The following is a 114,059-nucleotide window of genomic DNA, read 5'->3' as shown; positions in this document are numbered from 1 at the left end:
CCGGTCGCTGACATGGCTGGGCCAGCCCTTGGCCGCCTCGTCGAGCATGCCCACCGCCGAACAAATCTGCCCCGGCGTGCAATAGCCGCATTGGAAGCCGTCATGCCGGACGAACGCCGATTGCAGCGGGTGCAGGTCGTCGGCCGAGCCCAGCCCCTCGATCGTCGTGATCTCGTCATCCTGGTGCATCACCGCCAGCGTCAGGCAGGCATTAATCCGCCTGCCGTTCACCAGCACCGTGCACGCGCCGCACTGGCCATGATCGCAGCCCTTCTTGCTGCCGGTCAGACCGACATGCTCGCGCAACAAATCGAGTAGAGAGGTGCGGATGTCTGGATCCGCCGAATAGGAAATACCGTTGATGGTGAATTGCATGGGTCGCTCCCCTGGGGTTGGTGGGGTAACGCGCGCCCTTGCCGGTGTTTCCCTGCGAACGACCCGCAACAAAGGGGCTTGGCGGGGCTTGAAACTGTTTGGCCTTTGCGTGCTGATCGCCACCGGTGGTTGCGCCGCCACGCAGGAGAAGATGATGCCCACCGCTGCCAAGCCGCTGCTGATCGCGCATCGCGGTGCCAGCGGCGAACGCCCCGAACACACGCTCGCCGCCTATGATCTCGCGATCGATCAGGGCGCCGACTTCATCGAACCCGATCTGGTGCTTACCAAGGACGATGTGTTCGTCGCGCGGCACGAGAACGACATCACCGCCACTACCGACATCGCCTCGCGCCCGGAATTCGCCGCGCGCAAGGCGACCAGGACGATCGACGGCCAGCCGCACACCGGCTGGTTCACCGAAGACTTCACGCTGACCGAGCTGAAGACGCTGCGCGCCAAGGAGCGCCTGCCGCAGCTTCGCCCGGGCAATGCGCGTTATGACGGGCAATTCGAGGTGCCGACGCTCGCCGAAGTGATCGCGCTCGCCAAGCGCCGCTCGGCCGACACCGGGCGAACGATCGGCATCTATCCCGAAACCAAGCACTCGAGCTATTTCGCATCGATCGGCAAGCCGATGGAGGCACGGCTGGTGGCGGAACTGCGCGCCGCGGGCTGGGACAGCGCCACCGCGCCGGTGTTCATCCAGTCGTTCGAGGTCGACAATCTCAAGCGGCTGGCGACGCTGACGAAGGTGCGGCTGGTCCAGCTCGTCGCTTCGGCAGGCGGCCCGCCCGATGGCGCTGCCCCCAGCTATGCCGCGATGCTGACGCCGGAAGGCCTGCGCGCGATCGCCGGCTATGCCGCGGGGCTCGGCCCCGAAAAGCCGCTGGTGGTCACTGCCGAGGGGCAAGTCACACCATTGGTCGCCGACGCGCACGCCGCGGGGCTGGTCGTCCACCCCTGGACCTTCCGCGCCGAGAATTACTTCCTGCCCACCGATCTTCGCACCGGCAGCGATCCGCGCGCGGCGGGGCGGATCGACGACGAGATCGCGCGGCATCTGGCGGCAGGCGTCGATGGATTCTTCACCGATTTCCCGTATATCGGCAATCGCGCGCGCGACGCCTTCGTCCGCGCAGCCGGGGACGAGTGACATGCGTAAGGGTTTGCTATTGCTGGTCGCGCTGCCGCTGCTGAGCGGCGGGTGCATCGCCAAGACCGCGTGGGACGTCGCGACGCTGCCGGTCAAGGCGGCGGGGCAGGCGGTCGACTGGACCACCACCAGCCAGGAAGAAAGCGACCGCAATTACGGCCGCAAGATGCGCAAGCAGGAAGCCGAAGAAGGCCGCCGCCTGCGCGAGGAAGAAAAGCGCCGCAAACGAGCCGAGCGAGACGACTGATCGTCTCCCCTCCCTGGAAGGGAGGGGCCGGGGGTGGGTAGAGGCCTGGAGATACGGGTCGGCCATATGCGGCGCGGCCGTATCACGACCACTCGGCCCACCCTCACTCCCTTTCAAGGAGGGGAGCTAATTCCGGGAGGGGAGATATCACCCCCCAACACCCCCGCCACCGCACGCAGCACCTGCGGATTATGCTGCACCCACACATGGCTGCTGCGCACCTCGATCGAGCGGCAGCGATCGTCGCGGCAGATCGCTCCGTTGACGAAGCCGTCGCTGGCGCTCCAGATCGCGGTGGTCGGCACCGGCGGATGCGCCGCGGCGAGCGCGGCGAACGCCACGACCTCGGGATCATCGACCCGGACGCCCGACAGCAGCTCGTACACCCGCCACACATTGGTCGCGCTCGGCGGTCCCGCAAAGGGCGAACTGATCGTCACCACTTCGCGCACCAGTTCGGGATGCCGATGCGCCGCGATCCGCGCCATGATCCCGCCGAGGCTAACCCCCACGAGCGTCACCGGTTCGCCGCCACCCATCGCCTCGATCGCCGCGAACAGCCGCTCGCCATCGGCACCGATCGCGCGCTGCCCGAAATTGCGGCCCAATCCCCAGCCCTCGGCACGATAGCCGAGCGCATTCAGATAGCGCCGCAGCACCAGGCTCGACCGGTCGCCGTTGAACAGCCCCGGCAGCAGCATCACCCGCCGCCCGTCGCCGCGCGGTGCGTCCATCAGCGCGCGCCGGGCAAAGGGCAATCCGCCGACCCCGATCACTGCGCGCGGCACTTCGGTGAGCAGCCGCAGCTTCGACGGCGGGCCTAGAGCCACCACATCACCGTCCGCGAAAACGGCGTCCACGCCCCCATCCGAACCCCTGCCGCGCGAAACGCCGCGCCGGTCCAGTCGTTGCAGGTATGCACCGCGTTGTAATGCCCGTTCGCGGGATAGAAGGCGTCGTAGGCCGCATAGCCGCGCACCGCCTGCCCTTCGGCGAAGCTGGCGCGCACGAACGCCACCAGCCGCGCGAATTCCTCCGGTCGTAGTCGAACCGCCTTCACCTGCGGCCCGCCACGCGGCTGCGCGATATGCTCGACATGCAGCACCGTCCGGTCGCTGCCGATCAGCGCGGCGGCCACCGTCGCGGGGCGGACATCGGCCCAGCTGGGCGTTTCGAGATAAAAGGCACGGTCGCCCCAGCCAACCACCAGCCATTCATGCGCGGCAAAGCGCGGATCGCCGATGTCCCCGGGCGCGACCAGCCCGTCGAGCGCGCCCTCCAGCATCGCCTTGGGAAAGGCGATACCGGTATGGACGCCATTGTCCTCGACGAAGACCTCAATGCCTTGCGCGGGCTCGCGCCACGCTGCGTTCGCCGGGATCGCGCCGCCGACCAGCCCCGCCATCCAATAGCCATAGCCGATCACCGCCAGCACCAGCAGCAGCGCCGCCACCGCGCCGCCCATTGCTCGCAAGCCGCGAGGTCGCACCCTATTTCTGTTCATACCACGCTCATGCTAGGGCCCCGTCCATGGTCGATCAAACCCACTTACTCGAAAAGCCGCCCGAGGGCGCATCCGCCGACTGGACCATCGCGCAAGGGTGGGACCGGTACACGCCCGAGGAACATGCGGTGTGGGACACGCTGTATGCGCGCCAGATCAAGCTGCTCCCCGGCCGCGCGTCGAAGGCGTATCTGCGCGGGCTCGACGCGCTCAAATTATCCGAAGGCGGCATCCCGCATTTCGACGAATTGTCCGAACGGCTGATGAAGCTCACCGGCTGGCAGGTCGTCGCGGTGCCGGGGTTGGTCCCCGACGACGTGTTCTTCGATCACATGGCCAACCGCCGCTTCGTCTCGGGCAATTTCATCCGCCGCCCCGACCAGCTCGATTATCTCGAAGAGCCCGATGTCTTTCACGACGTGTTCGGCCATGTGCCGATGCTCGCCGATCCGGTGTTCGCCGACTATCTCGAAGCCTATGGCCGCGGCGGCCTGCGCGCGCTCGAGCTCGGCGCGCTCAAGCAGCTGTCGCGGCTCTATTGGTACACCGTCGAATTCGGGCTGGTGCGCGAGGATGGCGATCTGCGGATCTATGGCTCGGGGATCGTCTCGTCCTCGGCCGAGAGCGTCTTCGCGCTCGACGATCCCAGCCCCAACCGGATCGGCTTCGATCTGCGCCGGGTGATGCGCACCGACTATCGGATCGACGATTTCCAGCAGAATTACTTCGTCATCCCCAGCTTCGACGAATTGCTGCGGCTGACGATCGAAACCGATTTCGCGCCGCTGTACGACGAAATCCTCCCGCTGCCCGCGATCCCGGTGGCGCAGATCGTCGAGGGCGACGAGGTGATCCACCACGGCACCCAGGCCTATGCGATGCGCAAGCGGTAAACCCTCCCCCTTCAGGGGGGGGTGGCAGCCTGCAAGGCTGACGGAGGGGGCCTCGCCACAAGCGCCACGCCCGTTACCGCCCCCTCCACCACCGCTGCGCGGCGGTCCCCCTCCCCCTGGCGGGGGAGGATTATGGTTTACCGAATCGCGCGCCGCACCATCCGCAGCGTAGGCCAGTCGCCCAGCGTCACCTTCCCCGCCAGCCGCAGCCCGTGCCGGCGATAGGCCTGCGCTACCGCCGACGCCTGCCGCTCGAGCAGCCCCGCCAGCACCACCGTCCCGCCCGGCGCCACCGCCGCCGCGATCACCGGGGCGAGATCGATCAACGGCGCCGCGATGATGTTCGCCAGCACCAGGTCATAGGGCGCGCGCCGCTCGATGATGTCGTGCGCCATCCCCGGCGCCACCGCGAGCGTCAGCTGCCCCGGCCCTACCCCCAGCTTCACGCCGTTGGCGGCGGCATTCTCGCGCGTCACGTCGATCGAGATCGGATCGATGTCCGACGCGGTTGCACGCGCATTGGGCCACAAATGCATGCCGGCAAACGCCAGCAGCCCGGTGCCGGTGCCGACATCGACCAGGTTGCGTACCACCGCGCCGCGCTTGCGCATCGCCTCGAGCGTCAGCAGGCAGCCGGTGGTCGTCTCATGATGCCCGGTGCCGAACGCCAGCCCCGCCTCGATATGGAAGGCGCGCAAGCCCGGCGGCACCTTGCCGCGATTGGCGCTGGTGTGGACATAGAATCGCCCCGCCACCACCGGATCGAGCCCCGCCTGGCTCAGCGTCACCCAATCGGCCTCGATGATCCGCTCGGGTGCGGCCTTGGTCGCCGCCGCGCTCGGCACCAGCCGGCGCAGCACCGCGATCTCGCGCGCGCCGGGCTTGTCCTGGAAATAGGCCTCGATCACCCAATCCTCGACATCGTCCTCGGTCAGCTCGCGGGTCATCAGCACCGGCGGCGCGCCGAACTCGGCAAAGGCCTCGCCCTCGGGATCGATTGCCTCGGCCTCGGCGCGGGTGCACGGCAGCGTGATCTTCCAGCTATCGCTCATCGCACATAGCTCGCGCCATTGGCGTCGAGCACCGCGCCGGTCATCGATGCCGGTGCCTCGAGCGCGCAGAAGCGCGCCATCGTCGCGATCTCGGCCGGGTCGGCGACGCGGCCGAGCGGAATGTCGGCGAGCAGCTTGTCGCCGCCGCGGCTCTCGAGATAATCCTCGGCCATCCCGGTCATCGTGAAGCCCGGGCAGATCGCGAACGCCAGGATGCCTTCGCGCGCATAGCCGCGGGCGATCGTCTTGGTCATCCCGACCATCCCAGCCTTCGACGCGGCATAATGCCAGTGCGCGGGGCTGTCACCGCGATAGGCGGCGCGGCTGGCGATGTTGACGATCCGCCCCTCGCGCCCGCTCTGCTGCCAATGGCGCACCGCCAGCCGGCACAATTCGGCGCTGGCGGTCAGGTTGATCCGCATCGTCCGCTCCCACGCGGCGACCCAATCGGCGTGATCGGCGTCGAGCGGCGAATCCTCGAACACGCCGGCATTGTTCACCAGCACGTCGATCCGCCCGTCGAGGCTATCGAGCGCACGCGCCCAAAGATCGGCGGGGGCGGCGGGATCGGCGAAGTCGGCGGCAAGCGCGCCGCGGGTCGATTGGCAGGCGGCGCGGACGCCGGGGTCGGCATCGAACGCAGCGGCGATCGCCGCACCGATGCCCCGGCTCGCGCCGGTGAGCAGGATGTGAGTGGTCATGCGACGCCGCTTAGGGGGAAATGGCGGAAGGGGAAACTCCCCTGCTTCTCCCCTCCCTGAAAGGGAGGGGCCGGGGGTGGGTCGGCTCGTTGCAGGGCGCTTGCGTTCCTTCGCAGACCGACCCATCCCCAACCCCTCCCTGCCAGGGCGGGGGAGCAACGCTACGCCGCGACCGAACTCGAAAACGCGTCTGCGGCGCCCTTCAGCGTCACCAGCCGCTCGTTCGCCGCGGCGACCTCGGTTTCGAGCCGGTCGATCTCGCCGGTCACCTGTTCGGTATCGTGGCGGATCGCCTCGATCGTCAGCGACGACGAATCGGCGGCCATCGCGGTCTCGTCGATCGCCGCGGTGATCGCGGTCACCGTCTGCGCCTGCGCCTCCATCGCCAGCCGGATCCGGCTCGCGCTGTCGCGCACTTCGGCCACCGTCGCGCGGATCGACGCGCTGCTGTCGACCGTCGATCGTGTCGCCGATTGGATCGCGGCGATCTTGCACGCGATGTCGTCGGTCGCGCGCGCGGTTTGGTTCGCCAGGCTCTTCACTTCCTGCGCAACCACCGCGAAGCCGCGCCCCGCATCACCCGCGCGCGCCGCCTCGATCGTCGCATTGAGCGCCAACAAATTTGTCTGGCCCGCAATCTCGCGGATCAGCCCCAGGATCGATTCGATCGATTTGGTGTGATCGGACAAGGCGCCCGACGTCTCGACCGCGGCGCTCGCCTGCACCGATGCGCGGCTGGCGATTTCGCCCGCGGCATCGACCTCGAAGCGCGCATCCTCGATCGCGCTGATCAGCCCGGCGGCGGTTTCGGCGGCCTCGCGCATCGCCATCGCCGATTGCTCGGCGGCGGCGGCGACTTCGCTCGCCTTGCCCAGCATCCCGCGCGCCGACGCCGCGGTCGATACCGCTTGCGCACGGATGCGGTCGCCCGCCGCCGATGCCTCGGCGATCGATTCGGCGATCCCATCACGGAACTGCGCGGCATTGGCCTGGCGCATCGCACGCCCCTGCCGCGCGTCGCTCAAGCCCAGATGCGTCGCCATGATGTCGGCCTCGATCAGCGCCAGCCGCTGGACGACGTCGCCCAGCCGCCGCATCCGCGCGACATCGTCCCCCACCTTCGCCTCCAGCCGGCACAGCGTGTCGCTGTGCGCGAACGCCAGCGCCGATAGCAAGGCGGGCAGCGGGATCCCCACCGCCTGCGATTCATCGGCATGCAGCCGCGCGATCGTCACCCATTCGTCGCCGGTAGGATCGGCATATTTGATATGCGCGTAATGCGCGCTTCGCCGGCGCTGCGCGTCGATCCGCGGACCGGCGGTTCGGTCGCGAATATGCGCCGACGCCGGCAGCGCCAGATAATGCTGCCAGAATGCCTGCGAAATCGCGTCATATTCACCCGCAAGCAGCTCGGCCACCTCGTGCGCGGTCGGTATTACGATGCCGTCCCAGTCATATTCGCGCAGCCGCTCCGCGATCCCGCGATCGGTGCCGCTCCAGCGGCCCAGCGCCTGTTCGTTCCTTGCCATCCAACGTCCTCTCCATCAGGCCGCGACCTTGGCCACAAATTCGCCGGCGCTGTTTTTCAGCGTCCCCAATTGTTCGTCCAACACCGCAAACCCCAGCCCGACCTGGTCGATGCCTTCGGCGACGGTTTCGGTTTCCTCGCGGATCGTCGCGATCGTCGTCGACATCGTGTCGGCGGCCAGCGCGGTCTCGTCGACCGCGGCGGTGATCGCGGTCACCGTTTGCGCCTGCGCTTCCATCGCGTGGCGGATTCGCTCGGCCGATTGCCGAACCTCGGAAACGGTCGAGCGGATCGACACGCTGGTGTCGACCGTCGATCGCGTCGCCGACTGGATCGCCGCGATCTTGTAGGCGATGTCGTCGGTCGCGCGCGCGGTCTGGTTGGCCAGGCTCTTCACCTCCTGCGCCACCACCGCAAAGCCGCGCCCGGCATCGCCAGCACGCGCCGCCTCGATCGTCGCATTCAGCGCGAGCAAATTGGTCTGCCCGGCGATTTCGCGGATCAGCCCCAGGATCGATTCGATCGACTTGGCATGGTCCGACAGCACCCCCGATGTCTCGACCGCGGCACCCGCCTGCGCCGATGCGCGCGTCGCGATCTCGGTCGCCACCTCGACTTCGGTGCGCGCATCCTCGATCGCGCGGATCAGCCCGCCCGCGGTTTCGGCAGCTTCGCGCATCGCGACCGCCGATTGTTCGGCGGCGGCGGCAACTTCGCTCGCCTTGCCCAGCATCCCGCGCGCCGCCGCCGACGTATCCATCGCCTGCGAGCGCAATGCTTCGCCCTCGCGCGATGCCTGTTCCAGGCTCGCGCCGATCTTCGAGCGGAACTCGCCCGCCAGCCGCTCGCGCGCGCGGTCGTTTCCGTGCTCGACATGCGCACGATACATCGCGACGGTGATTTCGATCTCCATCGCCGACAGCCGCATCAGCGTGTCGATACCCGCGGCCAGCTGCGGATCATCGGCGGGCATCGCCGCCAAGAGGAAGCCGAGCGCGACGCGGTCCGACGCGGTGATCATCGACACCAGCGCCATCGGCGGCACGTCGGCGGCATAAGCGGCGGCGACCGATCGTTCGATCGATTCGATCCAGGCCTGTCCCTGCGAATCGAGGAAGCGATTGCGCAGGAAGACGACGCCCGCGTCGATCATCGCGTCGCCCTCCACCGGCGCCCAGTCGCCATGATCGGCGAAGGATCGCTGCCAGTGGCGCCAATATTCGCCCGCGATCGCGCGCGCATTGGGTTCAAGCACCGCCCACACCCCGCGTGCGGACCCCGCCATCGTACCGTCGGGATCGAACAGCCGCATCCGCCGCGCCAGTTCTACCTGCGCGCTCAATGCCCCCGGCTCGGGCATTTCCTTGTGCTTGTCGTTCACAAATGCAGCCCCCGCTCGCTGTTTTACCTGTGCGTTCCCCGCGCAACTCGGATCGTTGCTACGCCGCCATCCGTTAAGAGTGGGTTAGCCACGGTCGAGATGCCGTCTTGCAACATGGTCATCGCGGCTTCATTAGCGCTGCCAAGCAAAAGGAGCCCGCCTTGGCCACAAGATCCACGAACCGCCCGCTTTCTCCGCATCTGTCGATCTGGAAATGGGGCCCGCACATGCTGGTCTCGATCCTGCACCGCGCGACGGGTAGCGGGCTGGCACTCGTCGGCACCGTGCTGCTGGTCGGCTGGCTCGCCGCCGCTGCGGCGGGCGAGGCGAGCTATGCCGCCTTCATGGACTGGTTCACGCTCGCCGATGGCCGCACCAACATCGTCGGTTACGTGCTTGGCATCGGGCTCACCTGGTCGCTGTTCCAGCATATCGCCAATGGCGTGCGCCATCTGTTCATGGATGCCGGCGCCAATTTCGAACTCCATCGCAACAAGGCAAGCGCCAAGGCGACGATGGTAGTCTCGGTCCTGGCGACGCTGGCGCTGTGGGCCTATCTGATCATGGGGAAGTAAGATGGCATCGGGAACGAGCATCGGTCGCGTCCGGGGCCTTGGCTCCGCCAAGGAAGGCACGCATCACTGGTGGCACCAGCGGGTTACCGCGGGCAGCAATCTGGCCCTAATGCTGTGGTTCATCGCGTCGCTCGCGCTACTACCTCAGCTCGATCATGCGACGGTATCGGCGTGGCTGGGTTCGCCCTGGGCCGCGATCCCGATGTTGTTGCTGGTCTTCAGCGTCTTCTATCATTTCCGCCTGGGGCTCCAGGTGGTGATCGAGGACTATAGCCATGCCGAAACGCGCGTGGTGCTGATGGTGCTGCTGAATTTCTTCACGATCGGCATGGGGGCGATCGCGATTTTCTCGATCCTCAAGCTGGCGTTCGCCGCCGGAGCAGTTTCCGCATGACCGAAGCCTATAAGATCATCGACCATACCTATGACGCCGTCGTCGTCGGCGCCGGCGGCTCGGGCCTTCGCGCCACGATGGGCATCGCCGAGGCGGGTCTGAAGACCGCCTGCATCACCAAGGTGTTCCCGACGCGCAGCCACACCGTCGCGGCACAGGGCGGCATCGCCGCGTCGCTCGGCAACATGGGTCCCGATCACTGGACCTGGCACATGTACGACACCGTCAAGGGGTCGGACTGGCTGGGCGACCAGGACGCGATCGAATATCTCTGCCGCGAAGCGCCGCAGGCGGTGTACGAGCTCGAACATGCCGGCGTGCCGTTCAGCCGCACGGCCGAGGGCAAGATCTACCAGCGCCCCTTCGGCGGCATGATGCAGAATATGGGCGAAGGCCCGCCCGCGCAGCGCACCTGTGCCGCCGCCGACCGCACCGGGCACGCGATGCTCCATGCGCTGTACCAGCAGAGCCTGAAGTACGACGCCGACTTCTTCGTCGAATATTTCGCGCTCGACCTGATCATGGAAAATGGCGAGTGCCGCGGCGTGATCGCGTTGTGCATGGACGATGGCTCGATCCATCGCTTCCGCGCGCATTCGGTGGTGCTGGCGACCGGCGGCTATGGCCGCGTGTACCAGTCGGCGACCTCGGCGCACACCTGCACCGGCGACGGCAACGCGATGGTGCTGCGCGCCGGCCTGCCGCTGCAGGACATGGAGTTCGTCCAGTTCCACCCGACCGGCATCTACGGCGCGGGCGTGCTCATTACCGAGGGCGCGCGCGGTGAAGGCGGCTACCTGACCAATTCGGAGGGCGAGCGCTTCATGGAGCGCTATGCTCCCTCGGCCAAGGACCTGGCGTCGCGCGACGTCGTGTCGCGGTCGATGGCGATGGAAATCCGCGAAGGGCGCGGCGTCGGCAAGGAGGGCGATCACATCTTCCTCCATCTCGACCATATCGATCCCGCGGTGCTCGCCGAGCGGCTGCCTGGCATCACCGAGACGGGCAAGATCTTCGCCGGTGTCGACCTGACGCGCCAGCCGCTGCCGGTGGTGCCGACCGTCCATTATAATATGGGCGGCATCCCGACCAATTATCACGGCGAAGTCGTCCGTCCCAAGGACGGTAACCCCGATTCGGTCGTCCCAGGCCTCTATGCCGTGGGCGAAGCCGCTTGCGTGTCGGTCCACGGCGCCAACCGCCTGGGCTCGAACAGCCTCATCGACCTAGTGGTTTTCGGCCGCGCAACGGGCCTGCGGATCAAAGAAACGCTCAAGCCCGGCACCTCGCACGCCGCGCTGCCCAAGGATTCGGCCGATCTGGCGCTCGGTCGTCTCGACCATTTCCGCAATGCGAAGGGTTCGACCCCGACCGCAGTGCTGCGTTCGGACATGCAGAAGACGATGCAGCGCCACGCCGCGGTCTTCCGCACCGACGAGCTGATGACCGAAGGCGTCGCCAAGATGGATGCGATCTATGCGGGGCTGCAGGACGTCAGCGTCACCGATCGCTCGCTGATCTGGAACACCGATCTGGTCGAGACGCTCGAACTCGACAATCTGATGGGCCAGGCGCTGGTGACGATCCGTTCGGCGCTCAACCGCAAGGAAAGCCGCGGCGCCCACATGCACGAGGACTTCCCCGAGCGCCACGACGCCGAATGGATGAAGCACACCGTCGCCAGCTTCGATGGCTGGGGCGGCAAGAGCGGCACCACCGCGATCGAATATCGCCCGGTGCACGAATACACGCTCACCGACGACATCGAGTATATCAAGCCCAAGAAGCGGGTATATTGATCCTGCCAAAGCCTGCTGCCCACCAAAATCTTGGCCCGGGCAGCAGGCTTCGGACTGCCCACCGTAATCCATAAAGGCCGCTTGCCAGCACGGTCCGAACGGTGCGTCGGTCGCGCCAAGAACGATCAGAACAGCGAGAGATACGCGTCGCCGCACATCCGGCTGAGCGCTGCGCCTTCGCGCCAACCTACACCACTCTTTCGATGTGCCCGGAACCATCGGCGCGCATCGCGGTTCGGGAGGCGATGGAAGCCGGGAATACCGACGCCATCGTGTACGCCGTCCTCACGGCGCTGGGCGCTACCGGCGTCGGCGTCGTGCTGTGGGCGCTGCTTTTCGATTCCCCGCGACGACGTGCGAGAGGCGCGTCGTTGCGCCATTTCGCCATCCCATCGGCGCCCGAACCCAAAGGGGATTCCATGACCGACCAGACCCAGCCCGCCGCCACGCCTTACACTGCCCATCGCCGCGGCGACATCAACGACTATCCACTGCTCGCCAGCCCGCACATCACCCTTAGCGGCCCGGTCGATCACGACATGTACGCGCGGTTCCGCGACGGCCTGGCCAACGCGCCCAAGGACACCGCCACCGTCATCACCATCTCGACGCTGGGCGGCGATCCCGAGGTCGCGCGGCTGATGGGCGACGACATCCGCCTGCTCCGCGAATTCGAAGGCCGCGAGTTCCTGTTCCTCGGCAAGGTCGCGGTCTATTCGGCGGGCGCCACCTTCATGTCGGCCTTCCCGGTCGACAAGCGCTTCCTGACGCGCGGCACGCGGATCATGATCCACGAGCGGATCATGAACAAGACGATCGAGATCGCCGGCCCGCTCAAGACCTGCATCGCCAACCTGAAGGCCAATCTGCACGAGATCGAGCATTCGATCCTGATCGAGGAAGAGGGCTTCCGCGCGATCGTCGAGGGATCGAAGGTACCGATCGAGGACCTGGTCAAGCGCGCGCCCGAAAATTGGTACATCGAGGCCGACGAAGCGCGCGATCTGGGGCTGGTGCTCGACGTCGTGTGATGCTGCCCACGGCCGACATGCGGTATTTGCGTATGTCGACCGGTCATGTATCTGACCGCCAAGCTTGAACGAGGGGGGCCGCACCCCACTTCGTCAGGAACCTAGGAACGAGAGCATCATGGCCACTTTTACCCTGCCGAAGAACAGCGTCATCAAGAAGGAAGGCAAGGTCCACAAGGCCGCCGCCGACGCCAAGCGGGTGAAGAAGCTCAAAATCTATCGCTACGATCCCGATTCGGGCGAGAACCCGCGCTACGACACGTTCGAGGTCGATCTCGACGATTGCGGCCCGATGGTCCTCGACGCGCTGATCAAGGTGAAGGCCGAGGCCGATCCCAGCCTCACCTTCCGCCGCTCGTGCCGCGAGGGGATTTGCGGGTCGTGCTCGATGAACATCGACGGCACCAACACGCTGGCCTGCACCAAGGCGATCGAGGACGTGAAGGGCGATATCCGCATCACCCCGCTGCCGCACATGGACGTGATCAAGGACTTGGTGCCTGATTTCACCCACTTCTACGCGCAATATTCGTCGATCAAGCCCTGGCTGCAAACCGTCACTCCGCCGCCCTCGGGTAAGGAGCGGCTCCAGTCGCCCGAGGATCGCAGCAAGCTCGACGGCCTGTACGAGTGCATCCTGTGCGCCTGCTGCTCGACCGCGTGCCCGAGCTATTGGTGGAACAGCGACAAGTTCCTGGGGCCGGCGATCCTGCTCCAAGCCTATCGCTGGCTCGCCGACAGCCGCGACGAGATGACCGGCGAGCGGCTCGACGAGCTCGAGGATCCGTTCCGCCTGTATCGCTGCCACACGATCATGAACTGCGCGAACGTCTGCCCCAAGGGCCTGAACCCCGCCAAGGCGATCGCCGAGATCAAGAAGATGGAAGCCGAACGCGTAGTGTGATGCTGCGTAAATCCTCCCCCGCCAGGGGGAGGTGGCGGGCGCGCTAGCGCCCGTCGGAGGGGGCGGATGGGAGGACGCTGCTTAGTGCAGGTTCCGACGGCTTCGCCTCCTCCCCCTCCGTCAGCCTTCGGCTGCCACCTCCCCCTTGCGGGGGAGGATAACGGGGGCCCACTTGGCCCGCAGCCCCCTACCCGCTATCCCGCTCGCCACGCAGCGCACCCGCCGCGCACGAACGGACCCCGATTGGCTGACTCCCCCTCCCCCCATTTCCGCTATTTCGCCGATCCCGATTTGCCCGGCTGGCACCGCTGGGAAATGATGGACGACACCCGCTTCAACGCCAGCCTTGCGCCCATCTCGACCCGCGTCGACGGCGCGATCGCACGCGTGCGGATGGTGCCGCAGCGGCGGCATTCGAACCTGCGCGACCATGTCCATGGCGGTGCGCTGCTCGGCTTCATCGACGTTGCGGTGTTCGCCGCGGCGCGCGCGTTCGGGGTAATGGGCGAAGGCGGCGCCTCGACCGTCGACCTGTCGACCCAGTTTATCGCCGGCGCCGATTCGACCCACCCGATCGAAGCGCATGTCGAGATGCTGCGCGAAACCGGTCGGTTGTTCTTCGTGCGCGGGCTGGTGGTGCAGGGCGACGACAGCGACTGGACGACGATCGCCAGCTTCGCCTGCACCGCGCGCAAGGGGAGCATCCGCGCATGACCCAGGTGCTCGCCGCCTATGAAGCGCTGATCGCCGCGGGCGAATTGAAGCGCGATCCCGACCAGGCCGCCGCTGCTGCGCGGCTCGACACGCTCGCGACCGAACTCTCGGCCACCCCCAAGCGCGGCAGCGTGTTGTGGCGGATGCTCGGTCGTGCCCCCGAACCGCCCAAGGGCGTCTACCTGTGGGGCGGCGTCGGGCGCGGCAAATCGATGTTGATGGACCTGTTCTACGATCACGTCCCCGTCCGCCGCAAACGCCGCGTCCACTTCCACGCCTTCATGCAGGAGGTGCATGCGCGCATCCATGCCGAGCGCGCCAAGGAAAGCGGCGACCCGATCGCGCCGGTCGCCGCCGCCCTCGTCGGCGAAACCCGGCTGCTCGCGTTCGACGAGATGGTCATCAACAATTCGGCCGACGCGATGGTGCTCTCGCGGCTGTTCACCGCGATGATGGAGCGCGGCCTCACCGTCGTCGCCACCTCGAACCGCCCGCCCGCCGATCTTTACAAGGACGGCCTCAACCGCGAGCATTTCCTGCCCTTCATCGATCTGATCGAAGCGCGGATGGACGTGCGACCACTCAACGGTCCGACCGATTATCGCCGCGACCGGTTGGGGCGGATGGACACCTGGCTCACCCCCAACGGCACCCAGACGACCCAAGCGCTGTCGGCGGCGTTCTTCCGCCTCACCGACTTCGCGGTCGAGGATCGCGCGCATGTCCCCACCTGCGAGGTCGAGATCGGCGACACCCGCACCATGCACGTCCCCAAATGCCTGAAAGGGGTGGGCGTGTTCAGCTTCAAGCGGCTGTGCGGCGAGGCGCGCGGTGCTCCCGACTATCTGGCGATCGCGCGCAAGTTCCACACCGTCATCATCGTCGGCATCCCCCGGCTCGGCCCCGAGAACCGCAACGAGGCCGCGCGCTTCGTCACGCTGATCGACGCGCTGTACGAACTGAAGGTCAAGCTGCTCGCGGGCGCCGATGCCGAGCCCGACGATCTGTATACCAGGGGCGACGGCGCGTTCGAGTTCGAACGCACCGCGAGCCGACTGAACGAAATGCGTTCCGAGGCGTATATGGAGCTCGGCCACGGCGCGTCCGAATAGCCCGGCGCGTCCTGATACCGCTCCATCGCACATTATTGCACATCATTCGCAAGTGCAAAGAAACCCGTAACCCGCGCAGTTTGGCGGTTGCTCCATCACGGCAAACCCGGTAGGCGAGGGCCCAATGCGATTTCGCCCTGCGAATTCGTGAAATTGAACGACGGACGAGGGAGACCCTGATGGCTCGCAAGAAGATAGCGCTGATTGGCGCCGGCATGATCGGCGGCACGCTCGCCCATCTCGCCGCCATGAAGGAACTGGGCGACATCGTCCTGTTCGACGTCGCCGAGGGGCTGCCGCAGGGCAAGGCACTCGACCTGTCGCAGTCGAGCCCGGTCGAGGGTTTCGATTCTAAGCTCAAGGGCGCGAACTCGTACGAGGACATCACCGACGCCGATGTCTGCATCGTCACCGCCGGAATCGCGCGCAAGCCCGGCATGAGCCGCGACGATCTGCTCAAGACCAATCTCGGCGTGATGAAGGCGGTCGGCGAGGGCATCGCCGCGCACGCACCCAACAGTTTCGTCATCTGCATCACCAACCCCCTCGACGCGATGGTATGGGCGCTGCGCGAATTCAGCGGCCTGCCGCACCAGAAGGTCGTCGGCATGGCCGGCGTGCTAGACAGCGCGCGCTTCCAGCATTTCCTCGCCGAGGAATTCGACGTGTCGGTGCAGGACGTCACCGCCTTCGTACTCGGCGGCCATGGCGACACGATGGTGCCGGTGATCGAATATTCGACTGTCGCGGGCATCCCGATCCCCGATCTCATCAAGATGGGCTGGTCGACGCAGGAGCGGATCGACGCGATCGTCCAGCGTACCCGCTCGGGCGGCGGCGAAATCGTCGGCCTGCTCAAGACCGGCAGCGCCTATTATGCGCCCGCTTCGTCGGCGATCGCGATGGCCGAGAGCTTCCTGAAGGACAAGAAGCGCCTGCTGCCCTGCGCCGCACACCTGACCGGCCAGTACGGCGTCGACAATCTCTATGTCGGCGTGCCGATCGTGATCGGTGCCAATGGCGTCGAGCGCATCGTCGAAATCGAACTCAACGAAACCGCACGTGCCAATTTCGACGTGTCTGTCGAAGCCGTGAAGGAGCTGGTCGTCGCATGCAAGGGCATCGAACCCGCGCTCGCTTGACCGTATCGACGTCGCGCCGCTTCTGCGGCGCGGCAGCGATCGTGATGGCGCTGGCTGCCGGCTCGCTCCGCCCTCTGGGCGCGGCGAGGGCGCAGGGCGTGGCGACTCCCGCCGCCGCCTATCCGGCGAAACCGGTGCTCGACGCCTTCCGCGCCACCTGCTCGAACCTGCGCGATCTCACCGGCACCGAGCGCCGGGCGACCGCCACGGGCTGGACCAAGCTCGCCGATTCCGCCGCCACCCCGCTCGCCGGGCTGATGCGTTTCAGCGAGACCGCTGCTGCCGATTTTGTCAAGAAAGGCGGCGGTACGATGCGCCCTTCATCGATGTTCAAGCGCGAGATCGCGGGTGAGCTGGTGTATCTGGTGCTGTCGGGGGTCACGCTCGAAGGGCGCACCGTCAATGGTTGCCGCCTCTACGACGCCGACGAACCGCGCCGCATCGCCCCGGCCACCGTCACCGCCTGGATCGGCCGCGAACCGGTCCAATCGGTCGACCAGCCCGCGCTCGCGCGTACCACCTGGGAACCCGGCATGGCCAAGGGTCAGGACAGTTTCGAACTCTCGTTCATCGCCACCGCCAGCCCGATGCTCGGGGTGCCGCAGGTGGCCGGCATCGCGCTCAAGGCCGATCAGTTGATCGACGCATGATATTCTCGCTTTTGCACACGCGCTTCGGCGCGGCCCGTTTTTCCGCTGTATTGAAGGAAACCTACCCTTGAGCATTCTCGTCAACAGGAACACCAAGGTCATCACCCAGGGGATGACCGGCGAAACCGGCACCTTCCACACCCAGCAGGCGCTCGCCTATGGCACGCAGATGGTCGGCGGCGTCACCCCCGGCAAGGGCGGCACGACGCACATCGACCTGCCGGTGTTCGACACCGTCGCCGAGGCAGTCGCCCGCACCGGCGCGACCGCCAGCGTGATCTATGTCCCGCCCCCCTTCGCGGCGGATTCGATCCTCGAGGCGATCGACGCCGAAGTCCCGCTGATCGTGACGATCACCGAAGGCATCCCGGTGCTCGACATGGTCAAGGTCAAGCGCGCGCTGTCGGGATCGAAGTCGCGACTGATCGGCCCGAACTGCCCCGGCGTGCTGACGCCGGGCGAGTGCAAGATCGGCATCATGCCGGGCAGCATCTTCTCCAAGGGCAGCGTCGGCGTCGTCTCGCGCTCGGGCACGCTCACTTATGAGGCGGTGTTCCAGACCACCAACGCCGGGCTCGGCCAGACCACCGCGGTCGGCATCGGCGGCGATCCGGTCAACGGCACCAACTTCATCGACGTACTCGAGATGTTCCTGGCCGATGACGAGACCAAGTCGATCATCATGATCGGCGAGATCGGCGGATCGGCCGAAGAGGAAGCCGCGCAGTTCCTACGCGACGAAGCCAAGCGCGGCCGCAGCAAGCCGATGGCCGGCTTCATCGCCGGTCGCACCGCGCCTCCGGGTCGCCGCATGGGCCATGCCGGCGCGATCGTCTCGGGCGGCCAAGGCGGCGCCGAAGACAAGATAGCGGCGATGGAAGCCGCCGGCATCAAGGTCGCGGCGAGCCCCAGCGAACTGGGCTCGACGCTGGCCGAGGTGTTGAAGAACCACTGACCCTGTCCCCTGTATAGGGGAGAGGATACCGCAGCTTGCCAGCTTGCTGGCTAGCGCAGGTTGGAGAGGGGTTGAGCGAGCCGCAAGGCTCGCGCGGTCGCAAGTGCGACCGCAACCCCTCACCCAGCTACGACTAGGCCCGCGAAGGCGCGGACCAAGTCTTCGCAACCCTCTTCCCTTCCAGGGGCGAGGGAAAGAGGTGATTGAAATGGGTTACGAAGGTCAGGATTTCAGCGAGATCGCAGGCGGCGTCAGCCCCGCGTTCGTCGACGCGATGTACGCGCGCTACCAAGCCGATGCCGGCTCGATCGAACCCGGCTGGCGCGCCTTTTTCGAGGGACTCGAGTCGACCGCGACCGGCCCTAGCTGGGCGCGCAGCAACTGGCCGCCCAAGGACACCGACGCGCTCACCGCAGCGCTCGATCCCACGCAGATGCAGGTCGAGCCCAAGCTCGCCAAGGGCGGCGCTCCCGCACCCAAGCCGGCCGCTGCCGCGCCTGCCCCTTCGGCCGCCGACATCCAGCGCGCTGCGAATGATTCGATCCGCGCGATGATGCTGATCCGAACCTATCGCGTGCGCGGCCACCTCGCCGCCAAGCTCGACCCGCTCGGCATCGCCAAGCACGAGATGCCCGCCGATCTTCGTACCGAATATCATGGCTTCAGCGACGACGAGATAGACCGTCCGGTGTTCCTGGGCGGCGCGCTCGGCATGCAGACCGGCACGATCCGCGAGATCGTCGACACGCTGCGCAAGAATTACTGCGGCAATGTCGGGCTCGAATATATGCACATCGCCGATGTCGAGGAGCGCCGCTTCCTCCAGGAGCGCATGGAAGGCCGCGACAAGGCGATCGGGTTCAGCCCCGAGGGCAAGAAGGCGATCCTGAGCAAGGTCGTCCAGGCCGAGCAATGGGAGAAATTCCTGGGCCGCAAATATGTCGGCACCAAGCGCTTCGGCCTCGACGGTGGCGAAGCGATGATTCCCGCGCTCGAATCGATCATCAAGTACGGCGGCGCGATGGGCGTGCGCGAGATCGTCTACGGCATGGCGCATCGCGGCCGCCTCAACGTGCTCGCCAACGTGATGGCCAAGCCGACGCGGGTGATCTTCCACGAATTTTCGGGCGGCTCGGCCAATCCTGACGAGGTCGGCGGATCGGGCGACGTGAAATATCACCTGGGCACGTCGACCGATCGCGCGTTCGACGGCGTCAACGTCCATATGTCGCTGGTCGCCAATCCCTCGCATCTCGAGGCGGTGAACCCCGTGGTCCTCGGCAAGGTGCGCGCGCAGCAGACCTTCCGCCAGGACCTCGAGAAACACGAAAGCGTCCTGCCCGTGCTCATCCATGGCGACGCGGCCTTCGCTGGCCAGGGCATCGTGTGGGAATGCCTCGGCTTCTCCGGCATCCGCGGCTACAATACCGGCGGCTGCCTGCACTTCGTGATCAACAACCAGGTCGGCTTCACCACCAGCCCGCAATTCGCGCGCTCGTCGCCCTATCCCTCGGACGTCGCCAAGGGCGTCCAGGCGCCGGTGTTCCACGTCAATGGCGACGATCCCGAAGCGGTCACCTTCGCATGCAAGATGGCGATCGAATTCCGTCAGGCGTTCAAGCGCGACATCGTCATCGACATGTGGTGCTACCGCCGCTTTGGCCATAACGAGGGCGACGAACCGAGCTTCACCCAGCCGCTGATGTACGCCAAGATCAAGCAGCATCCGCCGGTCAGCGAAGTCTATGCAAAGCGCCTGGTCAGCGAAGGCGTGATCGACGACCAGTTCGTCCCCGCCAAGGTCGCCGAGATCACCGCCGAACTCGAGGAATCGTTCGAGGCTGCCAAGAGCTACAAGCCCAACAAGGTCGATTGGTTCGCTGGTCGCTGGTCGGGGCTGCACATGCCCGCCGAAGAGGAAAGCTCGCGGCGCAACATCGAGACCGGCATCGAAACCAAGCTGTTCGACTCGCTCGGCCGCACGCTCACCGACGTTCCGGAGGGGCTCGAGATCCACAAGACGCTGGCGCGCGTGCTCGATGCCAAGCGCGGCATGTTCAAGTCGGGCGAGAATTTCGACTGGGCGACCGGTGAGGCACTCGCGTTCGGATCGTTGCTGTCAGAGGGCTATGGCGTCCGCCTGTCGGGGCAGGATTCGGGGCGCGGTACCTTCAGCCAGCGGCATGCAGTGTGGGTCGATCAGACCGACGAGCATCGCTACGTGCCGCTCAAGGACATCCCGCATGGCCGCTTCGAGGTGCTCGACTCGCCGCTCAGCGAATATGGTGTGCTCGGCTTCGAATATGGCTTCGCGCTCGCCGACCCCAAGACCTTGGTGTTGTGGGAGGCGCAGTTCGGCGACTTCATGAACGGTGCGCAGATCATGATCGATCAGTTCATCGCTAGCGGAGAAGCCAAGTGGCTGCGCGCCAACGGCCTCGTCCTGCTGCTGCCGCACGGCTATGAGGGCCAGGGCCCCGAGCATTCGTCGGCACGTCCCGAGCGCTTCCTGCAAATGTGCGCACAGGACAATATGCAGGTCGCCAATTGCACGACGCCGGCGAACTATTTCCACCTGCTGCGCCGCCAGATGCACCGCAATTTCCGCAAGCCACTGGTAGTGATGACCCCCAAGTCGCTGCTGCGGCATAAGATGGCAGTGTCGAAGGCGTCGGACTTCCAGGGTGCGAGCCACTTCATGCGCATCCTGTCGGACCCCACCCCGCCGGCAGACGCCGATGTGAAGCGGCTGGTCCTCTGCACCGGCAAGGTCGCGTATGACCTGATCGAGGCGCGCGACGCCGCCGGCGACAAGAACACCGCGATCGTCCGCCTCGAACAGCTCTACCCCTTCCCTGGCGAGCCGCTGGTCAAGCGCCTCGAGCGCATGACCAATCTCGAAGAGGTCGTCTGGGCACAGGAAGAGCCCAAGAACATGGGCGCATGGTTCTTCGTCGAGCCGTTCATCGAGGAATGCCTGGGCGAAGTCGCCGGCGCGCCTTCGCGTCCGCGCTATGCCGGTCGCACCGCGGCGGCATCGCCCGCCACCGGGCTGATGAAGCGGCACCAGGCCGAGCAAGGCGCGTTGGTCGCCGATGCGCTTGGCCATAGCGTGCGCGAGGAAATCCGCCGCGCGCGCAAGACCGAAGACGAACGCACCGCCGGCAAGGCTGCCGGCTGAACGATTTGACTATTCTCACGCCCCGCGGTTGCGGGGTCGCGAAAGGAAGACTGATGGCTACCGAAATCCTCGTGCCGACCTTGGGTGAATCGATCACCGAAGCGACCCTGGGCGAATGGCTCAAGCAGCCCGGCGACGCCGTCGCCGCCGATGAGCCCGTCGCCAGCCTCGAAACCGACAAGGTCTCGGTCGAGGTGAACGCACCCGCCGCCGGGGTGATGGGCGCGCACAGCGTCAATGCCGGCGACACGGTGAACGTCGGCGCGGTGATCGGCTCGATCGATGCCGGCGACGGCGCCGCTGCGGCACCAAAGGCTGCCGCACCCGCCGCACCCGCACCGGCTGCGGCTCCCCAGCCGGAAGCCGCGCCTGCGCCTGCTGCGCCGGCCGAAGCACCCGCCCGGCTCGACGCCGCCGCGCTGTCACCGTCGGTTCGCCGCGCGATCCTCGAACATGGTGTCGACCCTGCGACGGTGAAGGGTTCGGGCAAGGACGGTCGCATCACCCGCGAGGACGTTACCGCCGCCGCATCGGGCAAGGCCGCAGCGCCTGCCCCGGCCCCCGCCGCAGCCCCCGCGCCTGTTGCCGCCCCCGCCACCGCCGGTGGCGAGCGTTCACAGGAGCGCGTCCGGATGACCCGCCTGCGCCAGACGATCGCCAAGCGGTTGAAGGAAGCGCAGGACACCGCCGCGCTGCTCACCACCTTCAACGATGTCGACATGACCGCGGTCATCGAAGCGCGCACGAAGTATAAGGAGCTGTTCGAGAAGAAGCATGGCGTGAAGCTCGGCTTCATGGGCTTCTTCGTGAAGGCCGCCTGCATGGCGCTCAAGGACGTGCCCAGCGTCAACGGCCAGATCGACGGCGACGAGATCGTCTATCACGATTATGCCGACATCTCGGTCGCGGTCTCGGCACCGCAGGGCCTCGTCGTTCCCGTCATCCGCGACGCCGACAAGATGAGCGTCGCGCAGGTCGAAAAGACGATCGGCGATTTCGGCAAGCGCGCCAAGGACGGCACGCTCAAGATGGACGAGATGAAGGGCGGTACCTTCACCATCTCGAACGGCGGGGTGTTCGGTTCGCTGATGTCGACCCCGATCATCAACCCGCCGCAGTCGGCGGTGCTCGGCCTCCACCGCATCGAGGATCGCCCCGTCGTCCGCGACGGCCAGGTGGTGGTGCGTCCGATGATGTATCTTGCGCTCAGCTACGATCACCGCCTGATCGACGGCCGCGAAGCGGTGACCTTCCTCGTCGCGCTCAAGAACGCGATCGAAGACCCGACGCGCATCCTGATCGACCTGTGAGGCGATAATGGTTGAGTGGCGCGATCGCTCGCAGTGCTCCGGCGAAGGCCGGAGCGTTGGGTAATCGCGCATGAAGCCTGGCTATGTGTACCTCATGGCCAATCATCGGCGCGGGCAGACCTAGTCTGGGGGTCGCCAGCAATCTGGTCCAGCGCGCGTTCCAGCATCGTAATCGACTTATTGTCGGACATTCGGACGACAAGGATTGCATACTGCTGGTCTGGTACGAATATCACGATGACCTCCAGAACGCGCGTGCCCACGAATATCGCATGAAAAAGTGGAAACGCGCGTGGAAGCTGCGGTTGATCGAAGAGAAGAATGCCGACTGGCGCGACCTTTTCGACGACATCGCATAACGCCAACGCTCCGGCCTGCGCCGGAGCACGACAAAAAGGCTTGGCAATGGCTGAATACGACTTCGACGTTCTGGTGATCGGCTCGGGCCCCGGCGGCTACGTCGCGGCGATCCGCGCCGCGCAGCTGGGCTTGCGCACCGCATGCGTCGAGGGACGCGTGACGCTCGGCGGCACCTGTCTCAACGTCGGCTGCATTCCTTCGAAGGCAATGCTCCACGCGTCCGAACTGTTCGCCGAAGCCAGCCATGGCGCGCTCGCCAAGTTCGGCGTCGAGATCGAGGGGGTGAAGCTCAACCTCGACCAGATGCACGCCGAAAAGGCCAAGGCGGTCGGCGAGCTGACCGGCGGCATCGCCTTCCTGTTCAAGAAGAACAAGGTCGAGTGGATCAAGGGCTATGCGAGCTTCGAGGATAGCTCGACTGTGAAGGTCGGCGATCGCACGATCACCGCGCGCGACATCGTTATCGCCACCGGCTCGTCGGTCACCCCGCTCCCCGGCGTCGAGATCGACAACGACGCCGGCATCGTCGTCGATTCGACCGGCGCGCTCGCGCTTCCCAAGGTGCCCGAGCATCTGGTGGTGATCGGCGGCGGCGTGATCGGCCTCGAGCTCGGCAGCGTCTGGCTGCGCCTGGGTGCCAAGGTCACCGTGGTCGAATATGTCGACCAGATCCTCCCCGGCTTCGACGAGGAGGTCCGCAAGGAATCGGCCAAGATCTTCAAGAAACAGGGCTTCGAGATGAAGACCTCGACCAAGGTTACCGGCGTTAGCGTCGAGGGTGGCAAGGCGACCGTCACCACCGAACCCGCCGCCGGCGGCGAAGCGACCACGATCCAGGCCGACGCGGTGCTGGTCTCGATCGGCCGCCGCCCCAATACCGACAAGCTCGGGCTCGACAAGATCGGGCTCGAGGTGAACCAGCGCGGCCAGATCGAAATCAACCACGACTTCTCGACCAAGGTCGACGGCGTCTGGGCGATCGGTGATTGCGTTCCCGGGCTGATGCTCGCGCACAAGGCCGAAGACGAAGGGGTCGCGGTGGCCGAGAACATCGCGGGCAACACCGGCATCATCAACCACGACGTCATCCCCAGCGTGGTCTACACCATGCCCGAGATTGCCGGCGTCGGCCTGACCGAGGAAGGCGCGCGCAAGCATGGCGAGATCAAGGTCGGCAAATTCCCCTTCGCCGCCAACAGCCGCGCCAAGACCAACCGCGACACCGACGGTTTCGTGAAGGTGATCGCCGATGCCAAGACCGATCGCGTGCTCGGCGTCCACATCATCTCCTCGCTCGCGGGCACGATGATCGCGCAGGCGGCGCAGGCGATGGAATTCGGCGCCACCTCCGAAGACATCGCGCTCACCTGCCACGCGCATCCCACGCATGCCGAAGCGCTCAAGGAAGCCGCGATGGCGGTACAGGGCAAGCCGATCCACATCTGATCGCAGGGCCGGCGGCGCTGTTGGCGTCGCCGGCCCTACTGCCTGAAACTCGAAGGCGGTCGTTCGTACGCTCGGCGGAAACGTCCGCAACGCAGGGGTTTGGCTTTACTGCGTCAGAAGGGCGCGTTGACGTCAAAGAACTGTACGCGCTCATCCGCATGCTTGCGATAGCAAGACAGCCTTGTTTCGAGCGTTCCTACATGCACCTCGAGCTTATGCCCGTCGGGATCCAGAAAATAGGTTGAGGCGCCTTCGCTCCGATCGACCTTCCAGATCGGGCATTGTGAGATAAGGCGCTCATGCAGCGCTGCGTAATCCCCGTCGGCCACGCTGAAGGCAATGTGGGTGTAATCCGGGTGCGGCGATGTCCGCGTCTGCGGGTCGTGAGACAGGCAAAGCCACAGCCGCCCTGCTTCCAGATAGGCACCATCAGCCCATATCGCCCGCACCGAAAAGCCCAGAACGTCACGATAAAATGCCACCGACCGCGCGAGGTCGGAGACCGCGAGCGTGATGTGGTTCAGTCCCGTCACACCTGCCTGCATCGCTCACCTCCGGAACGCCCTGCCGATGTTTCAAGCACCGATTTGGAGGACGCACCTAAAATGATGATCCGTCTTTGTGCCGAAACCCCTGCCCGGCCGCCAGATGCATATCGATGTCGGGATAATGGCAATCGGTGTCGCCCGGCCCGCCAACCGCAACGAACACGCAATCGAATGGCGCGCGGTTCTGCAGCATATGGCCGTTCGCCTCCCCCGCCGGGAACGAAGCGCAATCGCCCGGGCGCATCACCTGCTCGCCGGCATCGTCAATCAGGATCGCTTCGCCGCTCAGGATCACCAGAAATTCGTCCTCGCCCTCGTGCCAATGCCGCTGTGACGAGCACGCGCCGGGCTTCAGGGTCACATGGCTGACCCCGAATTGCGATAGTCCGCTGGCAGGGCCTAGCCGCCGATACCACCGGTCACGCACCGGGCCGGCATATTCGGGCGGGTAGCCAGTCGCGCTGGTGAGCGGAAAGGCATCGAGGGTGAGTTTGGGCATCGCTTGCTCCAGCGTATCGTACGACCGATCCTCCGCGATTCGCGCAGCGAGAGCAAGCACGCGCCACGCCTCTAGCCCCTACTCACGCGACCCGCTACGCCCGCCCCATGCCCCCCGCCCTTCCCATTGCTCCGCTCCTCCCGCTGCTCGACTGGTTCGCGATCGCCACTTTCGCGGCATCGGGCGCGATCGCCGCGGCGCGTGCGCAGCAGACCTTCGTAACCGCGGCGTTCTTCGCGCTCATCACCGGGGTCGGCGGCGGAACGGTGCGCGATCTGTTGATCGGCGCGCCGGTATTCTGGGTGCATGATCCGCTGCTCGCGACGATCTGCCTCGGCGCGGCGTTGCTGGTGTGGATGACGCCCGAGCGCTGGTGGCGCGGCAACACGCTCGACTGGCTCGATGCGGTGGGACTCGCCGCCTATGCGGTGTTCGGCGCGGCCAAGGCGTTCCGGCTTGGCGTGCCGCCGGTCCCGGCGATCCTGATGGGGGTGATCACTGCGTGCGTAGGCGGCATCATCCGCGACGTGCTGGCGGGCGAACCGTCGATCCTGATGCGACCCGAGTTGTATGTCACCGCCGCCGCGCTGGCCGCGGGGCTGTATGTCGGGATCGTCGCGCTCGGTGCCCCCAGTATCGTCGCATCGGGGGTTGCGGTTACCGCGGGCTTCGCGCTCCGGGCAGCCGCAATCTATTTCCGCCTGGCGCTGCCCTCGTATCGCGGCAAACGCTGAAAAGCCGTCTCCCCAGTGGCGAGCGGGAACGTCAGGCGCGCACGACGCCCACATCCTTGAACGCGCGCGGCTCGACCGGTGGCATCGCGCTGTCGTTGAGCTGGCACTGCCAATAGCCGACGTCGATCCAGCGCCCGAACTTGTATCCGACTTCGCGGTACACCCCCGCGCGGCGGAACCCCATCTGCTCGTGCAGCGTGATCGATGCGTCGTTGGGCAGCGCCAGCACGCCGATCGCCTGGGTGAAGCCCTGCGCGCGCAATGTGTCGATCAGCGCCTCGTACAACAGCCGCCCGGTGCCGCGCTGCTGCGCCTCGCCCGCCATGTAGATCGAGGTTTCGACGACATAGCGATACGCCGGCCGATCGCGCCAGCGCCCGGCATAGGCATAGCCCAGCACCCCGCCGCCGCCTTCGCCGCCATTGGTCGCCACCAGCCAGGGATAATAGCCGTCGCTCGCGGCGATCCGCGCGCGCATCGCGCGGGTATCGGGTGCCTCGGTCTCGAACGACACGGTGCCGCCGATCACGAAGGGTGCGTAGATCGCGGCGATCGCCGCGGCATCGCTGGCTTCGGCTGCACGGATCGCGATCATGGCTTCATCCCCTTCATGGCAGCGTGCGCTCGATGAGGAAGGCCGCGATCCGCGCATCTTCGCGCGAAGCGACCCCCGGCCCCATACCGGCGCATTCGATGCAGCGCGCCTGCATCGCCGGCCCCTTGGCGAGCATCCGCATGTCGCCGATCGCCTGCGCGAACACCCCGCGCCGCTCAGCCGCCATCCGCGCGAAGATGTCGCGTGCGACCTCGCCCTCGCCGGCTTCCTCGTCGCCCGACTGCGCGAACATCGCCGCCAGCTGCGCCGCGAAGCCCGGCTCCTTTTCGAGATAGACCGGCCGCACCTTTACCGGATCGAGCTTGGCCAGCCGCGCCGCCTCGGCGATCGCATCGGGCAGGCTGCCGAAACGATCGACCAGCCCCAGCTGGCGCGCGGTGCCGCCGTCCCAGACGCGTCCCTGTGCGATCTGGTTCACCCGCGCGACCGGCAGCTTGCGCGACTGCGACACCAGGGTCAGGAACCGCCGATAGCCATTCTCGATCGACGATTGCAGGATCGTGTCGACCGCGGCGTTGGTGCCGCGGAAAAGGTCGGGCTGCCCCGACAGCGGCGTCGTTGCGATCCCGTCGGCGGTCACGCCGATCTTGGTGATCGCGTTCTCGAAGGTCGGGATGACCCCGAAGATGCCGATCGATCCGGTGATCGTGTTAGGTTCGGCGAAGATCACGTCGCCGGGGGTCGATACCCAATAGCCGCCCGACGCGGCGAGCCCGCCCATCGACACCACCACCGGGAGACCCCGCGCTTTGGCCTGCAGGATCGCCTGGCGGATCTTTTCCGACGCCAGCACCGATCCGCCGGGCGAATCGACGCGGACGACCAGCGCCTTGAGCTTCTTTTCGGCCAGCCCCTTCAGCAGCAGGTTCGAAATCGTGTCACCGGCCGCGGTTCCCGGCCCGGCCTTGCCGTCGATGATCGTCCCAGCGACCGTGATCACGCCGATCGCGTCGCCGCTGGTCGGCAACGGGTTCGCCGCCAGCCAGCTCGCCAGCTTGATCGTCTTGAAATTGCCCGCAGGCTTGCCGGCATCGGCGCCCGCCAGTTCGGCGACCCGCTTGCCGAAGCTGGTGCGGTCGCCGAGCTTGTCGACCAGCCCCGCGGTCAGGTTGGCGCGCGCGATGTCGCCGTTGGCGGCGGTCACCAGCGTATCGGGCCGTGCGACGAATTCGGCGACCCGCGCCTTGGGCCGCGCCTTCTGCACCGCCTCCTGCCACTGGCTGAAGATCGCGCCGTACAGCGCCTGGTTGGCGGCGCGCGCTTCGGGCGACTGGTCGGCGCGGGTATAGGGCTCGACCGCTGCCTTGTAGGTGCCGACGCGATAGATATGTGCGTTGATCCCCAGCCGGTCGATCAACCCCTTATAATAAAGCTGCGAACCGCCCGGACCGCTGAACAATGTGCCGCCGAACGGGTCCATCCAGATTTCACTGGCATTGGCCGCGACCAGATAGCTGTCGTCCGAATAGGCGGTGGCGAACGCCAGCACTGGCTTGCCGCTTTGGCGTACGCGCCCGACCGCTTCGGCGAGTTGCGACACCGCGGCGGGATAGCCCCCCATGAAGCTGTCCATGTCGAGCACGACCGCCTTCACCCGCGTATCGCTCTGCGCGGTGTCGAGCGCGCGGATCACGTCGCGCAGCCGATGCTGCTTGGCGACGTCGCCGCCCGCCAGCGTCGCGAACGGATCGCCTTCTTCGGGCTGTTCGACGATCGTGCCGCTCAGATCGACCAGCAGCGCGCCATTGGTGATCGCCGCGGCGTTGGGCCGCGCCGACAAGGCCGCGAAGATCAGGCCGAAGAACAGCAGCATCGCGAGCAGGACCAGCCCGTCCTTGATGCCCACGAGCAATTTCCAGGCGCCGCGTACCAGCTTCACGTCAAAATCCTCCGGGTCGAACGGTTCGTCGTTCCTGTCATGCGCTAGAGCATGGGTACAGACAGGTAAACGCCTGTATTACGCCACCAATACGCATTTGCGGGCGAAAGCGGCAAAATCGGGTGCCGCCGCGGTTGACGAATCCCCTCCACCGCCGCATATGGAGGTTCGTTAGCACTCGCCTTGAGTGAGTGCTAAACCAGTTTTATCCCTTAAACAGGAAAGGAAAGCGCGCATGAACTTTCGTCCCTTGCACGATCGCGTTCTCGTTCGCCGCGTCGAAGCCGAAGAGAAGACCGCCGGCGGCATCATCATCCCCGACACCGCCAAGGAAAAGCCCCAAGAGGGTGAAGTCGTCGCCGCCGGTACCGGCGCACGCAACGACACGGGCGACATCCACCCGCTCGAGGTGAAGGCCGGCGACAAGATCCTGTTCGGCAAATGGTCGGGCACCGAGGTCAAGGTGAACGGCGAAGACCTGCTCATCATGAAGGAAAGCGACATTCTGGGCATCGTCGAGGCCTGATCTTCAGGCTTCCGATTGTTTCCATTTTGTCAATTTCATCCACTTTAGCTGAAAGGACAGCCTCATCATGGCATCCAAGGACGTAAAATTCGGCCGCGACGCGCGTGAGCGCATTCTCCGCGGCGTCGACATCCTGGCCGACGCGGTCAAGGTAACGCTGGGGCCAAAGGGCCGCAACGTCGTGATCGACAAGTCGTTCGGCGCGCCGCGGATCACCAAGGACGGCGTCACCGTCGCCAAGGAAATCGAACTTAAGGACAAGTTCGAGAACATGGGCGCGCAGATGGTCCGCGAAGTCGCTTCGAAGACCAACGACATCGCCGGCGACGGCACCACCACCGCTACCGTGCTTGCCCAGGCGATCGTTCGCGAAGGCATGAAGTCGGTTGCCGCCGGCATGAACCCGATGGACCTGAAGCGCGGGGTCGATCTGGCCGTCACCAAGGTGGTCGCCGATCTGCAGTCGCGTTCGAAGCCCGTCTCGGGTTCGGCCGAAATCGCCCAGGTCGGGATTATCTCGGCAAACGGCGACCGTGAAGTCGGCGAGAAGATCGCCGAAGCCATGGAAAAGGTCGGCAAGGAAGGCGTGATCACCGTCGAGGAAGCAAAGGGTCTCGAATTCGAGCTCGATGTCGTCGAGGGCATGCAGTTCGACCGCGGCTACCTGTCGCCCTACTTCATCACGAACCCCGAGAAGATGTCGGTCGAGCTGAACGATCCGTACATTCTGATCCATGAGAAGAAGCTGTCGAACCTGCAGGCGATGCTCCCGATCCTGGAAGCAGTCGTCCAGTCGGGTCGTCCGCTGCTGATCATCGCCGAGGACATCGAAGGCGAAGCACTGGCGACCCTGGTCGTCAACAAGCTGCGCGGCGGCCTGAAGGTCGCAGCGGTCAAGGCACCTGGCTTCGGCGATCGTCGCAAGGCGATGCTCGAGGACATCGCGGTCCTGACCAAGGGCGAAGTCGTTTCGGAAGATCTCGGTATCAAGCTCGAGACCGTGACGCTCGGCATGCTCGGCACCGCCAAGCGAGTCACGATCGACAAGGACAACACCGTCATCGTCGATGGCGCGGGTGAAGCCGATGCGATCAAGGGCCGCACCGATGCGATCCGTCAGCAGATCGAGGTCACGACCTCGGACTATGACCGTGAGAAGCTGCAGGAGCGTCTGGCCAAGCTGGCCGGAGGCGTTGCAGTCATCAAGGTCGGCGGCGCTTCGGAAGTCGAAGTCAAGGAGCGCAAGGACCGCGTCGACGACGCGCTGCACGCAACCCGCGCAGCCGTCGAAGAGGGCATCGTCCCCGGTGGCGGCACCGCGCTCCTCTATGCCACCAAGGCACTTGAGGGCGTGACCGGCGCGAACGAGGACCAGACCCGCGGCGTGGACATCGTCCGCAAGGCACTGACCTCGCTGGTTCGCCAGATCGCGGCGAATGCCGGCCATGACGGTGCGGTCGTTTCGGGCAAGCTGCTTGATCAGACCGACACGTCGTTCGGCTTCAACGCGGCGACCGACACCTACGAGAACCTGGTATCCGCCGGCGTGATCGATCCTACCAAGGTCGTCCGCACCGCGCTGCAGAACGCAGCATCGGTCGCCGGGCTGCTGATCACCACCGAAGCAGCGGTGAGCGAGATGCCTGACGACAAGCCTGCAATGCCCATGGGCGGCGGCGGCATGGGCGGCATGGGCGGCATGGACTTCTGATTGCGCTTGGGGGCGGCTCGCCGCTCCCGACATGCGATCGGCATCCGGCCGGCCGGGCGGGGAGCACCCCGCTCGCCCGCCAAGGCACCGAACGACGAAGGGTCGGGGATCACTTCCCGGCCCTTTTTCGTGTCCGCGCGAAATGCTATGATCGGCCATGGCCAAAGTCGCGCTCGATCCCGCCTATCGCCGCATCGACGTCGACGAATTCCTGTCGATGCATTTCGGCGATGCGAAGGCCGAGCTCGAGGACGGCCTGATCTACATGATGACGGGTGGCAGCCAAGCGCATGCGCGTATTGCGGGCAACGTCTATTTTGCCCTGCGCCTCGCGCTCCGCGGAACGGGTTGCATGCCCTTCAACTCGGACTTTGCGGTCCAGACCGGTACGCAGACCATCCGCTATCCCGACGTCGCGGTCTACTGCGGCGACCCCGGACGCCCTGCCAATGATGGCAAGAAATTGCTCGGCGATCCGGTGTTGATCGTCGAAGTGCTGTCGTCATCGACCGCCTCCTACGATCAGAGCGTCAAACTTGCCGAATATCGCGAACTGCCTGGCACCACCGATATGCTGCTGGCCGATCCCCAACAGGAACGCGTGCGACATGTTCGCCGCACGGCGACCGGCTGGGTAGATGATTGGCTGCCCAGCGGCACTGATGTTGCGTTGCCCTCGCTCGCCATCACGCTGCCGCCTGCCGAGATTTTCGTGCGCGACTGACATCGTTTCCGCGCCAGTATTGCGCGTCGTTGGTCCGGCACCAAATATCGATCGCTTTTGTGTCGTTTCTGCACCCCGCCCCCTTCGCCACGCTGGTAATTTTGTTACGACTGTGTTAAATCATCCGCCACGAGGCTCAAAAGCCTCGCCCCTCGGAGACGCAAACACATCGACCCGAACGTGCTCACGCGGCCAGCAAGCCCGTTGCAGCCGCCCCGCCCCCCGGTTCGATGGTCCACGGAAAGGTTTCGTATCAATGGCTGCCAAGGCGCTGTCCTTCGACGTCGGTGATTATGTCGTTTACCCAAAGCACGGCGTCGGCCGTGTGATCGAACTGCAAAAGCAGGAAATCGCAGGCATGCAGCTCGAGCTGTACGTGCTGCGCTTCGAAAAGGAGCGCATGACGCTGCGCGTTCCTACCAACAAGGCCGAGAGCGTCGGCATGCGCAAGCTGTCGAGCGACAAGACGCTGCGCGAGGCGATGGAAACGCTCAAGGGCAAGCCCAAGGTCAAGCGCACCATGTGGTCGCGCCGCGCACAGGAATATGAGGCCAAGATCAATTCGGGCGATCTGGTGTCGATCGCCGAAGTGGTCCGGGACCTGTTCCGCGCCGATGACCAGCCCGAGCAGAGCTATTCTGAGCGCCAGATCTTCGAAGCCGCCGCCAGCCGCCTAGCGCGCGAACTCGCCGCGATGGAAGAGGTCGACGAGCCCAAGGCGCTCGAGAAGATCCTCGACGTGCTGCGCGCAGCGGCTGCGATTTACAACAAGGACAAGGCCGAGGCCTGAACCTACCCCACTTGCCTTTGCGGTCAGTTGCTGTATTACTTCACTAATACGGTAGCTGATCGGAGGCAGGGATGGACGATGGTTTGACGGCAGCGTTGGCAGCATTGATGCTTGCCGCGTGTTCGGGTGGCAGCGTCAACGGCGATGACGGTGAAGCCGCGGGCCCGCAGGCACAGCGCAGCTTCACCTTGTCGGGGTTCGACAAGGTCGATCTCGCCGGCCCCGACAATGTCCGCGTGATGACCGGCAGCGCCTTCGCGGTGCGCGCCGAAGGTCCGCAGGACGTGATCGACAAGCTGAAGCTCGAGGTCGTCGACGGCACCTTGCGCGTCGGCCGCGAGCGTAGCTCGAATTGGAAATGGGGCAGCAACCCGCGCGCCACCGTCACGGTAAGCTTGCCCAGCGCGACCGGCGCCAGCGTCAGCGGCGCGGGCGGCCTCACCCTCGACCGCGGCACCGGCGACTTCACCGCGACAATCAGCGGCGCGGGCGATCTCGCGGTCGGACGGATCGAGGGCCGCGACGTCACCCTCAAGCTGTCGGGCACCGGCGATATCGCCGCCGCGGGTGTGGCGCGCACGCTCAACGCCAGCGTATCAGGCGCGGGGAGCATCCGCGCAGAGGAACTCGTGGCACGCCAGGGCAAGGTGAGCCTGTCGGGGGTCGGCGATGTCGCGGTACGGATCGATGGCCCAGCCCAAGTGTCGGTATCGGGCGTCGGTTCGGCAAGCCTTGGCCCCAATTCGGTGTGCACCACGCGCAAGAGCGGCATCGGCAGCGTCGAGTGCGGTAGCGGCGGTCGCTGACCCCCTTGCGCGGAACCGTGGCGGGGTGCCAGTTGTGTCGATGATCCGCATCCTGCTCGCCGCCGCCTTGCTGTCGACCTTGCCAGCGCCCGCCCATGCCGAGGATCGGCGGGTAATGGTCACGGGATTCGACTCGATCCGCGTCGAGGGCCCCTTCGATGTCGAGTTGCGAACCGGGGGCGCTACCGGCGCGACGATCAGCGGCGAAGCCCGCGCGCTCGACGGCGTGGCTGTTCGCGTCGAGGACCGGGTGCTGGTGATCAGCGCCAATCCCAATAGCTGGGGCGGCTGGCCCGATGCGCGCGCCGCGACGCCACGCATCGTCGCCACCGCGCCCGCGATCCGGAGCGCGACGCTGGTCGGCAACGGCCGACTGGCGATCGATCGCATGGCGAGCCAGCAGGTGACGATCGACATGTCGGGATCGGGGACGCTGCGCGTCGCCGCAATCGCCGCCGACGAATTCCGCGCCACGCTCACCGGCGCCGGATCGCTCGAGGTGCGCGGCACCACCGCACGCGCACGCTTCGCATCGAACGGCGCCAACCGGATCGACGCCGCCAGCCTCGCGGTGCGCGATCTGACGGTGCTTTCGCAAAGCCCGAGCGAAAGCAGCTTTTCGGCAAGCGAGACCGCCAACATCACCGCCGTGGGGCTGGGTCAGGTTACCGTGTCGGGCAAAGCCGCCTGCACCGTCGCGGGTCCGGGTCCCGTCCTCTGCGGCAATCGCACCCAGTAGGCGCTGATACCGACCAACAGACGTATCGGCACCCGCCCGTCGCCTCCCCACTTACTGAGCGAGTGTCGCGGTGGCACTTGGCTTTTGATACGGCGTTCCCCTCTGTCGTCACGTCTTAGGCCTCGTATTCCCGCAGAACCGTCGCCGCGGCGCTCACCCCTATTCGACCCGCGGATGACGAAGTGGTTGAGGCGCGACACCGCCTCGCCCATAAGGCTGTGCATGCAGCGTATCCTTGCCTTGTTCGTTCCGCTCGCGCTTCTGGCCGGGTGCGTGTCCCCTTCGCGCCCCGCGCCGCAAGCGCCGCCACCCGCGCGCCACGCGCCGGTGCCGCCCCCCGCCCCGACCCCGCCGCCCGCGAGCAGCGACTGGCGCGACTGGCCGCTGACCGCAGGAACATGGTCGTACAGCCGCGACGCGCAGGGATCGATCGCGCGCTTCGGCCAGCCGGGCGCCGAACCCGAGCTCAGCCTGCGCTGCGATCGTAGCGCGGGCGCGCTGGTCCTGTCGCGCCGCGGTGCCGCCCCTGGCAACGCGGCGATGACGGTCCGCACCAACACCAGCACCCGCGCCCTGGCGAGCACCCCGACCGGTGGCGCCATGACGGTACGCCTGCCCGTCCGCGACGCGCTGATCGATGCGATGGGGTTCAGCCGCGGTCGCTTCGTCGTCGAGCTTCGCCCGCTGCCGGTACTGGTGGTGCCCACCTGGGCCGAATTCCTCCGCGTCGCCGAGGATTGCCGCGGATGATAAGTTCGCGAGCGAACAGGCGCACCCTGACGCTCGCGGCCCTTTTGGTGGTGGCGGGCTGCGACGCCGAGCCGACGCCTGCCCCCGCACCGGCGCAACCCGACGCCGAGGCAACCCCCGAAATCGCCACCGCGCCACCCCCTCGCGCCTCGAGCGTAGCAGGCGCGCTGCCCACCCCCGAGCTCGACAATGTCGGGACCGCGCTCGGCAGCTGGGTGCTGCGCGATGGAAGCGCGATGTTCGGTCCGCCCGATGCGCGCGCCTACTTTATCCTGTCATGCGATCGCGATGCGCGACGGGTGAGGATGGCGCGCACCGATCGCCGCGGCGACGCCAGCCGCATTCAGGTCGTGACCCCCAGCGCCTCCGCGACGATGACTGCCACGGTCGAGCCCGGCCCGCCGCGCGTGGTCGCCGGCAGCCTGAGCGCCGATGACATGTTCTTTGCTGCATTGCTTGCCACCGACGACCGGTTCGGGGTGCGGATCGACCAGCATCGCACGCTGGCGATGCCGATGGCGCCAGAGGTTCGCACGGTGATCGAAAGATGCCGCCGCCCGGTTTGAGCCGCTTGCGACAGGCGAAAGAGAATCGTCCAATTCGCGGTGCATTACAAGACTTGTTCTGCGCCTTGCGATGATTCACAACGTGATTCGTGCCGCAGGGCACGACCATTTTTTCAACTAGCGAAAGGAGGTGATCCGATGTCTCATGGTTCAGCAAAGGGGTCGGTTCAGTTCGTTGGGGAGACGCGCCGCTAAGCTTCGGCAGCCGAGGGCGGGGGCGCTATTGCCCCATCCAACGCCTTCCTGACCGCAAGTGCGCGGCTCGCATGGTCTCCCACACTGGAACTTCCGGCCGCTGACCATGTCCGAGGCTGTCGGGTCCGTACACCGGATCCGGCAGCCTCTTTCATTTGCACTGCATGGCGCGCGCCGTGCCAGCCTCGAAAGCAATCGCGATGCCGCACCGCATTCTCGTCTTCTACGGCTCCTATCGCCGAGATCGCCAGGGCATCCGGCTGGCGCAATATCTGGTCGAGGGATTGGCGGCGCGCGGCGATGATGTCGAGCTGATCGACGCCAAGGCGGTCGGACTGCCAATGCTCGACCGGATGTTCAAGGAATATCCCGAGGGCGAGGCCCCCGCGAACCTGGCGACGCTGGCCGAGAAGATCCGCACCGCCGACGGCTTCGTGTTCGTGGCGGGCGAATATAATTGGGGCATGCAGCCCGGCCTCAAGAACCTGACCGACCATTTCCTCGAGGAATGGTTCTGGCGCCCCGCGGCGATCGCCAGCTATTCGGCGGGCCGGCTGGGCGGCGCGCGCGCCAACTCGGCCTGGCACGCGACGCTCGCCGAAATGGGGATGGCGGTGATTTCGAGCACGCTCACCGTCGGCGGCATCGGCCAGGCGCTCGATGCAGACGGCCAGCCGACCGGCGACGGTGGCCAGGCGCTCGCCAAGGCGTTCCCGCGCTTCGCCGACGATCTGCGCTGGTGGATCGAGGCGGCAAGTGCACAGCGCGAACGAAGCGCGCCGCCCTATTGAACGCTATTTGCCGCTTGCCGGGCGCATGACGCGCTGACATGCTCCCCGCATCCTCGTGAGGGCGTAAGCTTATGCGTAAGAACTCGGTTCAGCATCGCACTTTGGCTGCGGTCGTGGCGTCGGCAATGTTGCTTGCGGCATGCGGCGGCGGCGGGTCGGGATCGGTCGCGGTCCAGCCCGGCGGCGGCAATACCGGCGGCACGCCCTCGCCAACCCCCGCCCCCGCCCCGCCGGCGACCGGCACCTGCGCATTGGGTGCCCGCCAGAGCTGGGTGCTCGCGCAGATGCGCGAATGGTATCTGTTCCCCGAAACCCTCCCCGCCGCGCTAGACCCCGCGGGCTTTTCGACGCTCGACACCTATGTCGACGGGCTGACCGCCACCGCACGGACGCAGGGTCGCGACCGGTTCTTCACCTATGTCACCTCGATCGCCGAGGAGAACGCCTTCAATAGCTCGGGCGCCACCGCCGGCTTCGGCTTCCGCCTGGCGGTCAATGCATCGAACCAGCTGGTGGTGAGCGAATCGTTCGAGAGCGCACCTGCGCTGGCGGCGGGAATCGACCGCGGTACCCAGATCATCGGCATCGGCACCACGACCGCGGACGTTCGCACGGTGCAGGATATCGTGAATAGCGGGGGCAATGCCGCGCTCACCAATGCGTTCGGCCCAGATACCCCGGGCACCACCCGCGTGCTGCGCGTTCGCGGCCTCGACGGGTTCCAGCGTGACGTTTCGGTCGCCAAGGCGAACTTCAACCTTTCGCCGGTGTCGTCGCGCTACGGCGCACGCGTGATCGACAATGGCGGCCAGCGCGTCGGCTATCTCAACCTGCGCACCTTCATCCTGTCGGCCGATCCGCAAATGCGCGAAGCCTTTGCGCGTTTCCGGGCCGAGGGGATCACCAATCTGATCGTCGATGTCCGCTATAATGGCGGCGGGTTGCTCAGCACCGCCGAACTGCTCGGCGACCTGATGGGCGGCGACCGGACGCCGTCGCAGATCTTCAGCACCCTGCGCTTCCGCCCCGAAAAGGCGGCCGAGAACCGGACCAAATTCTTCGCCCAGCAGCCGCAGACGATTGCGCCGATGCGCGTCGCCTTCATCGGCACCGGCGGTTCGGCGTCGGCGAGCGAACTGATCGTCAACGCCTTCATCCCCTATCTGAACAACCGCGCGGCGCTGATCGGCACCAACACCTTCGGCAAGCCCGTCGGCCAAATCGCGCTAGACCGCGCCGAGTGCGACGACCGGTTGCGCGTGGTGGCCTTCGCGACGGTCAACGCCGACAATCAGGGCGACTATTATGGCGGCTTGGCCTCGACCGTCCGCGCCAGCTGCCAGGCGAGCGACGACCTGAACTTCCAGATGGGCGATCCGCGCGAGCAATCGACCGCGCGCGCGCTCGATTTCCTAGCGGGTCGCAGCTGCACGCCGATCGCCGGCACCCAGGCCGCGGCGACCATGCCGGGGCAGACTGGGGGTCGGAATGCGGGCCAGTCATTCGCGCAGGGACAGGAATTGCTGGTGCCGCTGCGCCCGACGCCGATGCAGCGCGAGGTGCCGGGCGCTTTCTGACGCGGCCCTGTGCGGCTCAGGCCGCGAGCGCGAACCGCAACATGCGATCGGGCAGCGGCACCAACGCCTGCGCCCCCGGCCCCACCGCGCGAACGATCTCGGGATGCGTGGCATCGAGCCCGCCGGTCAGCGCGCCGAACGCGGGCAGGATCAGCTTGGTCGGGGTCGCGACGAAACAGCGCCGCGCGATGTTGCGCCCGCGCACCGTAACGCGCAGTTTCGGATGAAAATGCCCCGACATTTCGGGGCGTCCCTCGCCCGCTTCGGCCTCGTGGCGGAGCACCACCCCGTCGACGACGGCTTCGGCGAGCACCTCGCCGCCGCAACGATCGACCATCCCGGCATCGTGATTACCGGTGATCCACACCCAGCGCCGCCCCCCGACCAGCGATCGCAAGCCGTCCTGTACCGTGGCGGGCAAACGATCGCAGCCGGCTGCATCGTGAAAGCTGTCGCCCAGGCACCAGATCTCGCGCGGGTCGCAACGCGTGACCGCCGCCTGCAACCGCTCGAGCGTTTCCATCGAATCATACGGCGGCAGCATCTGGCCGTGCGACGCGAACCAGCTCGCCTTTTCAAAATGCAGGTCGGCGACCAGCATCGCGCGGCGCGCGGGCCAGAACAGCGCGCCATCGGCCAAGGCGGCAAAGTCATGCCCAGCGAACGAAAAGGGAACCATAGCCCCGCCTATGCCGCGTCGGGCAGGCGGGCGCAACCGGGTCACGGCATCCGCGTGCCGATAAGCGAGGCGGTTCGGAAGCTCTGGCGCGGCAGCAGGAAGCGGACCTCGCGATTGGCGAAATCGATGCGCACCTTCCTAAATAGCCGCATCGCATCCATTCCCAGGAACAATGCCGGGCGATCGTCGAGCCCCAGTCGCCGGAACGGCGCGACATCGGCGAAGGCGATCCCCAGATGCTGGAACTCGGCACCGCCGATGGTAACCCGCGGCACCTGGTGATGCTCGGCCATCAGCACGTCGCCGGTGACGCTGGTCAGATGGATCGGGCGCAGCGGGGTCGACCGCTTGCGCACCAGCTCGAGCAGCTTGGCGTTGCCGATGCTCACGCTGGTGCCGGTATCGAGGATCACCGCGATCCGCTTGCCCGCGTAAAAGGCGTCCGACACGATCAGCCGCCCCGCCAGCGTCTTGGCGCGAACGACGATCTCGCCGGGGTTCGACGCCCGGCGACGGCGAAGCGCCTTGGCGACGTGCATCTCGTTCGCCTCGAAATCGATCTGCACCGCGCTGCCGGCAAGCGAATCGATCCCCACCAGCCCGTCGGCGCCCAGATGCGCACGATCGAGCGAGGGCGCCTCGATCCGCAGCCCGCGCGGCACCGCGTCGATCTCGAGCGAGGGGATCAGCACCGTCGCGGCAGGGCTACTGCCCGTCATCGCTGCGATGTTGACGGTGCGTCCCGCCGCTAGCCGCAGCATCCCCGCGACCTGGTGCGCGATGACGGTACGCTCGGCGCCGGTGTCGATGATGAAACGATAGGGGCCGCTGCCGTTGAGCCGCACCGGCACGCTCATCCGCTCGTCATAATCGGTGAAGGCGAGGACCTCGGCGAGCGGATCGACCGGGGGTTCGGCAAGCGGATCGGCGGGCTCGGTGACGACCGGCGTCGGCACTTCCTGCGCAGCAACCGGGCACGCGATCAGGGTACAGGCCCAAAGGGCAAAAGTACGCAGCATCGGCACAGCATACGCCTCGTCGGGCGCGCCAACAATCGGATTCAATCGGCGCGCATCGCCTCGGCCGCGAGCACTTCGGCCTCTTCGAGGAGCGCATCGTCGGCGCTGCCCTGCGCCACACTCTCGCGGCCGATCAGCACCAGTACCGGCACCGCCAGCGGGCTCACGCGATCGAGCTCGACATGCAGCATCGTCGCCGCCGCGCGGTCGAGCAGGCTCGCCAGCCGCCCGACATCGGTCATCCGCGCGCGCGCATCGTCCCATGCCGCCTGCAACAGCAAATGCCCGGGCTCGTATTTGCGCAGCACGTCGTAGATCAGGTCGGTCGAGAAGGTCACCTGCTTGCCGGTTTTCTTCTTGCCCGGGATCTGCCGCTCGACCAGCCCGCCGATCACCGCGACTTCGCGGAAAGCGCGCTTGAGCAGCGCCGAACCCTGCACCCATTCGACAAATTCATGCTCGAGGATGTCGGGCGAGAACAGCGCCGCGGGATCGGTGATCGGCTCTAACCCATAGCAGGCCAACGCGTAATCGTTCGACACGAACCCGATCGGCTTGAGCCCCAACTGCTCCATCCGCCGCGTCACCAACATCCCCAACGACTGGTGCGCGTTCCAGCCCTCGAAGCTGTACATCACCATGTAATGCCGCCCCTCGCGCGGGAAGGTTTCGACCAGCAGCTCGCCAGGCTTGGGCAGCACCGATCGGTTGCCCTGCATTTCCAGCCATTCGCGCACGTCTGGGGGGAAGTCGTGCCAAGCGCTGCGATCGTGGAGGTAAGTGCGGACGCGGTGTGCCAAATTCGTGGACAGCGGCAGCCGCGCACCGACATAGCTGGGGATACGCGCGGGCCTCGAGGTCGCTCGCACCACCAGATCGAGCTGGTCGATCTTCTCGACCTCCAGGCTCATGCCTGCGAAGAAAAACGTATCGCCCGGGGATAGCGTAGAGGCGAAATATTCCTCGACCGTCCCCAGCTTGCGACCGTTCCTGAAGCGCACTTCGAGCGTCGCGGCATCGATGATGATCCCCGCGTTCAGCCGATGCTGCGTCACGAAGCGCGGGTGCGCCACCCGCCACAGCCCGTCCGGCCCCTGCGCCAGCCGCTTGAACCGGTCATAGGCCTTCAACGCATAGCCACCATCGGCGATGAATTGCAGCACCCGTTCGAACACCTCGTCGGTCAGCGCCGAATAAGGCAACGCCCCACGCACTTCGTGCAGCATGACCGCAGCATCGAACGGCGCGGCGCATGCGCACGCCATCAAATGCTGCGCCAATACGTCGAGCGCTCCGGGGCGGAAGATGTCGGGATCGAGCTCGCCGGCATGCACCGCGTCGAGCGCGGCGCGCGCTTCGAGATATTCGAAGCGGTTGCCCGGCACCAGGATCGCCTTCGACGGCTCGTCCAGCCGGTGGTTGGCGCGGCCGATCCGCTGGAGCAGCCGCGACGATCCCTTGGGCGCGCCCATCTGGATCACGCAATCGACATCGCCCCAATCGACGCCCAGGTCGAGGCTGGCGGTCGCAACCAGTGCGCGCAGTCGTCCATCGGCCATCGCCGATTCGACCTTGCGCCGCGCCTCGCGCGACAGGCTGCCGTGATGCACCCCCATCGGCAGATTGGCATCATTCACCTTCCACAGATCCTGGAAGATCAGCTCGGCGAGCCCGCGCGTGTTGCTGAACACGATCGTGGTGCGGTGCTGCGCGATCGCCGCCATCACCTGCGGCGCGGCATAGCGCCCCGAATGCCCCGACCACGGCACCCGCCCCTGCGGCAGCAGGATCGCGATGTCGGGGTCGGCCCCCGCCTCGCCCTGCACCAGTTCGACGGTGTCGATATCGCCATCGGGTGCCAGCCACGCGCGATAGCCATCGGCATCGGCGACCGTCGCCGACAGCGCGACCCGGCGCATCGCAGGCGCAATCGCCTGCAGCCGCGCCATCCCCAGTGACAGCAGATCGCCGCGCTTGCCGGTGGCAAAGGCGTGGACCTCGTCGACCACTACGCAGCGTATCCCCGCGAACATCGTGAAACTGTCGGGATAGCTCAGCAACAGGCTCAGCGATTCAGGGGTGGTCAGCAGAATGTTGGGTGGCTTGGCCCGCTGCCGCGCCTTGCGGTCCGACGGCGTGTCGCCGGTTCGCGCCTCGACGGTGATCGACAGCCCCATCTCGGCAATCGGGGTAAGCAAGTTGCGCTGCACGTCGATCGCCAGCGCCTTGAGTGGTGAGATGTAAAGCGTGTGGATGCCCTCGTGCGGGCGCTCGATCAGCTCTGTCAGCGTCGGAAGGAATCCAGACAGCGTCTTGCCCGCGCCGGTCGCGGCAATCAGCAGCGCATGCCGCCCGGCGCGCGCTGCACCCAGCATGTCGAGCTGGTGTCGGCGCGGTTGCCAGCCACGCGCAGCGAACCAGTCGGTAAGCTGCGCGGGTAGATTGGCGGCGGTCATGCCACGCTCAATCCGGCATCGCGTCGCGCCGAGCAACCGCGAATGCCGGCGTCACGCGCAACCAGCGCGTCAATGCTCGTCGGCGGCCTTGTCGGCTTTTTCCTGCTCGTCGTAATTGCGGCGCGTCGCTTCCTCGGTCGCCTGCACTTCGCGCGCGGTGCCGCGGTTGTTGCGCATCGCCCAGACGATCGCGATCACCAGGATGATCGGCCCGATGATCGTTAGCGCGCCCCAAACCGAGCTAAAATCGAACGACATGCTATTCTCCTTCGCCTGCCCAACGACGGCGAAACGCGTTCGATCCAATTGCATGGCGCCGCCGCGCCACCACATGGGACCGATGAGCCCAGGCCGATGGATCGAACCCAAGCCCGAGGGCATCTATATTCCGGCAGCCGATGCCTGGGTCGATCCTTCGCAACCCAAGCCACGCGCGCTGGTGACGCATGGCCATGCCGATCACGCGCGCGGCGGGCATGGCGCGGTGTGGGCGACGCCCGAGACGCTGGCGATCATGGATGTTCGCTATGGCGAGCAGGCGGGGCATCCGGTCGCCTATGGCCAGACGCTGCGGCTGGGCGAGGTCGACATCTCGTTCGTTCCCGCGGGGCATGTGCTGGGGTCGGCGCAGATCGTGCTCGACTATGCGGGCGAGCGCGTGGTCGTCTCGGGCGACTACAAACGCCGCGAGGACCCGACTTGCGCGGCGTTCGAGCCGGTCAAGTGCGACGTCTTCATCACCGAGGCGACCTTCGGCCTGCCGGTGTTCCGCCATCCGCACACGCATGACGAGATGGACAAATTGCTCGCGGCGTTGCGCGCCGAACCCGATCGCTGCGTGCTCGTCGGCGCCTATGCGCTGGGCAAGGCGCAGCGGGTGATCCGCGAACTGCGCGTGCTGGGGTTCAACGATCCGATCTATCTCCACGGCGCGCTGCAACGCCTGTGCGACCTGTATGTCGCGCACGGCGTCGATCTGGGCGAGCTGCGCCCCGCCGCGGGCGTCGCGAAGGCCGAGCTTGCCGGGCGGATCGTGATGGCGCCGCCATCGGCGCTCAACGATCGCTGGTCGCGGCGGCTGCCCGATCCGATCACCGCGATGGCATCGGGCTGGATGCGCGTGCGCCAGCGCGCGCGCCAGCGGCAGGTCGAGCTCCCGATCATCCTGTCGGACCACGCCGATTGGGACGAGCTGACCGCAACGATCCTGGAAATCGCCCCGCGCGAAGTATGGGTTACGCATGGCCGCGAAGACGCGTTGGTCCACTGGTGCGCCCAGCGCCAGATCAAGGCGCGCGCGCTCGACCTGCTGGGGTTCGAAGACGAGGACGACTGATCTTCTGCCTCCCCTCCCTGGAAGGGAGCGGTCGGGGGTGGGTCGGCCAGTGGGAAAGCGCCCCGTTTCCATACCACCCGCCCCACCCCCGCCCCTCCCTTCCAGGGAGGGAGAAACGCATTGCCGCCGCCCGCCCCGCCGGTTAGCCTTTACGCTTCCCCGGGCCGATCGCCCGCCAATCAAGGGCTATCCATGTCGCCTCGCCTGTTGCTGCCGTTGATCCTGCTCGTCCCCGCCTGCGCCGCGACCACGCCGCCGCAGGCCGTCACCGCCCAGCCCGCCGCTGCTCCCGGCGCTAATGCCGAGGACGCGCGGCTGCTCGCCTTCCTCGACAAGGCGTTCGACGAGGCGGTCGCGCTCAGCCCCGAAACGCTCACCAGCTTCGGCAGCAAGACCGGTTACGACAAGCTCGACGATTATACCTCGGCAGAGGGCGAACGCCGGATGGCGATGGCGGAGGCGACGCTCGCCGAAATGCGCCGCCAGTTCCGCCCCGAGGCACTGAGCGAAAGCGGACGGCTCAGCTACCGCCTGTTCGAGACCCAGGTCGAAAACCAGCGCCGCCAATATGCCTTTCGCGACTATAGCTTCCCGGTCTCGACCAATGGCAGCCCCGCCGGCTCGATCCCGGTCTTCCTGATCAACCAGCACAAGATCGCCAGCGTCGCCGACGCCGAGGCCTATATCGCGCGCATCGCCGAGACCGATCGCGTCATGCGCGAGGTGGCCGCGCATATGCGCATGCAGGCCGGCAAGGGGATCATCCCGCCCAAGATGGTGTTCGCCCCCGCGCGCGCCGATGCGCAAAAGGTCATCACCGGCGCGCCCTTCACCGCGGGCGAAGACAGCACGTTGCTGGCGGACTTCAAGAAGAAGGTCGCCGCGCTCGATGCCCCCGCCGCGACCAAGACCAAGCTGGTCGCCGATGCGAGCGCCGCGCTCACCGGCCCCTTCAAGAACGGCTTCGCGACGCTGTTCGCCGCGCTCGACGAGATCGAGCCGCAGGCCAAGGGCAATGACGGCGCGTGGAGCCTGCCCAATGGCGAGGCCTATTATGCCGCACGCCTCGCGCAGAACACCACCACCGCCATGAGCGCCGACGCGATCCACCAGGTCGGCCTCGCGCAGGTCGCGCGCATTCGTGCCGAGATGGAGGCGGTGAAGGACCGCGTCGGCTTCAAGGGCACGCTCGGCGAATTCTTCGAGGACGTCCGCAGCAATCCGCGCTTCAAATATGAGAATTCGGCTGCGGGTCGCGAAGTGTATCTGACCGACGCGCGCGCGGTGATCGCATCGATGATGGCCGCTGCGCCGCGCTATTTCCACACCCTGCCCAAGGCGGCGCTAGAAGTGCGCGCGGTCGAGGCTTGGCGGCAGGACACTGCCGCGGTCGCCTTCTACAACCGCCCCGCCCCCGACGGCTCGCGGCCGGGCATCTTCTACGTCAACCTCGCCGATATGGGCCAGGTGCAAAAGGTACAGACCGCAGGGATCGCGGTCCACGAAGGCGCGCCAGGGCATCATTTCCAGATCGCCCGGCAGCAGGAACTACCCGACATGCCCAAATTCCGCCGGCTCGGCGGGTACAGCGCCTATTCCGAAGGCTGGGGGCTGTATACCGAGCGGCTCGCCAAGGAGATGGGCGCGTATAGCGATCCCTATGACGAATTCGGCATGCTCTCGCTCCAGATGTGGCGCGCGATCCGACTGGTCACCGATACCGGCATGCATTCGAAGCGCTGGTCGCGCGAAAAGGCGATCGCCTATTTCCAAGAGAATTCGTCGCTGGCGCAGCGCGACATCGTCAAGGAGGTCGAGCGCTACATCAACAATCCGGGGCAGGCGACCAGCTACATGATCGGCCAGCTCAAGATCGCCGAACTGCGCGCGCGATCCGAACAGGCGCTTGGCAGCCGCTTCGACATCCGCGATTTCCACGAGGTGATCCTGGGCAACGGCGCGATGCCGCTGAACCTCCTCGAGGAGCAGGTCGACCGCTACATCGCCGCCAAGCGCGGCTAGAAATCGGTCCCCAGCGTCACGGCGAGGCCCGACCCCGGGGCGGCCTTGCCCACCACGCGCTGCCGCCAGTCGACCGATAGCCGCAACGATCGCCCCGCCACGGGCAGCGCGATCGTTGCGGTCGGTCCCAGATCGATGCGCTGGGCATCACGCTGCGCCCCGCCCCAGGCACCGGCACCGACGGTGACGCCCGGCAGGATCGGGCGGGTCAGCCGTAGCGCGCCATCGGCGAACCCCTCGATCATACCACCACGCGCCACCACGCCCGCCTGGCCATAGCCCTCGACGATCAGCCCCGCCGCAATCGGGGTCGGCCCCACCCCGCCCACCGCGAACACCGCCTGCCCATCGGCGGTGCCGTCGATCCCGAAGCGCTGTTCGGCGATCATCGCGACATTGGCGCCGACCGGACGCCATTCGATCCCCAGCGCCGCCTCGCTCCCGCTCCCCCGCAACGGGGTCGACACCCGCGCGGTGGCGGCGAGCGTTCGCGCATCGCCCAGCGCATAGCGCAGCCGCACCCCCGCCTGCGATCCACCCAGCTGCCCGGCATCGGACAAGGATCGCCCGCCGTCGCGCGCGATGAGCCAGGCGGTGCCGCTGAACCGCCCCTCCCCACGCGCGGCGGGCATAATCGACGGACGCGGTGACGGCGCCCAGCGTTCCTGACTGAAGGCCGCGCCGATGGACGCCGGCGGCGACGGCGAGGTCGCAAGCATGAGGTCCGGCGGAGTAGACAGCGGAGCTTCGGGTATCGGCTTTTCTATCGCGAGAACCGGGACAGGCCGCCTCACCGAAGCTACTATTTGCTCGACTACCGCCGCCCGCGCCCTCACCGGCATCGCCGCAGGTGAGGCCTGCGCCACCAGCGAAGGTGCCGCCAACTCAACCGCTTCGAGCAGCAGGAAAGACACCCGCAGCGCGATCCAGCCCCCCAGCACATAGCCGACGAACCACAACGGCCGCCCGGCACCGCTCACCCACCACCGCTTTCGGCAAGATCGGGAAAATGATGCCGCGTCTTGTCCCAGGTGAGCGCCTGTCCCCGCAGCAGCCCGATATAGCGAAACAACGCGCGCCGCGCCGCGAGCAGCGAGATCCAATTGCTCACGAACATCCGCGGTACCGAAAGGATTGCCTCCACCCAGCCATAGGCAGCCCCGACGAACGCCATCCGCATCGCGGTCCGCCACAGCAGCAATCCGCCATTGACCGCTAGCAGCCACCGCAGCGTCGGCGACAGCGGATCGGGCGCGGTGCCGAACCACCAATGCAGCGCAGCGCCAAGTGCCCATCCCACCAGCGCGGCATAAGCCGCCAGCAACAACAGCAGCGCGATCAGCGCGCGGCGGTCGCGCATCCGCATCCAGTGATCGCCCAGATCGAAGCGACGCCCCCAGCCGATCCGGTCCCATCCGGCAAGCGCGATCCCCGTCATCCACCGCGCCTTCTGGCGAACCGCAGCGTCGAGCCGCGCGGGGAAGTACGCGTGTACCGCAACCGGCGGACCGCCGCGGCGCTCGGCCACCCGAGCGAACACCGCACGACCGCCCAAGCCGGCAACCGTCAGCCCGAGTTCGTAATCCTCGACCAAGCTGGTGGCATCGAACGGCACCCCGCCGCGCAGTTGCGCGACCTTCGCCATCATCGATCGCGCGATCGCACAGCCGACGCCTGCCAGCGGCATCGCGGCACCGAGCGCCTGACGCACCAGCGCCTGCTTGGCGTGCAATTCGGTGAACTCATCGAGGTAGTGGCCGGATACGAAGCGCGAGCTGCGATCGACCAGCGGCGACACCGGGATCTGCACGATATCGGCCGCGGCCAGGAAATGCGCATAGACCTGCAACTCGCCGGCATGCACCACATCCTCGGCGTCGTGCAGCACGATCGCATCGACCATCCGGCCGTCGGACGCTTCGTCTTCGAGCATTGCGCGCCACACGACGTTGAGGCAGTGCGCCTTGGTGGTCGGCCCCGGCAGCTCGCCCACGACCAACCGGACGCGCGGGTCGCCGCGCGCGGCTGCCGTCACCGCATCGATGGTCGCGCGGTCATTGGGATAGGTACCGATATATATCCGGTAATCACCATGCCCGAACCGCGCCAGCGCGGTTCGAACCATCCCCCCGATCACCTCCGATTCGTCCCACGCAGCAACGAATACCGCGATCCGCGTCGGCGGCGGCCGAAGCATCGCGAGGCGCAGCGGAGTATCGCGGCGCAATCGAAGCGCGACCAGCCGAATACCGTAAAGCATGTCGACCAAAAGATCGTCGAGTCCGCCAATAGCGAATCCGATCGCGGCGAACAGCATCACTTCGTGCGTGACCGCGTCGAGCAGGCCCGTCACCAAATCCTGTCCTCCATCACCGCGTCACCCCCCGATTCGCGACGCATACTATCTTGTTTACTATATATTTACGCAACCAAGCTGGAGCGATTAACCACCATTTCGGACAAGACCTTACCCCGGTCGGCACGAAGCCGGCCGGGGTGGCCCATCCGTTGGACTGGCTACTTGCTTAGAAGTAGAACCCGCGGATAGTGTCGATCACGATGCCCCGGCGGTAATCGACGAGCACCACGTCGTTATAGTGGCGCACCCAGCGCTGGTTGCCGCGCACCTGCGGCAGGCGATAGCGCCACGGGTCGTTGATCCAGTAACGCTGGCCGTAAAAGGCCGGCGCGATCCGCGCACCCGCGCGGAACTGGTTGTAGCGGAACGGCGCGTTCCAGTTGCCGCGCGCATACAAGTTGCGGTTGGTGTTGCGATAGGCGCGCCAATCGTTGCGGCCATAAACGCGGTTGCGGTCACGAACGTCCTCGCGGACTTCCTGGCGTGCCTGCCGGACATCACGGCGTTCGCGGCGGACATCGCGGCCATCACCATAACGCTGTGCCTGACGCATTTCGCGGCGCTCTTCGCGCAGGTCCTGGCGGCTTTCGCGCACTTCGCGCTGCGATTGCGCGCTCGCGGGTACGGCGATCGCCGGCATGGCAACGGCTGCCATCAGCGCGGTCAATACAAACTTACGCATTTGCGATCCTCCTTCGATCTTCGTCTAAGGGCGATTCGGCGAACCGCCCCCGATGGAGATGCTTTTGCAGGAGTCGCGCTGAACGATGCGCGAACGCGTTTGTCAGCGAACTGAAAGCAAGCTTAGTTGGGGCCGCCCGGACCGCCACCGCCCGCGCCCGGCGCGCCAACGGTGCCGATGTTGCCGAACAGTTCCTGGAAGAAGCTCTTGTCGCGCCCCAGCGTCGGGGTCTTCTTCTTCAGCGGATCGATCGAGGCAACCTGCTCGATCCCCATCCGGTCGATGCTCGCGACATTCCCGGCTTCGTCGAAGCGGATGCGCAGCGTCGTCTGCTTGGCGGCTTCGGGGTTGTTGAACGCCAGGTTGCGGCTGTCGCGCGAGACATAATACCACTCGCCCTTGTCGAACTGTCCGGTCAGCGTCGGCTGGCCAAGCGTCTTGAGCACCGATTCGCGATTGTCGACGCCGGGTTGGACCGAGTTCACCAGATCGGGATCGATCACATAGCCCTGATGGCTGCGCAGCGGCGTACAGGCCGACAAAGCCACGCCGATCAACAGCAAGGGAAGGAAGACGCGGGTGCCGATCGGCGACATGGGGGGCAACATTCGTCGTGGCTCCTGAAACGCAAGCAAGCGATACTGCGCCAATGGATTGCATCGGCGGGCATTGCCCTCAATATGCCGGAGCGCCCGGCCAAACAAGGCCGCGCGCCGAACATGGACAAACCAGCCGATGGGCCTGCTGAACCGACTCTTCGGTCGCACCGAACCGCGCGAAGCCGCGACCTTGTACGATCAGGTGGTCGCAAGCGCGCGCGCCGAGCACTGGTACCTCGCCGGCGGCGTGCCCGACACCGTCGACGGGCGCTTCGACATGGTCGCCGCGGTGCTGGCGATGGTGCTGCTGCGGCTCGAGCAGGAACAGCAGGAAGCCGGTCAATTGAGCGCGTCGCTCGCCGAATGCTTCATCGACGACATGGACGGCCAGCTGCGCCAGATCGGGATCGGCGACATCACCGTCGGCAAGCATATCGGCAAGATGATGGGAATGCTCGGCGGGCGATTGGGGGCGTATCGCGACGGGCTGGCGGCGGGATCGCTCGACGCCGCGCTGGTGCGCAACCTGTACCGCGGCGAAGCCCCTGCCCCCGCAGCGCTGGCGCACACCGCCGAATCGCTGATGGCGCTGCGCAGCGCGCTCATCGGCACCTCGATCGACACGCTGCGCGCCGGACGGCTGCCATGACGCCCGAATTCTCCCGCCCGCACCGGCTCGACCAGATCGGCGCCGGCGAGAACCGGATCCATATCGAAGCCAGCGACACGGAGCGCGCGGCGCTCGCACGCCGGTTCGACCTGCAGGCGATCTACCGCCTCGTCGCCGACTATGCGCTCCGCCGCGACGCCGCCGGCGTCATCGTCGCCACCGGCACGCTCGAGGGCGCGGTGATCCAGTCGTGCATCGCGAGCGGCGAGCCGGTGCCCGCGGCAATCGCGGAGCGCTTCTCGATCCGCTTCCTCCCCGCCCCCCACGCCGACACCCCCGACGAAGTCGAGCTAGACTCCGATGATTGCGACACCGTGTTCTACACCGGCGGCGCGGTCGACCTGGGCGACGCCGCTGCCGAGACGCTGGCGCTCGCGCTCGATCCGTTCCCGCGGAGCCCCGCCGCCGAAATCGCACTGCGCGAAGCCGGCGTGCTGCGCGAGGAGGAGCTCCGCCCGGTCACCGGCCTGTCGGGCCTCGCCGACCTGCTGAAGAAGGGCTGAGGCCCGGCCTTCAGCGTTCGCGAGTTGCGGCGAACTTCACCGCAGGATAGCGTTCGGCGATGTAGTTCACCTCCCAGGCCGATTTCGCGAGGAACACCGGATTGTCGTCGCGATCCTTCGCCATCGACGTCCGGTTGAGCTCCATGAAGGTCTTGAGCTCGGCAGGATCGGCCGCCGACACCCAGCGCGCGGTGTCGAACGGTGCGGGCTCGAGCCCCGCCGCCACCTTATATTCGGCATCGAGCCGGCTCAGCAGCACTTCGAGCTGGAGCTGGCCCACAACACCGATGATCCAGTTCGATCCGATCTCGGGATAGAAGACCTGCGTCACCCCCTCCTCGGCCATGTCGTCGAGCGCCTTGCGAAGCTGCTTGGTCTTGGTGAAGTCCTTGAGCTGGACGCGGCGCAGGATTTCGGGCGCGAAATTGGGCAGGCCCGTGAAGCGCACCCCCGGCCTTTCGCTCAGCGTATCGCCGACGCGTAGCACGCCGTGGTTGGGAATGCCGATGATGTCGCCCGGATAGGCCTCGTCGGCCAGTTCGCGTTCGCGCGCGAAGAACAGGATCGGCGAATGGATCGCGATCGGCTTGCCATGCCCGCTCGGCGTCAGCTTCATGCCGCGCTTGAACACCCCCGAACACAGCCGCATGAACGCGATCCGGTCGCGGTGATTGGGGTCCATATTGGCCTGGACCTTGAAGATGAAGCCGGTGACTTCGCTGTCCGAGGGTTGCACCGGCGCGGGTTCGGCGGGCTGCGGGCGCGGACTGGGCGCGTGGCGCGCGATCGCGTCGATCAGCGAATCGACGCCGAATTCCTTGAGCGCCGATCCGAAATACACCGGGGTCAGGTCGCCCGCGCAATAGCGGTCGCCATCGAAATCGGCATAGCCCGCGACCGCCAGCTCGGCCTCCTCGCGCAGCCGATCGACGCCCTCGGGGCTGAGCGTATTCGCGAGATCGGGATCGTCGAGCCCGCGATATTGCTCGACCTTGCCCTGAAACTCGCGGCTGTCGCCTTCCGGCAACAACAGGCGATTGTCGACCAGGTCGAAAATCCCCTCGAACTGGCCGCCCATCCCGACCGGCCAGGTCATCGGGCACACGTCGAGCTGGAGCATGTCGGCGACTTCGTCGAGTAGCTCGAACGGCGGCCGGCCTTCGCGATCGACCTTGTTGACGAAGGTGATGATCGGCACGCTGCGCAGCCGGCAGACTTCGAACAATTTGCGCGTCTGCGGCTCGATGCCCTTGGCGGCGTCGATCACCATCACCGCCGAATCGACCGCGGTCAGCGTGCGATAGGTATCTTCGCTGAAATCCTCATGCCCCGGTGTGTCGAGCAGGTTGAAGGTGATCCCCTGCCGCTCGAAGGTCATCACCGACGAAGTGACCGAGATGCCGCGCTGCTGCTCGATCTTCATCCAGTCCGATCGCGCGCGGCGCGCCTGGCCGCGCGCCTTCACTTCGCCGGCGAGATGGATCGCGCCGCCGAACAGCAACAGCTTTTCGGTGAGCGTGGTCTTGCCCGCATCGGGATGCGAGATGATCGCGAAGGTACGGCGGTCTTGGGGGGTCAATTCTACTACTTTCGTCATGCCGGGCTCGATCCGGCATCCATGCGAGCCGGCGGCGGCGCGCATTGGGCTAGTGGCGTCGCATGGACCCCGGATCAAGTGCGGGGTGACGAATCCTGTTCCAGCGTCACCGCCATCGCTACCGCCCGCGTCTCCCCGGGGGCCAGCCGCATCAGGCCGGGCTTGCCCCAGATTTCGCCGGCAAAGCCTTGGGGATCGGCGATGCCGTGCCACGGCTCGACACAGACGAACGCCGCGCCGGGCCTGCTCCAGATGCCGAGCATCGGGGTGTCGGGGAAGTCGATCCGCAGTTGCGGGCCTTTAGCGGCACCATAGCGGACCGACTGGCTTTCGATCGATTCCCATACCAAGGCATCGACCGCGAACAGATTGTCGTTGAGCGCGAGCGTCCGCCCATCGATCGGCGCGTCGCGATCGGCGGGGCCGATCAGGCCGCCCGCCATGATCCGGCTAAGCCTGGCGGGCTCGTCGCGCTCGAAGACGATCCGGTGATCGGCGCGGGCTTGGCCATAGGGCAAAGGCCAGGCGAAGGCGGGGTGGAAGCCGATGCTGGCGGGCATGTCCCCCTGGCCGCGATTGGTGGCGGCCACGGTCGTCGTCAGCGTCGCGCCGGCGATCGCGTGGGTGACGTCGAGCGCGAAGGCGAAGGGATAGACCTGGCGGGTGGCTTCGCTGTCGGTGAGCCGCAGGGTGACGCTGGTGGCGTCTTGGGCGATCAGTTCGAAGAGTAGCTTTCGGGCGAGGCCGTGCTGCGGCAGCGCATATTCCTGGTCGCCGAGCCGGTAGGTGCCGCCGTTCAGCGCGCCGACGATCGGGAACAGGATCGGCGCATGGCCGGTCCAGAAGGCGGGGTCGGCATCGGTCATCAGTTCGTTACCCGCGGCATCACGCAGCTGGGTCAGTTCGGCGCCGAGCGGGTTGATGACGGCGGAGAGCTGGTCGGTAGCGATTGTAAACATCGGGAAATCCTATCCTCCCTCTCCCGCTGGCGGGAGTTCTGGGTCGTCCATGCTCCCAGCATGGACTAAACAGCACGGGGTGCTGTTTACCCCGAACTGGTTGCGCAGACTTGGTCTTGCTCCTTCAGCGAGGCCTAGTCGTAGCTGGGTGAGGGTGCAGCGGTCGCACTTGCGACCGCGCGGCGCGAGAGCGCCGCACCACCCTCATCCAACCTTCGCTAGGCCGCTTCGCGGCCAAGCTTCGGTATCCTTCTCCCGCCGGCGGGAGAAGGATCGGCGATTCGGGTCGGAAGGCTACAAAAGCTACACTACGTACCCCCCGGATTCGCCCCTTCCGCGGCATGAAACGCGATTCCGGTGGAAGGGAGGAGCGGGTTCATGCGGCGACCCTATCAAACCCGGCACTTGTAGGACAGCGCGCGAGGCTCACCCCCGCAGCACCGCCCCCAGCTTCGCCGCCGCAGCCACCACCTTGTCCGCCACCGCCTTCAGCTCGGCATCGGTGAAGCTCTTCTCCCCCGGCTGCAACGTCACCTCGACCGCCATCGAGCGTTCGACGCCCTCGTCGGTCGCGCGTTCGAACACGTCGAACACCCGCGCATCGACGATCGCCGCCTTGTCAGACCCCTTTATGGCGCGCACCAGATCCCCCGCCGCCAGCGTCGGCGACACGGTGAAGGCGAAATCGCGGGTCACCGCCTGCAATGCGGGCGGCGCGAACGCCGGGCGCATGAAGCCGCTCGCGCGCTTGGGGGGCAGCGCGTCGAGGAACAGTTCCACGGCAGCGACGTCGCCGGCGATGTCGAATGCCTTGAGCACGCCTGGATGCAGCATCCCGAAGCGCGCCAGCACCGTCTTCGGCCCCAGCCGCAGCGTTGCCGACTGGCCGGGGTGCCAGGCATCGCCCGCCTCGCCTCCTTCGGCCGTGCTCGGGACAGGCATCACCTGCAGATTCGCGACCGGCGCGCCTGCGGCTTCGAGCAACGCCAGCGCCTCGGCCTTGGCATCGAAGGCGTCGAAACGCTGCGGCTTGCCCGCCTGCCAGCCGCGCGGGGTGCGCTCCCCCGCCAACACCAGCGTCAGCGTCGCGCGCTCGTCGGGCGCGCCCGCCGCATCGGCGAGATAGCGCCGCCCGACCTCGAACAAGCGAACGCTGCTCGCGCCCCGGCTGAGGTTGCGCTGCACCGCCGACAACAGGCCGGGCAGCAGCGAGGGCCGCATGACCTTCATGTCCTCGCTGATCGGGTTGGCGAGCGTCCATGCGCCGCCGCCGAACACCGCCGCTTGCGTCTGCGGAATGAAGCTCCACGTCACCGCCTCGTGCAGCCCGCGCGCCGCTGCCGAGCGGCGCACCTTGCGCTCGATCTTTTGCTCAGGGGTAGCGGTGGGGCGCGCGACGCCGTCGGGGCGCGGCAGCGGCACCGAAGGGACGCTGTCGATTCCTTCGATCCGCACCACTTCCTCGACCAGATCGGCGGGGCCATCGACGTCGCGCCGCCAGCTCGGCGGCGTTACCTGCCAATCGTCGGTGACCGCGAAGCCCAGCCGCGCCAGAATGTCGCGCTGGCGCTCGGGCGCGACCGACAGGCCGCCCAGCCGCTGCGCCAGCGCCGGATCATAGGCGAAGCTAGGCATCGCCAGCGGGGGCTCGCCGGCGCGGGTGACGCCGCTGGCGGTGCCGCCGCACAGGTCGAGCACCATCGCACACGCGATCGCCAGCCCGTCATCAAGGAACGCCGGATCGACCCCGCGCTCGAACCGCCCGCGCGCGTCCGACGTCAGGTTGAGCTTCTGGCCGGTGCGTGCGATCGCTTGCGGCGTGAAATAGGCGCATTCGATCAGCACGTCGGTGGTAGTGTCGGACACCCCCGAATCCTCGCCGCCCATGATGCCGCCAATGTCGTGGACCTGCGCGTCGTCGGCGATCACCGTCATCGCATCGCCCAGCGCATAGGTCTTGCCGTTGAGCGCGAGCACCTGCTCGCCCGCCACGGCGCGCCGCGCGACCAGGGCACCCGACACTTTGGCGCGGTCATAGACGTGCAGCGGCCGGCCGAGATCGATCATCACATAGTTGGTGATGTCGACCAGCGCCGAGATCGGCTTCTGCCCGATCGCCTTGAGCCGGCGCTGCATCCAATCGGGCGCGGGGCGGTTGACGACCCCCGCCACCGATTGCGCGTAGAAAGCAGGGCAACCCTCGGTATCGTCGGTGCGGACATCGGGGCCGGCGCCGCTGGTCGCGGGCGTGGGCACCGCGAGCGGCTTGAGCGTCCCCAGCCCCGCCGCCGCCAGATCGCGCGCGATCCCGCGCACCCCCATGCAATCCTGGCGGTTGGGGGTAATCGACACGTCGATCACCGGATCGTCGATCCCGGCATAATCGGGGAACGACATGCCCACCGGCGCATCGGCGGGCAGTTCGATGATCCCGTCATGATCGTCGCCAAGCTCGAGCTCGCGCGACGAACACATCATGCCGTTCGATTCGACCCCGCGGATCGCCGAGACCTTGAGCTGCATGCCGTTCGAGGGCACCACCGCGCCGGGCAGCCCGAGCACGCCGATCATCCCCGCGCGGGCGTTGGGGGCACCGCACACCACCTGCAGCGGCGTACCGTCGCCGGTATCGACCGACAGCACCTGCAACTTGTCGGCCTGCGGATGCCGCTCGGCGGTGAGCACGCGCGCGATGCGGAACGCCGCCAGCGCCTTGCCGGGATTCTCCACGCCTTCGACCTCGAGGCCGATACGCGTGAGCGTGACCAGGATCGTGTCGAGCGAGGCATCGGTATCGAGATGCTCGCGCAGCCAGCTGAGGGTGAACTTCATGCGCCGACTCCCCCGGCAATCGTGGGCACGTCGAGCGCACCGAACCCGTAATGTTTCAGCCAGCGCAGATCGCCGTCGAAGAACGCGCGCAGGTCATCCATGCCGTATTTGAGCATCGCGAGCCGATCGACCCCGGTGCCAAAGGCAAAGCCCTGCCATTCGTCGGGATCGAGCCCGCACGCGGCGATCACCTTGGGATGCACCATCCCGCTGCCCAGCACTTCCATCCAGCCGCCATTGGCGTCGTCGCCCGATCCGCCGATCACGCGCTTGCCCTCCTCGATCGTGTAGCCGACATCGACCTCGGCCGAGGGTTCGGTGAAGGGGAAATAGCTGGCGCGCAGCCGCAGCACGATGTCGTCGCGCTCGAAGAACGCCTTGAGGAAGGTCTCGAGCGTCCATTTCAGATGGCCGAGCGTGATGCCGCGATCGATCACCAGCCCCTCGATCTGGTGGAACATCGGGGTGTGCGTCGCATCGCTGTCGCTGCGATAGACGCGGCCGGGCGCGATGATCCGGATCGGCGGCTTTTGCTGCAGCATCGTGCGGATCTGCACCGGCGAGGTATGCGTGCGCAGCAGCATCCGCTGGGCGCCCCCCTCGCTGTCATCGTCGGGGAAATAGAAGGTATCGTGCATCGCGCGCGCCGGGTGCGTCTCGGCGATGTTGAGCGCGGTGAAATTATGCCAATCGTCTTCGATCTCCGGCCCGGTCGCGACCGCGAAGCCCAGATCGGCGAAGATTTCGGCGAGCTCGTCCATCACCTGGCTGACCGGATGCACGCTGCCGGGCGCGAGCGCATTGGCGGGCAGCGTCATGTCGAGCGTCTCGCTCGCCAGCCGGGCATCGAGCGCGGCGCGTTCGAGCGCGGCCTTGCGATCGGCGATCGCGCCGGTCACCGCCTCGCGCAGCGCCTGGATGCGCGGGCCGGCGGTCTGGCGCTCGTCGGGCGACATGCCGCCCAGCGTCTTGAGCAACGCGGTGACATTGCCCTGCTTGCCCAGCGCCGCGACGCGAACGCCCTCGATCGCATCGAGGGTATCGGCGGCGGCGATCGCGCTCAGCAGGTCGGATCGCAATTGGTCGAGGTCGGTGGTCATGGCTTTCCGTTCACTATGCGTAAGGGCTCGAACCGCAGACGGGCGCGCAGGTCAAGCATTTGCGTCGATCAGATGCGGCTGCCGAGCAGCGCCGCGCCGAAGCCGATGAACAGCGCGCCGGTCACGCGGTTGAACAGCCGCTGGCGGTTGGCGGGCGCCAGCCAGCGCGCCAGCGAACGCCCGCCGGTGGCATAGACGCCGAACCAAAAGGCCTCGATCACCATGAAGGTCGCGACCAGCACGCCGAGCTGCGGCACGAACGGGCGACCGACATCGATGAATTGCGGCAGCAGCGCCGCGGCGAAGACGATCAGCTTGGGGTTCGACAGCCCGGTGCCCAGGCCGGTGGCGTAGAGCACGCGCAGCGATCGGCGCGCGACAGGCACCGCCGCGCCCTCGCCCCCGCCCATCGGCGCGCGCCATGCCTTGATGCCGAGCCACAGCAGATAGGCGACCCCGGCATAGCGCAGCGCATCGTACAGTCCCGGCGATGCCTTGAGCAGCGCGCCCAGCCCCAGCGCCGATGCGACCAGGTAGATCAGGTTCGCGGTCATCAGCCCCGCCATCGACGCGAGCGCGCGGCGCGGGCCGTGCTGGATGCTCTGGACCATGACGTGGAGCATGTTGGGCCCCGGCGTCGCCGAGATCACGAAGACCGCGGTAACGTAGAGCCACCAGGTGTGAAGTGCCATCTGCTTGCCTCCGTTGCGCTTCGATCCAGTCACTCACCTTATCCTCCCCCGCCAGGGGGAGGTGGCACGCGAAGCGTGACGGAGGGGGCGGTAAGCAGCCACCCCGCTCCTGGGATTCCTCCCCCTCCGACGCCTTCGGCGCCACCTCCCCCTGGCGGGGGAGGACAGGAAACGAAAAAGGGCGCCGGTGGCAAACCACCGACGCCCCAAATCACGTACTGCTGCAAACCGCTTAGGCGGCCTGGGGCAGTGCCGCCTTCGCCTGCGCGATGATCGCGCTGAACGCTGCTTGCTCGTGCATCGCGATGTCGGCCAGGACCTTGCGGTCGAGTTCGACGCCCGCGAGCTTCAGCCCGTGCATGAACTGCGAATAGGTCAGGCCCTCGGCGCGGACGCCGGCGTTGATACGCTGGATCCACAGGCCGCGGAACGTGCGCTTCTTAACCTTGCGGTCGCGATACGCATACTGGCCGGCCTTTTCGACTGCCTGGCGGGCGATGCGGATCGTGTTCTTGCGACGGCCATAATAGCCCTTCGCCTGATCGAGAATCCGCTTGTGCTTCGAACGGGTGGTAACCCCGCGCTTTACTCTTGCCATCTATCGGGCTCCCTTACTTCAGGCCGTACGGCGCCCACAGGCGCACGTGACCGGCATCCGAATCAGAGACGACCGAGGTCCCGCGATTCTGGCGAATATATTTCGAATTGTGGCTCATCAGACGGTGGCGCTTACCAGCGACGCCGTGCTTGATCTTGCCGGTAGCGGTGAACTTGAAGCGCTTCTTCACACCGCTCTTGGTCTTCATCTTGGGCATTTTCGTCTCCTTGGGTCGACGATCGCGAATCGCCATGGCAGCCCACACTGGCCAGGCGGTTCCTTCGAATTGATCGCGGAAGCGCGAGCGGTTAGCTCAAGGTGCGGGCGAATGCAACGTCAGTGTTGGTGGCCGCGGCACCCCAGCGCATCGAGAATGTCGTCGATCCGCGCCGGATCGCCCGCCGCGATCACCTCGCCGACCGACCCTTTGTGCAGCGGATCGCCCGCCCAGTCGCACATCCGCCCGCCCGCACCCTCGACCACCGGCACCAAGGCGGCGAAGTCGTGCAGTTTCAGCCCCGCCTCGACCACCACGTCGAGATGCCCCGAGGCCAGGCAGCCATAATTATAACAGTCGCCGCCCAGCACCGTGCTCTGCGTTTCCGACTCGAGATGCTCGAACGCGTGCAACTGGCCGTCGTCGAACAGCGCGGGCGATGTCGTCGCAAGCAGGGCGTGCGCCAGTTCGCGACACACCCGCGTCTTTGCAGCGATGCCATTGAGCGTCGTTTCGCGCCCGACGACGCCGACCCAGCGCTCGTGGATGATCGGCTGGTCGATCACGCCGAGCACCGGCCAATCGTCGACCAGCAAGGCGATCAGCGTCCCGAAGATCGGCCGCCCCGAGATGAAGGCGCGCGTACCGTCGATCGGATCGAGCACCCAGGTCCGGTTGCTGCTGCCCGGTCGCGCCTCCTCCTCCTCGCCGACGATCGCGTCCATCGGCCGTTCGGCGATGATCAGGCGGCGCATCGCCGCCTCGGCCGCCTTGTCGGCCAGCGTCACCGGCGAGGCGTCGTCCTTGACCTCCAGCCCGTACGCAGCGCGGTAAAAGGGGCGGATCGCCGCGCCCGCGGCATCGGCGAGGCGGCCCGCGAGATCGATATCGGCTTGGGATATTGGGGGGGATATTGGCATCGCCTCCCCCTAGTGCGCGCACCCGGCCAAGGCCAGCCGATCGCGCGATAATTCAGACTCGCGCCTGTCACATCGCGATGCCATGACAACCGCCATGCGCCTCGCTTTCGCTACTGCAGCCCTGTCCTGCCTCGCCGCTCCCGCCGCCGCGCAGCTCCGCCCCGTCGCCGATCAGCCGGCCTCGGCCGATGCCGCGCAGGCGGGGGTCGACGTCCTGTTCGTCAACGGCGGCAACGCGGCCGCCGACCCGCAACCGCCCGAGACGATCGAGGTCACCGCCGCCGACGGTACGCGCCTGCGGCTCCAGCGCGACCAGGTGGCGGTGCCCTTCGTCGCGGCGGGCGGCTTCACCCGGCTGCGCTACCGCCCCGCCCCCCGCGAGCTCGCCGAAGCGGCGCCGGTCACCACGGCGCAACAGGACGAGGTCGAAGCATCGCGCGAGACCGTCACGCTAGGATCGACGGGCACCGGATCAGCGATCCTCGACCGCTTTTCCCCCTATCGGCCGGTCTATGGCGCGTTCGGCGCGGGCGATTCGGGTGCCAAGCTGCAGCTGAGCTTCGCGTTCCAGCCGTTCGAGACCAACGGCGCGCTCAACGGGCTGCGGCTCGCCTGGACGCAGACGATGTTCTGGCGGATCGACCTGCCCTCGGGCCCGTTCCGATCGACCAACTACAGCCCCGAAATCTTCTACGAAGTGCCGCTGGCGCAGGATACAGTCGCCGCGGTCGGCTATGCGCATGATTCGAACGGGCGCGGCGCGGTCGGCTCGATCGACGTCAACCGAATCTATGCCCGCGTCGCGCATCGCTTCGACCTTGGCGACCGCTGGTATGCCGAAGTCGCACCCCAAGCGTGGTTCTATGTCGGTGCACGCGGGACGAGCCGCGATCTCGACCGCTATTGGGGTTACACCGCGCTGGGCGCCAGCATCGGCCAGGTCGACGGAATGAAACTTTCGCTCACCGCGCGCGGCAATCCCGGCACGGGCAAGGGCGCCGCCGAATTATACGCCTCCTATCCGCTGGCGCGGGTCGGCGGGGGCCTGGGCATCTATCTGTTCGGACAGGGCTTTACCGGCTTTGGCGAAGCGCTCGACGATTATCGCCTCCGCGACACCCATGCCCGGCTCGGAATCGCGCTCACCCGCTGATCGACTTGTGCGCCGGCGCGCGCTAGCCTTTGCTTCGACATCCAGGAGAACCATCATGCGCGCAGCCTCGATCCTTGCCGTCCTTGCCCTCACGCTCGCCATGCCGGCCTCGGCTGCGCTCGCCCCCGGCGCCCGCGCCCCCGATTTCGCGACCAAGGGCGCGATGGCGGGCAAGGTCTTCAACCTGCGGCTGTCGCAGCAGCTCAAGCGCGGGCCGGTGGTGCTATATTTCTTCCCCGCAGCCTTCACCTCGGGCTGCAATGCCGAGGCCAAGGCGTTCGCCGACGCGGTCGTCGATTTCAAGGCGGCGGGCGCAACGGTGATCGGCATGTCGGCCGACGCCGTGCCGCAGCTGCAGAAATTCTCGACCGAGTTGTGTGCGGGCAAGTTCGCGGTCGCCACCGCGACGCCGGCGATGCTCAAGGGCTATGACGTCGAACTCAAGCGCCCCGGCGGCGCGGCGATCAGCAACCGCACCAGCTATGTCATCGGCCAAGACGGTCGAATCGCCTTTGCGCACAGCGACATGAGCCCGGTCGATCATGTCCGCACCACTTTGGCTGCAGTGCGCAAGCTCAAGGCCGCGCGCTAGGCAATATTGCCCTATGTCTGGGGGGTTGCTTAGGCAATATTAGTACAATGCCGGTATCGCCCGATGACCGAAAGGTCGTCATTGGCCGTCGGCATTTGGCCAACTGACGAGGGACCCCGAACGAATGCCGCCGGCATCCGCCCAACGAAGCGACGCGATATCGGCCGGTGCTCGCGAAGTGTTCGACCGCGTCGGGACGTTTTTGTCCGATCAGCGTCTCGACCCGACGCCGCTGAACTACGCCTTCGCGTATCACGTCGTCACCGATCCGCAGGGCGTGCTTGCCGGCGCGGTCGCGTCGCTCACCGATGGCGGGGTGCGGCTCACGCAACGCGACATCGAATCGTTGGGGGTGGAGATCAGCGCCGAGCGGGTCGCGCCGGCCAATGCCGCAGCCCGCGATCCCGCGGCGCTGGCGGCGCAAACCGAAACCCAGGTCGCGGGGTTCATCGATATCGTCGAGACGGTGCAGAGCGAGGCACGCGATTTCGGACGCGACCTGGCCGCCAGCGTGGATGCGATCGGGCGATCGGCTGACGGCGAAACGATCGGGTTCCTCGACGATGTGAACCAGATCACCGCGACGATGATCGGTCGCGTCCACGCCGCCGAACGCCGGCTCGATCATGCGCACAAGGAGACGCAGGAGTTGCGGCGGATGCTCGAACAGGCGCGCGGCGATGCGCTGCGCGATCCGCTGACCGGGCTGCCCAACCGCCGCGCGTTCGAAGCCGCGTTCGCGCAGGCGCTCGCCGAGGGTCGCAGCGCCTGCATCGCGATTTGCGACGTCGATCATTTCAAGACGGTCAATGATCGCTTCGGCCATGCCGTCGGCGACCGGGTGCTGCGCGCGATCGGCCAGACGCTCGAACAGACGTGCAGCGGCCATCTGGTCGCGCGCTATGGCGGCGAGGAATTCGCGTTGCTCTTTTACGGGCCGCTGGACGACGGGATCGCGACGGTCGATGCCGCCCGTCTCGAGGTGGCGCGAAAGCGCTATCGCCTGCGCGAATCCGACGCGCCTTTGGGCGAGATAACGATCTCGGCGGGGGTAACGCCGCTGACGCGCGACGACCGCGCCGCCGACGCGTTCCAGCGCGCCGACCGCTTGCTATACGCTGCCAAGGACGCCGGGCGGAATCAGGTGTTGACGGATAGCAATCTTCGCGACTGATTGGTCAATTACACCGGCGAATATCGTTGGCAATTCCCAACTCCCCACGGACGCGCCCCGATTTCGGCGGTTTTCTGCCATTCGCGTGAATTGGCACGCGCCGTGCAAAGCTCTGGGCATCGGCAGCCGGATGGTCCGGACAAGCCGAAATCAGGGAGTTTTCACCATGTCGCTTCGTTTCGAAACCATCCAGCGCTCGGCCATCTCGTTCGTCGGGGCCGTCCTGTTCACCGCGATGCTGGTCGCAGCATCGGCACCCTCGGTCACGATCGTTTGAGCGTGACCGTGCCCGAGTATCGCTTCGCGCGCCGGTAGGCCCATCAGGGCCGCCGGCGCCGCAGGCGCCAAGGAACGACGCTCCCGCTCACCGGTTGACCCCCTCGAAACCGAGGAGTTCGACGATGAGCGACACGATCCCGATGATCCACGAAGACGCGCTGCCAGGCCATGAAAGCGCGCTCGAACCCAAGCCGCAATGGGAACCGCGCTACCCCGGATCGGGCCGGCTTTCGGGCAAGGTCGCGATCATCACCGGCGCCGACAGCGGCATCGGCCGCGCGGTGGCCGCGCTCTATGCGCGCGAAGGCGCCGATATCGCGATCCTGTATCTGAACGAACATGACGATGCCGAGGAAACCGCGCGCATCGTCCGCCACGAAGGCCGCCGCGCGCTGACGATCGCGGGGGACGTCGGCGACAAGGCATTTTGCGAGGAAGCCGTCGCGCGCGTCGCCTCGACCTTCGATCGCATCGACATCCTGGTGAACAATGCCGGCGAGCAGCATCCCGACAAGGATATCGTCGACATCACCGAGCAGCAGCTTCGCCGCACCTTCCAGACCAACATCTTCGGGATGTTCTTCATGGTCCAGGCGGCGCGCCCGCATCTACAGGCGGGCGCGGCGATCGTGAACTGCACGTCGGTGACGATGTACAATGGCGCGAAGGACCTGCTCGACTATTCGGCGACCAAGGGCGCGATCACCGCCTTCACGCGCAGCCTGTCCGAGAATCTGATCGGCGACGGCATCCGCGTCAACGCGGTGGCACCGGGGCCGATCTGGACCCCGCTCAACCCGTTCGGCGGTGCCGATCCGGAAAAGCTCGAGACCTTCGGCGAGAAGACGCCGATCGGTCGCCCCGGCCAGCCCAACGAAGTCGCGCCGAGCTTCCTGTTTTTGGCGTGCGAGGATTCGAGCTATATGTCGGGGCAGGTGCTCCATCCCAATGGGGGGATGATCGTCAACGGCTGAGCGATGCCCCTTACGCCGCGGCGGGGACGGCCTTGCCTACCAGGCCGGTGGGCTGGGCCTCGCCGCGCGAATAGGTGCCGGTCAGCAGCCCCGCCGCAAGCACGCGCCCGCGCATTGCTTTCAGCATCGCGCCCCGATTGGGGTTTTCCTTGAGATCAGGCCCCTCGGCCAGCGCGAAGAGCTGGAAGGCGTAATGGTGGACGCCGTGGCCGGTGGGCGGGTCGGGCGGCAGCCAGCCTTCAGCGAAATAGCTGTTGCGCCCGACATCGCTGCCATCGGCAGCATCGCGCCGCTTGTCGGCGACGATCGCGCCTTCCTTGAGCTCGCCATCGCCCGCGGGCAGATCCCACACCACGGCGTGGACCAGCGGCGACGGGGTCGGCGCATCGGCATCCTCGACCAGCAGCGCCAGCCGCACCGCCCCCTCGGGCACGTCGGTCCAGAACAACGGCGGCGACACGCCTTCGCCATCGGCGGTGAAGCGCTCGGGCAGCCGCGCGCCATTGGCGAAGGCGGGGCTTGCTAGGCGGATCGATTCGAAGCTGCCGAGTTCGGCGTGCGCGATCGCCAGCTTGTCCTGGCCCGCGCGCAGGCCGCTCAGCGCCTTGCCGAGCCAGCGGGGAACATGTTCGAGCATCGCCCTTCCCTCCTTACAGGTCGAGTTTCTCGTAATCGGCGTGCGGGCTGACGACTTCCATCCGCTCGGCGAGCAGCGGGCGAAAGCTCGGGCGGCTCTTCATGCCGACATACCAGCGCTTGGTCTGTTCGTGGCTCTTCCAGTCGATCCCGCCCAGATAATCGGCGATCGAAATCTGCGCCGCCGCCGCCAGATCGGCGAGGCTGATCGTCGATCCGGCGATCCATTTGCGATGGTCGAGCAGGTAATCGATGTAATCGAGGTGCGACACCGCGGCCTTCATCGCCTCGCGCAGCCGCCCGGCATCGGGCGATTCGCGCAGCACCAGCCGCTTTTCCATCCGCTCCTTGAGCAGGGGCGCGGTGATGTCGCGATAGAATTGGGTGTCGAACCAGGTCACCAGCCGGCGAATTTCGGCACGGTCGGCGGCGGTGCCGTTGATCATCGCGCTCTTTTCGACGGTTTCCTCGAAATATTCGCAGATCGCCATCGAATCGATCATCGGTCGGCCCGGGCGCTCGTTGTGCACCATCACCGGGGTCTGCCCGGCGGGGTTCATGTCGAGAAACTCGTCGCGCCTCAGCCAGGGCGATTCGCGCACCGGGTCATAGCCTACGCCCTTTTCGGCCAGCAGGAGGCGCACCTTGCGCGAGAAGGGACACAAGGGGAATTGGTAGAGTTGCCACATGTCCCCGGTGTTAGGAGCGCGAAGCGTCGGGTGGAAGGGCTAGATACGAATGGAACGCGAATGACGATCCTGTGGCTGGCGGCCGCCGTCGCGGTGGTGATGTTGTCGCGCCATCGAATAGCCAATGCCTGCGCATTGGTGTTGGCGATGGTCGCCGGCACCACCTTTCCCGATGTCGACTTCTTCCTGCCGCTCGATCACCGCAGCGGGCTGACGCACAGCATTCTACCGTTGCTGCTGCTCGCCTATCATCCGCGGCTGCGCGGGGTGGTCGCGGGGCTGGCGATCGGCATCGGCCTTCATCTTGCCGCCGATTGCTTCCCCAACGGCATGCGCGGCTATGCGACGATCAAGCTGCCGTTTGCCGGGTCGATCGGCAGCAGCGCTTCTTATCTGTGGCTTGGGCTGAATGCGCTGGCGGCGCTCGGCATCGGCGCGGCGATCGCGGCACACCTCTTCGATCGACTCATGCTCGCGGTGACCGCGATCGCGGTAGCAGGCATTGCGGTCGCCTATCTGGCGGTCACCGACGGCGGCTGGCCGCCGCTGGCACTGTTCGCGGCGGCGGGGTGGCTGACCCACCGCCGCCGCGTTGCCGCCTGAGGGTTATTCCGCCGCCACCAGTTCGGGCGCACTGCGATCGTCGATCGGCACTGCCAGCCGATCGAGCATTTCCTTCGGCACCACCTGCCAGAAATGCCCGCGCACCCGGTCCCAATCGTCGAGCAGCCCGCCCGACCATTTGCTGTCGGTGGCATCGTGATGCGCGGCGATCAGGTCGCGCAACACGCCCTCCCAATGCGCCGATGACAGGCGGTTCCACACGATGCTCTCGGGATTGGCGCGCTCGGCGAAGCGGTCTTCAGGGTCGTAGATGAACGCCATTCCCCCGGTCATGCCCGCACCGAAATTATGCCCGACCTTGCCGAGCACCACCGCGATGCCGCCGGTCATGTATTCGCAGCCATTCGCGCCGCAGCCCTCGACCACCACTTCGGCGCCCGAATTGCGCACCGCGAAGCGCTCGCCCGCCTGCCCCGCCGCGAGCAGGCGGCCGCTGGTCGCACCGTACAGCACGGTGTTTCCCAGGATCGTGTTGTCCTGCGACAGCAGCGGCGACGACACCATCGGCCGCACCACGATCCGCCCCCCCGACAGCCCCTTGCCGACATAGTCGTTGGCATCGCCGAACACTTCGAGCGTCACGCCCTTGCACAGGAACGCGCCGAGCGACTGGCCCGCGCTGCCGCGCAGCCGGACATGGACATGCCCGTCAGCGAGCTTCGACATGCCGAAGGTGCGCGTGATCTCGCTCGACAGCCGGGTGCCGACCGCACGGTGGGTGTTGCGCACCGAATAGGTCAACTGCATCTTCTCGCCGCGCGAGAACACCGCGGCGGCGTCCTTGATCATCTGCGCATCGAGGCTGTCGGGCACCGCGTTGCGGAAGGTACTGAGGCTGAAGCGCCGCTCGGCATCGGTAGCGTCGACCTTGGCCAGGATCGGGTTGAGGTCGAGATCGTCGAGATGCTCGGCCCCGCGGCTCACCTGGCGCAGGAATTCGGTGCGCCCGACCAGATCGTTGAGCGTCTTCACCCCCAGCCGCGCGAGGATTTCGCGCACTTCCTCGGCGATGAAGGTCATCAGGTTGATGACCTTTTCGGGCGTGCCGGTGAACTTGGCGCGCATCTTTTCATCCTGCGTGCACACGCCGACGGGGCAGGTGTTCGAATGGCATTGGCGCACCATGATGCAGCCCATCGCCACCAGGCTCAATGTACCGATGCCGAATTCCTCGGCCCCCAGGATCGCCGCGATCACGATGTCGCGCCCGGTCTTGAGCCCGCCATCGGTGCGCAGCGTCACCCGCCCGCGCAAGCCGTTGAGCGTCAGCGTCTGGTTGACCTCGGAAAGCCCCATTTCCCACGGCGTGCCGGCATATTTGATGCTGGTCTGCGGGGACGCGCCGGTGCCGCCGACATGGCCGGAGATCAGGATGACGTCGGCATGCGCCTTGGCCACCCCCGCCGCGACGGTGCCGATTCCAGCAGACGACACCAGCTTCACGCAAACCCGCGCACGCGGATTGATCTGCTTGAGATCATAGATCAGCTGCGCCAGATCCTCGATCGAATAGATGTCGTGGTGCGGCGGCGGGCTGATCAGCGTGACGCCGGGCGTCGCGTGGCGAAGCTTGGCGATGAACTCGGTCACCTTGAAGCCGGGCAATTGCCCGCCCTCGCCGGGCTTGGCACCCTGCGCCACCTTGATCTCGATCTCGTCGCAGGCGTTGAGATATTCGGCGGTCACGCCGAAGCGCCCGCTGGCGATCTGCTTAACCCCCGAATTGGCGTTGTCGCCATTGGCATAGGGGGTGTAGCGCAGCTTGTCCTCGCCGCCCTCGCCCGACACCGCCTTGGCGCCGATGCGGTTCATCGCGATCGCCAGCGTCTCGTGCGCCTCGGGGCTGAGCGCGCCCAACGACATGCCCGGCGTGACGAAGCGCTTGCGGATCTCGGTGATCGCCTCGACCTGCTCGATCGCGATTCCCTCGCGCGGGAAATTGAACTCGAGCAGGTCGCGCAGATACACCGGCGGCAAATCGCGCACCCCGCGCGAAAACTGCATATAGGTCGAGAAGCTGTCATTGCCGACCGCGGTCTGCAGCAGGTGCATCAGCTGCGCCGAATAGGCATGCGTCTCGCCCGAATGGCGCTGGCGATAGAAGCCGCCGATCGGCAGCGTCGTCACCGCGCGATCGAACGCCGCTTCGTGCCGCTCGGTCGCGTTGACGTAGAGCGAGGCATAGCCCTCGCCCGAGATCTTGGCGGGCATGCCGGGGAACAGATCGGCGACCAGCGCGCGGCTCAAGCCTACCGCTTCGAAATTATAGCCGCCGCGATAGCTGGAGATCACCGCGATCCCCATCTTCGACATGATCTTGAGCAGACCCTCGTCGATCGCGGTGCGATGCCGCGCCAGGCACTGGTCGAGCGACAGGTCGCCGAACAGCCCGCGCGCCTGGCGGTCGGCGATCGCGGCTTCGGTGAGATAGGCGTTCACCGTCGTCGCGCCGACACCGATCAGCACCGCATAATAATGCGTGTCGAGGCATTCGGACACGCGGACGTTGACGCTGGCATAGGAGCGCAAGCCCCGCCGGACGAGATGCGTATGCACCGCCGCGGTCGCGAGCACGCCGGGGATCGCGACGCGATCCTCGCACACCGCCTCGTCGGTCAGGAACAATTCGGTCTTGCCCTCGCGCACCGCCTGTTCGGCCTGCGCGCGGATGCTCGCGATCGCGGTGCGCAGCGAATCGGGGCCGCTGGCGGGCGAGAAGGTGCAGTCGATCGTCGCCGACAGCCCGCCGAAATGCGCCTTCAGCCGATCCCATTCGGCGCAGGTGAGCACCGGCGATTCGAGCACCAGCACGCGCCCGCGCGCCGCCTCGACATCGAGGATGTTGGCGAGATTGCCGAACCGCGTCTTGAGCGACATCACATAGCGTTCGCGCAACGGATCGATCGGCGGGTTGGTGACCTGGCTGAAATTCTGGCGGAAGAAATGGCTGATCAGGCGCGGCTTGTCGCTGATCACCGCGAGCGGGGTATCGTCGCCCATCGAGCCGATCGCTTCCTTGCTCATCTCGACCATCGGCGCGAGGATGAGCTCCATGTCCTCGAGCGTCTGGCCCGCTGCGACCTGCCGCCGTGCCAGCTCGGCGCGATCATAGCGGCAGGCGCTGGCGGGAACGTCGGGCAGGTCTTCGATCGAGAGATAGCCGCCGATCATCTCGGCATAATCATGCTCGGCGGCGATCCGGTCCTTGATCTCGCGATCGTGGAACAGCACGCCGGCGTCGAGGTCGACCGCGATCATCTCGCCCGGCCCGAGCCTGCCCTTTTCGAGCACCGAGGATTCGGGCACCGGCACCATCCCGGTCTCCGATCCGACGATCAGCAACCCGTCCGAGGTGCGCGTGTAGCGCAAAGGTCGCAGCGCGTTGCGGTCGAGCCCCGCCACCGCCCAGCGCCCGTCGGTCATCGCGAGCGCGGCGGGGCCGTCCCACGGCTCCATCACGCTTGCGAGATACGAATACATATCGGCATGCGCGGTCGGCAGGTCGCTGCGGCCCTGCCAGGCCTCGGGCACCAGCATCAGCTTGGCGGTGGGCGCGTCGCGGCCCGAGCGGCAGATCGCCTCGAACGTCGCATCGAGCGCGGCGGTGTCCGACGCGCCCGCGGGGATCACCGGCTTGATGTCTTCCGAATGCTCGCCGAACGCGATGCTCGCCATCTTGATCTCGTGGCTGAGCATCCAGTTCTTGTTGCCGCGGATCGTGTTGATCTCGCCATTGTGCGCCAGGCAGCGGAAGGGCTGCGCCAGCCACCATTGCGGGAAGGTGTTGGTCGAATACCGCTGATGGAAGATCGCGACGCGGCTTTCGAAGCGTTCGTCGAGCAGGTCGGGGTAGAAGAGCGACAGGCTCTCGGCGAGGAACAGCCCCTTGTAGATGATCGAGCGGCAGCTGAGCGAGCAGATGTAGAAGCCGCTGATCTGCGCGGCGATCACCTGCCGTTCGATCCGCCGGCGGACCAGATACAGGTTCTTCTCGAACTCCGCGGCGTCAGCCTCGTCTGGCATCGGGCCGGCGATCATGATCTGCTCGATCTCGGGCCGGGTCGCCTGCGCCTTCATGCCGATCACCGACACGTCGACGGGCACCTGCCGCCAGCCATAGATGGTGTAGCCGGCATCGATGATGACGCTCTCGACGATCGTGCGGCAGGTTTCCTGTGCGCCGAGATCGGTTCGCGGGAGGAAGATCATGCCGACCGCGAGCCGGTTGGGCCGGACCTTGTGCCCCGAGGCGACGACGGCATCGTCGAAAAAGCGCAGCGGCAGATCGACATGCACGCCCGCGCCGTCGCCGGTCATGCCATCGGCATCGACTGCGCCGCGATGCCACACCGCTTTCAGCGCATCGATCGCCGACTGGACGACGCGGCGCGACGGCTTGCCATCGGTGGCGGCGACGAGCCCGACGCCGCAGGCATCGCCCTCAAATTCAGGGCGATACATGCCTTCGGCAGCGAGGCGAGCGCGTTGGTCGATCATCGTTTCGGCTCTTCATTAGCTATGAACTGGTTTCCGATTGCGCCTACCTTGGTATGCAAACGGGATCTGTATGGCTCGAATGATTGGGCAAAGGCCGCCGGAACGCCGCTCATTGCTCTTCGTCCAGCAAGTGACGCTCTTGAATAACGCGTTCGACGCGTTGAGTCGCATCGAACATATACGCAAACGATGCATAGGCTTCGAGGAAGCGTTCGTATCTATCGCCAGTTTCGGGCGGATAATCATGCGCAAGGTTGTTGCGCAACTTCACAATGGCGACCCACCGTGGCGGGTCGTCGAGAACGTCGAGTTCGGCCATTCGGTTGGCGATATCAAGCGGATACAGGCCTTTTAAGCGCACTCCCAGCGCGCGAAGGATCGCCCTGAACAAACCATGCAACGTTCCTTCTAGTTGCTCGAACTGCTTCAGCAGCGCAGTCGTGGTGATACGCTGGATCGTCGTCATCGCTGCAAAATTGTCTGCGCTAGCGGGAGGTGAGCCAAGAAGATCGAGAGCTTCGCTGGAAGATTTCACCAGCGCACGCGCAGCCTCCAAGAGGTCGAAGATGATTTCCTGCTCAGGCGTCACAAGACGACACCGTCGCGATAGGCAATCCTCTCGAAGCCGCGGGGCGTTCTTCCACGTTCACTGATGATGAGGTCGACCTTTTGAGGCTCGATTCGGCGAAGAAGTCGATCTTCGAAAACACCGCGCGCTCGCCACTGGTCGTCCAAAGGATCGACTTCGACATGCAGGTCGATATCGCCGCCGCGCTCGTCATCGCGGACGCGACTGCCAAACAGGCGCACCACGACGTTTTCGCCAAAAGCATCGCGCGCACATTCCTTAATCGCGCGAACCTCTTCGGGCTCCAGCCTCACGCCGCCACCCGCTCGCGCGCCGCCTTTGCCTTGAGCCAGGCATGCATCCGGTCGCTCACGTCGCGGCCGTCGCGGATCGCCCACACCACCAGGCTCGCGCCACGCACGATGTCGCCCGCGGCGAACACGCCCTCGAGGCTGGTCATCATCGTCTTGTTGTCGACGCGGATCGTACCCCAGCGGTTGACGCCCAATTCGGGCGCGCCGAACATCGCGGGAAGGTCCTCGGGATCGAAGCCGAGCGCCTTCACCACCAGATCGGCCTGGAGCACCATCTCGTTGCCGGGGTCGGGCTCGGGGGTCCGCCGGCCCGAGGCATCGGGCGCGCCCAGCCGCATCCGCGTCGCGCGGACGCCCGAGACGCGGCCCTCGACCGCGGCCTCGAAGGCTTCGGGGGCCGAGAGCCAGACGAATTCGGCGCCTTCTTCCTCGGCATTGGCGACTTCGCGCTGGCTGCCGGGCATGTTGGCGCGGTCGCGGCGATAGAGGCACTTCACCGATGCCGCGCCCTGGCGGATCGCGGTGCGCACGCAATCCATCGCGGTATCGCCGCCGCCGATGACGACGACATGCTTGCCCTGCGCGTTCAGGCTGCCACCGTCCCAGGCGGGAACCGTGTCGCCGAAGCTCTTGCGGTTCGACGCGATCAGATAGTCGAGCGCCTCGACGACGCCTTCGCTGCCGATCCCCGGTGCCTTGATCGCGCGCGCCTTGTACACCCCGGTCGCGACCAGCAGCGCGTCGTGGCGCGAGCGCAGTTCGTCCATCGTCGCGTCGCGGCCGACCTCGAAGCCTTCGTGGAACACGATGCCGCCAGCCTTCAGCCGCTCGACGCGGCGCATGACGACGGGCTTTTCGAGCTTGAAGCTGGGGATGCCATAGGTCAGCAGCCCGCCGGCGCGATCGTGCCGGTCATAGACATGCACCTCGTAGCCGAAGGTGCGCAGATATTCGGCTGCCGACAGCCCCGCCGGCCCCGCCCCGATCACCCCGATCGACTGGCCGCGCGCCGGCCCCGGCACCAGCGGCTCGACCCAGCCCTCTTCCCAGGCGGTGTCGGTGATGAACTTCTCGACCGAGCCGATCGTGACCGCACCATGGCCTGAGAATTCGATGACGCAATTGCCCTCGCACAGCCGATCCTGCGGGCAGATGCGGCCGCAGATCTCGGGCATCGTCGAGGTCGCGTTCGACAGCTCATACGCCTCGCGCAGCCGCCCCTCGGCAGTCAGCCGCAGCCAGTCGGGGATGTGGTTGTGCAGCGGGCAGTGGACCGAGCAATAGGGCACACCGCATTGCGAGCAGCGCCCCGCCTGTTCCTCGGCCTTGGGGACCGCGAACCGATCGGCGATCTCCTGAAAATCCTTGTTGCGTGCATCGGCATCACGCTTGGCCGGATAGGCCTGGTCGATGCCGACGAACTTCAGCGTCGAGCCGGTGGCCATGCGCAGTTCCTGTATGATTGCCTTCAGGGGCGCCTATACCGTCGCGAACCGCTGTTGTCACGCACGAATATGCCAATAGGTCATGTATGCTGACCTACTATCGGTTTGCCGTTCGATTTGCCCAGCCGATCCCCTCGCCAATGGGCTCAATCGGGCCGAAGTGGTCTTATCGTGCGAGCAGCCAGATGAGCGCTGCGCCACCGACCACGATTCGATACCAGGCGAACGGCGCGAAACCGAAGCGCGAAACCACCTTCACGAACGCCTTCACCACCGCCAGCGCGACGATGAACGCGACGGTGAAGCCGATCGCGATCGCCAGCAGGTCGTCGGCGTTGAGCAGCGCGCGGTCCTTGTACAGCGCATAGACCGTCGCGCCGATCATCGTCGGCACCGCGAGGAAGAAGCTGAACTCGGCGGCGGTCTTGCGCTCGACCCCCATCAGCAGCGATCCCATGATCGTCGCCCCCGACCGGCTGACGCCCGGCAGCATCGCCAGGCACTGGACCAGCCCGATCGCGCCCGCGGTGGTCGCAGGCAGCGCCTCGACGCTCTCATATTTGGCGATCTTCACCATCCGCTCGATCACCAGGATCGCGATCCCGCCGACGATCAGCGCGACCGCGACGACGATCGGCTGCTGCATCACCGCGCGGATCGATTCATACGCGACCACGCCGACCACCACCGCGGGCGCGAAGGCGAGCAGGATGTTGCGTGCGAAGCGCCACGGCTCGGCCTCGCCGCGCAGCATACCGGTGCCGACCGTCCAGAAACGCCGCCAATAGGCGACGAGCACCGCCAGGATCGCGCCGAGCTGGATCGCGATCTTGAACGCGATCGACCCCTCTTCGGTGAACCCCAGCAATTCGCTTGCGAGGATCAGGTGGCCGGTCGACGACACCGGCAGGAATTCGGTCAAACCTTCGATCAATCCCAGCAGGATGATCGTCAACAAGTCTTGCATCGCAGCCCCCTGGCCGGTTGCCCGGCCCGACGGCCACAGGCTTTAGTGGAGTTCAGGCGGCGATCTTGCCGCCGAACCGTCCGTTGCGCCGATACTGTACCAGCCAGCCGAGCGCCACCGCGCCGATCGGCGTCGCGGTGACGCCCAGCGCGGCAAGCCCATGCGCGCCCTGCGCGACGACATTGTCTCGCTGGAGCATCAGCCACTGGTCCTTGGTGATCGGCGCGCCGGGCAGGAAGCCGAGGCTCGCCATCATCGATCCCACCGCATCGGGGAGCGCGGGCATCGGCGGGGTGCGGCCGATCTGCTCGCCGATCCAGCGATGCAGTTCGGCCATCGTCAGCACATCGGGGCCGCCGAGCTCGTAGGTTTGCCCGCCATGCGCGCCGGGATCGGACAGCGCCGCGGTCACCGCCTTGGCGACGTCGCCGACATAGACCGGCTGGAACTTGGCATCGCCCTTGAGCACCGGCACCACGGGCAGGCTGGCGATCATCCCGGCGAAGCGGTTGATGAACTGGTCCTCCCGGCCGAACACCACCGAGGGGCGAAGGATCGTCGCGCGCGGAAACGCCGCCAGCACCGCCTGCTCGCCCTCGGCCTTGGTGCGGCCGTATAGCGAGGGCGACTGCGCATCGGCGCCGATCGCCGAGATCTGGACGAACGCCCCCGCCCCCGCCCCCGCCGCGGCCTCGGCGATCGTCCGCGCGCCATCGACATTGACGCGGCGATAATCGGTGAAGGTCCCCACCAGGTTCACCACCGCACCCGAGCCGGCAACCGCCCGCGCGATGCTGTCGGGCTTGGCGATGTCGGCGGCGACAAATTGGGTCTGCCCCAGCCCGCCCAATGGCCGCAGGAAAAAGGCGCTGCGCGGATCGCGCTGCGCAATCCGGACGCGCGCGCCCGCCGCCAGCAGTTCCTGGGCGACATAGCGCCCCAAAAATCCGCCGCCGCCGACCAGCGTTACCAGCTTGTCCTTCATCGCCCACACCTTCTCGTTCGCACTGCGCGTGCCTGCCGCACTCGAACCCGCCAAATGCCCCGCCGAGCGCCAAACGGCAAGCGAGGAGCGACCATCGGCGATGGGCAGTTGACAACCCACCGACCCCGACCCTAAAGCCCGCCCCCTACCCCGTGCCCAGATGGCGGAATTGGTAGACGCACCAGCTTCAGGTGCTGGCGCTCGCAAGGGCGTGGAGGTTCGAGTCCTCTTCTGGGCACCATTTTTCCAGTCCATCGACGTCCATCAGCGTCGCGTAAGTGGCTGGGGCCCAAGGCTTTTTTGAAATATCTTGTCCGACACGGTTCGGGTGGGTTTGCCCATATACCCCCGCTTTTGTGGGTATATTTCGGCTCCCAATCCACCCGTTTTTGGATGGAGATACCCCATGGGTCTTACCGCACTCGCGATCCGGAACGCCAAGCCTCGAACGAAGCCCTACAAGCTCTTTGACGAGCGGTCGCTGTTCCTCCTGGTCATGCCGAACGGCGCAAAATACTGGCGGCTCAGCTATCGGTTCCTCGGCAAGGACAAGAGGTTAGCCCTTGGGGTCTGGCCCGAGGTCAGCCTCGCCGATGCACGCGACAAGCGCGATGCCGCGCGCAAGATGGTCGCCGACGGCATCGACCCGATGGTGGAAAAGAAGCGCCGAAAGCTTCGAGCGCAAATCGACGCCAACGTGACCTTCAAGGGCGTGGCGGAGGAATGGTTCGTCAAGATCACCCGCGAGGAGCGCGCCGAGGTGACGCTCCGCAAGGTACGCTGGCTGCTCGAGATGGTCTATCCGTTCCTTGGCGATCTGCCGATCCACGAGATCGAGGTGCAGGAGGTCCTGGCGGTGCTGCGCAAGGTCGAGGCCACGGGACGGTATGAGAGCGCCCGCCGGATGCGCAGCGTGATCAGTAGGGTCTTTCGCTATGGAATCGCCACCGGCCGAGCGAAACATGATGTGGCGCGGGACCTGCGCGGTGCCATCATCGTGCCGAAGACGAAACACCACGCCGCGATCACCCGACCCAGGGAAGTCGGAGTGCTGCTGCGTGCTATCGACGATTGCTCTTGCCATGCCATCACCAGTTTCGCCTTGCGGATGACTCCCCACGTCTTTGTGCGCCCGGGGGAATTGCGAAGGGCCGAGTGGAGTGAGGTCGACCTCGAAAGAGCTGTCTGGTCGATCCCGGCCGCGAAGATGAAGATGCGCTGGCCGCATCAGGTGCCGCTGTCACGCCAAGTGCTCGATTTGCTCGATCAGGTCCGCCCTCTGACCGGGCACAGTCCCTACGTCTTTCCAGCAATGCACACGTGGAAGCGTCCGATGTCCGAGAACACCGTGACATTTGCGCTCCGCCGGATGGGGTATAGCGGTGACGAGATGACCGCGCACGGCTTCCGGGCGATGGCGGCCACTCTGCTCAACGAGATGGGACTGTGGAACCCCGACGCGATCGAGCGACAGCTCGCACACATGGAAAACAATGGCGTGCGACGCGCTTACGCACGCGGTCAGTATTGGGACGAGCGCGTCCGGATGATGCAGCACTGGTCCGACTACCTCGACCAGCTTCGCCGCGGCGACGGCGTCGGCAAGTCTGCCGATGACGCCAACGTGGTCACAGTCGACTTCGGCCGACGCGGCGCACGGCCGCGATGATCGCTCTTTGGCGGTACCGTGGAATACCAGGTCGGCAAATCACCAATACGCTCCGCTTGTCAGTTCTCCCAGACCTGATTGAGGATACGGGCGGCTAGCGCCGCCTTGTCCTGCGGAAGGAACCGGCCATAGTGTTTGGCGACCATCTCCGGCGTATCCTGAATGGCGTAGCTGGCCTGCTCATAGGAGCCGGTCCGTTTAAGAATATGCGTGGCCAGCACGTCACGAACATTGTGCGGTCCGTGTGGTAGCAATCCCTTGATTGCGCCGCGGCCGGTAAACGGATTGTAGATGCCATACCGCTGGATCATCAGCCGCCATGCCTCGTAGAAAGCCGCCGAGTTGTAGGAGGCGTCGGAGCTGGTGCGCTTGACGGTCTTGACGAAGAAAGTGCCCGGGTCGGCGGCGCCGTTCAGCAGCAATAACCGGTGCCGGGCCAGATAGGCATCGATGTGCGCGTACAGCCCGTCGAAGTCCGGCAGCAAGAGTCGGAACGGGCGCTTTCCGAAAAAGGAAGAGTTTGCGTTCTTGAACGCGATCGAGGGGATCAGCACCTCCCAGCCCTGATCGCGCGCATTCCAGTGCAGTTCGCCTCTGCGCAGGCCTTCCAGCTGGCGCTCGGTGCGATGGGGCGTGCCACGCGCGCCCACCAGCAACTGGCGCAAATTCTTCTGCCGGACGCCAAGGTGGAGTCCCAGACGCAACATAAGAAAGCCTCGCACCGCCTCGGCGGCGGCACGGGGATAGCGATCCACGTCGGGCATCTCGCGGATGATCTCGGCGGTGATCTTGCGGTAGGCGCCGACCGGACTCTCGTCCTCGAGGATCGGCAGGATCGGCTCGAACGGATCGCGGTGGACCCGGGCGATGCGGCCGATTTCCTTCGTACGCGTCAACGTATGCGCGTGCGAGGCATCGCAGAGCCCGTCCCAATCGGTCCGCGCACGATCGATATCGGCCATCCCTACCAACCCTGTAATTGGCTGCAGGCGAAGCGCGAATTGCGGGTTCTGCCGCAGCCAGCCCGTCTGGCGCCGCGTCAGCGCCGTGCTTAACTCCAGCATGTTCACCTCCCACGCGGTGTAGAAACCCCGCCGGGCTTCCCGCCAGTGAAGGTACCAGTCCCAGACGGCGGGAATAGCGAGCAAAGCCATACACAAGTCGTCACGGGGAACGCCCAACCCGCTCACAGGCGAATCCGGGTCCGCCACAAGCGCACCGAACATCAGGCCGAGATGCTCGATCTTCTGAGAAACGGTTTCCTCGTTCCAGACACCGCTTCGCTTCAAACCGATGCGAGCCAGCGTCGCGGTCTTGAATTCGACAAGCTCGCCAAGTTCGCGGACCAGCGCCAGTGGCGCGAGCAGCGTTTCGTCCGGGTGCGGCCCGACTGCAGGATCGTTCTGCGGCAGGGCCTTGGTGCCAAATGCCGTAAGGACGGGAAAGCGAAGCGAGTAGCGAACCTTTATCGCTTCGGCATGGTAGCGCCGGTAATCGGTCGATCCGGATATAATCACGGTCCGCACCCAGTTAAGAATATCCTCCCGCTCGGCAGCCGGCCGATCCTCGAAATCGTCCGGCAGATGCCAGGCCAGACGGCGGTGTTCGGATGGAGAGCCGACAAGGTGTCCGCTTCGCCTCGGCGCCCGACCAGAGCGTTCCAGCTTATCGCGAAAGTAGCCACCAGGCAGGCGATACCGGCGCTCAACGCGAGCGAGCATCTCGAACGACACGATCGTATTGGGCCGCTTCGTACCGGCAGCCCAATGCTTAAATGTCTTGCGGTCGAACGTTTCGTCCGGGTGCATCAAAGCGCGATGGAGATGCCAGCAGCTGTCGCCGTGTCGCTCGAGCTGAAACGCAAATGCCTCCGAGAACGACGTCGGGTCGACAGCGTTGTCAAAAAGCGGTTCGGGAAATTCAACGATCGGACGCGGCTTCGGACCGCGCTTCCCTCGCGGCGCGCCTTCGGGGTCGTTATCGGCAACGTGACGGCCGGAAAAACGGGCATGCGGCGACAACTTCGGCAATGAATGGCTCCTGAGCGATGTGTGTGCTCAGGCAAAGACGATTTCCGGCGCATTTCCCCTGCCCTCACTTTCCGGACACCCTATTTTGCACAAGTCCGCCGAACAGGTTTTGCCCTCAGACATCGTGCTCGGGAAGCGCCTCAGGACCAAAGAGGCAGACGAGCCCATTACCAGCGAAACGGCGCGTCTATGTGAGTGGCAGCTGTGGGGAGCAAGCCGTCGTGTGCGAAGGTGGAGCGCCGTTGTGCCGGCGTGCAGGACGGGTGCCAGCCCCGGCCCCGGCCTTATCGTCAGCTTCGCTCGAACAGTCGCTTGAGGCTCGGATAGAGGATGAACGTCGACCGGCCGATTTTCACAGTTTCGATGGTCCCGTCGCCGATCAGCTCGTAGATTGTGGATCGGCAGATGCCGGTCAGCTGAACCGCAGTGGATATCCGTACCGCGATAGGCTCCATCGCGTCGTGTCCGTTCGAAGGTGCGCTGGCGCTCATTTCGACCTCCCCTTGCTGAAGGCACGATCGCTCTCGAGGAAGGCCGTGAGCATCGCCGGGATGAGATCCGCGACCGTTTCCTCGCGGCCATAGGCCTGGGCATAGAGCGCGGCGTAGTCGTTGAGCGCCTGGTGCAGGTCCGGCATCACCGAGATGCCGAGCTTGACCGGCGTGCGGTCCGGCAGCTGTGCCAGCTTGATATCGGGCATGCTATTGCTCCTGCCCGGGCCAAGGCGCGAGGACGATGTCCTTGTGCACCACGACCCGGAGAGGCCAGCCGGGCCGCACCTTGATGGTCGGCTGGACGTTGAGGTTCTTCATGACGATCTGGTCGCCGGCACGCGACGTGCCTTGCTGGGCCGACCCGCGGATCGCGCGCACAAGGTCGCTTTCGCTGTCGCCGAGGCTCAGCTCGGTGCCGACACCGAGCAGCGTCGCCAGCCCGACGCCCTTCAGCAACTGCCACGTGTGCGCGTCGACCTTGTCGGCAAGGCCCGCATAGCCCGCCAGGTCGGTCGCAGGCACATTGTCGATCCGGATCGAGCTGCCGTCGGGAAAGACAATCCGCTGCCAGACCACCAGCGCCCGGCTTTGGCCGTAAGCTATCACGCTGTCGTAGCTGCCGATCAGGCGCGCACCCTGCGGGATCAGCAAGGTACGGCCCGTCGCGGTATCATAGGCGTTCTCGGTCACCTGGGCAGTGACGAGACCGGGCAGGTCCGAGTTGAGGCCGGTGATCAGGCTGGCGGCGATGACGCTGCCGGCGCTGAGCATGTATGGTGAGATCGGCGCTATCAGAGTGTGCGGATTGACGTCACCGGACTCGTCGTTGCCGGCCAGGAAGTCGACCTTCCTGTGCTGGTTGCCGGGATCCTGTGCTGCATTAAGCGCTAGCTTCACTGGTTGCGCTTCCTGCCCTGCGCTGGTGCTCGGCAGCCCGGTGTCTGGCGGGGTGGCGGTGGCTCGGTCGGAGGCGCCAAGCTGCATCATAACGCCCGACTCGCGGGCTGCCTTGCGTTCGGCCGCGAGGCGCTGTCGCTCTGCTTCGGCGGCCTGTGCGCGCTGGTCTGACGAGCCAGCAGGCGGCCATTCCCCAAGCGCTTCCTGTCGGCGAAGGATCGGTCGCCCGAGATCGCCGGGCAGCGGCGGCCCGAGCCTGGGCACGTCGCCATAGCTTTTCGGCGCCCCGGCGAGCGCGTCGTCTGGTGCGCGGCTGGCCACGTCCTTCTGGTCGTCGGCGCCAGCGACGATCCGGAACGCCGCCGGTTTGAGCGCGACCCAGGTCACGCCGACAATCGCGGTTGACCCCAGCGCCGCGATGGCAATGACCGCGCCGCGACGGAATCGGATGACCCGGGCGGGGCGGCCGCGCAGCACGAGCGTCTCCGGGTCGACCTTGGGCGAAGCAGCCTCGACGGGAAGGGCCTCGCTCACGATACCCTCCGCTGGCGCCGGCGCCCATCAGTGCCAATTCGATCGATCCGCACCACGGCCTGCTTCTTCGCTCCCAGGCGAAGCTCGGCAGTGTCGAACAGTCGGTCGATCACGTAGAAGCGCCCCGACATGCGGTAATTGACAAGCTGCGCATCGCCCTGCTCGCCGATGACGAACAGCGGCGGTGCCTCGCCGACGCCGATGCCCGCCGGAAACTCGATAAAGGTCTGCCGACCGTCGTCGAAGGCGCGTAGCGGGCGCCACGCCGGCCGGTCGCCCGTCACGGCATAGCCGAAGTTGAGCTGCTCGACAGTGAGGCCCGCCGCGACCGGCCGGGCGGCCTCGATCGATGTCTGCTGGCGGCGGATCGCGATCAGTTCGTCCTGCGGATAGGTCCAGGACAGCGCGGTCATGGCTGTGTCCGAGGTGCTCGTGAGCTGCAGATGGTAGGCGCGCCGGTCGGTCGTGATGACGAGGTTGGTCGAGAGACCGGACGCGAACGGCTTGACGAGAATATGGACGCGCTTGCTTTCACCGGCGCCACTCGTCGTGTCGCCGACCGTCCAGCGCGCCGTGTCGCCCGCCGCCACCGAGACGATCGCCTCGCCGGGCTGCAATGCGATATCGGTAATCCGCTCGGGAGCGGCGAACAGCCGGTACAGGACGCCGTCACCATAGGAATAGACCTGCACGGCGTTGACAAAGGCCGGGGTCGCCGGCTCCTGAGTCGCCCTCGCATTCGCTGCGCGAACCCGGGTTTCTGCCGCAGATGGCTTTCGACGGTAGCGCGCCCCCGCCGGCGGTTTCGACCGGACGACAGGAACGGGACTTGCGGCGGGCGGCATGGGGCTGGTGGTCGCGACCGCGGGCTTTCCCTGCGGCGGCGGCGACGTCTGCGCAAAGGCGGGCACCGCAGCGAGCGCGCTCGCTGCAAGCAATATGCGTTTCATGGGCGTATCTCCGGTTGGATCTGGGAGGGCTGGCCGAGGGTCGGATCGAGCGGCGATCCGCTTGGCACGGTCGCAGGCGGGTTGGGGATCGGTCCGGATGCCGCACTCGGCGGCTGCTCCGCGGGAGTCTCGAGCTCCCGGCTCCAGTCGATCGCATCGACATAAAGGCCGAGCGGGTTCCTGCGCAGCGTGTCGGCATCCCGCGGCGGCCTGAGCACGACGGTGACGATCGCAGTCCAGCGCGATGTGCTGGTGAGGCTGCGGCGCTCATAGGCGCGCTCGGACCATTTCACCTGGAAGCTCGTGGCCGATGCGCGAACCACGCTGGTCACCTGGACCGAGACCGTCCTCTCACCGACATCGGCGAAGGGGTCGGACGAGCGGGCATATTCACCGAGGAAGATCGCGCCGCGCTTCGAGGCAAAGTCATAGGCCTGCAGCCAGTTCTCGCGCATCAGCACCGGGTCTAGCGAACGACCCCGGACATTGGTGATCATCCGCGTCAGGAACCAGACGATCTGGGGGTCGGTCGGCCGGTACTCGCTGTCGACAGCCGAGATCGCTTGCGCCTGGCCGAGGCTGTCCACCTCCACGACGTAGGGCACCACGCGACTCTGCATCGACTGCCAGACCAGCACGCCCGACAGGCCGGTGGTCAGCACCAGCCCGCCGAACGCCATCAGGCGCCAGTTGCTGGCCTGGGCCCGGGCGGAGCCGATCCGCTCGTCCCACAGCTGGCCGGCCCGTTGGTACGGGGTCTGTGGTTCGTCGGTCAGCCCGTAGCGCTGGATGGCACGTCTGAAGCGCATCAGTCCTTCTCCTTGATGTCGGGGTTTGCGCCACCACCGCCGCGATCCGAGCCCTGGAGGGCGTGGATCGCCGCCTGGCGATGCTGACGACGGGATTGCGAATTCTGGAGTTGGCGCGCCCAGCCCGGCATGGCGTCAGACGCAGGGATCGCTGCTTCCCCGGGGCCCGCCTGCGCGCCTGTCGCAGCGGCGTTCCAGGCCCCGCGCCGGCCGTCGGCGGCGGCCGCGCGCAACCCGCCATCGATGCGCTGGGCAATCGCACCGCGAGCCGCAGTCGAGACACCGCTCATGCCGGCAGCGACCGACTTCGAGCCGGAAGTCTCCCGACCAAGCTTGTACGCGGTCGATGCCGCCGACCCAATCGAGGTGCCTGCGCGGATCGCGCCGAGGTCCGCACCGGCAAGGCCCTTGGCCGCGGCGACGCCGGCGCCGCCAGCCACCGCGAAGCCGCCTGCCGCCAGTGCCGTGGTCGCGACCGCCGAGCCGGCGCCGAGCTGCGGCGCGCCCGACACGAGTCCGGAGGCCACGCCGGGCCCGAAAATGCCGAGGCCGAACAATGCGAGGCTTGCGAGCACGAGGCTCATGGCCTGGCCTATGTCTGGCTCCTTGCCCTGCAGGGCGGAGGCGAACTCGCTGAAGAAACCCGAGCCGATGCCGACGATGACGGCGAGCACCATCACCTTGATACCGGACGAGATCACGTTGCCGAGCACCCGCTCGGCAAGGAAGCTGGTGCGGTTCCACAGGGCGAACGGCACGAGGATGAACCCGGCAAGCGTCGTCAGCTTGAACTCGAGAATGCAGACGAACATCTGCACCGCAAGGATGAAGAAGGCGACGATCACGATCACCCAGGCGATAAGGAGCACCATGATCGTCATGAAGTTGTCGAAGAAGGTCGTGAAGCCGAGCAGGTCGCTTGCCTGGTCGAGGAGCGGCCATGCCGCCTCGAACCCGGTGCCCGCGAGGCGGCCCGGACGCAGCAGGTCGTCGGCGGCAAGCGTTCCCCCGCCGGCGGTCAGGCCCGCCTGAGCGAAGGAGCGGAAGATGATGTCGGAGAGTGCCTCAAAGCGATTCAGGATCAGCGCGAACACGCCGATGTAGAGAATCTTCTTGAGGAACCGACCGATGATGTCGTCCTCGCCGCCCATCGCCCAGAACAGCCCGGCGAGCGTGATGTCGATGCCGATCAGCACAGATGTCAGGAAGCCGACATCGGCCCCGAGCAGGCCGAACCCGCTATCGATATAGCGTATGAAGTCGGCCATGAACCGGTCGATCACGTTGAGGTCGTTCACGGGTATGTCCTCGTCTCGGGTGCCGCGGGGCCCGGCCAGGGGGAGCGGATGGCCGAGCCCCGCGGGCTGCGACCGCGGGCGGAAGGGGGCTTGGTCCGCCGCGGCCGGTCTCGCTATTGCTGGAGCGTGTAGGCCGTGCCGGCGCCGAGGAACTTCCGCGTCGCCGCACGCGACGCCTCCGACTCGGTCAGCTGGCGCTGCCTTTCGAGCGCGTCGGCACGAAACTGCGCGGCCATCATCTGCTGGAGCGCCATTCCCTGCTTGGCGGTGAGCGCGAGCAGCTGGTTGGTGGCCTGGCCGACGGCGAGCGCGCCTTCCGCGCCCTGGCTCCGTGCGGCGATGTCCGCCAGCGCCTCGGCATCCTCGCGCGCCTGCTGCACGATTCCGCTCTGGATGGTCATCGTGCGGCGCAGGGCATCGGTGCTCGCGTCGTAGCGCGCCCGCGCCGCCTGCAGCCGCTGATCGCGTGTCGAGGCTTGATCGAAGGTGCGCGGATAGAGCGTACGCAGCTTGTCCTCGAGCTGGTCCATCTCGAAGTCGACGCTCTGCGCCCTCTTCATCAGCCGGTCGATGCCGTCAAGCCTGTCGATCAGCGCCTGAAGCTGCGGAAAGGCGATGCCCTTCAGATTCCGGTCCAGCCGGAGCAGCGTCTGCGCTTCGTTCTGGAGCGACCGGATCTGATTATTGACCTGCTGGAGCGTGCGTGCGGCAGTCAGGATGTTCTGGCCGTAGTTGCTCGGATCGAAAACCGTGATCTGGGCGCGCGCCGAAGTCGCAAAGCCCATAGCCAGCGAGCCGGCGGCGCCGAGGCCGAACACCCCGGCGATCACAGTTTTCCGGGTAGGGATACGCATCTTTCTACTCCTTCGCTTGGGGATCGAGGAACCGGGCAAGCAGCGCCGCAGGCCAGTCGAGCCCGGCACCTTCGAGGAATCGGGCGGCGAAATCGGCCGGGCCATGCTCTGTGATCAGGGCATCGATGCGCGCCTGCGTGCCTGGGTCGGAAGCGCCGCACAGCGCGAGCGCGACGGGGCCCAAGCCAAGCTCGAAGAGCCGATTGCCGGCCGTAGACTGCAGATAGTAATGCCGCTTGGGGGTGGCGCGGCTGACAAGCTCGATCTGTCGGTCGTTCAGCCCGAACCGGGCATAGGCCGCCCGGCCCTGCGGCTCGCTCGCCGCGGCATTGGGAAGCAGAATGCGCTGCGGGCAGCTCTCCAGAATCGCTGGTGCGATGCCGCTGTCGGCGATGTCAGCGAGACTCTGGCTCGCGAAGATCACCGCGACGTTCTTCTTGCGCAGCGTCTTCAGCCATTCGCGGATGCGCGCGGCGAACAACGGGTGGTCGAGGAACTTCCAGGCCTCGTCGAGAATGAGCAGCGTTGGCCGCCCGGTGAACTGCGCCTCGAGACGGTGGAAGAGATAGGTCAGTACCGGCGCGACCACGCTGCCGGCGCCCATCAGGGCCTCGGTCTCGAAGCACTGGACGTCCGCCATCCGGAGGTCATCCTCGGCGGCGTCGAGCAGCCGGCCGAACGGCCCCTCCAGTGTATAGGGTGCGATCGCGGAGCGAAGCGCCGTTGACTGGAGCAGCAGCGAAAGGCCGGTGAGCGTCCGTTCCGCTATCGGCGCGCTCGCCAGACTCGTCAGCGCCGACCAGACAGCCTCCTTCACCTCGGGCGTAACGATTGCATTTTCGTGTGCGAGCAGCGCACCGATCCACTCGGCGGCCCAGGCACGCTCGCCGGCGTCATCGATCCCGGCCAGGGGCTGGAATGCGATCGTTTCTCCGGCATCGCCGCCGAGCCCGAGGCCATGGTGCGCCCCGCCCATCGCCAGCACCGCTGCGCGCGCCGACCGGCCCATATCGAAGATGTAGAGCTGGCTGCCATGATAGCGCCGGAACTGGAGCGCGATCAGCGCGAGGAGGACCGACTTGCCCGCGCCGGTTGGCCCGACGATCATCATGTGCCCGACATCGCCGACGTGGCTCGACAGCCGGAACGGCGTTGACCCGCTGGTTTCGGCATAAAGCAGCGGAGGGCCATCGAGGTGCCGGTTGCGCGCGGGTCCTGCCCACACGCTCGAGAGCGGCATCAGATGCGCGAGATTGAGGGTGTGGACCAGCGGTTGCCGGACATTGGCATAGACCTGCCCGGGCAGGCTCGAGAGCCAGGCCTCTACCGCGTTCAGACTTTCCCGGATGCAGGTGAAGCCGAGCCCGTTGACGATCCGCTCCACCGCGCGAACCTTGTCCTCGACGCGGCCGCGAACTTCGTCGGTCACGGTGATCGTCGTGGTGAGGTAGCCGAAGCCGACATGATCGCCGCCGAGCTCCTGGAGCGCAAGGTCAGCGTCCGCGGTCTTGTTGTCGGCATCGCTGTCGAGCAGCTGGACCGGCTGATTGTACATCACCTCGCGCAGCATCGCCGTAACTGACTTGCGCTTGTTGAACCACTGGCGACGCAACCTTGTCAGAGCCTTTGTCGCGTCGGTCTTGTCGAGCGCAATGAAGCGCGTGACCCAGCGATAGCCGAAATCCTGGTGGTTGAGCGTGTCGAGGATCCCGGGCCGGCTGACGCCTGGAAAGCCGAGGATGGTGAGTGTGCGAAGGTGCAACGACCCGAGCATCGGCTCAAGCCCGCCCGTCAGCGGGGTGTCGGCGAGCAGGCCGTCGAGATACATCGGCGTCTCGGGTACGCGCACGGCCTGGCGTCGCGACGAGATCGTGCCGTGGAGGAAGTCCAGCGTCCCGGCGTCGTCCAGTGCAACGACCTCGGGCATGAACCCCGAAAACAGGTCAAGCGCCCGATCGGTCTCGGCGACAAACGCGGCAAGCGCCTGACGCCAGTCGCGACCCTGCGCTGCGTGGTGGCGCTCCACGAGCGCGCGGCCGGCGGTGTCTGCCTGATCCGGAGCCGGCAGGAAGGTCAGGGTGAGGTAGTAGCGGCTATCGAAGTGGGCTCCTGCGGTTTCGAACGACGCGCGCCGCTCTTCGTCGACGAGCCAGGATGCGCCCTCCGGAAAGCTGCTTTCCGGGTAGCCCGCCGCCTCACGGCGCTCCCCCTCGATATGCAGCGCCCAGCCCGATCCGAAACGCTTCAGCACATTGTTCGCGCGCGCGCAGACTGAAACCAGCTCGGCCTCGGTTGCCGACTCAAGATCGGGGCCGCGAAATCGCAGCGTCCGCTGGAAGCTGCCGTCCTTGTTCAGCACTACGCCGGGCGCCACCAGGGCTGCCCAGGGCAAATGATCTGACAGCCGGTCGGCGCGGCTGCGATATTCGCGAAGGTTCAGCATGCGAGATATCCCCGCTGGCGAAGGTGGCGCGCGAGCACGGTCGCGAAGTCGGGGTCGCGCTTCGCCGCGAACACCGCAACGGTGTGGCCAAGTGCCCAGACCAGCAGGCCTGCGATCCATTGCTGAAGCCCCAGCCCGAGCGCCGCCGCAACGGTGCCATTTACGATCGCAAGTCCGCGCGGCGCTCCACCGAGCAGGATTGGCTCGACGAGCGCGAGGTGAAGCGGCGCCTCGAACCCTTCGAGGTGCTGGCCGTTCCCGATCATGCCAGCAGCGCCCCGCCGCCGAAGGAGAAGAAGGACAGGAAGAAGCTGGAAGCTGCGAACGCAATCGAAAGGCCGAAGACAATCTGGATCAGCCGACGAAATCCCCCGGCGGACTCGCCGAAGGCCAATGTCAGGCCGGTCACGATAATGATGATCACCGCGACGATTTTGGCGACGGGGCCCTGAACCGACTCCAGTACCTGCTGGAGCGGTTCCTCCCAGGGCATGCCGGTCCCGGAGGCATAGGCCTGACCCGCGGCAAGGACCGCGACGGCGCCGATGACAGCGCCCGCCAGCAGGCGCGGCTTGGTGGTAAAGTAGATGGTCCTCATGGTCAGTCTCCTTGGTTGGGCGGGAGGTGGAAGGGGGCAAGCGCGTAGGCACCGGTGTCGGGATCGATCCCCGCAACCCGCGCGATCGCGTTCACCGAGCGATCCGCGCCGCGTCCGGCGATAAAGACGACAAGGTCGATGGCTTCCGCAACAAGGCGTCGGGGCACGGTGACGACTGCCTCCTGCACAAGCTGCTCGACGCGGTAGAGCGCTGCTTCCGCCGAGTTGGCGTGGACGGTCGCGATCCCGCCGGGGTGCCCGGTGTTCCACGCCTTGAGCATGTCGAGCGCCTCGGGACCGCGAACTTCGCCAACGACGATCCGGTCCGGTCGGAGGCGCAGCGTCGAGCGCACGAGGTCGGTCATCGACACGATGCCGGGGCGGGTGCGGAGCGCCACCGTGTCGGGAGCCGGGCTCTGCAGCTCGCGGGTGTCCTCGATCAGGATGACGCGTGCATCGATACAGCGCATTTCGGCAAGAAGCGCATTGGCGAGCGTCGTCTTCCCCGAGCTTGTCCCGCCCGCGATGAGAATGTTGAACTGCTGGGTTACCGCGCCCCGAAGCGTGTTTGCCATTGCCGCGGTTATGATCCCGTCAGCGACATAGTCGTCGAGCGTGTAGAGCCGCCGGGCAGGCTTGCGGATGGAGAAGCACGGACCGGTGGAGACCGGAGACAATATGCCTTCGAAGCGCTCGCCAGCCCCGCCGTCGGGATGTGCCGGCAATTCGGCGGAGATGATTGGCTGCCCGGCATGGACCTCGTCACGCGCAAGGCTTGCGACAAGCCGGATGATGCGTTCCACCTGCGGCGGATCGATGACGACGCCGGTATCGATCCGACCTTCACCAAGCCGGTCGAGGCGAAGCGACCCATCGGGATTGACCATGATCTCGATTACCAGCGGGTCGGCGAGCGCGGATGCGATGTCGGCCCCCATGGCCGTGCGCAGCATCGCTCGCCGGCGGCAGGCAGAGGTGTTTTCAGTCATCACTGATCCTCCACCGGGAGCAGCGTGCGCCGGCCGGCAGCGACGGCCCGGCCGACCTGGGTGACGAACGCTTCGAAGCGCTCGCGTGCAAGCGCGCGGCCTGCGGCATCGTTCTCGGCCAGTGGCGTCTGGATCGCGAGCTCGAACCGGATGAACAAGGCAAGGGTTTCCAGCACGACCTGCCCATCGCGTTCCATCCGACCGAGCGCGTTGCTCATCCTGTCGAGGCGTAGCGCGAAGCGGTCCTCGAGCTCGGAGGCACCACGCCGGTTGAGCCAGGCGGTCACGGCGTCGGCGAGGATCGCGGACTTGGTGGCGCCCGGCGCGGCGGCAAGCGCTTCGAGACGGTCGCTTAACGGCTTGGGCAAGAACAGCTGGTGGCGGACTCGCTCGGCCATCTCAGAAATCCAGTCCGAGATTGCCGGGCCGGTTGTCTGCCATGTCGACACCGAAGGCGCGTCGGGCAACGGCCGCGGCGGCCTGGTCCATCGCGCGTTTGTCGGCGGCCGGATCGCTGTCGTCCTCTCCAAGCCCGAGCACATCAGCGGAGGCGAGGTCGACAGGCGTTACGGGCGTTATGTCATTGGAGGGATGCCGGGCCTGCTCGAGTCCTCCGGCTTCTGCCTCCCCGTCTGTCACGAGCGCCGCGAGCTGCGTGTCAATCGGGCGAACACGGCCTTGCCAGTCATGGGCCCGCGGTAGCGGCAGGTCGGCCGCCCCATTGCTATCAAGCGAGGGCGGCGGCAGCACCCGTGCCTTGAACGAGGCGTCCTCGAAATACCGCAGCTTTTGCGCCCGCACCGGCGGATGCCCTGCGACGAGCACAACCTCGTCGGCGGGCGGCAGCTGCATGACCTCTCCGGGCGTCAGCAGCGCGCGCGCTGTCTCCTGCCGGCTGACCATGACGTGCGCGAGCCAGAGCGCAAGACGATGCCCGGCATAGTTCCGCATGGCGCGCTGCTCGGTCGCGGTGCCGAGCGCGTCCGAGATCCGTTTCGCGGTCCGCTCGTCGTTGGTCGCGAAGGCGATACGGACATGGCAGTTGTCGAGGATGGCATTGTGCTCCCCATAAGCCTTCTCGATCTGGTTCAGGCTTTGCGCGATGAGGAAGGCGCGGACGCCGTAGCCGGCGAGGAAGGCGAGGCTGGTCTCGAAGAAATCGAGGCGACCCAGTGCCGGGAACTCGTCGAGCATAAGCAGCAGCTTGTGGCGCCCTGGGACGTCGTGGGCATGGAGCTGCTCGGTCAGGCGCCGGCCGATCTGGTTGAGCACGAGGCGGATAAGCGGCTTGGTGCGGCTGATGTCCGAGGGCGGCACGACGAGGTAGAGCGATACGGGATGGCGGGCGGTCACAAGGTCCTCGACGCGCCAGTCGGAAGCTGCCGTTACCGCCGCCACCGTCGGGTCGCGGTAGAGGCCAAGGAACGACATCGCGGTCGAAAGCACGCCCGAGCGCTCGTTATCGGACTTGTTGAGCACCTCGCGCGCAGCGGAGGCAACGACCGGGTGCACCAGCGGCATCTCGTCGGTGCCGAGATGATTGGTCGCCATCATAATGTGAAGCGTGGCCACGAACGATCGCTCGGGATCGGACAGGAAAGTCGCGACGCGCGCGAGCGTCTTCTCCTCTTCGGCGTAGAGGATGTGGAGGATCGCGCCGACCAGCAGCGAGTGGCTTGTCTTCTCCCAGTGATTACGCCGCTCGAGCGCGCCTTCGGGATCGACGAGGATATCGGCGATATTCTGGACGTCGCGAACCTCGTGGGCACCGCGGCGCACCTCGAGGAGCGGGTTGTATCGTGCCGAGCGCGCATCGGTCGGGTTGAACATCAGGCAGTGCGAGAAGCGTGACCGCCATCCCGCAGTCAGCGTCCAGTTCTCGCCCTTGATGTCATGGACTACCGTGGAGCCAGTCCAGCCAAGCAGGGTCGGTACGACCAGGCCAACGCCCTTGCCCGAGCGGGTCGGGGCGAAGGCCATGACATGCTCGGGGCCATCATGACGAAGATAGCGCGAGGGGATACGGCCGAGGAACACACCCTGATCCGCATCCATTCCGGCCGCTCGGATGTCGCGAAGGCCGGCCCAACGTGCAGAACCATAGGTCGTGACGTTGCGCTGTTGGCGTGCCCGCCAGACCGAGCCGGCGATCGCCGCCGCGCAAGCCGCCAAACCGCCACCGGCCGCGATCCCGCCCGCCTCGTCGAACACGATCGGGGCATAGGCATCGAAATGGAACCACCATGCGAAGAGCGACCACGGCGCATAGACCGGCGTGCCACCTAGCTGGAACCATGGCGTGCCCAGTTCCGACTGATAGGCAAGCGACGATGCAGCCCACTGGGTGCCGACCCAGATCCCCGCAACAACGATTGCGGCGACAACCAGCATCTGGCCAATAAGGAGCTTCGTCGGTGTCATGCGGGCCTCCGCCCGCACGACTCAGCGTTCCGGGCTTGGCCTTCAGGATCGCCGGATTAGGGTTTTTCTGTCAGGTTCTCACTGGTGACCCCGGGTACCTTTCTGGGGTCACTCCAGCCTGTGACCGACGATAGTCCTTTCCTGCCTGCCTGCATCCCAAGGCAGCCCCATCAAGTGTTGAAGCAACGCTCTTGGCAATTGCCGACGGCGTCCCACCTGATGCATCTCTCCCGCGATCATTCGGTTGGCTCCAATCCGGACACACTGCTGGTGTCGCGCCCGGATCGAGTCGGCTATACTATCAGCGGAGCTTTTTGAACCGCGACTGCGGCCGTCCCCGTGCATCGTTTGTCCATACCCCAAGGGGCGAGGTCCATGCGAACACTTCTGCTAGCCGCCAGCCTCGTTGTTGCAACTATATCGGACGCGCCTTCGATCGCCCAGGACAGCGCTGCGCCGCCAAGGCGAGTGCTCAAGGCCTCACTCTACCCTTACATCCCGGATGCGAGCACGGCCTATTGGGCGATCGAGCAGGAGTTCGAAGCCAGGCACCCTCAGATCGACCTCCAGATTACGCTCAAGAGCGGCTATTATGACGAAAGGCCAGCCAAGGAAGGTATCGTCCATGAGAACGCCGATGTTTATGAGCTCGACTCGGTGTTTCTTGATGACTTCGTTCAAGCCGGACGCATTGCGCCGCTCACCGGCTTTGGCGACGTCGTGGAACAGCTGTTACCTTTCAGCCGAGAGATCGTCACGAAAGACGGCAAGCTTCTCGGGCTTCCGCACTGGGTGTGTGGCAACTTCCTGTTTTACCGAGAAGGCGATAAAGCGATCGAAGACGCAAAGTCGCTCGGCGACATCGAGCGCGCGCTTCGCAGTCAACCCGACCAATGGCTGATCGCAGACTTCTCGGGTAAATCGACGCTCGGTGAAATATACCTCGATGGAGCGATGGACCAGTTCGCGACGCGCGACGCCGCGCTCCGCCGTGTCGATCCGAACCGTCTCGACCCGGGGGTCGTGGGGATGATGACGCGAGCAATTGCGCTGTTCCGCCCCGGCTTTGGTCGCGATGGCGATTATCACGATCGCGCCGGTTTCTATGCCGGCCAGTTCGCGCGTGGGGCGGGCCGCGCCTATGTCGGCTATTCCGAACAACTCTTTTTCGCGATGAGCGAATCCATGCTTTCTTGCCGCAAGGACGAGGGATGCCTGGACCCGAAGACGATCAAGGTAGCCGAATGGCCTTTAGCCGACAGGGGTTCACAACCGATTGCTTGGGTCGACATATTGGTGATCCAAGCTCGGCTCGCTCCTGCGAAGCGTGCCGACGCCGAAGCTTTCCTGCGCTTCATGACGGCGCCCGACACCTATAAGATGTTGCTGATGCCGCGTTGGGATGCACCGCCGCGCTATCTGTTGCCCGCGCGGGAGGACGTGTTCGCCGATCCTGACCTCGTCGAAGCGGCGCCGCTTTACCCGATTTTTCGCGCGCGGATCGATCGAGCAATACCGATTACCGACAAGAAGCTTAACCAGCGGTTGCGTGATATTGGCGAAAGGCTGGACGCGACCTTGCCCACGCGATGAATACCGGGGCTGACGGGCGCTCACCCGAAGATACAGTTCACCCAAAAGTCCTTCGAAGCCCGTCTTAAGGACCCGGAAAATAACGGACCCGCTCGACGAACCGGGCACCCTCACCTCGATCAGCCAATAGTTGTGGCTTCAGTTCCGGCACCAGACCGCGTCGGGAAGCAGGCCTCACAGCCTGACAGACCAAGCCTCTGTCTCCGCCCGACCGGGATCGGAGCGAGGAAATGCGGCGATCTGCCAGCTTACTGGTCTTCCGAGTTCGGGAGTGCTCAAACATCATCCAGGAGCTGTCACATATGGCGGTTTTCGAGGGATTATGCCGCTGCAAGGAGGTCGGTCTGGAGCCTAAGCCGGGCTCGACCCGATTCGGCAGGTCGCATTCCTCAACGACGGAGGGAATGATGGCTTGCATTCATCCAACTGCGTCAAGGTGGCGGGGTCGGGGCGCATAAACCGCCATTATGGATCATCATCATTCCGATATCGTGGAGCGCAGTCTTTACCCCAGCAGTGAGACAGCTTAATCCCTTTGAATCACGCCCAAATTGCGTGCCGGGGCCACAGATATGAAAAAGTTAGGAACCCGAGCGCACCTCGCGTCTGAAGTCAGGCCTAGTTCGGACCGGCGAACTGGCCTGGTTCTCACGCCGCATAAGCCAATCATAGTAGGATATCTTTCCGGGTTTCTCCGGCATTCTTGGAGCTTTAACGGCAGCGGCTCCTTGTTCTCTTGATACTACCGCGTTACTCATTGAGTCCTATTGTGTCTTCACCTTATCTCAACGGTTTTTCTATTATTGTCTGAGGCGCGCCATCTCTAGTCCTTCTTTTATTCTCTGCACCATGGGTACGTTAGGAGACGTGAAACCGTTCACCGCTTTGGCGCGAAGCCTGATTTCTGCTGGGGGTCGGGTAGTTATTGCCACCAACGAAAACTGGCGGGATCTTGTCGCGGATACCGGTGCTGAATTTTACCCTATCTCGCCGCCTGACCCGCCACAGACCGGGCGCGATGACCTATCGTTCTTTGCACAGCAGGTGATACCCTCTTTCAGGCGAAGCTTTCACTATTTAAGCCGGCTTCTTGAGCAGGCTCCCCATACGATGGTCGTTTTTCGGTCAAACATGCTTGGTGCGGCATGCGCGGTAGAACGGTCAGGCTGCCGTTCAATACGAATATTGCTGCAGCCCTCTGCCGTACCATCATTCCAACGGCCGCCTTGGCCGTTGACTGCGTTGACCGAGGGACCCCTTGGCAGCATTGGCCGCAACGCGGTAATGCCCGCGATCAACTTCATCAGCTATCTTAACAGCCCGTACCGCCAATATATCGATCGCTTTCGTAAATCGATTGGCCTTTCCTCGCCGATTGGGAAATCCCCGAGGGCGTCTCCTGCGACCGATATCATGCTGTGCCCGGAGTGGTATGCCTTGCCGCAGTCGGACTGGCCTCCCGCTACCATTCTCGCGGGATTCCCGTTCGACAGGCGACCGGTCGCGGCTTCGTCCATTGCCAAAGACGCGATTGTTTTCACCTCGGGGACCGGAACCATCGACGGACCCGATTTTGCCCGCAAGTCAGCGATTGTCGCTGCGAACGTAGGAAAGCGGGCGCTGGTGCTCTCAAAAAGCCTGTCCCACGCTGAAAGCCATGATTCGATGGTGACGACCATGCCCTTCGTTGATTTGGCGGCGGTGCTACCCGGGGCAGCGGCGATCGTACATCATGGTGGTATCGGAACAATTGCCGAAGCGGTCAGGGCCGGGGTACCACAACTTATCGCAGCGGGCCGCTTCGATCAGCCTGACAATGCGGTACGGATAGCCCAATTAGGGTTAGGAGGCGCTATCCTTAGCAACCGTCCGGATCCCGGCGTAATATCGGCTACGCTGCTACGAGTTTTAGCAAGCACTCATGTACGAAGCCAGCTTCGCGTGGCATCGGACCTGGTGAAGCAAGAGGATGGGATTGCGATAGCTAGCGAATTTATCCTTGGACAAGTGGCCGCCTAGCCGATGACTATCGGGCGCAGTTCATCAATCGATCGCTACGGCCGACTCTCCGTCAAAGAACATCACGTCCTGGGCGAGTCGGGGGAACCAGTCACACTGCGCGGCATGTCGTTATTTTGGAGCCAATGGTCTCATCACATGCCGACCCGGAGCTGGATTGGCAGACTTGCGACCGACTGGCGGATAGACGTCGTGCGAGTACCCCTGGGGGTCGAGAATGGCGGATATCTATCCCATCCTGAAAGGGAGATCACCGCAGTTTTCGCGGCTGTCGACGCAGCGATCGAGCACGGTCTTTATGCTGTCATTGATTGGCATAGCCACAAGGCCCACACGAGATCAGCCATCGAGTTCTTTGACAGGATTGCGCAACGATACGCAGCGCTGTCCAATATCATATATGAGACCTGGAATGAGCCGACGACTGAAGACTGGGGAACAATCATTAAGCCCCATCACGAAGCGATCGTCAGCCGGCTGCGCGACAGGGGCATTGCGAATATTGCCGTGTGCGGAACGGGACACCATTGTACCGATCTTGCTTCAGCCGCTGCCTCGCAACTGCAATTCCATAACATAGCATATTCAGTGCACTTCTATGCCGCAACGCATCGACAGGGCCTCCGGTCGGTGGTCGAGGCCGCTCTTTCCAAGGGAGTTTGCCCGTTTGTAAGTGAGTTTGGCTTGTGTGAAGCGAGCGGAGATGGTGCCATTGACATCGCCGAGGCAAGTCGCTGGTTGTCCTTCCTTAATGATCGCGGAATAAGTCATCTCAATTGGGCTCTCAGCGATAAAGACGAAAGTTGTTCTGCGCTGGCTTCACCTTCACGGTTGTGGTCGCTTGGCCGAAGCCGGAATCTTTCCGCATCCGGCAGAGCAATGAGGCGCTATTTGCGCAACATCAGTGAGCAAGGCTGAAATTCAGATACATACGGGTTCTTTGATCCCGAATATGGAACTTTTGGGGCCGTCGCTGGCAGTCCCCACACCTGTTCGCGCGATCAGGGCACGCGTACTGTGGATTAACCGGAGATGGTGGACGCAGTATACCAAAACTTCCATCAACCAACGGGAATATTGCGATATCCGTGACTGGCTTCTTGATTCTTTTGCCGTCAACACCGTCACCAAGGGCCAGACTGACGCCGTTTTGGCGGCTGACCGTTACGGCAGCAATAGCGGATCATTGCATGGCGGGAGCGGACGCTGTGCCATGCTCGGTAATTTCAACGCCAAGGGCATCGGCCCCACCGGGCTAGTGCCACATGTAAGCATCGGAACTCACGAGGACGGGCGCGTATCACTTGCTGAAGCTATCCGTGAGGCTGTCAGCAGCGAAATTGCGGCTCGTGAGTTGCCGTATGGTTCGGTTCCGATTGTCGCCATCCTCGGCCTTCAGGATGACGCGGCAGGAGAAGCAATCGTCGTTCGGCCTAATTTCATCCGGCCGGCCCATTTTCAGCGATCAGTATTTTTCGGGAGTTCCGGTTTTCAGGGAGCCGATCAGCAAATTGACGCTGTGCGCGTTCGCGACGCTATCGACGCAGCGATAGCGCGACCTCAAGCAATAGGCTATCCTGGGCTTCCTGCGCTTATTCTACGCTACGCTGCCCAAATCGGGGCTTCGCAGGCACATCGCCTTTGGCAGGGCCGGTTCCTGTCGGCGAATGTCTCCGTCACGGGCGCGCTAGTCGATTTCGGTTCGTTCCGCGCTGTTCCGAGCTGGCACCGCTATTTTGGCGAACCGGGGGAGTTTTTTGGGAGGGATGCCGGTGCGCTCGCGCGTACAGCGAAGGCGTTAAACGCAACCTTCGCCGCCCACGGGTACCAATCCCTGCTGCAAACTGCGGAGCCTGACATGAAAGGCGCAATCGAAGCGGCCTTTCTTAGGGCCGTGCATGATGCACTTCACCTCTCGGCTTTCCCTCGATCCTCCGAAATACCTGGTTTGCTATTAGGCCTGTTCGATCGGCAACAACGGCAATCCGCCCAGATAGGCGATTCCACGGGCGTGTTTCGACTCCCGTGGCTATACCACCTCCTTGTTGGAGGGCCGCCAGTGCAAGGCGATCGCGATACGATCGAAGCTGGCACTATTTCAAAGGTCTTGTCGGCATGGGCACCGCACGACCCAAGCGAAAGGGATTTTGTTCTTCGTCTTCTTTTGGCGTGGACAATGCCGAGGGGTGTTTTAGCTTATGAATACAGCACCCGGCTGCTCTCGCGCTACCTGAATGGTATCGATACGCTGTCCGACGAGGCAGAGCGACGTATCTCCAACGTCATAGACTGGATGCTCTCGCGATCCTTTCGACGATGGTCCGGGCTTGCGATCGACTGTGCGCCACTTGGGCAGGTTCATCTGGACGGATCATCTGCGGTATATTGCCGGGAGCGCGGCGATGGTTACGCCGTTCTCTTGAGCGGTCCGATCGTGGGTGATGAAATGATCTGCTTTCGTTCACGACTGCCGATTGGTTGGTCCGAGGCCTCGCAAGGCTGGTTACGCTACCCCTGCGCGCCGGACGCTGCGCGGCTGGGGATGACGATCAACATTCGCGGAAATACGGTCGTCATCCCCCCGGCCAGCTTCCATTACCCCAATCCCGTCTGGGCATGATAATTCGAAGCCGCTCGGCGCCAATCAGCGCTACGCGGAGAACGTTGCTAGCCCTCGGGGGGACTCGAGTGACACTGTGGCCTCGTCTCCTGCAACCTGAACGAAACCCCACTTTCGAGCGCACACACGTCCCGGGCAGCTGTTTGAATGGGAAGCCACTCATCCGGCCTTGACGCCGCGGGATCACGCCGGAAAAAGCCGGCCTGCACTTACAAAAGGTGGTCGTAAGTCCTCGCAGAATTTGTCCCGAAGCGCAGGACGGGCCGCGCGTGCGGCGACACGAGCTCTTCACGCCGCCGTTGCGGAAAGGGATCGTCCGCTCGGGCGAGCGCTGGCAACACCATGAGGGCGTTGACCTGTGGCCCAGCGAGTTCTTTCAGGTTCCGATCGAGGTGGACGGACTTTCGTCCGGCAGACAAATATCCAGTAGGACGAACTGGGACCAGCTTTCGCGACAACCTAATGTTAGAACTATGTCGCCCCAAGCGCGTGGACCGAATTAGGGGAGCACGTCGCCGCTGAACTGTCCACGCGTGCTCCCGCCTTGGAAGCATCTATTTTTCTGCGAGCGCTGCAACCACGGCGCTGGGATGGCCGATGGCTAAAAGCTTGGCAGCCCGTTCACTCAGGTTCGAAAATCGATCCTCTGACAAGACAGCGGCGGCATCCGAACGATACCGGCGGCGCAGTTCCGGTTCCCGACTGAGCGCAATCATGAAATCAGCAGCCGGCGTTGGTTGCGGCAGGAAATAGTCAGGGCTTACCTTGAATCTCTCGAGGTTCTTCAGCGTGTCATGCTCGAACGTGCCGTAGCGATCTGTGCGGAACTCTCTCTCGGGGGGCGGCAGGGGTTCGTCGGGACGCCTGATACCCAGCGACACCGAGCGCATCGGATTGGTGGAGCACGCCTGCATAGGAGGGATATAGAGTGTGGACAAAGAGCAAAGCGAAGATTTGGCTTCCCCATGGCGCAATTCCCCTATTGCGAAGCTCTCGATGAGAGGCTCCACGCCTACATACTGGGGTGCAATATAGTGCGTTACTTGCCAAATAGAGCCATATGTCTCTTCAAGCACATCAACCAGCATAGGCAGGCCAGCGTTAACGAACCCCTGTGGTGAATGCTTCAGGTCTCCGATAAGTCCAACTTGCCATAGGACAATATGGAGGCTTGGATCAATCCGCCTATCACGTAACAACATATCCGTGGCCTCGAAGCTCTGCAGTCCGGGCAACGCCGGATCAAATCCCAGATCGGCGACCAGGTAGTCGAGAGCAGAGATGCCTGGTCGCATCCGGGCACGATACCCCTCACGCCGTGCTATCTTTATCGCGCGATGAGCCGGACTGGCGAAGATTCCTGGGTGGCCGTAGTAAATTGCCACAACCCTTTTGCCCCTCCGAACCGGCTGGAGCATCGCCTCCGCCATCCTTGTATACGTAGCAAACCGATCAAGCGTGGCGTCATAGAACACCCGTAGATCGATGGCTTCCGGCACAAGATCGTGCAGCCATATCTGCGATACCCTGTCATAGAAGCAGTAAAATACAACATCGGCACTTCTGATTTCGGCCTCGGCATCATTCAGAAAGTCCAAGTAACAAATCCCCGAACCAATAACGGTGAGTTCGCCGCCGGTCTCTTCTCGGGCAGACGGATTTTCCAGATCGTGCACAATCTCGCGCGCCAGATTTTCACACCGGTCAGCCATTTGGCGCGCTGACGGGTACCCCTCTCCCGAACGGCGCAACTCGCGATGGTGTGTCGGGCTATGAGGCAAGAGAGATTCCTTCCGGACCAAAGGGTGAGGTGGCAGAGTGCTTCGGGTCGCGAAGGACAAAAACTGATCCGTTCCGGATTTCCACGCGGCGGTCGGCAGCAGCTATGGTTTCGGGCCGATGGGCTACGATAATGCGAGTCATCCGAAGCTGCTTTAGTGCGAGGTTCAACGCAGTTTCGTTTTCGGTATCAAGGTGTGAGGTGCCCTCATCCAGAACCAGCACCTTTGGTCGCCTGTATATCGCTCTGGCAATCATCACACGCTGCTGTTGACCGCTCGAAAGACTTGATCCCATGTCCCCGACCAGCGTTTCATACCCCATGGGCATAGCCCTGATCTCGGCATCGATTCGGGCGAGGGAAGCGCACGACTTTACGTATTCGAGGTCTATATCTTCGTCAAAAAGCGCGATGTTTTCGGCAATTGACCCCGTCATCAGCCTGTCTTCCTGCGTTACCAGTGCAATCTGCCGACGTATCTCTCGAACGTCCCACTCCTTTATCGGTCGTCCATCCAATAAGACCTTTCCTGAGCTGGCATTAAATAGGCCAGTAATTACCTTAAGAAGGGTTGATTTCCCGCATCCTGATGCACCCACAATGGCAACAAACTCTCCCGGTTGAACGGTAAGGTTCACATTGCTGAGAACAGGCTTTTCTCCGAAACCGTACGTATATGATGCAGCCCGACACTCTATATGACCCTCGACGACACCCTTATATCCTCCTCCATCGATACCATCCTCTTTTTTCGCCAATGCAATGTCGGCGAGACGCATCAGATTAACTGAAAGCAGCTTCCAAGAGATTATCGTCTCGATAAGGTTGACGAAGCGGGTACCAAACTGCCGCTCGTAAGCAACAAACGCCATCAGCATTCCGACGGTCAGGGTCCCGGACAGCACTTCGAGTGCACCGACATAAATCACGATAATGCTTGCCAGCCCGTCCAACAGCGCATTGGCGCCATTACTGGCGAGCTTTATATTGCCAGCCCGGATCATTGAGTTAACGGCGGCAGCTGTAGCGTTTCGTTGCTGGCCTTCCTTAGCCAACTCAGCGCCAGTTGATTTCACTGTGTTAAATGCTCGCAAGGTCTCGAGGAAGCGCGTTTGCTCGAAAGCCTGATTAACGATCAGGTCGCCTGCCAAGCGCCGCTCAAGCTGCAAAGTTCCAACTCTTATTGGAATGATCAATAACATCGATATCAGTACGATTATCGCGAGCTTCGCTGAATACGCGAACATGAGCGCCAGCACCAAGGCGCCTAGCACACCATCAAGGATACCGATGATGGCACCATTGGAAATGAATTGCTGAATAGGATCGATAGATCCAAAGCGACTTTGAATATCGCCAATCTGTCGCTTTGAAAACCATTCCAGTGGAAGCCGTATAAGGTGATGGAACACCTTGGTTCGCATATCAAATGAGAGGTTCTGCGATATGAACTGAATGACGAAACCCCGCAATAGAACGGCCGCCACCCGAAACAAAAGCACCATCCCAAATGCGATTGCAAGGGACTCGATGAGATCGATATTGCCCTTTACCAAAGCTTCATCGATTATTATCTGCATGTAAAAGGGTGAAGCCAATACAAGCAATTCAATTATGATCGAAAGGACCATTGCCTGGATCAAGCCCCGGACAATATTAGGGCTGAATTGAACCATAGAGGTCAGCGTGAGAGGCGTTCGCTCCGTCTGGGCCTTGAAAGCGGGAGCCGCGGCAAGTTCAAGGGCCACGCCGGAGAACCCACGGGAAAGGGCGCTTTTCGCGATGTTGATGCGTCCAAGGGCCGGGTCGACGATCGTGATCCTTTTACGCGTTACCTGCTCTAGAATGACAAAATGGTTACCGCGCCAGTGCAGGATCGCCGGCAATTTGAGCTGGGCCAATTCATCGGGCTCGCAGCGTATGGCCCGGGTTGTAAGATGGATAGAATTTGCGATCTCCATCATAATGCGTAAGGTAATGCCCTTGAGCGAAGTGCCGAACCGTCGGCGCATCGCTGGCATGTCGAGCGCATGTCCATGATAGTTCGCCATCATAACCAGACATGCAGTTCCACATTCCGCAGCTTCTGATTGCCGAATGACCTCGATGCGGCGACGCCCGGATAGGTTGAGCACTCCTGTCATCCGTGATTGCCTCGTGCACGCAGGGGTTCGAGTATCCAGTCGGCAAAGGAACGCTTCTCGAGGATAATGTCAGCGTCGAATGTCATGCCTGGCAGAAGCCGGTGCCGAGTTCCGTACGCGGTGATATCGTTGCGGTCGATAATCGCGATCACCCGGTACGCGGGCTCATCGGAAAGCGCGCCTGACGGCGACTCTTCGGGTCGGATCAACGTCTGCGAGACCTGCCGTATAACAGCCTTAGCCGCCCCGAAACGCTGATAAGGAAACGCATGGTAGCGCATTCGCACTTCCTGGCCGACCCGGATAAGGCCGATGCTTCTGGAGGGGATATGGAGGACCGCTACGATCGCTCGACCTTTCGGTATGATTGCCAGCAGAGGAAACTGCGGTCTTGCAATCTGACCCGGACTGATCTGGACGGCCGATACTCTCCCCGTCGTCGGCGCGACAATCTGCTGCCGGGCACCGACATCGGACTGGATGCGGCGCTGGTTCAGCGCGGAGGTTGCTTCGGCGAGCACCGTCGCCTCCTGCTGCGTAGTGTATTTTGCCTGCGCAGATACCGCTCTTTGTCGGGCGCCTTGCTCCTGCAGAACGCGCAACCGGCCTGCGGTTTCATCCGCCGCTTGCCTGGCAGCCAAGAGCACCAACTCCCTCTGCCTTACCGCATTCCCTGAGATGAAGCCGCGCTCGGCCACCGGCTTGATGACATCGAGATCCTCCTCGGCCATCTTCAGTCGCTGATTCTGGTGACTGAACGCCCCCCGCAACGACAGCATCTCCGACTCGATGAGGCGCTGGGCCGCAAGGGCCTCGCTATCGCGCTGGATAGCGAGTTGCCGGAGGGACAACTTCCGCTCATTGAGGATAGCGGCCTGCTCGTCGAAGCCAGCTTCCAGATTCTCGCGAAGGCCGCGACCGTCGATAGCAACGCTATTATTTGCGAGGGTAAACAGCGGCTGCCCCTTCTTCACGATCTCCCCTTCGCCGACAAGAACGCTTTCTACGGTGCCCGGTTGATTGACGAACAGCTGAGCTCTGCCACCGTCTACATCCAGACTTCCAGGGACGATCGCTGTACGCTCGAATGTCTGATTGAACATTATCGCCGCAACGACGATTATTACCAACAGGGTTGTCAGGGTAGCCCATGTCCAGCTCACCGGAAATCGGGCTATAGGCTGCCCGAAAGCCGTTTCTCGGGCGTGCTGTATTGCCTCCCTGCGCAGCAACGTATCCGGCTGATCGTTCGAAACGTCTGAAGTCGATGGTGACCTCCGCGCCCCCTCACGACTCTCCGCAATGCCGTCCAATGGATCGGAAGCCTTCACCTGGCCATCATCAAAGAGCGAAGTCGGAGCGGCACGGCCGCCCGCAACCCCTGAAAGCCCGTTCAAAGGGTCTTCCGGGCCAGAATACCCTGTCGTTTGACGATCGTCACGGTTCTGCATGGCCGCTGATGAAGCTGGATTCAATTGTCAGGCTTGAACAAGCCCGGATGTTGCCAGCCCATCTCGATAGCTCTGGCTGCGCCCTTACCGGCGTCCATCACGACGTTAAGTGTGCCGCTTGGACTGTCGGGCGACGGAAAATAAGTGATGCTGCGAATGGGCTGCCGCGACGCGAATATTGTTTGGGGACGGCCCACCGCTCTGTCCTCCTCCGTCTGGAAGGCTCTCACGAGGGTAGTAGCAGGCAACTTCCAGACACCGACATAAGTGTCGACGAGTCTGTCGCCAACTTTGATAGTTCCCATTTTGTCTGCCATCAAGAAATCGCCGTCAGCCTCGGGCACGGCGGTTTCTGGCAGGGGTATCGGGACAGGAAAGCCTGACGCCGACAGTGTCGCTGAATCTCCACCATATTCCCGGTTAAGCTTCGTACCATTGTCCAGGTTGTAAGTACCACCCTTGAATGACTGAAGGATCGCAGCGCACGGCCCCGTTACGGTCTCCGTACTGCGCAGCGCAATACTGCCACCATCCGGCATTAGGGTGATACCTAATGATTCAACATCTCGCGACGTTTCGGGCGTAAATGCCATTGTGGTGCAGTTGTTAACACCAGATACGGAACTTAGGGGCTGCGACGTAGCGCTGCCTGCGCATGATATTGTAAGGGCTGACGCCCATATCACGATTGTTTTAGCGAGAATTGTCATAGGATACTCATATGTGTGATACTCCGAAGCCCCTCAGCAGAAATACTGTAGCGAATTCCTGCTGAGGCGCTCTATCAAGGAATGTTTACACCCGGCGGATAGTAAGGGGGATAGTACGGAGGCGGTGCCGGCGGCTGTGGAATAAATAGTGTGGGACCATTTGCGCTATAGTCTATTCCGGGGACTGCCTGATTCGGGCCTGCGTAATATACGGCCACCGCGCGCGCTATGTCGTTTGCGAACCGCTCCATCTCGGCGAGACGAACTGGGTCCTGTCCGGTATTGGCAATATTATGTGCACGGTTGTCACTTGTTAAATGGGCTATCTCGTGAAGAACGAGGAAGTTTGTACCCCTCTTGTCTTGGGTATGATCATTATATTTGTCTATGACGTCAATGTTCATACTAACAATGGGATCGCCAGAGTTCCAATTGGACTCACCTCGCCCTTCGGCGTTAGCGTAGCCCTTGAAGCCGACTGGGTTTATCACAAAGTCTGTTTTAGCCCAAGCCTCTTTCAGTTCTAGGCCTGTCACGATGTTGCCATCGCCAAGCGTGATCTGGGCATTGCCTGGCAAGGAAGTTATCCAGTTGCCTACCCTCACGATGCTTTCCTTGTAATCTTTAAGAGCCTCCTTCTGTGTGATGTCCAGATCGCTTTCCTTGAGCCCGTTGCCGAATGTAACATCATGCGATGCCGCATCGGCGGGGGGTGGGGCCGGAGGCGTACCAACACCGGTTCCAGGAGTATATGGTGGATAATATGGCGGATAGTAAGGCGGGGTGGAAGGTGGGGTGTAATAGGGCGGCGTGTAATATGGAGGCGGCGAGCCGGTGACGACGATGTCCCCTACTTCAGAGTCTATACCCGGATACGTATCGCCGCCGGATATATATTCACACTCTTCGGGTGTCAGCTTGCGCATTAAATCTCTCCTTCATGATTGGGGTTACTTATTGATGGCGATCGGCACCCTTGCGGTTCGTCGACGCGAACCGTATCGATGCGGCCTGCCTATAGTGCTCTGGCCGTTCCGCTGCTGAACACGTGAGCACGAGGCGGAGCAAACTTTCGTTGCCGATGCCATTTGGTCGCGATGTACTTGTCGCCCGCAACGACCGGCTCTCCACAGTGCAGCGAGGACGGGTTAATCTCGCCACAACCATTGAGATTGTCCCAGGCGATTAGGTTTCCTGCCTTGGGCCGGATCCTCACGCCAGCATTTGGAAAGGCCGTCCCCCCGCCGCACTTCGGCGTGTTCAGCGCCAGCATTACCGTCCAGGTACGCTGCCCTCCGACCTGCATTTCTGCAGGAAAATACTCGCTGCCCGGTACAAACGCGTCGAAATGCGGCCTGAATTCCTGCCCGACCCGATATCGCTGCCCCTCAATACCTTCCTGGCGATTAAGAGGGATGCCGGTCAGCTCGGATATTCGCCTGTCGACTTCGGCAACCAGCGGATGCCTACTGTGTGCAAGAGGACAGCTGTGGCTCGTCCTGAAATTAGCCTCCCCTGCTCCCATCAGTCGGGAAGGATGGTTATCAGCCTCGATCAGCTCGATAAGCGCCTCACATTCGGCGAGATCAAGAAAGTCGCGCAACAGGAATAGATCAATACCACGGCCCTCGATATGATACATATCGTCACGCCGCGACAGGTTATTCAGAACTAGCGATTCCGGTACGCTTACAATAGTCGACATCCGCCGGCTCCTCTGTGCGAATGGCAATATGGAGAGATCCGGTTTGCTGTCAAACAGTTATATCGGCATGGCGACGGCGTGCTTTGGCCCATAGTCGATAGCCATCAACGATATCTTCGGAAAGTACGCGGCACGCATCTTAGGAGGCAGGAGGCGTACCGCTCGTATATTAACTACTGCAAACCTATGCTTTCGGTCCATTATGGATATATTTATTCCGCCGTAATGGACTAGGTTTCGAACTGGAATAGCGGCCGCGCGAAGAGTGCCGAAATCGCCCGGCGCCTACCCTGATTGGCGGATGAACTGCAAATGGGTGAAGTAGGGCACCGCCTCCCCTTGAGGAGGGCATGCCAGGAAGATCAGCACCTTGATTGCGACTCTTGCCGAGATCGTAGCAGCATAACGACCCGCACTATTGGTGAGAAAATAATGGTCTCGCGGCCTTGCGCAGGCACTGCGGTAACTGGGCAGCCGACTTTCTTGGCAAGCCGGCCTTCGCATGCGAACCGCCGGTTGCTCGTATAACGGACATTCCCAGCAGCATATACCGTCTCCGCCAGATGTGCTGCCTGACGTCGCCTGCGTCATCAACCAAGACGCTGAATGACCGCCGGGTTTCTCCCCGCCGCTTGGCGAGCAGCATGGTGCTTGTATACTGGCAGCATTTCGACTCATATGTGTGGGCATCTTTTACATGGTTTCAAATGCACCATCCGCTCCCAGCCCCATGGCTGAGAAACGGTCTATTAGCTACCGGCTTGGCGCAGTAGCGCGCATCCTTTCAATGACGCATTACCGGTCAATTGACCTGCAAAGCATTGTTGCGCATACGATGCCGGCGATACGGTTAAATCAGATACTGCTTTTGGAGGATGTTGAGGGCAACCCTACGGCCTTTCTTACGTGGGCGTATCTGACTGATGAAATATCGCGAACGGCTTTATCCGGCGGCTTACCGGTTCTTCAACTCGGAGACTGGAATGGTGGGGTGCATCTTTGGATTATTGATATTGTCGTAATAGATGACAACATCCGCGTTTTGTTAAGGAGGTTTATCCAAATCGCTTCGCGAGGTCACAAAGTCGTCATGGGCATCCGAGGAGAGGGCAGCAGCCGCAGCATAAAAAGAGTCAGGATTTTATCGCGGTCGAGCTTTACGTCGGGCGATCCTGACGGGTCCGGTTTGGCTAAATCATGAGTGACAACAAGAGATTACATGACCGAAAGGCCGTTTGGCTAAGACCGCTATGTATACGCTCGATTTAATCGCGGATCGGCATCGTCCATTTCGCCATCGTTCCTCGATCGCGTGGCGGTCTTCGGATCCAGGGCCACAGCTGGTCTGACAAAGGCGCCTAAATGATGGTGTATCTCTCTAGGTCAGGCAAGGTTTGGCCGAACACGCGTCGCCTGAACTCATCAGTACGCGTGATGAGATGCTGTAGCATATTGGGCAGCCAATCGACCTGCGGATCCGCCGGAAACAGCGGGGCGAGAGAAGCGCGGACGGGCTCGGTGATGATGCCTCCGCGAACCCAATCCTGGACTGACTTGGACTTTCGGGTGCCAGTGCGGAGCTGGGACTAGAACTCGACCATGGCCTCCTCGACGATGAGGAGCCCCTGCGCTGAAAGCGCTACGAGCTGCCGGCGTCCGTCATGGTTATCAGGCGTCCGGACGACCAGCTTGCAACGTTCGAGTGATCTGATCCAGCGTAGCGCCGTGGTGGGCGGAACACAGGCGGCGATGCACGCACTGGAAACTGACACTTTTCGCCCCTCGTGATGGGCAACGAACAGGTCGAGCATCACATCCCAGACCGGATCTCCGATCATGGCAGCATGGACACCGAAAATGCGGTCGCGGCGCCGTCGCGCGGCATAAAGCCTCTTTGCCCGCGCGGCCGCCGAAAGCACGGCAGGTTCTTCCCCTGCAGGAGCTGCACCGGCGAGCCGGGGCGCTTGATAGGCGAGATCGCCACACCCCTTACCGTCCAGCGCTGCACAGCAAATCGCAACAATCGATTCGAGGGCATCTTCCGTGACGTCACGCCTTGGTATCGCGGAAGCGGTTTGCTGCTTCATCCGCGTGCCTCCGAAACGACCAGGCATATTCGGGCAGCCCGAGCCGTTGCCGATCGCGATGCCGTACCGTGCCGATAATCATTACCGCCAGCATGAAATAGGCGGTTTTGCCGACCACCAGCCAATAGGCGATGGCAAGCACGCCATGATCGTAGCCTTTTACGCCGTGCGCCATCAGTGCAAGCAATTGCAGGGCCGCGATCCCCATGGGCCAATAGCGGTCGGCCAGTAGCGCAACGCCAGTCAAGCAGACGAAGAGCACCAGATCGACCCTGACCAGAGCCCAGTAGACACCGTGGTAGCTGGTCGAAGCGTCGTGCGGCAGGGCTGCCGCCCACGACATCGCCAACAGCAAGAGCACCGCAATCAGCCGTTCGGGCGCGCCACCACGCAAGCAGGCGTACCCGCTGGCGAGACACTGAGCGAAAATAAAGACTGCCACCGACGCCATCTCGCGACGCTACCCGATCCGAGCCCTCCATGTCTCAGGCAACTGAGTCGGCACAGGATGCGCTGGCACCGATGAAACCAGGCAACACAGCATCGCTCGGCTTGGGGTGAACATCACCGTATGCCTTGACGTCGACCCCAAGCTGACGACCCAGAACTTCCAATAGCCGATGCGCCTCGGCACTGCGCGTAAGGGCGTCTGCGATCGCCAGGTTAGCGACCGTGAGCGACCGAAGGATCTGATGTCCGGCGATCGGCGACAGGTCGCGGTGAACCTGAGCATCGATCGCGGCGCTCGCGAGCTGTCCACCAGCGGCGTAGCTATTGCGAAGCATCCGTTCATACGCGTGCAGTGCGCCGACAAAGCGTGCGACCGGATCGACCTGCACGTCTTCAGCTTTGTCGCTATGCCCGTCAGCGCAGGCCTGTTGCGAGATCGGAGATGACACGCATCCCGACGGCGAGCATGCCGAAGCTGGCGGCGAGCACGATGGCGAAGCCGATGATTGCGATGAGTCGGGCGACTGGACCAAGATCATTACCGATTGCTCCCTTTTTACGAACCGGGAGAAGCGTGAACTGTTGTTGCAGCTCCTCCGGCTCGTTAGTGGTTAGCGATCGTGGCGACGTCGCGACGACCCCGGTTTTTTCGGGTATGGGTTTTCCGGGGGTATCGGCTGGAGTGCTGTTTCCATGGATCAGCTCGGCTGCGTGACGACGATTGCGCGCGCCCAGCGCAGTCACAGCCTCGGCGATGTACGTATCAACGGTGCCGACCGCCAGGCCGGTGATTGCCGAAATTTCCTTGGAGGTGCGACGTGCATACACGTGGCCGAGACACTCGTGCTGCCGCGGCGTCAGTCGCGCGCCATCAGCGTGGGTAGCCATCGTTGGGTCCATCCCGCAGAGTTAGTCCCAAGCAAGGCGAAGTAAAGTGCAACCGGTTCGCCGTGGGGAAGCGCGTTGATTGCAGGACGCGACCAACCCCTGCTGGCGGCGATGATCATCAGAGCACGAACAAACCCCCGTCATCGGGATCGCACTGGGCGGACAGCCGGACCCGCTGGTCCGATCGCTACGACCGCCTTGTCTGCGCGAAGTGCACCATCGGGTGCCATGCTGGCATAACGAAGACCTATCGCCACGCCGGAAACACCTGCCCGCACAAAGTCATGAGTTCCAAGCGGCAGGGCCGCTGCAACGCCCGCATAGCATCCCCGCTTCCGGGCACAGCCTGAGTTGCCGGTGCCGGGCCAGTCACGATGATGCTCATGGCGTCAGAATGGTCGGCGCTACCATGGCGGTCTCGCAGCTCATCATCGCCGGCCAAGGCTCGTCGTCGCCGGGCAGCCAAACCACGGCCACGGCAAACCCGTGCCGGTCGGTGATTTCGAACCACATCTGCGCCCGATCGACTTGCCCTCACCGACGGCATGGACCCTGAGTTTCCATTCGCACAAGTCGGTACGCGATCCAAGTATCCGCCCTTCAACTTTTCGAGCCATGAATGCCAGCCCCGGAGATCCCGCGCATAGATTATCGGGTAAGCGGCAACGCCTCGAAGATCCGGGCCCACGCCCATGACACTGGTGCCGCGTTCATCCGCCCTTTGCGAGTTGCCGGAGCACGCCCCGTCCGGCAACAGTTCGAGCAGATCATGATACCTGCGGTCCGCTACGGCTTCGGCCCAGCTGCCAGCTTATCCCGTCGGCACGCATGATACCCCCGACCGGCTTGCCAAGATGCCGATCAAGCACTGGTCGCCATGGCACCAGCGTGAACTCCCGGCTGCGCTCGACAAGGCCATAGCGTCCGCTCGCCAGCGCGACGCGCCTCGTCAGCCGGCCTTCGACCTTCTGGCCGGGCCCGGCCTCGACGAACGCCTTGCCAAGCTCCTCGCGCAGCGTGCCTGCGGCGCGTAGCAGCTCGCGCCGTTGTAGCGCTACCAGCACGCCTCGCCTCAGCCTCGCTCCGCCCTCGCCCTCTGTATCGGCGAGCCCTTGTTCGACCAGCCATTGTCGCCGCGTGGCAAGCGCGACCCGCACCTCGCGCCCGAACCCGGCGTCGCGCGCCACCACCGGCTCGTCTCCGGCGAGCACCCGGTCCAGCCAGGTAGCGGCCTCTGCAACAGGCAGGCGGTCGAGTGGCATCGAAGAAAGGGTCTCGATTGCCGCGGGTCGGTCCCGAAGCTGCCGGCTCTCGTAGGCAGTGGCCCGGTCGACATGGTCCCCGGATATGATCCAGCTCCCGTTCGCCTCGCGCTCGACAACGCTGGCACGCCGCATCGCTTCCAGGCGACGGACATGTGCCTCCGCGAACGGCCTGCTGGCATCCGGATCATGCTCGAGATGCAGCTCGACCGAGTATCGTCCGCCATGCGCCTTCGCCACCGCCGCTATCGTCCTGTCGGCCTCGCGCATTTCGGCCGTCCGCGGCGCAACCCGCACGATGGCACCCTCGGGTGTCGGATCGGTGGCGCTGGCGCGGCCGATGTCAAGATAATGAACTCGTCCGTCGATCCCGTCGACGATGAGATAGTGGCGGTCGCGATGCTCGTCCGAAAAGCCGCGCCGGATGACGCGCCCGATCAACGTTGCAGGCAAATCGCTTTCGATAACGCGGTCGGCGTGCGCCCGGTCTAGCCGGCGCGCCGTAAGCTCGCGCTGCATCAGCCGGATGATGTCGCCGCGCTCGCCCATACGGCGGAGCGTCTCCTCCAGCCCTTGGGCGAGCTGCCAGCGGCCACCGCCCAGATCCTCAGCCAGCCCCATCGCGCCCAGCTTTCTCAAGCGCCCCGTCGCCACCGCCTGCTGGAAGGGATCATTGTGGGCAGGGCCGGTGACGCGGTCGGCATCCATACGGCGAAGAAGGCGGCGATCGATCGCGGTCAGCCGCTCTTGCCCCACATCGTGGCGAAGCCGGCTCTCGATCTCGCGGTCGGTGCGCGGGCCAAGGTCCAGCGTGGCAAGCCCGGCAGCGCGCTCGCGAAGTCCATGCGCAATATATTCGCGGGCGATGACAAGATTCTCGCCGCGGTCGTCGACGCCGCGCAGCATAATATGGGTGTGCGGCTGGTCGGTGTTGAAGTGATCGACCGCCACCCAATCGAGCCGGGTGCCAAGGTCGTGCTCGGCCTGCGCCATCAGGCGACGGATATAGGGCTTGAGGTCGGGATATTCGGCGCCGTCCTCGGCGGAAACGATGAAGCGGAACTGGTGGCGATCTTCGGTACAGCGATCGAGGAACGCCTTGCCGTCGGCAGTATCGACATCGCGCCCGTAGAGCTCGCCGGCAGCTCCCTCGCGCGTCACACCGTCACGCTGGATATAGCGCAGGTGTGCACGCGCCGCCGGCAGCCCGGTCCCGGCCATGCGCACGAGCCTTGCCTTTACGATCGCGCGCCGCGCCCGGGACCCGCCAAACCGGTCACGGCTCGACAGCAGCCTAGCGATGCTCGCACCGCGCCCGATCCGGCTGCCGTCGAACCGTCGCGCACGGACTCCGCTTTTGCTTCCTGCCAGCCGCGCGGCGGCAAGGACGCGTCCGCCATATTTCACGAGGTGCCTGCCGTCGCCGGCGCCGGGCTTGCCGGGCCTCGGCGTAAACTCGTCGTCGCTCACCGCCCGCCTCGCAGAATATCGCGCATCGGCCCGAAAAACGGCGAATTTCCGCCACCCCTGCGAAACCTGTCTCGCGCGCCGGCCGCCGGGTCTCGCGAAAAAAGGATGTGCAGACAAAGACCTGGCAGGTGTCGCGAGACGCTGCCTTTATCTTGTTTTCCCTTTTCCTCCCTTTCGCTTGCCACCCGGCGCAAAAAGAGAGCCGGGACACGCTGCCTGCAGAGCAGCGCATCCCGGCCCGTGTCGGGGCATTTCTCACGCATCCGCGAACGCCCTTCGCGCCTGCTGTGCGCTTCGGAAGTTACGTTTGCCGAGCATACCGTGGGCGTTGCCATCGCCATCGACGAGCATCACCGCGACGAACCAGCGCCCGCCGATCTGGCCGATGATCCGCACCCGGTCGAGGTCGATTTCTGCTTCCTCGACGCCATGATAGCAGCCGAGCCAGCGTTCCAGGACCCGCGCCTCCCAGTGGAAATCGGCTTCCTCGGCCTCGAGGAACCGCTCAGCCAGTGCCGCGCCTGCTTGCCTTCCGAACTCGATTTCAAGCCCCGAAACCAGTGCCGCCATCACGCGATCGGCCGCGCCCGAGATGGATACCAACTGTGCCATGATCATTCTCCGCTTGCAGTCCTCACTATCGAGGACAGCATCTCGGGGACGGACGGCGGAGTGGCGGTCAGGGCCGCCGAAGCGACAGCGCAGGCGCCGCGAAGCGGACATGGGGGGAACCGATTTGCGCAGCAAATTGGGGGGCACCCATGGGCCTTGAGGGCCGCTTCGTCGTCCGTCATGCTGGGACTTCACGACGAGCCCTCCCTCCCTATCATCTCACGGGACCTCTCGGCGGAGCACGAATATCGCGAGCACTGGGTTCGAATAACTGGCTTCGCGGGTCGGCGAAGGCGCGACGCGGCGTACGAGAAACAGCGTGTGGGCCGGTGGGGAACTGGCCTCTGTCGGGGCCGGCACATCCCCGCTGACACTGCGCAGATAGGCCATGGTTTCGGCCGGCAACCTGGCCTCGCCGCCGAGCCAAGCGGCATAGCGCGCGGGGCCGGCGTTATAGGCAGCGAACAGCCCGGGATAGCCGAACCGGTCGTACATGCGCCGCAGATAACAAGCACCGGCGACAATGTTGTCGGCCGGCAGGTCCGGGTCGTCACCAAGGTCGAGGTCGCGCCGCAACTCAGCCCAGGTCGCGGGCATCAGCTGCATCAACCCGATCGCGCCCTTAACGCTGCGGATCGGGCGCCCATCGATGGTTGTCTTGCCGGCGCTTTCCGCTTGCATCACCCGCGCAATCCATTCCCCGGGCACGCCGCAGCGTGTTGCGGCGGCCTGGATCTCCACCGACCATCGCGAGACCCCGCCGATGCCCGACGGATCCGGCAAGGCTAGCAGCGCCGCCAGCGCGAAGCCGCTCAGCGCCGCCATATGAGCCTCACCCGGCCGATGAAATCGCGGCGATTGGTGATCCCGAAATAGCGCCCGTCGAACGAGGCGGGCGCGTCCATCAGCAGCAGATATTCGTGCGCGGCGAGCCGGTGGCAACCCTGCCACCAGGGCAAACTGCGCCCGCTGGTATCGCGCACGAGACGGGTCGCTACCGGCTCGCCACCTACCAGAATCGTTGGTCCGAAGGCACACACCAGGTCGCCCGGAACGGCGGCGACGCGCTTCACCAGCGGCACGTTGGCAGGGAGATAATGACGGCGTGCGGCGAGCGTCCGCCACGGATCCGGCGCCCATGCGATCGCCATGTCGCCGCGCGACACGGCGCCGCCGGGCCACACCCAATAAAGTCCGATCGGCGCGCTCACGCTGGCGTTCCAGACAAGCCGCGGCGTCGGCGAATAGACCGCCGGTGCTGCGAGGAGCACCATCGCCGCGCCGCCGAGGATTGCCAGGCGCAGATGGCGCAACTTGCGCTGGTTATGGGCAAAGCGCGCCTCGCCCCATGCGAGCAGCGGCGCCTCGGCAGGCGGACGCTTCGCCTTCACGAGCTTATCCCGCGCGCGCTATGCTCGCGGCTCCAGGCGTCGAGATCGTCGATATGATATTGGACGAAGCGGCAATGCCGGCGGAATACCGGGCCCTGCCCGCGCACCCGCAGCCGTTTGAGCGACCGCCCCGAGAGCCCGAGATAGCTTGCTGCCTGCTCGGTGTTGAGGAAGGGCGAGCCGCGCTTCGCGCGCGTTGCCCGGTCGATATCGTCGCCGTCCATGCCGCAATCCTTCGATGCTTCGAACGACACCGGGGATGGCGTGCCGGGCACCCCGCGAGGAGTGTCGAAAAGGGCATAGCCCGGATTCGACACCCCTTGGGGGCACGTCCCGCGCCGGGGAAGCGCGGGACGCGGAGGCTCAGCGCGACCAGATCAGACTGTGCGTGCCTTGCTCGCCCTCGACCAGGGTCGCGTAGATCGGCGCGGGGAGCGAGGGATCGTCGAGCTTTACCGAGACATAGGGCCGGTCTTCGCGCGAGATCTTGGTCCAGCCGGCGCCGAATTCGACGCCTTGCGAAGTCGTGATGCGGTAATCGGGCGCTTTGTCATTGTCCTTGCTCGCGGGCTTGATGCTCGCCTTCGCATTGAGCGTCAGGGTCCGGATGGTGCCGGTGAACACGCCCGATTCGTCGCGGGTGAAGCTGCCGATGGTGGCCATGGGTATTCTCCTCGTTTCCTCGAAGCCGCACCATTGCGGCCTCGATGGCGTCGAGCGGGCATCGCGACGGCCGGCATGCATCCGGCCCGCAGGGACGGGCCGAAGCGACAGCGAAGGACGGCGAAAGCCGGCTTTCTTGCCTCGCGAGGAAGGCGCCGGGGCTGAGCCCCAAGCCGGGGAAGAAAGCCGGCGACGCCGTTGCTGGCCAAGGCCGCGCGGTGCCAGACGGCCATCGTGGAAGAGGCCGCATGCGGCTGCGTGAAGGACGCGGAGGAGCGTTGCCTGCCCCCATTTCGGTGCCCCGGTCGCGCGCAATCTGGCACGCCGCAGCCCGGCTGCGCTGACGCTCCGCGCAGGTTATGAAGCCGAACTCAGGGGGAAGTCATGACAATATTGGGCCAGATCAGGGCATTGTTCGAGCCGCGGTCCCAGGGGCCGGTCTGCGACGATTGCATCGCCGATCAACTGGCCCTCAGCGTTCGGCAGCAGGTCGATCACAAGACCCGCGACCTCGCCGGCCAGGGTGGGTTCGAGCGCAGTATCGATCCCTGTTCGCTGTGCGGCGCGACCAAGAAGGTTATCCGGCGCGCGGCACGTTGAGGGTGCGGTCGGCGCCGAACCACGGGCAAATGGCGGGGCGGCAATGCGCCGCCCCGCAAGGGTTCAGGCGGCCAACGCCTGCGATTCGACGACCGACTCAGGGGCCGGTACGGGCCGAGCCGCCTCGGCTCTGGCAGAGGCGCTCACGGTGCCGACGCCGCCGCGCGTCGTATAGGCGGACGGCGGGAACGCCATCCAGCGCGGCACCCAGTCCTCGACCTTGGGTCGCCCATCGGCACCGCCGAGATGATCGGCGATGATCTTTTTGAGCGTCGCCGTCTTCTCGCCGGCATTGGCATTGGCGACGCTCTCGCCCGCGACCTCGGCGACGATGGCGGTGAGCACTTGCCGGTCGCGGACGAGCTCGAAGAAAGCGCCATCGGCCTGCCACCAGTTCGCCATGCCGACGCCCAGCTCGACGCCGACCGCCTCGACCGCCGGGCTCCCGGCGGCGAGCGTCTCGCCGATCAGCACCGCGACCGCATCCATGACGAGGCGGTCGGGGAGGTCGAGCAGCGGCAGGAAAGTCGCCGTCAAGCGGTCCCCGTCCACGCCTTCCACGGCGCCGCCGCACAAGGTCGGCGTCTCGGGATCCATGCCGAGCGCCGCCAGCAAGGGGCGACGCCGGGC

111 protein-coding genes and 1 tRNA gene (2 of these 112 running past the window's edge) are annotated in these 114,059 nt (G+C 65.0%); 45 read left to right on the top strand and 67 right to left on the bottom strand.

Translation table 11 applies throughout. The features are described from left to right. Positions 1-375 carry the 5' portion of a 2Fe-2S iron-sulfur cluster-binding protein gene (locus NMP03_RS16090; protein ID WP_256506506.1) on the bottom strand. It extends 144 nt beyond the left edge of the window, so only the first 375 of its 519 coding nucleotides appear in the window; it begins with the start codon at positions 373-375; its stop codon lies beyond the left edge, outside the window. 151 nt (positions 376-526) lie between these two features. Between NMP03_RS16090 and NMP03_RS16085 the strand changes: the two genes are divergently transcribed. After that, positions 527-1,531 carry a glycerophosphodiester phosphodiesterase gene (locus NMP03_RS16085; protein WP_256508153.1) on the top strand — a complete coding sequence of 335 codons (1,005 nt, stop codon included), beginning with the start codon at positions 527-529 and terminating at the stop codon, positions 1,529-1,531. 1 nt (position 1,532) lies between these two features. After that, positions 1,533-1,778 (top strand): hypothetical protein, encoded by a 246-nt coding sequence (locus NMP03_RS16080; protein ID WP_256506505.1) that lies wholly within the window; start codon positions 1,533-1,535, stop codon positions 1,776-1,778. Positions 1,779-1,891: 113 nt separating this feature from the next. On the opposite strand, the gene NMP03_RS16075 is transcribed toward NMP03_RS16080, so the two are convergent. Continuing rightward, positions 1,892-2,638 carry an esterase/lipase family protein gene (locus tag NMP03_RS16075; RefSeq protein ID WP_256506504.1) on the bottom strand — a complete coding sequence of 249 codons (747 nt, stop codon included), beginning with the start codon at positions 2,636-2,638 and terminating at the stop codon, positions 1,892-1,894. Further along, positions 2,599-3,243, bottom strand: coding sequence for a TIGR02117 family protein (locus NMP03_RS16070; protein WP_256508152.1), 645 nt, complete (start codon positions 3,241-3,243; stop codon positions 2,599-2,601). Before NMP03_RS16070 ends, NMP03_RS16075 begins: the two co-directional genes overlap by 40 nt. A 65-nt stretch (positions 3,244-3,308) precedes the next feature. On the opposite strand from NMP03_RS16070, the gene phhA reads away from it, so the two are divergent. Continuing rightward, the gene (gene phhA / locus NMP03_RS16065; RefSeq protein ID WP_256506503.1) at positions 3,309-4,175 is read left to right on the top strand and encodes a phenylalanine 4-monooxygenase; all 867 of its coding nucleotides are present in this window, start codon (positions 3,309-3,311) and stop codon (positions 4,173-4,175) included. A 137-nt stretch (positions 4,176-4,312) separates the two neighbouring features. On the opposite strand, the gene NMP03_RS16060 is transcribed toward phhA, so the two are convergent. From NMP03_RS16060 to NMP03_RS16045, 4 genes are all read right to left on the bottom strand, one after another. Further along, positions 4,313-5,227: a 50S ribosomal protein L11 methyltransferase gene (locus tag NMP03_RS16060; RefSeq protein ID WP_256506502.1), complete on the bottom strand. Its 915-nt coding sequence runs from the start codon at positions 5,225-5,227 to the stop codon at positions 4,313-4,315. Beyond that, positions 5,224-5,928, bottom strand: coding sequence for an SDR family NAD(P)-dependent oxidoreductase (locus NMP03_RS16055; RefSeq protein ID WP_256506501.1), 705 nt, complete (start codon positions 5,926-5,928; stop codon positions 5,224-5,226). Before NMP03_RS16055 ends, NMP03_RS16060 begins: the two co-directional genes overlap by 4 nt. 161 nt (positions 5,929-6,089) lie before the next feature. Next, on the bottom strand, positions 6,090-7,457 hold the full coding sequence (locus NMP03_RS16050) for a methyl-accepting chemotaxis protein (protein ID WP_256506500.1): 1,368 nt from the start codon (positions 7,455-7,457) through the stop codon (positions 6,090-6,092). 15 nt (positions 7,458-7,472) lie between these two features. Continuing rightward, positions 7,473-8,816 (bottom strand): methyl-accepting chemotaxis protein, encoded by a 1,344-nt coding sequence (locus NMP03_RS16045; protein ID WP_256508151.1) that lies wholly within the window; start codon positions 8,814-8,816, stop codon positions 7,473-7,475. Positions 8,817-9,064: 248 nt separating this feature from the next. Here NMP03_RS16045 and sdhC point away from each other — a divergent pair, with 248 nt between their 5' ends. The 14 genes from sdhC (at position 9,065) to lpdA (ending at position 24,410) form a co-directional block, all read left to right on the top strand. After that, positions 9,065-9,412: a succinate dehydrogenase, cytochrome b556 subunit gene (gene sdhC / locus NMP03_RS16040; RefSeq protein ID WP_256506499.1), complete on the top strand. Its 348-nt coding sequence runs from the start codon at positions 9,065-9,067 to the stop codon at positions 9,410-9,412. Between the two features lies 1 nt (position 9,413). After that, complete coding sequence (gene sdhD, locus NMP03_RS16035; protein ID WP_256506498.1) at positions 9,414-9,806, top strand: succinate dehydrogenase, hydrophobic membrane anchor protein; 393 nt, start codon at positions 9,414-9,416, stop codon at positions 9,804-9,806. Next, a complete protein-coding gene (sdhA, locus tag NMP03_RS16030; RefSeq protein ID WP_256506497.1) occupies positions 9,803-11,605 on the top strand; it encodes a succinate dehydrogenase flavoprotein subunit in 1,803 nt (600 codons plus the stop codon). The genes sdhD and sdhA overlap by 4 nt, the downstream gene beginning before the upstream one ends. Before the next feature lie 419 nt (positions 11,606-12,024). Then, positions 12,025-12,636: an ATP-dependent Clp protease proteolytic subunit gene (locus NMP03_RS16025; protein WP_256506496.1), complete on the top strand. Its 612-nt coding sequence runs from the start codon at positions 12,025-12,027 to the stop codon at positions 12,634-12,636. Between the two features lie 118 nt (positions 12,637-12,754). Next, on the top strand, positions 12,755-13,540 hold the full coding sequence (locus tag NMP03_RS16020; protein WP_256506495.1) for a succinate dehydrogenase iron-sulfur subunit: 786 nt from the start codon (positions 12,755-12,757) through the stop codon (positions 13,538-13,540). A 243-nt stretch (positions 13,541-13,783) separates the two neighbouring features. Beyond that, on the top strand, positions 13,784-14,254 hold the full coding sequence (locus tag NMP03_RS16015) for a PaaI family thioesterase (RefSeq protein ID WP_256506494.1): 471 nt from the start codon (positions 13,784-13,786) through the stop codon (positions 14,252-14,254). Continuing rightward, complete coding sequence (gene zapE / locus NMP03_RS16010; protein WP_256506493.1) at positions 14,251-15,366, top strand: cell division protein ZapE; 1,116 nt, start codon at positions 14,251-14,253, stop codon at positions 15,364-15,366. The genes NMP03_RS16015 and zapE overlap by 4 nt, the downstream gene beginning before the upstream one ends. A 179-nt stretch (positions 15,367-15,545) precedes the next feature. Beyond that, complete coding sequence (gene mdh, locus NMP03_RS16005; RefSeq protein ID WP_256506492.1) at positions 15,546-16,508, top strand: malate dehydrogenase; 963 nt, start codon at positions 15,546-15,548, stop codon at positions 16,506-16,508. Next, positions 16,505-17,158 carry a hypothetical protein gene (locus tag NMP03_RS16000; RefSeq protein WP_256506491.1) on the top strand — a complete coding sequence of 218 codons (654 nt, stop codon included), beginning with the start codon at positions 16,505-16,507 and terminating at the stop codon, positions 17,156-17,158. The genes mdh and NMP03_RS16000 overlap by 4 nt, the downstream gene beginning before the upstream one ends. Positions 17,159-17,225: 67 nt before the next feature. Then, on the top strand, positions 17,226-18,113 hold the full coding sequence (gene sucD, locus NMP03_RS15995; protein WP_256506490.1) for a succinate--CoA ligase subunit alpha: 888 nt from the start codon (positions 17,226-17,228) through the stop codon (positions 18,111-18,113). Positions 18,114-18,321: 208 nt separating this feature from the next. After that, a complete protein-coding gene (locus NMP03_RS15990; protein WP_256506489.1) occupies positions 18,322-21,294 on the top strand; it encodes a 2-oxoglutarate dehydrogenase E1 component in 2,973 nt (990 codons plus the stop codon). Positions 21,295-21,347: 53 nt separating this feature from the next. Continuing rightward, positions 21,348-22,604, top strand: coding sequence for a 2-oxoglutarate dehydrogenase complex dihydrolipoyllysine-residue succinyltransferase (odhB, locus tag NMP03_RS15985; protein ID WP_256506488.1), 1,257 nt, complete (start codon positions 21,348-21,350; stop codon positions 22,602-22,604). 83 nt (positions 22,605-22,687) lie between these two features. Then, positions 22,688-22,963 carry a GIY-YIG nuclease family protein gene (locus tag NMP03_RS15980; protein ID WP_406697959.1) on the top strand — a complete coding sequence of 92 codons (276 nt, stop codon included), beginning with the start codon at positions 22,688-22,690 and terminating at the stop codon, positions 22,961-22,963. Positions 22,964-23,009: 46 nt separating this feature from the next. Further along, complete coding sequence (gene lpdA, locus NMP03_RS15975) at positions 23,010-24,410, top strand: dihydrolipoyl dehydrogenase (protein WP_256506487.1); 1,401 nt, start codon at positions 23,010-23,012, stop codon at positions 24,408-24,410. Between the two features lie 113 nt (positions 24,411-24,523). On the opposite strand, the gene NMP03_RS15970 is transcribed toward lpdA, so the two are convergent. Both NMP03_RS15970 and NMP03_RS15965 read right to left on the bottom strand, forming a co-directional pair. Beyond that, a complete protein-coding gene (locus NMP03_RS15970; protein WP_256506486.1) occupies positions 24,524-24,955 on the bottom strand; it encodes a VOC family protein in 432 nt (143 codons plus the stop codon). Positions 24,956-25,010: 55 nt separating this feature from the next. After that, positions 25,011-25,457, bottom strand: a complete 447-nt coding sequence (locus NMP03_RS15965; protein ID WP_256506485.1) for a cupin domain-containing protein — start codon at positions 25,455-25,457, stop codon at positions 25,011-25,013. 107 nt (positions 25,458-25,564) lie between these two features. Here NMP03_RS15965 and NMP03_RS15960 point away from each other — a divergent pair, with 107 nt between their 5' ends. Beyond that, a complete protein-coding gene (locus tag NMP03_RS15960) occupies positions 25,565-26,191 on the top strand; it encodes a trimeric intracellular cation channel family protein (protein ID WP_256506484.1) in 627 nt (208 codons plus the stop codon). A 31-nt stretch (positions 26,192-26,222) separates the two neighbouring features. Here the strand turns inward: NMP03_RS15960 and NMP03_RS15955 are convergent, their stop codons facing one another. Next, a complete protein-coding gene (locus tag NMP03_RS15955; RefSeq protein WP_256506483.1) occupies positions 26,223-26,786 on the bottom strand; it encodes an arsinothricin resistance N-acetyltransferase ArsN1 family B in 564 nt (187 codons plus the stop codon). A gap of 13 nt (positions 26,787-26,799) precedes the next feature. Continuing rightward, a complete protein-coding gene (gene sppA, locus NMP03_RS15950) occupies positions 26,800-28,686 on the bottom strand; it encodes a signal peptide peptidase SppA (protein ID WP_256506482.1) in 1,887 nt (628 codons plus the stop codon). Between the two features lie 235 nt (positions 28,687-28,921). On the opposite strand from sppA, the gene groES reads away from it, so the two are divergent. The 10 genes from groES (at position 28,922) to NMP03_RS15900 (ending at position 37,861) form a co-directional block, all read left to right on the top strand. Further along, entirely contained in the window at positions 28,922-29,212 is a 291-nt protein-coding gene (groES, locus tag NMP03_RS15945) for a co-chaperone GroES (protein ID WP_256506481.1), read from the top strand. Between the two features lie 67 nt (positions 29,213-29,279). Further along, positions 29,280-30,923, top strand: coding sequence for a chaperonin GroEL (groL, locus tag NMP03_RS15940; protein WP_256506480.1), 1,644 nt, complete (start codon positions 29,280-29,282; stop codon positions 30,921-30,923). A gap of 157 nt (positions 30,924-31,080) precedes the next feature. Next, positions 31,081-31,647 carry a Uma2 family endonuclease gene (locus tag NMP03_RS15935; protein WP_256506479.1) on the top strand — a complete coding sequence of 189 codons (567 nt, stop codon included), beginning with the start codon at positions 31,081-31,083 and terminating at the stop codon, positions 31,645-31,647. Between the two features lie 256 nt (positions 31,648-31,903). Beyond that, on the top strand, positions 31,904-32,437 hold the full coding sequence (locus NMP03_RS15930) for a CarD family transcriptional regulator (protein WP_256506478.1): 534 nt from the start codon (positions 31,904-31,906) through the stop codon (positions 32,435-32,437). A 71-nt stretch (positions 32,438-32,508) separates the two neighbouring features. Beyond that, the gene (locus NMP03_RS15925) at positions 32,509-33,243 is read left to right on the top strand and encodes a head GIN domain-containing protein (protein ID WP_256506477.1); all 735 of its coding nucleotides are present in this window, start codon (positions 32,509-32,511) and stop codon (positions 33,241-33,243) included. A gap of 40 nt (positions 33,244-33,283) precedes the next feature. Continuing rightward, a complete protein-coding gene (locus NMP03_RS15920) occupies positions 33,284-33,982 on the top strand; it encodes a GIN domain-containing protein (protein WP_256508150.1) in 699 nt (232 codons plus the stop codon). A 222-nt stretch (positions 33,983-34,204) separates the two neighbouring features. Next, positions 34,205-34,732, top strand: a complete 528-nt coding sequence (locus NMP03_RS15915) for a hypothetical protein (RefSeq protein WP_256506476.1) — start codon at positions 34,205-34,207, stop codon at positions 34,730-34,732. Continuing rightward, positions 34,729-35,298, top strand: a complete 570-nt coding sequence (locus NMP03_RS15910; protein ID WP_256506475.1) for a hypothetical protein — start codon at positions 34,729-34,731, stop codon at positions 35,296-35,298. The genes NMP03_RS15915 and NMP03_RS15910 overlap by 4 nt, the downstream gene beginning before the upstream one ends. A 395-nt stretch (positions 35,299-35,693) precedes the next feature. Further along, a complete protein-coding gene (locus tag NMP03_RS15905) occupies positions 35,694-36,284 on the top strand; it encodes an NADPH-dependent FMN reductase (protein ID WP_256506474.1) in 591 nt (196 codons plus the stop codon). A gap of 71 nt (positions 36,285-36,355) precedes the next feature. Continuing rightward, complete coding sequence (locus tag NMP03_RS15900) at positions 36,356-37,861, top strand: S41 family peptidase (RefSeq protein ID WP_256506473.1); 1,506 nt, start codon at positions 36,356-36,358, stop codon at positions 37,859-37,861. 16 nt (positions 37,862-37,877) lie between these two features. Here NMP03_RS15900 and pdeM read toward each other — a convergent pair whose 3' ends face one another. The 4 genes from pdeM to NMP03_RS15880 form a co-directional block, all read right to left on the bottom strand. Continuing rightward, positions 37,878-38,540, bottom strand: coding sequence for a ligase-associated DNA damage response endonuclease PdeM (gene pdeM / locus NMP03_RS15895; protein ID WP_256506472.1), 663 nt, complete (start codon positions 38,538-38,540; stop codon positions 37,878-37,880). 41 nt (positions 38,541-38,581) lie between these two features. Further along, complete coding sequence (locus NMP03_RS15890; protein WP_256506471.1) at positions 38,582-39,604, bottom strand: aspartyl protease family protein; 1,023 nt, start codon at positions 39,602-39,604, stop codon at positions 38,582-38,584. Beyond that, a complete protein-coding gene (locus NMP03_RS15885) occupies positions 39,601-42,015 on the bottom strand; it encodes a ligase-associated DNA damage response DEXH box helicase (RefSeq protein ID WP_256506470.1) in 2,415 nt (804 codons plus the stop codon). Before NMP03_RS15885 ends, NMP03_RS15890 begins: the two co-directional genes overlap by 4 nt. Before the next feature lie 69 nt (positions 42,016-42,084). Next, entirely contained in the window at positions 42,085-42,273 is a 189-nt protein-coding gene (locus tag NMP03_RS15880; protein ID WP_256506469.1) for a hypothetical protein, read from the bottom strand. A gap of 82 nt (positions 42,274-42,355) precedes the next feature. Between NMP03_RS15880 and NMP03_RS15875 the strand changes: the two genes are divergently transcribed. Both NMP03_RS15875 and NMP03_RS15870 read left to right on the top strand, forming a co-directional pair. Beyond that, positions 42,356-43,351: a ligase-associated DNA damage response exonuclease gene (locus NMP03_RS15875; protein WP_256506468.1), complete on the top strand. Its 996-nt coding sequence runs from the start codon at positions 42,356-42,358 to the stop codon at positions 43,349-43,351. Positions 43,352-43,543: 192 nt separating this feature from the next. Then, the gene (locus NMP03_RS15870) at positions 43,544-45,373 is read left to right on the top strand and encodes a DUF885 domain-containing protein (RefSeq protein ID WP_256506467.1); all 1,830 of its coding nucleotides are present in this window, start codon (positions 43,544-43,546) and stop codon (positions 45,371-45,373) included. Here NMP03_RS15870 and NMP03_RS15865 read toward each other — a convergent pair. The 4 genes from NMP03_RS15865 to NMP03_RS15850 all read right to left on the bottom strand — a co-directional run bounded on the left by NMP03_RS15865 (position 45,370) and on the right by NMP03_RS15850 (position 49,022). Beyond that, positions 45,370-46,353, bottom strand: coding sequence for a hypothetical protein (locus NMP03_RS15865; protein WP_256506466.1), 984 nt, complete (start codon positions 46,351-46,353; stop codon positions 45,370-45,372). The two genes, NMP03_RS15870 and NMP03_RS15865, sit on opposite strands and share 4 nt — an antisense overlap. Next, entirely contained in the window at positions 46,350-47,726 is a 1,377-nt protein-coding gene (locus NMP03_RS15860) for a glycosyl transferase family protein (RefSeq protein ID WP_319937637.1), read from the bottom strand. The genes NMP03_RS15865 and NMP03_RS15860 overlap by 4 nt, the downstream gene beginning before the upstream one ends. A 172-nt stretch (positions 47,727-47,898) precedes the next feature. Beyond that, complete coding sequence (locus tag NMP03_RS15855) at positions 47,899-48,414, bottom strand: RcnB family protein (protein WP_256506464.1); 516 nt, start codon at positions 48,412-48,414, stop codon at positions 47,899-47,901. 122 nt (positions 48,415-48,536) lie between these two features. Then, positions 48,537-49,022, bottom strand: a complete 486-nt coding sequence (locus tag NMP03_RS15850; protein WP_406697951.1) for an outer membrane protein assembly factor BamE — start codon at positions 49,020-49,022, stop codon at positions 48,537-48,539. Positions 49,023-49,149: 127 nt separating this feature from the next. On the opposite strand from NMP03_RS15850, the gene NMP03_RS15845 reads away from it, so the two are divergent. Both NMP03_RS15845 and NMP03_RS15840 read left to right on the top strand, forming a co-directional pair. Continuing rightward, entirely contained in the window at positions 49,150-49,662 is a 513-nt protein-coding gene (locus NMP03_RS15845; RefSeq protein ID WP_256506463.1) for a ubiquinol-cytochrome C chaperone family protein, read from the top strand. Then, a complete protein-coding gene (locus NMP03_RS15840; protein WP_256506462.1) occupies positions 49,659-50,186 on the top strand; it encodes a YceD family protein in 528 nt (175 codons plus the stop codon). Before NMP03_RS15845 ends, NMP03_RS15840 begins: the two co-directional genes overlap by 4 nt. 10 nt (positions 50,187-50,196) lie before the next feature. On the opposite strand, the gene NMP03_RS15835 is transcribed toward NMP03_RS15840, so the two are convergent. The 8 genes from NMP03_RS15835 to NMP03_RS15800 all read right to left on the bottom strand — a co-directional run bounded on the left by NMP03_RS15835 (position 50,197) and on the right by NMP03_RS15800 (position 59,101). After that, the gene (locus tag NMP03_RS15835) at positions 50,197-51,783 is read right to left on the bottom strand and encodes a peptide chain release factor 3 (protein ID WP_406697948.1); all 1,587 of its coding nucleotides are present in this window, start codon (positions 51,781-51,783) and stop codon (positions 50,197-50,199) included. Positions 51,784-51,857: 74 nt separating this feature from the next. After that, entirely contained in the window at positions 51,858-52,742 is an 885-nt protein-coding gene (locus tag NMP03_RS15830) for an aldose 1-epimerase family protein (protein WP_256506461.1), read from the bottom strand. A gap of 426 nt (positions 52,743-53,168) precedes the next feature. Beyond that, positions 53,169-55,574 (bottom strand): phenylalanine--tRNA ligase subunit beta, encoded by a 2,406-nt coding sequence (gene pheT / locus NMP03_RS15825; protein ID WP_256506460.1) that lies wholly within the window; start codon positions 55,572-55,574, stop codon positions 53,169-53,171. Continuing rightward, the gene (gene pheS / locus NMP03_RS15820) at positions 55,571-56,674 is read right to left on the bottom strand and encodes a phenylalanine--tRNA ligase subunit alpha (RefSeq protein ID WP_256506459.1); all 1,104 of its coding nucleotides are present in this window, start codon (positions 56,672-56,674) and stop codon (positions 55,571-55,573) included. The genes pheT and pheS overlap by 4 nt, the downstream gene beginning before the upstream one ends. Positions 56,675-56,742: 68 nt before the next feature. After that, positions 56,743-57,366: a LysE family translocator gene (locus tag NMP03_RS15815; protein ID WP_256506458.1), complete on the bottom strand. Its 624-nt coding sequence runs from the start codon at positions 57,364-57,366 to the stop codon at positions 56,743-56,745. A 232-nt stretch (positions 57,367-57,598) separates the two neighbouring features. Next, a complete protein-coding gene (gene rplT, locus NMP03_RS15810) occupies positions 57,599-57,964 on the bottom strand; it encodes a 50S ribosomal protein L20 (RefSeq protein WP_033922591.1) in 366 nt (121 codons plus the stop codon). 13 nt (positions 57,965-57,977) lie between these two features. After that, on the bottom strand, positions 57,978-58,181 hold the full coding sequence (rpmI, locus tag NMP03_RS15805) for a 50S ribosomal protein L35 (protein ID WP_256506457.1): 204 nt from the start codon (positions 58,179-58,181) through the stop codon (positions 57,978-57,980). A gap of 119 nt (positions 58,182-58,300) precedes the next feature. Continuing rightward, complete coding sequence (locus NMP03_RS15800) at positions 58,301-59,101, bottom strand: inositol monophosphatase family protein (RefSeq protein WP_256506456.1); 801 nt, start codon at positions 59,099-59,101, stop codon at positions 58,301-58,303. Between the two features lie 82 nt (positions 59,102-59,183). On the opposite strand from NMP03_RS15800, the gene NMP03_RS15795 reads away from it, so the two are divergent. The 4 genes from NMP03_RS15795 to NMP03_RS15780 all read left to right on the top strand — a co-directional run bounded on the left by NMP03_RS15795 (position 59,184) and on the right by NMP03_RS15780 (position 63,273). Beyond that, a complete protein-coding gene (locus NMP03_RS15795) occupies positions 59,184-60,254 on the top strand; it encodes a phospholipase A (protein ID WP_256506455.1) in 1,071 nt (356 codons plus the stop codon). Positions 60,255-60,309: 55 nt separating this feature from the next. Further along, a complete protein-coding gene (locus NMP03_RS15790; protein ID WP_256506454.1) occupies positions 60,310-60,846 on the top strand; it encodes a peroxiredoxin in 537 nt (178 codons plus the stop codon). 202 nt (positions 60,847-61,048) lie between these two features. Continuing rightward, the gene (locus tag NMP03_RS15785; RefSeq protein WP_256506453.1) at positions 61,049-62,020 is read left to right on the top strand and encodes a GGDEF domain-containing protein; all 972 of its coding nucleotides are present in this window, start codon (positions 61,049-61,051) and stop codon (positions 62,018-62,020) included. Between the two features lie 401 nt (positions 62,021-62,421). Beyond that, entirely contained in the window at positions 62,422-63,273 is an 852-nt protein-coding gene (locus NMP03_RS15780; protein WP_256506450.1) for an SDR family oxidoreductase, read from the top strand. A 10-nt stretch (positions 63,274-63,283) separates the two neighbouring features. Here the strand turns inward: NMP03_RS15780 and NMP03_RS15775 are convergent, their stop codons facing one another. Further along, positions 63,284-63,910, bottom strand: coding sequence for a YbhB/YbcL family Raf kinase inhibitor-like protein (locus NMP03_RS15775; RefSeq protein ID WP_256506449.1), 627 nt, complete (start codon positions 63,908-63,910; stop codon positions 63,284-63,286). A gap of 13 nt (positions 63,911-63,923) precedes the next feature. Further along, on the bottom strand, positions 63,924-64,598 hold the full coding sequence (locus NMP03_RS15770) for a glutathione S-transferase family protein (RefSeq protein WP_256506448.1): 675 nt from the start codon (positions 64,596-64,598) through the stop codon (positions 63,924-63,926). A 60-nt stretch (positions 64,599-64,658) separates the two neighbouring features. Between NMP03_RS15770 and NMP03_RS15765 the strand changes: the two genes are divergently transcribed. After that, complete coding sequence (locus NMP03_RS15765) at positions 64,659-65,201, top strand: metal-dependent hydrolase (RefSeq protein ID WP_256506447.1); 543 nt, start codon at positions 64,659-64,661, stop codon at positions 65,199-65,201. Between the two features lie 3 nt (positions 65,202-65,204). Here NMP03_RS15765 and gltB read toward each other — a convergent pair whose 3' ends face one another. The 6 genes from gltB to NMP03_RS15735 form a co-directional block, all read right to left on the bottom strand. Further along, the gene (gltB, locus tag NMP03_RS15760) at positions 65,205-69,719 is read right to left on the bottom strand and encodes a glutamate synthase large subunit (RefSeq protein ID WP_256506446.1); all 4,515 of its coding nucleotides are present in this window, start codon (positions 69,717-69,719) and stop codon (positions 65,205-65,207) included. 109 nt (positions 69,720-69,828) lie between these two features. Beyond that, positions 69,829-70,308 carry a hypothetical protein gene (locus tag NMP03_RS15755; RefSeq protein WP_256506445.1) on the bottom strand — a complete coding sequence of 160 codons (480 nt, stop codon included), beginning with the start codon at positions 70,306-70,308 and terminating at the stop codon, positions 69,829-69,831. Continuing rightward, entirely contained in the window at positions 70,305-70,601 is a 297-nt protein-coding gene (locus NMP03_RS15750; RefSeq protein ID WP_256506444.1) for a nucleotidyltransferase domain-containing protein, read from the bottom strand. The genes NMP03_RS15755 and NMP03_RS15750 overlap by 4 nt, the downstream gene beginning before the upstream one ends. Then, positions 70,598-72,046 (bottom strand): NAD(P)-dependent oxidoreductase, encoded by a 1,449-nt coding sequence (locus NMP03_RS15745; protein WP_256506443.1) that lies wholly within the window; start codon positions 72,044-72,046, stop codon positions 70,598-70,600. The genes NMP03_RS15750 and NMP03_RS15745 overlap by 4 nt, the downstream gene beginning before the upstream one ends. A gap of 166 nt (positions 72,047-72,212) precedes the next feature. After that, complete coding sequence (locus NMP03_RS15740; RefSeq protein ID WP_256506442.1) at positions 72,213-73,013, bottom strand: undecaprenyl-diphosphate phosphatase; 801 nt, start codon at positions 73,011-73,013, stop codon at positions 72,213-72,215. A 52-nt stretch (positions 73,014-73,065) separates the two neighbouring features. After that, positions 73,066-73,998: a complex I NDUFA9 subunit family protein gene (locus NMP03_RS15735; protein ID WP_256506441.1), complete on the bottom strand. Its 933-nt coding sequence runs from the start codon at positions 73,996-73,998 to the stop codon at positions 73,066-73,068. Positions 73,999-74,152: 154 nt separating this feature from the next. On the opposite strand from NMP03_RS15735, the gene NMP03_RS15730 reads away from it, so the two are divergent. Together NMP03_RS15730 and NMP03_RS15725 are read left to right on the top strand one after the other, a co-directional pair. Next, positions 74,153-74,239 (top strand) — tRNA-Leu (locus tag NMP03_RS15730). Between the two features lie 165 nt (positions 74,240-74,404). Continuing rightward, positions 74,405-75,667 carry a tyrosine-type recombinase/integrase gene (locus NMP03_RS15725; RefSeq protein WP_256506440.1) on the top strand — a complete coding sequence of 421 codons (1,263 nt, stop codon included), beginning with the start codon at positions 74,405-74,407 and terminating at the stop codon, positions 75,665-75,667. 59 nt (positions 75,668-75,726) lie between these two features. Here the strand turns inward: NMP03_RS15725 and NMP03_RS15720 are convergent, their stop codons facing one another. The 14 genes from NMP03_RS15720 to NMP03_RS15655 all read right to left on the bottom strand — a co-directional run bounded on the left by NMP03_RS15720 (position 75,727) and on the right by NMP03_RS15655 (position 89,984). Then, a complete protein-coding gene (locus tag NMP03_RS15720) occupies positions 75,727-77,697 on the bottom strand; it encodes a hypothetical protein (RefSeq protein WP_256506439.1) in 1,971 nt (656 codons plus the stop codon). 290 nt (positions 77,698-77,987) lie between these two features. Further along, positions 77,988-78,188 carry a helix-turn-helix domain-containing protein gene (locus tag NMP03_RS15715; protein ID WP_256506438.1) on the bottom strand — a complete coding sequence of 67 codons (201 nt, stop codon included), beginning with the start codon at positions 78,186-78,188 and terminating at the stop codon, positions 77,988-77,990. After that, positions 78,185-78,397, bottom strand: a complete 213-nt coding sequence (locus NMP03_RS15710; RefSeq protein ID WP_256506437.1) for a DUF2274 domain-containing protein — start codon at positions 78,395-78,397, stop codon at positions 78,185-78,187. The genes NMP03_RS15715 and NMP03_RS15710 overlap by 4 nt, the downstream gene beginning before the upstream one ends. A gap of 1 nt (position 78,398) precedes the next feature. Then, a complete protein-coding gene (locus NMP03_RS15705) occupies positions 78,399-79,622 on the bottom strand; it encodes a TrbI/VirB10 family protein (protein ID WP_256506436.1) in 1,224 nt (407 codons plus the stop codon). Beyond that, on the bottom strand, positions 79,619-80,572 hold the full coding sequence (trbG, locus tag NMP03_RS15700; protein ID WP_256506435.1) for a P-type conjugative transfer protein TrbG: 954 nt from the start codon (positions 80,570-80,572) through the stop codon (positions 79,619-79,621). Before trbG ends, NMP03_RS15705 begins: the two co-directional genes overlap by 4 nt. Further along, entirely contained in the window at positions 80,569-81,381 is an 813-nt protein-coding gene (trbF, locus tag NMP03_RS15695; RefSeq protein WP_256506434.1) for a conjugal transfer protein TrbF, read from the bottom strand. Before trbF ends, trbG begins: the two co-directional genes overlap by 4 nt. Next, a complete protein-coding gene (trbL, locus tag NMP03_RS15690) occupies positions 81,381-82,679 on the bottom strand; it encodes a P-type conjugative transfer protein TrbL (RefSeq protein WP_256506433.1) in 1,299 nt (432 codons plus the stop codon). Before trbL ends, trbF begins: the two co-directional genes overlap by 1 nt. A gap of 113 nt (positions 82,680-82,792) precedes the next feature. Beyond that, positions 82,793-83,533 (bottom strand): P-type conjugative transfer protein TrbJ, encoded by a 741-nt coding sequence (gene trbJ / locus NMP03_RS15685; protein ID WP_256506432.1) that lies wholly within the window; start codon positions 83,531-83,533, stop codon positions 82,793-82,795. Between the two features lie 4 nt (positions 83,534-83,537). Then, positions 83,538-85,976 carry a conjugal transfer protein TrbE gene (trbE, locus tag NMP03_RS15680; protein WP_256506431.1) on the bottom strand — a complete coding sequence of 813 codons (2,439 nt, stop codon included), beginning with the start codon at positions 85,974-85,976 and terminating at the stop codon, positions 83,538-83,540. After that, positions 85,970-86,242 (bottom strand): VirB3 family type IV secretion system protein, encoded by a 273-nt coding sequence (locus NMP03_RS15675; protein ID WP_256506430.1) that lies wholly within the window; start codon positions 86,240-86,242, stop codon positions 85,970-85,972. Before NMP03_RS15675 ends, trbE begins: the two co-directional genes overlap by 7 nt. Beyond that, complete coding sequence (locus NMP03_RS15670; protein WP_256506429.1) at positions 86,239-86,574, bottom strand: TrbC/VirB2 family protein; 336 nt, start codon at positions 86,572-86,574, stop codon at positions 86,239-86,241. The genes NMP03_RS15675 and NMP03_RS15670 overlap by 4 nt, the downstream gene beginning before the upstream one ends. Before the next feature lie 2 nt (positions 86,575-86,576). Beyond that, positions 86,577-87,563: a P-type conjugative transfer ATPase TrbB gene (gene trbB, locus NMP03_RS15665; RefSeq protein WP_256506428.1), complete on the bottom strand. Its 987-nt coding sequence runs from the start codon at positions 87,561-87,563 to the stop codon at positions 86,577-86,579. Beyond that, the gene (locus tag NMP03_RS15660) at positions 87,563-87,961 is read right to left on the bottom strand and encodes a CopG family transcriptional regulator (protein WP_256506427.1); all 399 of its coding nucleotides are present in this window, start codon (positions 87,959-87,961) and stop codon (positions 87,563-87,565) included. Before NMP03_RS15660 ends, trbB begins: the two co-directional genes overlap by 1 nt. A 1-nt stretch (position 87,962) precedes the next feature. Beyond that, positions 87,963-89,984 (bottom strand): conjugal transfer protein TraG, encoded by a 2,022-nt coding sequence (locus tag NMP03_RS15655; protein WP_256506426.1) that lies wholly within the window; start codon positions 89,982-89,984, stop codon positions 87,963-87,965. Between the two features lie 375 nt (positions 89,985-90,359). Between NMP03_RS15655 and NMP03_RS15650 the strand changes: the two genes are divergently transcribed. From NMP03_RS15650 to NMP03_RS15635, 4 genes are all read left to right on the top strand, one after another. Continuing rightward, positions 90,360-91,577, top strand: a complete 1,218-nt coding sequence (locus tag NMP03_RS15650; protein WP_256506425.1) for an extracellular solute-binding protein — start codon at positions 90,360-90,362, stop codon at positions 91,575-91,577. Between the two features lie 867 nt (positions 91,578-92,444). Continuing rightward, positions 92,445-93,596, top strand: coding sequence for a nucleotide disphospho-sugar-binding domain-containing protein (locus tag NMP03_RS15645; protein WP_256506424.1), 1,152 nt, complete (start codon positions 92,445-92,447; stop codon positions 93,594-93,596). A 105-nt stretch (positions 93,597-93,701) separates the two neighbouring features. Continuing rightward, on the top strand, positions 93,702-94,514 hold the full coding sequence (locus NMP03_RS15640; protein ID WP_256506423.1) for a glycoside hydrolase family 5 protein: 813 nt from the start codon (positions 93,702-93,704) through the stop codon (positions 94,512-94,514). Beyond that, positions 94,501-96,216, top strand: a complete 1,716-nt coding sequence (locus NMP03_RS15635) for a hypothetical protein (RefSeq protein ID WP_256506422.1) — start codon at positions 94,501-94,503, stop codon at positions 96,214-96,216. Before NMP03_RS15640 ends, NMP03_RS15635 begins: the two co-directional genes overlap by 14 nt. A 554-nt stretch (positions 96,217-96,770) precedes the next feature. Here the strand turns inward: NMP03_RS15635 and NMP03_RS15630 are convergent. The 6 genes from NMP03_RS15630 to NMP03_RS15605 form a co-directional block, all read right to left on the bottom strand. Further along, entirely contained in the window at positions 96,771-97,928 is a 1,158-nt protein-coding gene (locus NMP03_RS15630; protein ID WP_256506421.1) for an SAM-dependent methyltransferase, read from the bottom strand. A 58-nt stretch (positions 97,929-97,986) separates the two neighbouring features. Next, the gene (locus NMP03_RS15625) at positions 97,987-100,140 is read right to left on the bottom strand and encodes a peptidase domain-containing ABC transporter (protein WP_256506420.1); all 2,154 of its coding nucleotides are present in this window, start codon (positions 100,138-100,140) and stop codon (positions 97,987-97,989) included. Beyond that, entirely contained in the window at positions 100,137-101,591 is a 1,455-nt protein-coding gene (locus tag NMP03_RS15620; protein ID WP_256506419.1) for an HlyD family secretion protein, read from the bottom strand. Before NMP03_RS15620 ends, NMP03_RS15625 begins: the two co-directional genes overlap by 4 nt. A 20-nt stretch (positions 101,592-101,611) precedes the next feature. Further along, complete coding sequence (locus NMP03_RS15615) at positions 101,612-102,184, bottom strand: hypothetical protein (RefSeq protein WP_256506417.1); 573 nt, start codon at positions 102,182-102,184, stop codon at positions 101,612-101,614. 191 nt (positions 102,185-102,375) lie between these two features. Next, positions 102,376-103,227 carry a hypothetical protein gene (locus tag NMP03_RS15610; protein ID WP_256506415.1) on the bottom strand — a complete coding sequence of 284 codons (852 nt, stop codon included), beginning with the start codon at positions 103,225-103,227 and terminating at the stop codon, positions 102,376-102,378. An 89-nt stretch (positions 103,228-103,316) separates the two neighbouring features. Then, the gene (locus NMP03_RS15605) at positions 103,317-104,006 is read right to left on the bottom strand and encodes a prolyl hydroxylase family protein (protein ID WP_256506413.1); all 690 of its coding nucleotides are present in this window, start codon (positions 104,004-104,006) and stop codon (positions 103,317-103,319) included. 730 nt (positions 104,007-104,736) lie between these two features. Between NMP03_RS15605 and NMP03_RS15600 the strand changes: the two genes are divergently transcribed. Beyond that, positions 104,737-105,207, top strand: a complete 471-nt coding sequence (locus tag NMP03_RS15600) for a toxin-activating lysine-acyltransferase (protein WP_256506411.1) — start codon at positions 104,737-104,739, stop codon at positions 105,205-105,207. A gap of 385 nt (positions 105,208-105,592) precedes the next feature. Here NMP03_RS15600 and NMP03_RS15595 read toward each other — a convergent pair whose 3' ends face one another. The 11 genes from NMP03_RS15595 to NMP03_RS15545 form a co-directional block, all read right to left on the bottom strand. Further along, entirely contained in the window at positions 105,593-106,093 is a 501-nt protein-coding gene (locus NMP03_RS15595) for a helix-turn-helix domain-containing protein (protein ID WP_256506409.1), read from the bottom strand. Then, positions 106,056-106,544: a hypothetical protein gene (locus NMP03_RS15590; protein ID WP_256506408.1), complete on the bottom strand. Its 489-nt coding sequence runs from the start codon at positions 106,542-106,544 to the stop codon at positions 106,056-106,058. The genes NMP03_RS15595 and NMP03_RS15590 overlap by 38 nt, the downstream gene beginning before the upstream one ends. A 34-nt stretch (positions 106,545-106,578) precedes the next feature. Next, entirely contained in the window at positions 106,579-106,932 is a 354-nt protein-coding gene (locus NMP03_RS15585) for a hypothetical protein (protein WP_256506407.1), read from the bottom strand. 25 nt (positions 106,933-106,957) lie between these two features. After that, complete coding sequence (locus tag NMP03_RS15580; protein ID WP_256506406.1) at positions 106,958-107,431, bottom strand: helix-turn-helix domain-containing protein; 474 nt, start codon at positions 107,429-107,431, stop codon at positions 106,958-106,960. A 381-nt stretch (positions 107,432-107,812) separates the two neighbouring features. Further along, positions 107,813-107,944, bottom strand: coding sequence for a hypothetical protein (locus tag NMP03_RS15575; RefSeq protein ID WP_256506405.1), 132 nt, complete (start codon positions 107,942-107,944; stop codon positions 107,813-107,815). Positions 107,945-108,198: 254 nt separating this feature from the next. Beyond that, the gene (rlxS, locus tag NMP03_RS15570) at positions 108,199-110,163 is read right to left on the bottom strand and encodes a relaxase/mobilization nuclease RlxS (RefSeq protein WP_256506404.1); all 1,965 of its coding nucleotides are present in this window, start codon (positions 110,161-110,163) and stop codon (positions 108,199-108,201) included. Between the two features lie 255 nt (positions 110,164-110,418). Beyond that, positions 110,419-110,775, bottom strand: a complete 357-nt coding sequence (locus NMP03_RS15565) for a hypothetical protein (RefSeq protein ID WP_256506403.1) — start codon at positions 110,773-110,775, stop codon at positions 110,419-110,421. A gap of 219 nt (positions 110,776-110,994) precedes the next feature. Beyond that, on the bottom strand, positions 110,995-111,600 hold the full coding sequence (locus tag NMP03_RS15560) for a lytic transglycosylase domain-containing protein (protein WP_256506402.1): 606 nt from the start codon (positions 111,598-111,600) through the stop codon (positions 110,995-110,997). Next, positions 111,588-112,166 (bottom strand): S26 family signal peptidase, encoded by a 579-nt coding sequence (locus tag NMP03_RS15555; protein WP_256506401.1) that lies wholly within the window; start codon positions 112,164-112,166, stop codon positions 111,588-111,590. The genes NMP03_RS15560 and NMP03_RS15555 overlap by 13 nt, the downstream gene beginning before the upstream one ends. Then, complete coding sequence (locus NMP03_RS15550) at positions 112,163-112,390, bottom strand: helix-turn-helix domain-containing protein (RefSeq protein WP_256506400.1); 228 nt, start codon at positions 112,388-112,390, stop codon at positions 112,163-112,165. Before NMP03_RS15550 ends, NMP03_RS15555 begins: the two co-directional genes overlap by 4 nt. 139 nt (positions 112,391-112,529) lie before the next feature. Continuing rightward, on the bottom strand, positions 112,530-112,829 hold the full coding sequence (locus NMP03_RS15545; protein WP_256506399.1) for a DUF736 domain-containing protein: 300 nt from the start codon (positions 112,827-112,829) through the stop codon (positions 112,530-112,532). A 384-nt stretch (positions 112,830-113,213) separates the two neighbouring features. Between NMP03_RS15545 and NMP03_RS15540 the strand changes: the two genes are divergently transcribed. Further along, the gene (locus NMP03_RS15540) at positions 113,214-113,429 is read left to right on the top strand and encodes a hypothetical protein (protein ID WP_256506398.1); all 216 of its coding nucleotides are present in this window, start codon (positions 113,214-113,216) and stop codon (positions 113,427-113,429) included. A 63-nt stretch (positions 113,430-113,492) separates the two neighbouring features. Here NMP03_RS15540 and NMP03_RS15535 read toward each other — a convergent pair whose 3' ends face one another. Further along, on the bottom strand, positions 113,493-114,059 hold the final stretch of the coding sequence (locus NMP03_RS15535) for a ParB/RepB/Spo0J family partition protein (RefSeq protein ID WP_256506397.1). It continues 1,209 nt past the right edge of the window; 567 of the gene's 1,776 nt are visible here — the last part of the coding sequence; its start codon lies off the right edge, out of view — the gene reads right to left on this strand; the stop codon is at positions 113,493-113,495.

The organism is Sphingomonas qomolangmaensis, assembly GCF_024496245.1.
In the GTDB taxonomy this organism is placed as follows: domain Bacteria; phylum Pseudomonadota; class Alphaproteobacteria; order Sphingomonadales; family Sphingomonadaceae; genus Sphingomonas; species Sphingomonas qomolangmaensis.
Note: the sequence above shows the minus strand (reverse complement) of the source record. Positions and strands in the feature narration are given on the sequence as shown.

Coding starts and splice junctions, on each gene's coding strand:
- NMP03_RS15595 (WP_256506409.1), bottom strand. CDS start 106,093: ATGAAGCAGCAAACCGCTTCCGCGATACCAAGGCGTGACGTCACGGAA.
- NMP03_RS15630 (WP_256506421.1), bottom strand. CDS start 97,928: ATGGCTGACCGGTGTGAAAATCTGGCGCGCGAGATTGTGCACGATCTG.
- NMP03_RS15930 (WP_256506478.1), top strand. CDS start 31,904: ATGGCTGCCAAGGCGCTGTCCTTCGACGTCGGTGATTATGTCGTTTAC.
- NMP03_RS15590 (WP_256506408.1), bottom strand. CDS start 106,544: ATGGCGTCGGTGGCAGTCTTTATTTTCGCTCAGTGTCTCGCCAGCGGG.
- NMP03_RS15910 (WP_256506475.1), top strand. CDS start 34,729: ATGATAAGTTCGCGAGCGAACAGGCGCACCCTGACGCTCGCGGCCCTT.
- NMP03_RS15670 (WP_256506429.1), bottom strand. CDS start 86,574: ATGAGGACCATCTACTTTACCACCAAGCCGCGCCTGCTGGCGGGCGCT.
- NMP03_RS15575 (WP_256506405.1), bottom strand. CDS start 107,944: ATGTGGTTCGAAATCACCGACCGGCACGGGTTTGCCGTGGCCGTGGTT.
- NMP03_RS15655 (WP_256506426.1), bottom strand. CDS start 89,984: ATGACACCGACGAAGCTCCTTATTGGCCAGATGCTGGTTGTCGCCGCA.
- NMP03_RS15775 (WP_256506449.1), bottom strand. CDS start 63,910: ATGCTCGAACATGTTCCCCGCTGGCTCGGCAAGGCGCTGAGCGGCCTG.
- NMP03_RS16085 (WP_256508153.1), top strand. CDS start 527: ATGATGCCCACCGCTGCCAAGCCGCTGCTGATCGCGCATCGCGGTGCC.
- NMP03_RS15545 (WP_256506399.1), bottom strand. CDS start 112,829: ATGGCCACCATCGGCAGCTTCACCCGCGACGAATCGGGCGTGTTCACC.
- sdhA (WP_256506497.1), top strand. CDS start 9,803: ATGACCGAAGCCTATAAGATCATCGACCATACCTATGACGCCGTCGTC.
- NMP03_RS15610 (WP_256506415.1), bottom strand. CDS start 103,227: ATGCGCAAGCTGACACCCGAAGAGTGTGAATATATATCCGGCGGCGAT.
- NMP03_RS15740 (WP_256506442.1), bottom strand. CDS start 73,013: ATGCAAGACTTGTTGACGATCATCCTGCTGGGATTGATCGAAGGTTTG.
- NMP03_RS15935 (WP_256506479.1), top strand. CDS start 31,081: ATGGCCAAAGTCGCGCTCGATCCCGCCTATCGCCGCATCGACGTCGAC.
- NMP03_RS15625 (WP_256506420.1), bottom strand. CDS start 100,140: ATGACAGGAGTGCTCAACCTATCCGGGCGTCGCCGCATCGAGGTCATT.
- NMP03_RS15660 (WP_256506427.1), bottom strand. CDS start 87,961: ATGGCCGAGCGAGTCCGCCACCAGCTGTTCTTGCCCAAGCCGTTAAGC.
- NMP03_RS16045 (WP_256508151.1), bottom strand. CDS start 8,816: ATGCCCGAGCCGGGGGCATTGAGCGCGCAGGTAGAACTGGCGCGGCGG.
- NMP03_RS16025 (WP_256506496.1), top strand. CDS start 12,025: ATGACCGACCAGACCCAGCCCGCCGCCACGCCTTACACTGCCCATCGC.
- NMP03_RS15620 (WP_256506419.1), bottom strand. CDS start 101,591: ATGCAGAACCGTGACGATCGTCAAACGACAGGGTATTCTGGCCCGGAA.
- NMP03_RS15845 (WP_256506463.1), top strand. CDS start 49,150: ATGGGCCTGCTGAACCGACTCTTCGGTCGCACCGAACCGCGCGAAGCC.
- mdh (WP_256506492.1), top strand. CDS start 15,546: ATGGCTCGCAAGAAGATAGCGCTGATTGGCGCCGGCATGATCGGCGGC.
- NMP03_RS15725 (WP_256506440.1), top strand. CDS start 74,405: ATGGGTCTTACCGCACTCGCGATCCGGAACGCCAAGCCTCGAACGAAG.
- NMP03_RS15925 (WP_256506477.1), top strand. CDS start 32,509: ATGGACGATGGTTTGACGGCAGCGTTGGCAGCATTGATGCTTGCCGCG.
- NMP03_RS15650 (WP_256506425.1), top strand. CDS start 90,360: ATGCGAACACTTCTGCTAGCCGCCAGCCTCGTTGTTGCAACTATATCG.
- NMP03_RS16050 (WP_256506500.1), bottom strand. CDS start 7,457: ATGGCAAGGAACGAACAGGCGCTGGGCCGCTGGAGCGGCACCGATCGC.
- NMP03_RS15580 (WP_256506406.1), bottom strand. CDS start 107,431: ATGGCTACCCACGCTGATGGCGCGCGACTGACGCCGCGGCAGCACGAG.
- NMP03_RS15795 (WP_256506455.1), top strand. CDS start 59,184: ATGACAACCGCCATGCGCCTCGCTTTCGCTACTGCAGCCCTGTCCTGC.
- groL (WP_256506480.1), top strand. CDS start 29,280: ATGGCATCCAAGGACGTAAAATTCGGCCGCGACGCGCGTGAGCGCATT.
- rplT (WP_033922591.1), bottom strand. CDS start 57,964: ATGGCAAGAGTAAAGCGCGGGGTTACCACCCGTTCGAAGCACAAGCGG.
- NMP03_RS16020 (WP_256506495.1), top strand. CDS start 12,755: ATGGCCACTTTTACCCTGCCGAAGAACAGCGTCATCAAGAAGGAAGGC.
- NMP03_RS15990 (WP_256506489.1), top strand. CDS start 18,322: ATGGGTTACGAAGGTCAGGATTTCAGCGAGATCGCAGGCGGCGTCAGC.
- NMP03_RS15765 (WP_256506447.1), top strand. CDS start 64,659: ATGACGATCCTGTGGCTGGCGGCCGCCGTCGCGGTGGTGATGTTGTCG.
- NMP03_RS16080 (WP_256506505.1), top strand. CDS start 1,533: ATGCGTAAGGGTTTGCTATTGCTGGTCGCGCTGCCGCTGCTGAGCGGC.
- NMP03_RS15675 (WP_256506430.1), bottom strand. CDS start 86,242: ATGATCGGGAACGGCCAGCACCTCGAAGGGTTCGAGGCGCCGCTTCAC.
- groES (WP_256506481.1), top strand. CDS start 28,922: ATGAACTTTCGTCCCTTGCACGATCGCGTTCTCGTTCGCCGCGTCGAA.
- NMP03_RS15980 (WP_406697959.1), top strand. CDS start 22,688: ATGTGTACCTCATGGCCAATCATCGGCGCGGGCAGACCTAGTCTGGGG.
- NMP03_RS15560 (WP_256506402.1), bottom strand. CDS start 111,600: ATGGCGGCGCTGAGCGGCTTCGCGCTGGCGGCGCTGCTAGCCTTGCCG.
- NMP03_RS15830 (WP_256506461.1), bottom strand. CDS start 52,742: ATGTTTACAATCGCTACCGACCAGCTCTCCGCCGTCATCAACCCGCTC.
- NMP03_RS15855 (WP_256506464.1), bottom strand. CDS start 48,414: ATGCGTAAGTTTGTATTGACCGCGCTGATGGCAGCCGTTGCCATGCCG.
- gltB (WP_256506446.1), bottom strand. CDS start 69,719: ATGATCGACCAACGCGCTCGCCTCGCTGCCGAAGGCATGTATCGCCCT.
- NMP03_RS16070 (WP_256508152.1), bottom strand. CDS start 3,243: ATGGGCGGCGCGGTGGCGGCGCTGCTGCTGGTGCTGGCGGTGATCGGC.
- lpdA (WP_256506487.1), top strand. CDS start 23,010: ATGGCTGAATACGACTTCGACGTTCTGGTGATCGGCTCGGGCCCCGGC.
- NMP03_RS15815 (WP_256506458.1), bottom strand. CDS start 57,366: ATGGCACTTCACACCTGGTGGCTCTACGTTACCGCGGTCTTCGTGATC.
- NMP03_RS15800 (WP_256506456.1), bottom strand. CDS start 59,101: ATGCCAATATCCCCCCCAATATCCCAAGCCGATATCGATCTCGCGGGC.
- trbB (WP_256506428.1), bottom strand. CDS start 87,563: ATGACTGAAAACACCTCTGCCTGCCGCCGGCGAGCGATGCTGCGCACG.
- NMP03_RS15770 (WP_256506448.1), bottom strand. CDS start 64,598: ATGTGGCAACTCTACCAATTCCCCTTGTGTCCCTTCTCGCGCAAGGTG.
- pdeM (WP_256506472.1), bottom strand. CDS start 38,540: ATGGTTCCCTTTTCGTTCGCTGGGCATGACTTTGCCGCCTTGGCCGAT.
- NMP03_RS15565 (WP_256506403.1), bottom strand. CDS start 110,775: ATGGCACAGTTGGTATCCATCTCGGGCGCGGCCGATCGCGTGATGGCG.
- NMP03_RS15715 (WP_256506438.1), bottom strand. CDS start 78,188: ATGAGCGCCAGCGCACCTTCGAACGGACACGACGCGATGGAGCCTATC.
- NMP03_RS15790 (WP_256506454.1), top strand. CDS start 60,310: ATGCGCGCAGCCTCGATCCTTGCCGTCCTTGCCCTCACGCTCGCCATG.
- NMP03_RS16055 (WP_256506501.1), bottom strand. CDS start 5,928: ATGACCACTCACATCCTGCTCACCGGCGCGAGCCGGGGCATCGGTGCG.
- NMP03_RS15960 (WP_256506484.1), top strand. CDS start 25,565: ATGCCCCCCGCCCTTCCCATTGCTCCGCTCCTCCCGCTGCTCGACTGG.
- trbG (WP_256506435.1), bottom strand. CDS start 80,572: ATGAAACGCATATTGCTTGCAGCGAGCGCGCTCGCTGCGGTGCCCGCC.
- NMP03_RS15870 (WP_256506467.1), top strand. CDS start 43,544: ATGTCGCCTCGCCTGTTGCTGCCGTTGATCCTGCTCGTCCCCGCCTGC.
- NMP03_RS15920 (WP_256508150.1), top strand. CDS start 33,284: ATGATCCGCATCCTGCTCGCCGCCGCCTTGCTGTCGACCTTGCCAGCG.
- NMP03_RS15710 (WP_256506437.1), bottom strand. CDS start 78,397: ATGCCCGATATCAAGCTGGCACAGCTGCCGGACCGCACGCCGGTCAAG.
- NMP03_RS15840 (WP_256506462.1), top strand. CDS start 49,659: ATGACGCCCGAATTCTCCCGCCCGCACCGGCTCGACCAGATCGGCGCC.
- trbF (WP_256506434.1), bottom strand. CDS start 81,381: ATGCGCTTCAGACGTGCCATCCAGCGCTACGGGCTGACCGACGAACCA.
- NMP03_RS15850 (WP_406697951.1), bottom strand. CDS start 49,022: ATGTTGCCCCCCATGTCGCCGATCGGCACCCGCGTCTTCCTTCCCTTG.
- sdhD (WP_256506498.1), top strand. CDS start 9,414: ATGGCATCGGGAACGAGCATCGGTCGCGTCCGGGGCCTTGGCTCCGCC.
- pheT (WP_256506460.1), bottom strand. CDS start 55,574: ATGAAGTTCACCCTCAGCTGGCTGCGCGAGCATCTCGATACCGATGCC.
- NMP03_RS15835 (WP_406697948.1), bottom strand. CDS start 51,783: ATGACGAAAGTAGTAGAATTGACCCCCCAAGACCGCCGTACCTTCGCG.
- NMP03_RS15550 (WP_256506400.1), bottom strand. CDS start 112,390: ATGGACGGCGACGATATCGACCGGGCAACGCGCGCGAAGCGCGGCTCG.
- NMP03_RS15640 (WP_256506423.1), top strand. CDS start 93,702: ATGTCGTTATTTTGGAGCCAATGGTCTCATCACATGCCGACCCGGAGC.
- NMP03_RS16060 (WP_256506502.1), bottom strand. CDS start 5,227: ATGAGCGATAGCTGGAAGATCACGCTGCCGTGCACCCGCGCCGAGGCC.
- pheS (WP_256506459.1), bottom strand. CDS start 56,674: ATGACCACCGACCTCGACCAATTGCGATCCGACCTGCTGAGCGCGATC.
- sdhC (WP_256506499.1), top strand. CDS start 9,065: ATGCTGGTCTCGATCCTGCACCGCGCGACGGGTAGCGGGCTGGCACTC.
- NMP03_RS15780 (WP_256506450.1), top strand. CDS start 62,422: ATGAGCGACACGATCCCGATGATCCACGAAGACGCGCTGCCAGGCCAT.
- NMP03_RS15745 (WP_256506443.1), bottom strand. CDS start 72,046: ATGGCCACCGGCTCGACGCTGAAGTTCGTCGGCATCGACCAGGCCTAT.
- zapE (WP_256506493.1), top strand. CDS start 14,251: ATGACCCAGGTGCTCGCCGCCTATGAAGCGCTGATCGCCGCGGGCGAA.
- NMP03_RS15885 (WP_256506470.1), bottom strand. CDS start 42,015: ATGACCGCCGCCAATCTACCCGCGCAGCTTACCGACTGGTTCGCTGCG.
- NMP03_RS15900 (WP_256506473.1), top strand. CDS start 36,356: ATGCGTAAGAACTCGGTTCAGCATCGCACTTTGGCTGCGGTCGTGGCG.
- NMP03_RS15880 (WP_256506469.1), bottom strand. CDS start 42,273: ATGTCGTTCGATTTTAGCTCGGTTTGGGGCGCGCTAACGATCATCGGG.
- NMP03_RS15915 (WP_256506476.1), top strand. CDS start 34,205: ATGCAGCGTATCCTTGCCTTGTTCGTTCCGCTCGCGCTTCTGGCCGGG.
- trbJ (WP_256506432.1), bottom strand. CDS start 83,533: ATGCGTATCCCTACCCGGAAAACTGTGATCGCCGGGGTGTTCGGCCTC.
- NMP03_RS15615 (WP_256506417.1), bottom strand. CDS start 102,184: ATGGCATTTACGCCCGAAACGTCGCGAGATGTTGAATCATTAGGTATC.
- trbE (WP_256506431.1), bottom strand. CDS start 85,976: ATGCTGAACCTTCGCGAATATCGCAGCCGCGCCGACCGGCTGTCAGAT.
- NMP03_RS15965 (WP_256506485.1), bottom strand. CDS start 25,457: ATGCCCAAACTCACCCTCGATGCCTTTCCGCTCACCAGCGCGACTGGC.
- NMP03_RS15905 (WP_256506474.1), top strand. CDS start 35,694: ATGCCGCACCGCATTCTCGTCTTCTACGGCTCCTATCGCCGAGATCGC.
- NMP03_RS15955 (WP_256506483.1), bottom strand. CDS start 26,786: ATGATCGCGATCCGTGCAGCCGAAGCCAGCGATGCCGCGGCGATCGCC.
- NMP03_RS15875 (WP_256506468.1), top strand. CDS start 42,356: ATGAGCCCAGGCCGATGGATCGAACCCAAGCCCGAGGGCATCTATATT.
- NMP03_RS15605 (WP_256506413.1), bottom strand. CDS start 104,006: ATGTCGACTATTGTAAGCGTACCGGAATCGCTAGTTCTGAATAACCTG.
- NMP03_RS15600 (WP_256506411.1), top strand. CDS start 104,737: ATGGCTGAGAAACGGTCTATTAGCTACCGGCTTGGCGCAGTAGCGCGC.
- rpmI (WP_256506457.1), bottom strand. CDS start 58,181: ATGCCCAAGATGAAGACCAAGAGCGGTGTGAAGAAGCGCTTCAAGTTC.
- NMP03_RS15735 (WP_256506441.1), bottom strand. CDS start 73,998: ATGAAGGACAAGCTGGTAACGCTGGTCGGCGGCGGCGGATTTTTGGGG.
- NMP03_RS15540 (WP_256506398.1), top strand. CDS start 113,214: ATGACAATATTGGGCCAGATCAGGGCATTGTTCGAGCCGCGGTCCCAG.
- NMP03_RS15970 (WP_256506486.1), bottom strand. CDS start 24,955: ATGCAGGCAGGTGTGACGGGACTGAACCACATCACGCTCGCGGTCTCC.
- odhB (WP_256506488.1), top strand. CDS start 21,348: ATGGCTACCGAAATCCTCGTGCCGACCTTGGGTGAATCGATCACCGAA.
- phhA (WP_256506503.1), top strand. CDS start 3,309: ATGGTCGATCAAACCCACTTACTCGAAAAGCCGCCCGAGGGCGCATCC.